This window comes from Streptomyces sp. NPDC048484, from assembly GCF_040651415.1.
Classification (GTDB): domain Bacteria; phylum Actinomycetota; class Actinomycetes; order Streptomycetales; family Streptomycetaceae; genus Streptomyces.
The window spans coordinates 1-112,672 of the sequence record NZ_JBEZJY010000033.1 but is presented as its reverse complement, the minus strand read 5'-3'; the positions used below and the strand labels follow the sequence as shown (position 1 = coordinate 112,672).

General features: G+C 69.9%; 103 protein-coding genes and 1 pseudogene (1 of these 104 cut by a window edge). 64 read left to right on the top strand and 40 right to left on the bottom strand.

The genetic code is table 11. The features are described 5' to 3' along the window. Positions 1 to 730 carry the 3' portion of a quinolinate synthase NadA gene (nadA, locus tag AB0D14_RS30065; protein WP_362785322.1) on the top strand. It extends 455 nt beyond the left edge of the window, so 730 of the gene's 1,185 nt are visible here — the last part of the coding sequence; the start codon falls outside the window, past its left edge; its stop codon occupies positions 728 to 730. 133 nt (positions 731 to 863) lie between these two features. On the opposite strand, the gene AB0D14_RS30060 is transcribed toward nadA, so the two are convergent. From AB0D14_RS30060 to AB0D14_RS30040, 5 genes are all read right to left on the bottom strand, one after another. Then, the gene (locus AB0D14_RS30060; protein ID WP_362785319.1) at positions 864 to 3,998 is read right to left on the bottom strand and encodes an efflux RND transporter permease subunit; all 3,135 of its coding nucleotides are present in this window, start codon (positions 3,996 to 3,998) and stop codon (positions 864 to 866) included. Between the two features lie 177 nt (positions 3,999 to 4,175). Beyond that, entirely contained in the window at positions 4,176 to 4,850 is a 675-nt protein-coding gene (locus tag AB0D14_RS30055) for a response regulator transcription factor (protein ID WP_362785317.1), read from the bottom strand. Then, the gene (locus AB0D14_RS30050; RefSeq protein ID WP_362785313.1) at positions 4,847 to 6,184 is read right to left on the bottom strand and encodes a histidine kinase; all 1,338 of its coding nucleotides are present in this window, start codon (positions 6,182 to 6,184) and stop codon (positions 4,847 to 4,849) included. The genes AB0D14_RS30055 and AB0D14_RS30050 overlap by 4 nt, the downstream gene beginning before the upstream one ends. Before the next feature lie 203 nt (positions 6,185 to 6,387). Beyond that, positions 6,388 to 6,666 (bottom strand): hypothetical protein, encoded by a 279-nt coding sequence (locus tag AB0D14_RS30045; protein WP_362785351.1) that lies wholly within the window; start codon positions 6,664 to 6,666, stop codon positions 6,388 to 6,390. A gap of 86 nt (positions 6,667 to 6,752) precedes the next feature. Further along, on the bottom strand, positions 6,753 to 7,583 hold the full coding sequence (locus tag AB0D14_RS30040) for a PspA/IM30 family protein (RefSeq protein ID WP_362785310.1): 831 nt from the start codon (positions 7,581 to 7,583) through the stop codon (positions 6,753 to 6,755). A gap of 289 nt (positions 7,584 to 7,872) precedes the next feature. On the opposite strand from AB0D14_RS30040, the gene AB0D14_RS30035 reads away from it, so the two are divergent. Continuing rightward, the gene (locus AB0D14_RS30035; RefSeq protein ID WP_362785307.1) at positions 7,873 to 8,499 is read left to right on the top strand and encodes a DUF3043 domain-containing protein; all 627 of its coding nucleotides are present in this window, start codon (positions 7,873 to 7,875) and stop codon (positions 8,497 to 8,499) included. Positions 8,500 to 8,582: 83 nt separating this feature from the next. Continuing rightward, complete coding sequence (locus AB0D14_RS30030) at positions 8,583 to 9,284, top strand: methyltransferase domain-containing protein (protein WP_362785304.1); 702 nt, start codon at positions 8,583 to 8,585, stop codon at positions 9,282 to 9,284. A 229-nt stretch (positions 9,285 to 9,513) separates the two neighbouring features. Here the strand turns inward: AB0D14_RS30030 and AB0D14_RS30025 are convergent, their stop codons facing one another. After that, a complete protein-coding gene (locus tag AB0D14_RS30025) occupies positions 9,514 to 9,726 on the bottom strand; it encodes a hypothetical protein (protein WP_362785301.1) in 213 nt (70 codons plus the stop codon). A gap of 129 nt (positions 9,727 to 9,855) precedes the next feature. Here AB0D14_RS30025 and AB0D14_RS30020 point away from each other — a divergent pair, with 129 nt between their 5' ends. Continuing rightward, positions 9,856 to 11,055 (top strand): bifunctional adenosylcobinamide kinase/adenosylcobinamide-phosphate guanylyltransferase, encoded by a 1,200-nt coding sequence (locus tag AB0D14_RS30020; protein WP_362785298.1) that lies wholly within the window; start codon positions 9,856 to 9,858, stop codon positions 11,053 to 11,055. A gap of 26 nt (positions 11,056 to 11,081) precedes the next feature. On the opposite strand, the gene AB0D14_RS30015 is transcribed toward AB0D14_RS30020, so the two are convergent. Beyond that, entirely contained in the window at positions 11,082 to 12,296 is a 1,215-nt protein-coding gene (locus AB0D14_RS30015; protein ID WP_362785296.1) for a class I SAM-dependent methyltransferase, read from the bottom strand. A gap of 200 nt (positions 12,297 to 12,496) precedes the next feature. Between AB0D14_RS30015 and cobT the strand changes: the two genes are divergently transcribed. Both cobT and AB0D14_RS30005 read left to right on the top strand, forming a co-directional pair. Further along, positions 12,497 to 13,606: a nicotinate-nucleotide--dimethylbenzimidazole phosphoribosyltransferase gene (cobT, locus tag AB0D14_RS30010; RefSeq protein ID WP_362785294.1), complete on the top strand. Its 1,110-nt coding sequence runs from the start codon at positions 12,497 to 12,499 to the stop codon at positions 13,604 to 13,606. A gap of 234 nt (positions 13,607 to 13,840) precedes the next feature. After that, positions 13,841 to 15,661, top strand: coding sequence for a phosphatidylglycerol lysyltransferase domain-containing protein (locus tag AB0D14_RS30005; RefSeq protein WP_362785292.1), 1,821 nt, complete (start codon positions 13,841 to 13,843; stop codon positions 15,659 to 15,661). Between the two features lie 48 nt (positions 15,662 to 15,709). Here the strand turns inward: AB0D14_RS30005 and AB0D14_RS30000 are convergent, their stop codons facing one another. Beyond that, positions 15,710 to 16,477 (bottom strand): hypothetical protein, encoded by a 768-nt coding sequence (locus AB0D14_RS30000; protein ID WP_362785289.1) that lies wholly within the window; start codon positions 16,475 to 16,477, stop codon positions 15,710 to 15,712. A gap of 138 nt (positions 16,478 to 16,615) precedes the next feature. Between AB0D14_RS30000 and AB0D14_RS29995 the strand changes: the two genes are divergently transcribed. From AB0D14_RS29995 to AB0D14_RS29965, 7 genes are all read left to right on the top strand, one after another. Then, entirely contained in the window at positions 16,616 to 17,395 is a 780-nt protein-coding gene (locus AB0D14_RS29995; protein ID WP_362785348.1) for an adenosylcobinamide-GDP ribazoletransferase, read from the top strand. A 139-nt stretch (positions 17,396 to 17,534) separates the two neighbouring features. Next, positions 17,535 to 19,076: a leucyl aminopeptidase gene (locus AB0D14_RS29990; RefSeq protein ID WP_362785287.1), complete on the top strand. Its 1,542-nt coding sequence runs from the start codon at positions 17,535 to 17,537 to the stop codon at positions 19,074 to 19,076. Positions 19,077 to 19,354: 278 nt separating this feature from the next. Then, on the top strand, positions 19,355 to 20,743 hold the full coding sequence (gene lpdA, locus AB0D14_RS29985) for a dihydrolipoyl dehydrogenase (RefSeq protein ID WP_362785284.1): 1,389 nt from the start codon (positions 19,355 to 19,357) through the stop codon (positions 20,741 to 20,743). 67 nt (positions 20,744 to 20,810) lie between these two features. After that, positions 20,811 to 22,646, top strand: a complete 1,836-nt coding sequence (sucB, locus tag AB0D14_RS29980; protein ID WP_362785282.1) for a 2-oxoglutarate dehydrogenase, E2 component, dihydrolipoamide succinyltransferase — start codon at positions 20,811 to 20,813, stop codon at positions 22,644 to 22,646. Between the two features lie 301 nt (positions 22,647 to 22,947). Beyond that, entirely contained in the window at positions 22,948 to 23,592 is a 645-nt protein-coding gene (locus AB0D14_RS29975) for a GntR family transcriptional regulator (RefSeq protein ID WP_362785280.1), read from the top strand. A 253-nt stretch (positions 23,593 to 23,845) separates the two neighbouring features. Continuing rightward, positions 23,846 to 26,560, top strand: coding sequence for a pyruvate dehydrogenase (acetyl-transferring), homodimeric type (gene aceE, locus AB0D14_RS29970; RefSeq protein WP_362785277.1), 2,715 nt, complete (start codon positions 23,846 to 23,848; stop codon positions 26,558 to 26,560). 273 nt (positions 26,561 to 26,833) lie between these two features. Then, a complete protein-coding gene (locus AB0D14_RS29965) occupies positions 26,834 to 27,832 on the top strand; it encodes a WYL domain-containing protein (protein ID WP_362785274.1) in 999 nt (332 codons plus the stop codon). Positions 27,833 to 27,850: 18 nt separating this feature from the next. Here the strand turns inward: AB0D14_RS29965 and AB0D14_RS29960 are convergent, their stop codons facing one another. After that, the gene (locus tag AB0D14_RS29960; protein WP_362785270.1) at positions 27,851 to 28,819 is read right to left on the bottom strand and encodes an SDR family oxidoreductase; all 969 of its coding nucleotides are present in this window, start codon (positions 28,817 to 28,819) and stop codon (positions 27,851 to 27,853) included. 122 nt (positions 28,820 to 28,941) lie between these two features. On the opposite strand from AB0D14_RS29960, the gene AB0D14_RS29955 reads away from it, so the two are divergent. Continuing rightward, entirely contained in the window at positions 28,942 to 29,460 is a 519-nt protein-coding gene (locus AB0D14_RS29955) for a DUF4240 domain-containing protein (protein ID WP_362785345.1), read from the top strand. A 64-nt stretch (positions 29,461 to 29,524) separates the two neighbouring features. Here the strand turns inward: AB0D14_RS29955 and AB0D14_RS29950 are convergent, their stop codons facing one another. Further along, positions 29,525 to 30,286 carry a peptidoglycan recognition protein gene (locus AB0D14_RS29950; RefSeq protein ID WP_362785268.1) on the bottom strand — a complete coding sequence of 254 codons (762 nt, stop codon included), beginning with the start codon at positions 30,284 to 30,286 and terminating at the stop codon, positions 29,525 to 29,527. Between the two features lie 320 nt (positions 30,287 to 30,606). On the opposite strand from AB0D14_RS29950, the gene AB0D14_RS29945 reads away from it, so the two are divergent. After that, entirely contained in the window at positions 30,607 to 31,791 is a 1,185-nt protein-coding gene (locus AB0D14_RS29945) for a MarP family serine protease (protein WP_362785266.1), read from the top strand. 65 nt (positions 31,792 to 31,856) lie between these two features. On the opposite strand, the gene AB0D14_RS29940 is transcribed toward AB0D14_RS29945, so the two are convergent. Further along, the gene (locus AB0D14_RS29940) at positions 31,857 to 32,345 is read right to left on the bottom strand and encodes a GNAT family N-acetyltransferase (protein ID WP_362785263.1); all 489 of its coding nucleotides are present in this window, start codon (positions 32,343 to 32,345) and stop codon (positions 31,857 to 31,859) included. A 121-nt stretch (positions 32,346 to 32,466) separates the two neighbouring features. On the opposite strand from AB0D14_RS29940, the gene AB0D14_RS29935 reads away from it, so the two are divergent. Both AB0D14_RS29935 and AB0D14_RS29930 read left to right on the top strand, forming a co-directional pair. Next, positions 32,467 to 33,366: a TIGR01777 family oxidoreductase gene (locus AB0D14_RS29935; protein ID WP_362785261.1), complete on the top strand. Its 900-nt coding sequence runs from the start codon at positions 32,467 to 32,469 to the stop codon at positions 33,364 to 33,366. A 277-nt stretch (positions 33,367 to 33,643) separates the two neighbouring features. Further along, positions 33,644 to 35,014, top strand: coding sequence for an NAD(P)/FAD-dependent oxidoreductase (locus AB0D14_RS29930; protein WP_362785258.1), 1,371 nt, complete (start codon positions 33,644 to 33,646; stop codon positions 35,012 to 35,014). 171 nt (positions 35,015 to 35,185) lie between these two features. On the opposite strand, the gene AB0D14_RS29925 is transcribed toward AB0D14_RS29930, so the two are convergent. After that, entirely contained in the window at positions 35,186 to 36,664 is a 1,479-nt protein-coding gene (locus AB0D14_RS29925; protein ID WP_362785255.1) for a regulator, read from the bottom strand. A gap of 279 nt (positions 36,665 to 36,943) precedes the next feature. Between AB0D14_RS29925 and lipB the strand changes: the two genes are divergently transcribed. The 4 genes from lipB (at position 36,944) to AB0D14_RS29905 (ending at position 40,323) form a co-directional block, all read left to right on the top strand. Beyond that, complete coding sequence (gene lipB, locus AB0D14_RS29920) at positions 36,944 to 37,741, top strand: lipoyl(octanoyl) transferase LipB (RefSeq protein ID WP_362785252.1); 798 nt, start codon at positions 36,944 to 36,946, stop codon at positions 37,739 to 37,741. Positions 37,742 to 38,005: 264 nt separating this feature from the next. Beyond that, the gene (gene lipA / locus AB0D14_RS29915) at positions 38,006 to 38,971 is read left to right on the top strand and encodes a lipoyl synthase (protein ID WP_362785249.1); all 966 of its coding nucleotides are present in this window, start codon (positions 38,006 to 38,008) and stop codon (positions 38,969 to 38,971) included. Positions 38,972 to 39,327: 356 nt separating this feature from the next. Next, the gene (locus AB0D14_RS29910; protein WP_362785246.1) at positions 39,328 to 39,528 is read left to right on the top strand and encodes a hypothetical protein; all 201 of its coding nucleotides are present in this window, start codon (positions 39,328 to 39,330) and stop codon (positions 39,526 to 39,528) included. A gap of 93 nt (positions 39,529 to 39,621) precedes the next feature. Further along, the gene (locus tag AB0D14_RS29905) at positions 39,622 to 40,323 is read left to right on the top strand and encodes a DUF4191 domain-containing protein (RefSeq protein ID WP_362785243.1); all 702 of its coding nucleotides are present in this window, start codon (positions 39,622 to 39,624) and stop codon (positions 40,321 to 40,323) included. A gap of 247 nt (positions 40,324 to 40,570) precedes the next feature. Here the strand turns inward: AB0D14_RS29905 and AB0D14_RS29900 are convergent, their stop codons facing one another. Then, complete coding sequence (locus tag AB0D14_RS29900; protein WP_362785240.1) at positions 40,571 to 41,038, bottom strand: RDD family protein; 468 nt, start codon at positions 41,036 to 41,038, stop codon at positions 40,571 to 40,573. Positions 41,039 to 41,237: 199 nt separating this feature from the next. On the opposite strand from AB0D14_RS29900, the gene glnA reads away from it, so the two are divergent. Continuing rightward, a complete protein-coding gene (gene glnA, locus AB0D14_RS29895) occupies positions 41,238 to 42,647 on the top strand; it encodes a type I glutamate--ammonia ligase (RefSeq protein WP_362785238.1) in 1,410 nt (469 codons plus the stop codon). 104 nt (positions 42,648 to 42,751) lie between these two features. Here glnA and AB0D14_RS29890 read toward each other — a convergent pair whose 3' ends face one another. After that, entirely contained in the window at positions 42,752 to 43,078 is a 327-nt protein-coding gene (locus AB0D14_RS29890) for a hypothetical protein (RefSeq protein ID WP_362785236.1), read from the bottom strand. 391 nt (positions 43,079 to 43,469) lie between these two features. Further along, positions 43,470 to 43,778 carry a hypothetical protein gene (locus AB0D14_RS29885; RefSeq protein ID WP_362785233.1) on the bottom strand — a complete coding sequence of 103 codons (309 nt, stop codon included), beginning with the start codon at positions 43,776 to 43,778 and terminating at the stop codon, positions 43,470 to 43,472. 164 nt (positions 43,779 to 43,942) lie between these two features. Between AB0D14_RS29885 and AB0D14_RS29880 the strand changes: the two genes are divergently transcribed. The 8 genes from AB0D14_RS29880 (at position 43,943) to AB0D14_RS29845 (ending at position 52,506) form a co-directional block, all read left to right on the top strand. Next, entirely contained in the window at positions 43,943 to 44,302 is a 360-nt protein-coding gene (locus tag AB0D14_RS29880) for an arsenate reductase family protein (RefSeq protein WP_362785230.1), read from the top strand. Positions 44,303 to 44,449: 147 nt separating this feature from the next. After that, on the top strand, positions 44,450 to 45,163 hold the full coding sequence (locus AB0D14_RS29875; protein ID WP_362785228.1) for a hypothetical protein: 714 nt from the start codon (positions 44,450 to 44,452) through the stop codon (positions 45,161 to 45,163). A gap of 342 nt (positions 45,164 to 45,505) precedes the next feature. Continuing rightward, on the top strand, positions 45,506 to 46,534 hold the full coding sequence (glnII, locus tag AB0D14_RS29870) for a glutamine synthetase (protein ID WP_362785226.1): 1,029 nt from the start codon (positions 45,506 to 45,508) through the stop codon (positions 46,532 to 46,534). Between the two features lie 352 nt (positions 46,535 to 46,886). Continuing rightward, positions 46,887 to 47,558, top strand: coding sequence for a winged helix-turn-helix domain-containing protein (locus AB0D14_RS29865; protein WP_362785223.1), 672 nt, complete (start codon positions 46,887 to 46,889; stop codon positions 47,556 to 47,558). Between the two features lie 78 nt (positions 47,559 to 47,636). Beyond that, positions 47,637 to 48,680 carry an NAD-dependent epimerase/dehydratase family protein gene (locus AB0D14_RS29860; protein WP_362785220.1) on the top strand — a complete coding sequence of 348 codons (1,044 nt, stop codon included), beginning with the start codon at positions 47,637 to 47,639 and terminating at the stop codon, positions 48,678 to 48,680. A 96-nt stretch (positions 48,681 to 48,776) separates the two neighbouring features. Beyond that, positions 48,777 to 50,072 carry a sensor domain-containing protein gene (locus AB0D14_RS29855; protein WP_362785217.1) on the top strand — a complete coding sequence of 432 codons (1,296 nt, stop codon included), beginning with the start codon at positions 48,777 to 48,779 and terminating at the stop codon, positions 50,070 to 50,072. Beyond that, positions 50,057 to 50,710: a response regulator transcription factor gene (locus AB0D14_RS29850; RefSeq protein ID WP_362785214.1), complete on the top strand. Its 654-nt coding sequence runs from the start codon at positions 50,057 to 50,059 to the stop codon at positions 50,708 to 50,710. The genes AB0D14_RS29855 and AB0D14_RS29850 overlap by 16 nt, the downstream gene beginning before the upstream one ends. A gap of 236 nt (positions 50,711 to 50,946) precedes the next feature. Further along, positions 50,947 to 52,506: a DUF1996 domain-containing protein gene (locus AB0D14_RS29845; RefSeq protein ID WP_362785211.1), complete on the top strand. Its 1,560-nt coding sequence runs from the start codon at positions 50,947 to 50,949 to the stop codon at positions 52,504 to 52,506. A 149-nt stretch (positions 52,507 to 52,655) separates the two neighbouring features. Here the strand turns inward: AB0D14_RS29845 and AB0D14_RS29840 are convergent, their stop codons facing one another. After that, positions 52,656 to 53,102, bottom strand: a complete 447-nt coding sequence (locus AB0D14_RS29840) for a hypothetical protein (RefSeq protein WP_362785209.1) — start codon at positions 53,100 to 53,102, stop codon at positions 52,656 to 52,658. Between the two features lie 329 nt (positions 53,103 to 53,431). On the opposite strand from AB0D14_RS29840, the gene AB0D14_RS29835 reads away from it, so the two are divergent. The 3 genes from AB0D14_RS29835 (at position 53,432) to AB0D14_RS29825 (ending at position 56,796) form a co-directional block, all read left to right on the top strand. After that, positions 53,432 to 54,004, top strand: coding sequence for a tetratricopeptide repeat protein (locus AB0D14_RS29835; protein ID WP_362785206.1), 573 nt, complete (start codon positions 53,432 to 53,434; stop codon positions 54,002 to 54,004). Between the two features lie 30 nt (positions 54,005 to 54,034). Beyond that, entirely contained in the window at positions 54,035 to 56,050 is a 2,016-nt protein-coding gene (locus tag AB0D14_RS29830) for a hypothetical protein (protein ID WP_362785203.1), read from the top strand. Positions 56,051 to 56,163: 113 nt separating this feature from the next. Beyond that, entirely contained in the window at positions 56,164 to 56,796 is a 633-nt protein-coding gene (locus AB0D14_RS29825) for a TetR/AcrR family transcriptional regulator (RefSeq protein WP_362785200.1), read from the top strand. 94 nt (positions 56,797 to 56,890) lie between these two features. Here the strand turns inward: AB0D14_RS29825 and AB0D14_RS29820 are convergent, their stop codons facing one another. The 8 genes from AB0D14_RS29820 to AB0D14_RS29785 form a co-directional block, all read right to left on the bottom strand. Further along, positions 56,891 to 57,247, bottom strand: a complete 357-nt coding sequence (locus AB0D14_RS29820) for an isomerase (protein ID WP_362785198.1) — start codon at positions 57,245 to 57,247, stop codon at positions 56,891 to 56,893. A gap of 38 nt (positions 57,248 to 57,285) precedes the next feature. Beyond that, positions 57,286 to 58,923: a fused response regulator/phosphatase gene (locus tag AB0D14_RS29815; protein ID WP_362785196.1), complete on the bottom strand. Its 1,638-nt coding sequence runs from the start codon at positions 58,921 to 58,923 to the stop codon at positions 57,286 to 57,288. 71 nt (positions 58,924 to 58,994) lie between these two features. Continuing rightward, positions 58,995 to 61,820 (bottom strand): pullulanase-type alpha-1,6-glucosidase, encoded by a 2,826-nt coding sequence (pulA, locus tag AB0D14_RS29810; RefSeq protein WP_362785193.1) that lies wholly within the window; start codon positions 61,818 to 61,820, stop codon positions 58,995 to 58,997. Positions 61,821 to 61,963: 143 nt separating this feature from the next. Further along, positions 61,964 to 63,346: an alpha-amylase family protein gene (locus AB0D14_RS29805; RefSeq protein WP_362785191.1), complete on the bottom strand. Its 1,383-nt coding sequence runs from the start codon at positions 63,344 to 63,346 to the stop codon at positions 61,964 to 61,966. 238 nt (positions 63,347 to 63,584) lie between these two features. Further along, positions 63,585 to 65,270, bottom strand: a complete 1,686-nt coding sequence (locus tag AB0D14_RS29800; protein ID WP_362785188.1) for a glycoside hydrolase family 13 protein — start codon at positions 65,268 to 65,270, stop codon at positions 63,585 to 63,587. 145 nt (positions 65,271 to 65,415) lie between these two features. Then, positions 65,416 to 66,324, bottom strand: coding sequence for an ABC transporter permease subunit (locus AB0D14_RS29795; protein WP_362785185.1), 909 nt, complete (start codon positions 66,322 to 66,324; stop codon positions 65,416 to 65,418). Positions 66,325 to 66,337: 13 nt separating this feature from the next. Beyond that, positions 66,338 to 67,342 carry a sugar ABC transporter permease gene (locus AB0D14_RS29790; RefSeq protein WP_362785182.1) on the bottom strand — a complete coding sequence of 335 codons (1,005 nt, stop codon included), beginning with the start codon at positions 67,340 to 67,342 and terminating at the stop codon, positions 66,338 to 66,340. Between the two features lie 147 nt (positions 67,343 to 67,489). Next, positions 67,490 to 68,764 (bottom strand): extracellular solute-binding protein, encoded by a 1,275-nt coding sequence (locus tag AB0D14_RS29785; protein ID WP_362785179.1) that lies wholly within the window; start codon positions 68,762 to 68,764, stop codon positions 67,490 to 67,492. Between the two features lie 527 nt (positions 68,765 to 69,291). Here AB0D14_RS29785 and AB0D14_RS29780 point away from each other — a divergent pair. Together AB0D14_RS29780 and AB0D14_RS29775 are read left to right on the top strand one after the other, a co-directional pair. Next, positions 69,292 to 70,326, top strand: a complete 1,035-nt coding sequence (locus tag AB0D14_RS29780) for a LacI family DNA-binding transcriptional regulator (protein ID WP_362785176.1) — start codon at positions 69,292 to 69,294, stop codon at positions 70,324 to 70,326. Between the two features lie 108 nt (positions 70,327 to 70,434). Next, positions 70,435 to 71,343, top strand: coding sequence for a phosphatase PAP2 family protein (locus tag AB0D14_RS29775; RefSeq protein ID WP_362785173.1), 909 nt, complete (start codon positions 70,435 to 70,437; stop codon positions 71,341 to 71,343). Between the two features lie 106 nt (positions 71,344 to 71,449). Here the strand turns inward: AB0D14_RS29775 and AB0D14_RS29770 are convergent, their stop codons facing one another. Together AB0D14_RS29770 and AB0D14_RS29765 are read right to left on the bottom strand one after the other, a co-directional pair. Further along, entirely contained in the window at positions 71,450 to 74,455 is a 3,006-nt protein-coding gene (locus AB0D14_RS29770) for a bifunctional [glutamine synthetase] adenylyltransferase/[glutamine synthetase]-adenylyl-L-tyrosine phosphorylase (RefSeq protein ID WP_362785171.1), read from the bottom strand. Between the two features lie 118 nt (positions 74,456 to 74,573). Then, the gene (locus AB0D14_RS29765) at positions 74,574 to 75,491 is read right to left on the bottom strand and encodes an NAD(P)-binding domain-containing protein (protein WP_362785168.1); all 918 of its coding nucleotides are present in this window, start codon (positions 75,489 to 75,491) and stop codon (positions 74,574 to 74,576) included. Positions 75,492 to 75,573: 82 nt separating this feature from the next. Here AB0D14_RS29765 and AB0D14_RS29760 point away from each other — a divergent pair, with 82 nt between their 5' ends. Together AB0D14_RS29760 and AB0D14_RS29755 are read left to right on the top strand one after the other, a co-directional pair. Next, positions 75,574 to 75,963: a helix-turn-helix domain-containing protein gene (locus AB0D14_RS29760; RefSeq protein ID WP_362785166.1), complete on the top strand. Its 390-nt coding sequence runs from the start codon at positions 75,574 to 75,576 to the stop codon at positions 75,961 to 75,963. 97 nt (positions 75,964 to 76,060) lie between these two features. Continuing rightward, on the top strand, positions 76,061 to 76,498 hold the full coding sequence (locus tag AB0D14_RS29755) for a VOC family protein (protein ID WP_362785163.1): 438 nt from the start codon (positions 76,061 to 76,063) through the stop codon (positions 76,496 to 76,498). Between the two features lie 15 nt (positions 76,499 to 76,513). On the opposite strand, the gene AB0D14_RS29750 is transcribed toward AB0D14_RS29755, so the two are convergent. The 4 genes from AB0D14_RS29750 to AB0D14_RS29735 all read right to left on the bottom strand — a co-directional run bounded on the left by AB0D14_RS29750 (position 76,514) and on the right by AB0D14_RS29735 (position 79,862). Continuing rightward, positions 76,514 to 77,443 carry a hypothetical protein gene (locus AB0D14_RS29750; protein ID WP_362785161.1) on the bottom strand — a complete coding sequence of 310 codons (930 nt, stop codon included), beginning with the start codon at positions 77,441 to 77,443 and terminating at the stop codon, positions 76,514 to 76,516. Between the two features lie 5 nt (positions 77,444 to 77,448). Beyond that, a complete protein-coding gene (locus AB0D14_RS29745; protein ID WP_362785158.1) occupies positions 77,449 to 78,576 on the bottom strand; it encodes an NlpC/P60 family protein in 1,128 nt (375 codons plus the stop codon). A 180-nt stretch (positions 78,577 to 78,756) separates the two neighbouring features. Continuing rightward, positions 78,757 to 79,002: a DUF397 domain-containing protein gene (locus tag AB0D14_RS29740; protein WP_362785156.1), complete on the bottom strand. Its 246-nt coding sequence runs from the start codon at positions 79,000 to 79,002 to the stop codon at positions 78,757 to 78,759. Continuing rightward, the gene (locus AB0D14_RS29735; RefSeq protein ID WP_362785154.1) at positions 78,999 to 79,862 is read right to left on the bottom strand and encodes a helix-turn-helix transcriptional regulator; all 864 of its coding nucleotides are present in this window, start codon (positions 79,860 to 79,862) and stop codon (positions 78,999 to 79,001) included. Before AB0D14_RS29735 ends, AB0D14_RS29740 begins: the two co-directional genes overlap by 4 nt. 156 nt (positions 79,863 to 80,018) lie before the next feature. Here AB0D14_RS29735 and AB0D14_RS29730 point away from each other — a divergent pair, with 156 nt between their 5' ends. Beyond that, entirely contained in the window at positions 80,019 to 80,486 is a 468-nt protein-coding gene (locus tag AB0D14_RS29730) for an ATP-binding protein (RefSeq protein ID WP_362785151.1), read from the top strand. A gap of 145 nt (positions 80,487 to 80,631) precedes the next feature. On the opposite strand, the gene AB0D14_RS29725 is transcribed toward AB0D14_RS29730, so the two are convergent. From AB0D14_RS29725 to AB0D14_RS29715, 3 genes are all read right to left on the bottom strand, one after another. Continuing rightward, a complete protein-coding gene (locus AB0D14_RS29725) occupies positions 80,632 to 81,051 on the bottom strand; it encodes a nuclear transport factor 2 family protein (RefSeq protein WP_362785148.1) in 420 nt (139 codons plus the stop codon). 87 nt (positions 81,052 to 81,138) lie between these two features. Next, positions 81,139 to 81,945: an MBL fold metallo-hydrolase gene (locus tag AB0D14_RS29720; protein WP_362785145.1), complete on the bottom strand. Its 807-nt coding sequence runs from the start codon at positions 81,943 to 81,945 to the stop codon at positions 81,139 to 81,141. Positions 81,946 to 82,018: 73 nt separating this feature from the next. Beyond that, positions 82,019 to 82,639, bottom strand: coding sequence for a DsbA family protein (locus AB0D14_RS29715; protein ID WP_362785142.1), 621 nt, complete (start codon positions 82,637 to 82,639; stop codon positions 82,019 to 82,021). 173 nt (positions 82,640 to 82,812) lie between these two features. Between AB0D14_RS29715 and AB0D14_RS29710 the strand changes: the two genes are divergently transcribed. Next, positions 82,813 to 83,334 carry a MarR family transcriptional regulator gene (locus tag AB0D14_RS29710; RefSeq protein WP_362785140.1) on the top strand — a complete coding sequence of 174 codons (522 nt, stop codon included), beginning with the start codon at positions 82,813 to 82,815 and terminating at the stop codon, positions 83,332 to 83,334. 126 nt (positions 83,335 to 83,460) lie between these two features. Here AB0D14_RS29710 and AB0D14_RS29705 read toward each other — a convergent pair. Then, positions 83,461 to 83,547 (bottom strand): annotated as a pseudogene (locus AB0D14_RS29705) (glutamine synthetase); the annotation flags it as partial. A 232-nt stretch (positions 83,548 to 83,779) separates the two neighbouring features. Between AB0D14_RS29705 and AB0D14_RS29700 the strand changes: the two are divergent. The 4 genes from AB0D14_RS29700 to AB0D14_RS29685 all read left to right on the top strand — a co-directional run bounded on the left by AB0D14_RS29700 (position 83,780) and on the right by AB0D14_RS29685 (position 89,539). Further along, positions 83,780 to 84,181: a hypothetical protein gene (locus AB0D14_RS29700; RefSeq protein WP_362785137.1), complete on the top strand. Its 402-nt coding sequence runs from the start codon at positions 83,780 to 83,782 to the stop codon at positions 84,179 to 84,181. Between the two features lie 22 nt (positions 84,182 to 84,203). Beyond that, positions 84,204 to 87,299: an FxSxx-COOH system tetratricopeptide repeat protein gene (gene fxsT, locus AB0D14_RS29695; RefSeq protein WP_362785134.1), complete on the top strand. Its 3,096-nt coding sequence runs from the start codon at positions 84,204 to 84,206 to the stop codon at positions 87,297 to 87,299. Between the two features lie 444 nt (positions 87,300 to 87,743). Next, positions 87,744 to 88,979 (top strand): helix-turn-helix domain-containing protein, encoded by a 1,236-nt coding sequence (locus AB0D14_RS29690; RefSeq protein WP_362785131.1) that lies wholly within the window; start codon positions 87,744 to 87,746, stop codon positions 88,977 to 88,979. Continuing rightward, entirely contained in the window at positions 88,961 to 89,539 is a 579-nt protein-coding gene (locus tag AB0D14_RS29685; RefSeq protein ID WP_362785129.1) for a flavoprotein, read from the top strand. The genes AB0D14_RS29690 and AB0D14_RS29685 overlap by 19 nt, the downstream gene beginning before the upstream one ends. A 216-nt stretch (positions 89,540 to 89,755) precedes the next feature. Here AB0D14_RS29685 and AB0D14_RS29680 read toward each other — a convergent pair whose 3' ends face one another. After that, positions 89,756 to 90,151, bottom strand: a complete 396-nt coding sequence (locus AB0D14_RS29680) for a GntR family transcriptional regulator (RefSeq protein WP_362785126.1) — start codon at positions 90,149 to 90,151, stop codon at positions 89,756 to 89,758. Positions 90,152 to 91,148: 997 nt separating this feature from the next. Here AB0D14_RS29680 and AB0D14_RS29675 point away from each other — a divergent pair. The 17 genes from AB0D14_RS29675 to AB0D14_RS29595 all read left to right on the top strand — a co-directional run bounded on the left by AB0D14_RS29675 (position 91,149) and on the right by AB0D14_RS29595 (position 103,165). Next, complete coding sequence (locus AB0D14_RS29675; protein WP_362785123.1) at positions 91,149 to 91,436, top strand: hypothetical protein; 288 nt, start codon at positions 91,149 to 91,151, stop codon at positions 91,434 to 91,436. Next, positions 91,433 to 92,032, top strand: a complete 600-nt coding sequence (locus AB0D14_RS29670; protein WP_362785121.1) for a hypothetical protein — start codon at positions 91,433 to 91,435, stop codon at positions 92,030 to 92,032. Before AB0D14_RS29675 ends, AB0D14_RS29670 begins: the two co-directional genes overlap by 4 nt. Next, on the top strand, positions 92,029 to 92,475 hold the full coding sequence (locus tag AB0D14_RS29665; protein WP_362785118.1) for a Pycsar system effector family protein: 447 nt from the start codon (positions 92,029 to 92,031) through the stop codon (positions 92,473 to 92,475). Before AB0D14_RS29670 ends, AB0D14_RS29665 begins: the two co-directional genes overlap by 4 nt. Then, positions 92,472 to 92,801, top strand: coding sequence for a hypothetical protein (locus AB0D14_RS29660; RefSeq protein WP_362785116.1), 330 nt, complete (start codon positions 92,472 to 92,474; stop codon positions 92,799 to 92,801). The genes AB0D14_RS29665 and AB0D14_RS29660 overlap by 4 nt, the downstream gene beginning before the upstream one ends. Then, a complete protein-coding gene (locus AB0D14_RS29655; protein WP_362785113.1) occupies positions 92,798 to 93,787 on the top strand; it encodes a DUF2637 domain-containing protein in 990 nt (329 codons plus the stop codon). The genes AB0D14_RS29660 and AB0D14_RS29655 overlap by 4 nt, the downstream gene beginning before the upstream one ends. Next, on the top strand, positions 93,787 to 94,170 hold the full coding sequence (locus tag AB0D14_RS29650) for an RRQRL motif-containing zinc-binding protein (RefSeq protein WP_362785111.1): 384 nt from the start codon (positions 93,787 to 93,789) through the stop codon (positions 94,168 to 94,170). The genes AB0D14_RS29655 and AB0D14_RS29650 overlap by 1 nt, the downstream gene beginning before the upstream one ends. Before the next feature lie 27 nt (positions 94,171 to 94,197). Beyond that, positions 94,198 to 94,371, top strand: a complete 174-nt coding sequence (locus AB0D14_RS29645; protein ID WP_362785108.1) for a hypothetical protein — start codon at positions 94,198 to 94,200, stop codon at positions 94,369 to 94,371. 161 nt (positions 94,372 to 94,532) lie between these two features. After that, on the top strand, positions 94,533 to 96,770 hold the full coding sequence (locus AB0D14_RS29640) for a cell division protein FtsK (RefSeq protein ID WP_362785105.1): 2,238 nt from the start codon (positions 94,533 to 94,535) through the stop codon (positions 96,768 to 96,770). Positions 96,771 to 96,911: 141 nt separating this feature from the next. Further along, the gene (locus AB0D14_RS29635; protein WP_362785102.1) at positions 96,912 to 97,166 is read left to right on the top strand and encodes a hypothetical protein; all 255 of its coding nucleotides are present in this window, start codon (positions 96,912 to 96,914) and stop codon (positions 97,164 to 97,166) included. A 160-nt stretch (positions 97,167 to 97,326) separates the two neighbouring features. Then, positions 97,327 to 97,515, top strand: a complete 189-nt coding sequence (locus tag AB0D14_RS29630; RefSeq protein ID WP_362785101.1) for a hypothetical protein — start codon at positions 97,327 to 97,329, stop codon at positions 97,513 to 97,515. A gap of 10 nt (positions 97,516 to 97,525) precedes the next feature. Beyond that, complete coding sequence (locus AB0D14_RS29625) at positions 97,526 to 98,131, top strand: hypothetical protein (RefSeq protein WP_362785098.1); 606 nt, start codon at positions 97,526 to 97,528, stop codon at positions 98,129 to 98,131. Then, a complete protein-coding gene (locus tag AB0D14_RS29620) occupies positions 98,128 to 98,379 on the top strand; it encodes a hypothetical protein (protein WP_362785095.1) in 252 nt (83 codons plus the stop codon). Before AB0D14_RS29625 ends, AB0D14_RS29620 begins: the two co-directional genes overlap by 4 nt. A 7-nt stretch (positions 98,380 to 98,386) precedes the next feature. Further along, a complete protein-coding gene (locus AB0D14_RS29615; RefSeq protein ID WP_362785093.1) occupies positions 98,387 to 98,680 on the top strand; it encodes a hypothetical protein in 294 nt (97 codons plus the stop codon). A gap of 107 nt (positions 98,681 to 98,787) precedes the next feature. Continuing rightward, entirely contained in the window at positions 98,788 to 99,654 is an 867-nt protein-coding gene (locus AB0D14_RS29610) for a bifunctional DNA primase/polymerase (protein ID WP_362785342.1), read from the top strand. A 2-nt stretch (positions 99,655 to 99,656) separates the two neighbouring features. Further along, a complete protein-coding gene (locus tag AB0D14_RS29605) occupies positions 99,657 to 101,129 on the top strand; it encodes an ATP-binding protein (protein WP_362785090.1) in 1,473 nt (490 codons plus the stop codon). 463 nt (positions 101,130 to 101,592) lie between these two features. Then, on the top strand, positions 101,593 to 101,835 hold the full coding sequence (locus AB0D14_RS29600) for a helix-turn-helix domain-containing protein (RefSeq protein ID WP_362785087.1): 243 nt from the start codon (positions 101,593 to 101,595) through the stop codon (positions 101,833 to 101,835). 79 nt (positions 101,836 to 101,914) lie between these two features. Beyond that, positions 101,915 to 103,165: a site-specific integrase gene (locus tag AB0D14_RS29595; RefSeq protein WP_362785084.1), complete on the top strand. Its 1,251-nt coding sequence runs from the start codon at positions 101,915 to 101,917 to the stop codon at positions 103,163 to 103,165. A gap of 84 nt (positions 103,166 to 103,249) precedes the next feature. Here AB0D14_RS29595 and AB0D14_RS29590 read toward each other — a convergent pair whose 3' ends face one another. Together AB0D14_RS29590 and AB0D14_RS29585 are read right to left on the bottom strand one after the other, a co-directional pair. Next, positions 103,250 to 103,630: a hypothetical protein gene (locus AB0D14_RS29590; RefSeq protein ID WP_362785081.1), complete on the bottom strand. Its 381-nt coding sequence runs from the start codon at positions 103,628 to 103,630 to the stop codon at positions 103,250 to 103,252. 425 nt (positions 103,631 to 104,055) lie between these two features. After that, positions 104,056 to 105,417, bottom strand: coding sequence for a glutamine synthetase family protein (locus tag AB0D14_RS29585; RefSeq protein WP_362785078.1), 1,362 nt, complete (start codon positions 105,415 to 105,417; stop codon positions 104,056 to 104,058). A gap of 308 nt (positions 105,418 to 105,725) precedes the next feature. Between AB0D14_RS29585 and AB0D14_RS29580 the strand changes: the two genes are divergently transcribed. After that, on the top strand, positions 105,726 to 106,949 hold the full coding sequence (locus AB0D14_RS29580) for a globin domain-containing protein (RefSeq protein WP_362785076.1): 1,224 nt from the start codon (positions 105,726 to 105,728) through the stop codon (positions 106,947 to 106,949). Between the two features lie 40 nt (positions 106,950 to 106,989). On the opposite strand, the gene AB0D14_RS29575 is transcribed toward AB0D14_RS29580, so the two are convergent. Next, positions 106,990 to 107,421, bottom strand: a complete 432-nt coding sequence (locus AB0D14_RS29575) for an Rrf2 family transcriptional regulator (protein ID WP_362785074.1) — start codon at positions 107,419 to 107,421, stop codon at positions 106,990 to 106,992. Between the two features lie 154 nt (positions 107,422 to 107,575). On the opposite strand from AB0D14_RS29575, the gene AB0D14_RS29570 reads away from it, so the two are divergent. Further along, positions 107,576 to 108,253 carry a DUF3105 domain-containing protein gene (locus tag AB0D14_RS29570; RefSeq protein ID WP_362785071.1) on the top strand — a complete coding sequence of 226 codons (678 nt, stop codon included), beginning with the start codon at positions 107,576 to 107,578 and terminating at the stop codon, positions 108,251 to 108,253. A 5-nt stretch (positions 108,254 to 108,258) separates the two neighbouring features. Then, positions 108,259 to 108,882 (top strand): DUF305 domain-containing protein, encoded by a 624-nt coding sequence (locus AB0D14_RS29565; RefSeq protein WP_362785069.1) that lies wholly within the window; start codon positions 108,259 to 108,261, stop codon positions 108,880 to 108,882. A gap of 57 nt (positions 108,883 to 108,939) precedes the next feature. On the opposite strand, the gene AB0D14_RS29560 is transcribed toward AB0D14_RS29565, so the two are convergent. Together AB0D14_RS29560 and AB0D14_RS29555 are read right to left on the bottom strand one after the other, a co-directional pair. Then, positions 108,940 to 109,821, bottom strand: a complete 882-nt coding sequence (locus tag AB0D14_RS29560) for an alpha/beta hydrolase (protein ID WP_362785067.1) — start codon at positions 109,819 to 109,821, stop codon at positions 108,940 to 108,942. Continuing rightward, positions 109,818 to 110,555 (bottom strand): DUF998 domain-containing protein, encoded by a 738-nt coding sequence (locus AB0D14_RS29555; protein ID WP_362785065.1) that lies wholly within the window; start codon positions 110,553 to 110,555, stop codon positions 109,818 to 109,820. Before AB0D14_RS29555 ends, AB0D14_RS29560 begins: the two co-directional genes overlap by 4 nt. A 104-nt stretch (positions 110,556 to 110,659) precedes the next feature. Between AB0D14_RS29555 and AB0D14_RS29550 the strand changes: the two genes are divergently transcribed. Beyond that, positions 110,660 to 112,414 carry an NAD+ synthase gene (locus AB0D14_RS29550; RefSeq protein WP_362785063.1) on the top strand — a complete coding sequence of 585 codons (1,755 nt, stop codon included), beginning with the start codon at positions 110,660 to 110,662 and terminating at the stop codon, positions 112,412 to 112,414. Positions 112,415 to 112,672 lie beyond the last annotated feature (258 nt).

Here is a 112,672-nt window from a genome sequence, read left to right as displayed (position 1 = left end):
CGGGATAGCCGAGCAGGTCGTGCCCGTCTCCTACATGAACTCGTCCGCGGACATCAAGGCGTTCACGGGCAAGCACGGTGGCACGATCTGCACGTCGTCCAATGCCAAGAAGGCGCTGGACTGGGCGTTCGAGCAGGGCGAGAAGGTCCTGTTCCTCCCCGACCAGCACCTGGGCCGCAACACCGCCGTACGCGACCTCGGGATGTCGCTGGACGACTGCGTCCTCTACAACCCGCACAAGCCGAACGGCGGGCTGACCGCCGAGCAGCTGCGGGACGCGAAGATGATCCTGTGGCGTGGGCACTGCTCGGTGCACGGCCGCTTCTCGGTGGAGTCGGTGGAGGACGTGCGCGCCCGCATCCCCGGTGTGAACGTGCTCGTCCACCCCGAGTGCAAGCACGAGGTCGTGTCCGCCGCGGACTACGTGGGTTCCACGGAGTACATCATCAAGGCGCTGGAGGCGGCCCCGGCCGGCTCGAAGTGGGCCATCGGTACGGAGCTGAACCTCGTCCGGCGCCTGGCGAACCGGTTCGCGCCCGAGGGCAAGGAGGTCGTCTTCCTCGACAAGACGGTCTGCTTCTGCTCGACCATGAACCGCATCGACCTGCCGCACCTGGTCTGGACCCTGGAGTCCCTGGCCGAGGGCAACCTGGTGAACCGAATAGAGGTGGACCGGGAGACCGAGCAGTTCGCCAAGCTGGCGCTTGAGCGGATGCTGGCGCTGCCGTAAGGGTTTCGTCTGCAGCCGCGGTGGGGGCTGGTCGCGCCCCGCGACGGAGCCGCAAAGTGTCACAGCCCCGCGCCCCTACTCGGTAGGGGCGCGGGGAACTGCGCAACGGGGTGCGGGGGCGGAGCCCCCGCTGCTACACCCCGGCCGGCTCCGGCTTGTCCGAGTCGGATGATGCCGGGCGGTCGGAAGGCTCGGCCTTCTTCGACCGCTTCGCGGCCTTCTTCTTCGCGCGGCGCTCCTTGCGGAGTTCGACCATCGCGTAGAGCGTCGGCACGAGGAGCAGGGTCAGCAGTGTCGACGAGATCAGGCCGCCGATCACGACCACCGCGAGCGGCTGGGCTATGAAGCCGCCCTCGCCGGTGATGCCGAGGGCCATCGGCAGCAGGGCGAAGATGGTCGCCAGGGCCGTCATGAGGATCGGGCGCAGACGGTGCCTGCCGCCTTCCACCACGGCCTCGACGACGCCGTAACCCTGCTTGCGGTACTGGTTGATCAGGTCGATCAGCACGATCGCGTTGGTGACGACGATGCCGATGAGCATCAGCATGCCGATCATCGACGGCACACCCATAGGCGTACCGGTGACGACCAGCAGACCGATCGCGCCCGTCGCCGCGAAGGGGATCGAGACGAGCAGGATCAGCGGCTGGATCAGCGACCGGAAGGTCGCCACCAGCAGCATGAACACGATCGCGATGGCCGCGAGCATCGCGAGGGCGAGCGACGCGAACGCGTCGTCCTGGTCCTCGGACACCCCGCCGATGGCGGCCGTGGCGCCGGCCGGCAGCTTCAGCGCGTCGAGCTTGGACGTGAGGTCGGCGCTGACCGCGCCGGTGTTGTCGCCGGTCGGCTTGGCCGTGATGGTGGCCGCGCGCTGACCGTCGATACGGGTCATCGACACCGGGCCGTCGACCAGCTTCACCGTCGCTATGTCACCGAGTTTCACCGCGCCGAGCTTGAGGTTCCGCAGCTCGGACAGCGTCTTCGCCGGCTTCGCCGAGGTGATGACGACGTCCCGCTCGGTGTCGTCCAGGATCGCCTTGCCGCTGGTGGTGCCGCGCACCGCCTGGCCGACGGCCGCCCCGAGGGTGGTGTCGTTGAACCCGGCAGCCGCCGCCTTGTCGTTGGCCCTGACCGAGATCCGCGGCACCGACTGGGCGAGGTCGCTGGTGACGTCGGTGACGTCGTCGAGCCCGGCGACCTCGTCCCGGACCTTCTCCGCCGCCTCGCGCAGCACGTCCCCGTCGGCGGCCTTCACCACGACGCTCAGGTCCTGGCTGCCGAACCCGTCACCGGCCGCGACCGTCGTCGTACCGATCCCGGAGAGCTTGCCGAGCCCTTCCTCGATGCTGTCCTGGACGTCGTCGAAGGAGGCCGAGCCGGCCACCTTGACGGTGTACGAGGCCTGGTTGGTGTCCGTGCCCCCGCCGAACGCGGCCATGAAGCCGGAGGAGCCGATCGTGACCTGGTAGTCCTCGATGCCCTTGACCCCGGCGAGCATCTTCTCGACCTTCTTGGCCTGGTCGTCGGTCGCGGCCAGGCTGGTGCCGGGCTTCAGCTCCTGCTTGACGGTGAGGACTTCCTGGTCGCCCTGGTCGAAGAAGTTCGTCTTCAGCAGGGGTGCCATGCCGAACGTACCGAGGAGGACCACCACCGCGATCGCCACACTGGTGAGGCGGCGACGGGTCGCGAAGCGCAGCACGGGAACGTAGAAGCGCTGGAGGCGGCTGCGCGTCTCCTTCTCCTCGGCCTTGCGGCGGGCCTCCTCCGGGTCGGCTCCGCGCACGTCCTTGGGGGCGCGCAGGAACCAGTACGAGAGCACCGGTACGACCGTCAGCGAGACGAGCAGCGAGGCCAGCAGGGCCGCCGTGACCGTCAGCGAGAACGAGCCGAACAGTTCGCCGACCATGCCGCCGGTCAGGCCGATGGGCAGGAAGACGGCGACGGTGGTGAGGGTCGAGGCGGTGACGGCGCCCGCGACCTCGCGTACGGCCTTGAGGATCGCCTCCTGGCGCTCCTCGCCGTAGCCGAGGTGCCGCTTGATGTTCTCAAGGACCACGATCGAGTCGTCGACGACCCGGCCGATGGCGATGGTCAGGGCGCCCAGCGTCAGGATGTTGAGCGATTCGCCGCGGATCCACAGCACGATCAGCGCGAGGACCACCGACATCGGGATGGAGACCGCGGTGACCAGCGTCGAGCGGAGCGACGCCAGGAAGACCAGGATGACCAGGACCGCGAAGAGCAGACCGAGTCCGCCTTCGGTGGTCAGGCCCTTGATGGACTTGGAGACGGCAGGGCCCTGGTCGCTGACGACCGTCAGCGTGGCGCCGGACCCGAGGTCCTTGCGCAGACCGGGCAGCTTGTCCTGGACCGCGTCGGAGACCGCGACCGCGCTGCCGTCGTGGTCCATCGTGACGGAGACGGCGAGGCTGGGCTTGCCGTCGGTACGGGTGATGGACTCCGTCCTGGCGGGCTTCTCCTCGACGGTGGCGACGGTACCGAGGCGTACGGGCTTCTTGCCGCCCTCGCCCGTGACCATCAGGTCCTCGATCTGCTTCAGCGAGGTGAAGCCGCCGCCGACCTGGACGGTGCGGTTGCTGCCGTCCTCGTCGAAGGAGCCGGCCGGTACGGTCGCGCCGCCCGCCTGGAGGGCCTGGCCGAGCGCGGCCGTGGTCAGCCCCGCCCTCGCCAGCTTCGCGTCGTCGGGCGTGACCGCGACCTCCAGGTCCTGGACGCCGTCGACCGTGACCTGGCCGACGCCGTCGATCTCCTTCAGCGCGGGGACGACGGTACGGTCCAGCTGGTCCGAGAGGGTCTGCTGGTCGCTGCCCGAGGCGACGGCGAGGACCACGGTCGGGATGTCGTCGGTCGAACCGGCGACCACCTGCGGGTCCACGTCGTCCGGAAGCTGGACGCGGGCCCGGTTCACGGCCTGCTGGACGTCGGCCACGATCTGCGCGGAGTCGTTGCCGTAGTCGAAGGAGGCCATGATCAGGGCGTTGCCCTCACTGGCCGTGGAGGTGACGCCCGAGATCCCGTCGACCGCTTCGAGGTTGTCCTCGATGGGCTCGACGACCTGCTTCTCGACCACGTCGGGGGACGCGCCCTGGTACGGCGCCAGGACCGACACCATGGGCAGTTCGATGGTGGGCAGCAGCTGCTGCTTGAGTTGCGGGATCGCTATCGCCCCGAAGACGAGCGCGATGATCGACATCAGCCCTATGAGGGCACGCTGGGACAGGCTGAAGCGGGACAGCCAGGACATGGGTGTCGGGTCTCTCTTCTGTGGCTCGGGGCTGTGGCTTGTGTCTGAGGAGCGGCGCGATGGGCTCATGTGAGCGTCCGCTTATCACTCTGAGCCATGGGCGGGCCCCACCCGTCGCCCCCAGGTCCCGTTTCCTTATACGGCGCATACCGCGACCGCAGTACGCAGGGGTGGATGTCACTCCACCCTTGGGCGTACCAGTCCGGATTCGTACGCGATCACCACGAGCTGCGCCCGGTCACGCGCTCCCAGCTTGGACATGGCCCGGTTGACGTGCGTCTTCACCGTGAGCGGACTGACCTCCAGCCGCTCGGCGATCTCGTCGTTGGAGTGCCCGCCGCCCACCTGGACGAGGACTTCGCGCTCGCGGACCGTGAGCGCTTCGAGGCGCTCGGCGCGGACCGGGTCCCGGTCGTCGTCGCCCTGCGCGAGGAACTTCGCGATCAGTCCCTTGGTGGCGACGGGCGACAGCAGCGCGTCACCGGCGGCCGCGACGCGGATGGCGTTGAGCAGCTCGTCCGGCTCGGAGCCCTTGCCGAGGAACCCGGAGGCCCCGGCCCGCAGCGACTGCACCACGTACTCGTCGACCTCGAAGGTCGTCAGCATGACGACGCGCACGTGGGCGAGGCCGGGGTCGGCGCTGATGAGCCGGGTCGCGGCCAGCCCGTCGGTGCCGGGCATGCGGATGTCCATCAGCACGACGTCGGCCCGTGTCTCGCGCGCCAGCCGTACCGCCTCCGCGCCGTCCGAGGCCTCTCCGACGACCTCCATGTCGGGCTCGGAGTCGACCAGGACACGGAAAGCGCTGCGCAGGAGTGCCTGGTCGTCGGCGAGCAGGACGCGGATGGTCATGCGGGGTTCCCCTCTGATGCCTTGTTCGTGGCTGCGGTGGGCGTGAAGGGCGTGGACGCGCTGGATGCGGACGCGGTGGAGGTGGACGCAGTGGAAGTGGACGCGGTGGATGTGGACGCCGTGCTTCCCGTGCGGCTCTTGACCGGCAGGATCGCATGCACCCGGAAGCCGCCTCCGTATCGGGGTCCGGCGGAGCAGGTGCCGCCGAGGGCCGTGACCCGCTCGCGCATGCCGAGAAGTCCGTGGCCGCCGTTCTCCTCCAGGCGGGCCGGCGCGTCGTCGCCGGGGCCGTTGTCCAGGACGGTGATCTCCACGTCCGGCCCGACGCGTACGACGCTGACCTCGGCCTTCGCCTCCTGGCCCGCGTGCTTGCGCACATTGGTGAGTGCTTCCTGGATGACGCGGTACGCGGCCAGGTCGACGGCGGCGGGGAGGGCCGTGCCCTGGTCGGTGCGGGCCACTTCGACGGGCAGGCCGGCGCTGCGGAAGGTGCCGACGAGCTCTTCGAGGCGGTGCAGGCCCGGCGCCGGTTCGGTGGGGGCCTCGGGGTCGTCCGACTGTCTCAGCAGGCCGACCGTGGCGCGGAGTTCGTTGAGCGCGGAGCGGCTGGCCTCGCGGACGTGGGCGAGGGCTTCCTTCGCCTGGTCGGGGCGTTTGTCCATGACGTGCGCGGCGACTCCGGCCTGCACGTTGACGAGGGCGATGTGGTGGGCGACGACGTCGTGCAGGTCGCGGGCGATGCGCAGGCGTTCCTCCGCGACCCGGCGGCGGGCCTCCTCCTCGCGGGTGCGTTCGGCCCGCTCGGCCCGCTCTCTTATGGCATGCACGAAGGCACGGCGGCTGCGGACCGCGTCGCCCGCGGCGGCGGCCATGCCCGTCCAGGCGAAGATCCCGAGATTCTCCTGCGCGTACCAGGGCAGGGGCCCCGCGAGCATGGCGATGCCGGTCAGGACCGTCATGGTGAGGAGGCCGACGCGCCAGGTGGTGGGGCGGTCGGTGGCGGAGGCGACGGTGTAGAGGGCGACGACGGCGGACATCGCGACGGGGGCCCTGGGATCGCTGGTCACGAACTCCACGGCGGACAGGGCGCCTGTCGCGGCGAGAACCCTCAGGGGGTGTCTGCGGCGGAAGACCAGGGCGGTCGCGGCCAGCAGCATGAGGGAGAGGCCGAGGGCGTCGGGGGTGCGGGTGCCCCATTGCGTCCCGCCGTGCCGCCCGTTCGGCTCCGCGAACGAACCGACCACCATGCACGCCAGGACCGCCGCCGCCAGTGCTCCGTCGACCACCAGGGGGTGGGACCGCAGCCAGTCGTGGACGCGCCTCAGAGTGCTCACACTTCTTTACGGTACGGGGCCCCTTGGCGGGCGGGGCGGGCGGAAGCTGAGCCGTAAGCCCGGGGCACCGTCACGAGGGCCGGACCCCGGGCCCCGGGCCCCGGGCCCCGGGCCCCGAACGTCGGCTGGGCGGGAACTCCGTCTGCGGGTCGGTGGAGGCTGGTCGCGCAGTTCCCCGCGCCCCTGAAAGGCGCGGGCGTCATTCAGCCGGGGATCAGGCCGTCGTCGTTCAGCATCGCCCGGACCTCGGCCACCGTCGCGTCGGGGGCCGGGAGGATCAGCTCGGACGGCTCCAGGGAGTCGTCCGGAAGCGGAGCGCCGAGCCGGCGGACCGCGTCGAGCAGCGCTCCCAGCGTCCGCCGGAAGCCCTCCGCGTCACCGGACTTCGTCTCCGCGAGGAGCTCGTCGTCCAGCTCGTTCAGTTCGGCGAGGTGACTGTCGTCCAGCCTCACCTGCCCCTCCCCCATGATCCGTACGATCATGACGCCCTCCTCGGCGTGGGACGACCGCTCACGACTGCCGCTCACGGCTGCCACTCGCGGCCACTGGTCGTGGCCACTGCTCGGGGCTACTGCTTGTCGAAGCGCGGGGTGTCCTGCGACTGCTGCTGGGACTGAGTCTGGCCCGAACCGCCCTCAAGCGCCTGCTGGGACGAGGAATCTCCCCCGGACCCGGAGCCGATGGCCTGGGAGGTGCCGCCCGCCAGCTCGGCCTTCATCCGCTGGAGCTCCAGCTCCACGTCCGTACCGCCGGAGAGCCGGTCCAGCTCGCTCTGGATGTCGTCCTTGGCGAGCCCGGAGTGGTCGTCGAGGGCGCCGGAGGCGAGCAGCTCGTCGATCGCGCCGGCCCGCGCCTGGAGCTGCGCGGTCTTGTCCTCGGCCCGCTGGATGGCCATGCCGACGTCGCCCATCTCCTCGGAGATGCCGGAGAAGGCCTCGCCGATCCGGGTCTGCGCCTGGGCGGCCGTGTACGTCGCCTTGATCGTTTCCTTCTTGGTGCGGAAGGCGTCGACCTTCGCCTGGAGCCGCTGGGCGGCGAGGGTGAGCTTCTCCTCCTCGCCCTGGAGGGTCTGGTGCTGTGTCTCCAGGTCGGTCACCTGCTGCTGCAGAGCGGCACGGCGGGACAGCGCCTCGCGGGCCAGGTCCTCACGGCCCAGCGCGAGCGCCTTGCGCCCCTGGTCCTCCAGCTTGGAGGACTGGCCCTGGAGCTGGTTCAGCTGCAGTTCCAGGCGCTTGCGGGAGGTCGCCACGTCGGCGACGCCGCGGCGCACCTTCTGCAGCAGCTCCAGCTGTTTCTGATACGAGTAGTCGAGGGTTTCGCGCGGGTCCTCGGCCCGGTCAAGGGCCTTGTTCGCCTTCGCGCGGAAGATCATCCCCATACGCTTCATGACACCGCTCATGGGCTTCGCGCGCCCCCTTCTGACGGACTCCGGCTCCAGCGACTGCAACAGAACCCACAGTACGGGCCCTGCATCCATTACCGCACTGTTCGGGGACGGATGCGCTCATCCCCAAGGACGACTGATGACGATCTTGCTCCGGCGTAGGGAGTAGGCGTTCCCCAGGGTTCGCTCGGGGCTCGGCCAGGGGGCGGCCGGGAGAACCGCACATCCACCACCCCATTTCAGGCCTCCTGTCCCCCTACAGACGACCGGTGTTGCCGGATCGTTCCCCAGTCGGCTGCTGTCCATGCCTCCGCACCCCTTACCCTTGGGTTTTGTGTTCCGTAGCCGCGCCAAAGACGAGAAGGCCCACGCCGACAAGGCGTCGGTGACCGACTCCCCTCAGACCCGTGACCCGCAGGCCAAGAAGGGTCGGCCCACGCCCAAGCGCAGTGCGGCCCAGTCCCAGCGCCGCAGCGTGGCCAATACGCCGACGACGCGCAAGGAGGCCTCCAAGCGGCAGCGTGACGAACGCCGCGCCCACATGGAGAAGCAGCGCCAGGCGCTGGCGAGCGGCGACGAGCGCTATCTGCCGGCCCGTGACAAGGGCCCCGTGCGCAAGCTCGCGCGGGACTTCATCGACTCGCGGTTCTGCATCGCCGAGTTCTTCCTGCCCCTCGCCGTGGTCATCCTCGTTCTGAGCATGGTCCGGGTCGCGCAGCTGCAGAACGTGGCACTGCTGGCGTGGCTCTTCGTGATCGTGCTGATCGTGGTCGACTCGATCGGCATCGCGATCCGCCTGAAGAAGCAGCTGGCCGCGCGCTTCCCGGACGAGCCCAAGCGGGGCGCCGTCGCCTACGCGCTGATGCGCAGCCTCCAGATGCGTCGCCTCCGGCTGCCGAAGCCGCAGGTCAAGCGCGGAGAGCGGCCCTGAGCGCGGCACCCTTCACGGGCGGCGCGGCGGATGCCTGGCTGAACAAGCTGGGCGGCCTGCGTGATGTCGTACGGCAGGAGCTGGTGGCCCGGCAGCTCGACGAGCAGATAGCCGGGCGGTTCCCGGTGGGGCAGCGGCTGCGCGTACTCGACGTGGGCATGGGCCAGGGCACGCAGGCCCTGCGGCTGGCCCGGGCCGGTCACCAGGTGACGGGGGTCGAACAGGACTCCACGATGATCTCCGTGGCCCGTGAGGCCCTCGCCGCCGAGCCGGAGGGGATCCGCGGCCGGGTACGGATCGTCGAGAGCGACGGACGGGACACCGGCGTCCACTTCCTGCCCGGCAGCTTCGACGTGGTGCTGTGCCACGGCGTGCTCATGTACGTCGAGGAGCCCGACGCGCTGCTCGCGGGACTCGCACGGATGCTGGCCCAGGGCGGGCTGCTGTCCCTGCTGGTGCGCAACGCCGACGCGCTGGCCATGCGGCCGGGTCTGGCCGGCGACTGGACCGGGGCCCTGGCCTCCTTCGACACCAGGGCCTACACGAACCGGCTCGGGCTGGCCGTACGGGCCGACGAGCTCGACACCCTCACCGGCACGCTCGCCGGGATCGGGGCACCGCTGCACGCCTGGTACGGGGTGCGGGTCTTCACGGACACGGCCGCCGGCGACGCGGCGGTTCCGGACGACGTGAATGTCCTGCTGGCCGCCGAGGAGCGGGCCGGCCGGACGGATCCCTACCGCCGGGTGGCGGCGCTGCTGCACCTCTGCGGCGTACGGGGCTGAGGCGCGGCGTGCGAGGCCCGGGAGTCCGGGAGTATCGGGCCGAGCCCCGCGGCTGCCGGGGCCGGTGGCTGCCGGGGCCGGTGGCTGCCGGGGCCGGTGGCTGCCGGGCGGCACGGAGGCCGCGGCCTCCGTACGGCCGCGGCCCCTCGCACCTGTCACTCGTCACACCTGTCACTCGTACGGGCTACGAGCCTGTCGTGGCACTAAGTCGTGACACCAAGTCGTGGCACTAAGACGCCTCGGCGTGCAGGCTCATCGGGCCGTAGATCTCCGAGGCGTCCTCGAAAATGCGGACCTGGTCCGCTCCTCCCTCGGCCAGCGACTTCCAGTTCTCGCCGAGCCAGGACTCCGCGTCGCCCTGGGTGGTGAACTCCTCGGGCTGGACCGCAGGCTGGACTTCCGTCCCGTCGGTTTTCTCGAACCGCCACGTCCATGCCGCCATGTCAGCCTCCCAAAAAGTACCTGGCAAGATCGGGCTACTGCCGTCAGCCTAGGCGCAAGACCTGAGGAGATGTGCCCTTGTGCACCCCCTGACGGGCACGAGCCGCGCCGACACGGAAAAATCGACCCCGTGGAAGTGACTCTGCTTGGTACCGGCGGGCCCCTGGGACTGCCCAGGCCCGATTGTTCGTGCGCCGTCTGCGCGGTGACGCTCGGTGTGGCCGCCCGGGCGGCCACCGCCCTGTTGGTGGACGGGACGCTGTTGCTGGATCTGACGCCCGGAGCGGCCTTCGCGGCGGCCCGGGCCGGGCATTCGCTGAGCGGCGTGCGGCAGGTGCTGCTGTCGCATCCGCACAACGGGCCCGCCGTGGAGGTGCCGGCGGGCCTGCCGCAACCGGGGCGGGTGCCGGACGGGCGGGAGCTGACGCTGCTGACGGGCCATCGGGTGCGGGCGCTGGCGATGGACGCGCCGGGTACCGGGTACGCGGTCACGGGTCCGGACGGGCAGCGGCTGCTGTACCTGCCGCCGGGCGCGGCCCCCGCGGGCCTGGACGAGACGGCCGGGACGTACGACATGGTGATCGGCGATGTCGTCGGGCGGCCGGACGCGCTGGCCCGGCTCAGGCTGGTGGGGGCAGCCGGGCCCGCCACCGACGTGATCGCGGTGCATCTCGACCACGACGTGCCGCCGGGCCGGGAGCTGCGGCGGCGCCTCGCGGCCGCGGGGGCCCGGGCGGTGCCGGACGGGACGACCCTGACCGTCGGGGTGTACGAGGACGTGCCCGACGTGCCGCGCCGGACGCTGGTGCTCGGCGGGGCCCGCTCGGGCAAGTCGGTGGAGGCGGAGCGACGGCTCGAAGCCTTCCCCGACGTGCTGTATGTGGCGACGGGCGGCACGCGGAGCGGGGACGGCGAGTGGGCGGCCCGGGTGCACGCGCACCGCGAACGGCGCCCCGGCTCCTGGCGTACCGCCGAGACCTGCGACCTCGTGCCGATCCTGAAGGAGGACGGGCCGCCGGTGCTCATCGACTGCCTGTCCCTGTGGCTGACGGACGCGATGGACTGCGCGAAGGCGTGGGACGACGCCGAGTGGGCCGGCGGCGGCGAACGCGCGCTGCGGGCGCGGGTCGAGGAGCTGACGGCCGCCGTCCGCGAGTCCCGCCGCACGGTGGTCGCCGTCTCCAACGAGGTCGGTTCCGGCATCGTCCCCGTTACCCCCTCGGGCCGCCGCTACCGCGACGAACTGGGCCGCCTGAACGCGGCGTTCGCGACCGAGTGCGAGCACGTGTTGCTGGTCGTGGCGGGACAGGCACTCGCCCTCAAGGGCTGAAGCCTCCGGGCGGCCCCAGGAAGCCCTCAGGAAACCCTCTGGAGAGGAGACGGCTCGCGGGTGTTCTTGCGGGCGATGATCCGGTACGCGTTCGAGAAGCGGGTGCGGCGCAAGAGCGGGGCCAGGGCGTGGTCCAGCACGAAGGCGGAGGCGAGCAGCGGGGTGGCGGCCCGGGTGAGGACCGTTCGCAGGGTGCGCTGGAAGTCGCTCGGCGGACCGGGACGCCAGGGTTCGTCGCCGCCCGGCAGCCGGTTGCCGATCGCGAGCGCCAGGGCGCCGGTCAGGTCGTAGGGGACATGCGGTTCGCGGCGGTCGGTGGAGACGACCGAGCAGCCCAGTGCGTCGAGTTCGTCGAGCAGGTTGCGCAGCGGCATGAGATGGAGATGCTGCGGCTGGCAGTACGACACCCACCATTTGCCCAGCAGCGCGCCGAACGCGCAGTCCGGGTCCGGGACTTCGACGAGCAGGTGCCCGCCGGGGCGCAGCACGGCGAGCGCGGCGCGCAGTTCCTCGCGCGGGTCGGGGCTGTGCTCCAGGTGGTGGAACATGCTGACCACGTCGTAGCGGGCGCGCAGCCGCTCGGCCAGGTCGGGCAGCCGGCCGCGGTGCGCCTCCTCCACCCGGCCCGCGGCCCTTGCCTTCTCGACGCGCGGGGTGGGGTCGAGCCCGTCGAAGGACGTGTACGTGAACAATTCCTTGGCCGCCGCCGGGAAGTGGCCGTGGCCGGTGCCGACGTCCAGCCAGCTCTCGGGCTCCGGGAACGGGAGCATCGCGCGGGCCGCGGCCTCGTGGCGCCGGCGTCCGGCGCGGGAGCGCAGGGTCCGCTCGGCGAAGCCCTCGTACTCCTCGTACTCCTCGCGCTCGCCGTCCTCCCCGTCCTCCCCCTGCTCCCCGTCCCTCTCGCCACCGTCGTGGTTCTCGTAGAAGTCCCGGTAGTAGAAGGCGAGGCCCTCGGTGGTCAGGCGGGGGTTCTGGAAGGCGTGGGCGCAGTCCTCGCACTCGTCGACGACGAAGGTCCCGGGCTTGTGCTGGAGCAGATCCGGGGTGCGCAGCCGGGTGCGCAGCCGCGCCGAGCCGCACCAGGGGCAGTCGGGTCTGCGCGGTTCGTGGAAGTGCTCGGTGCCCTGGGCCAGCTCCCCCAGGTACACGGCGCGGCGCTGGGCGAAGGTGGGCTGTGCAGGGGACGCGGGGGGCGTCGGGGGTGTCACGGGCGTGGGGGGCGGGATGGGAGTGGGGGGCATGGTCTGTCTGCTCCTGCCGGTCCGACTGGGTAAAACCCTGTAGAGGCTGATATGGGCCGTTACCAGCTGATACAAACCGGTATGACAATCCACTGCAAACCGGAACGTATGGGAACGCGATCCTCGATGCGGCGACCCCGCCCTGCACACTGACCGCCCGTCAGGATCCCGGCCGGATCACTGCCGGTACTGTTCGGCGAATGAGCCCGCTTAATCTCGACGACTTCACCGATCTGATCGAGCGCCCGGACGGTGGCGTACGCCGTGACGCAGAGGCGCGCAGGGAGCGCCAGGTCGTGCCGCCCGGGGCACTGGGGCGCCTCGACGAACTCGGCGAATGGCTGGCGGCCGCGCAGTCCGCCGTCCCGGTGCGGGCGATCGAGCACCCGCGCGTGGTGCTGTTCGCGGGTGACCACGGGGTCGCCGGGCTGGGGGTGTCGGCGCGGCCCGCGGGGAGCGCGGACGAGCTGGTGCGCTCCGTGCTCGCCGGCGCCAGTCCCGTGTCGGTGCTGGCCCGGCGCCTCGGAGTGCCCGTGCGGGTGGTGGACATGGCGCTCGACTGCGAGCCCGAGAGTCTGCCCGACGAGGTCGTACGGCATCGGGTGCGGCGCGGGTCCGGGCAGATCGACGTGGAGGACGCGCTGTCCCTGGAGGAAGCGGAGGCCGCGTTCCGTGCGGGGGTCGCCGTCGCGGACGAAGAGGCGGACTCCGGGACCGACCTCGTCGTACTCGGGGACGTGAGCGTCGGAGGGACGACCGCGGCGGCCGTGCTGGTGGCGGCGCTGTGCGGGACCGACGCGTCGGTGGTGACCGGGCGCGGGGGGCGGGCCATCGACGACCTCGCCTGGATGCGCAAGTGCGCGGCTGTTCGCGACGCCCTGCGTCGCGCTCGGCCTGTCCTCGGGGACCAGTTGCAGTTGCTCGCGACGGTGGGCGGGGCCGACCTCGCCGCGATCACCGGGTTCCTGCTGCAGAGCGCTGTCCGCAAGACGCCGGTGGTCCTCGACGGAGTCGTCTCGGCGGCCTGTGCGCTGGTCGGGCAGCGGGTCGCCTTCCGGGCGCCGGACTGGTGGCTGGCCGGGCAGAGCAGTGGGGAACCGGCGCAGGCGAAGGCGTTCGACCGGATGGCGCTCGAACCGCTGCTCTCGCACGGGGTGACGGTCGGGGAGGGGGCGGGGGCGCTGCTCGCGCTGCCGCTGGTGCAGGCCGCGGCGGCGCTGGCCGCGGAGCTGCCGGAGGCCTTGCCGGCCCCGGAAGCCCTGGAGGCCCCGGACGCCCCCTTGGCCCCCTTGGCCCCGGAGGGCGAATAGAGTCCCCGGGCCCGTCCGACCCCATCCGGTTCGGTTCGCCGGGTGCGGGTGCGTGGGGGTTGCTCGCGCAGTTCCCCGCGCCCCTTGAGAGCGGGGCTGCGCCCCAGCGCTTTTAGGGGCGCGGGGAACTGCGCGGGCAACCCCCGCCGGCCCGCAGTCGCCCCTCCACGGAACCGCCCCCCAGGAGGCGTCCTGCACGCAGGGGCGCAGAGGTGGCCCTTATGATCCCGTTTCATGGGAAGCGCCCGAGTTGTCGTTGCACAGAAGCCGGACCCGCAGGGCCCGGCTTCCCGGCGGGGCGCCGGCTTCGCCGTCTGGTACCTCCGCGTCGTCGCGTTCCTCAACTTCCTGAGCGCCGTATGGGTTTCGCTCGGCCAGGACGTGCGCCGCCACAACACGGAGAACTACTTCACCCCGTATCTGCTGACCGCAGGCTTCGCCTCGGGTGTGTTCACCATGTTCCTGGCGATCACGATGCGCCGCCGCAAACGAGCGGCCTGGATCCTCAACCTCGTACTCTGCGGACTCTTCCTGCTGCTGTTCGCCTTCGCGATGGTCTTCCCGGAGATCCACCGGTACCCGCAGAACTGGATCTCCCTCGCCCTGACGGCGGCGTTCGTGGCGTCCCTCGTCCTCGGCCGTCGCGAGTTCTACGCCAAGGGCGACCGCTCGAACCCCAGACTCGCGGCGCTCGTGGGCGTCGGCGGGCTCCTGGTCTGCTCCCTGCTGGCCGCGCTCCTGGTGACCGCCACGAACAACGCCCACGACGCGCGTCTCTCGACCTTCACGGACCGCTGGCGCTACGGCACCCTTCGGCTGATCTCGGTCGCCGCCGATGACTCCCGCTTCCGCGGGATCACCACTCCCAACTGGGTGAACGTCGCCGTCAACGTACTCAGCACCCTGCTCGTCCTCGGCGTCCTCTACGCGGCCTTCCGCTCCCGCCGCGTCGTCGACCCGCTCACCGCGGACGACGAGGAACGGCTGCGGGCGCTGCTCGACCGGCACGGCGACCGGGACTCCCTCGGTTACTTCGCACTGCGCCGCGAGAAGAGCGTGGTGTGGTCGCCGACCGGCAAGGCCGCGGTCGTCTACCGGGTCGTGGGCGGCGTCTCGCTGGCCTCCGGCGATCCCATCGGCGATCCCGAGGCATGGCCCGGCGCCATCGGGCCCTGGCTGTCCGAGGCGCGCGCGCACGGCTGGATCCCGGCGGTGATGGGCGCCGGCGAGGAGGCCGGGACCGTCTACGCCCGGCACGGTCTCGACGCGCTGGAGCTCGGGGACGAGGCGATCGTCGAGACCGCCGAGTTCACCCTCGACGGGCGGGCCATGCGGACCGTCCGCCAGGCGTACAACCGCGTACAGCGTGCGGGCTACCAGGTGCGTGTCCGGCGGCACGAGGACATCCCGGCCGACGAGATGGCGTACCTCCTCGCACGCGCCGACGACTGGCGGGACGGAGCGACCGAGCGGGGCTTCAGCATGGCGCTGGGGCGGCTCGGGGATCCGGGCGACGGGCGGTGCGTGATGCTCGAATGCCGGGACACCGGCGCCGGGGAGGGCGGGGGTGAGGGCGGGGACGGGAACGGAGACGGGCACGGGGGCTCGCTGAGAGCGGTGCTGTCCTTCGTGCCCTGGGGACCGCACGGGCTCTCCCTCGACCTCATGCGGCGGGACCGCGACTCCGAGAACGGGCTCATGGAGTTCATGGTCATCCAACTCCTCCAGCGGGCGCCCGAGATCGGGATCACGCAGGTCTCGCTCAACTTCGCCATGTTCCGTTCGGTCTTCGAACGTGGCGCGCGCCTCGGCGCGGGACCGGTGCTGCGGCTGTGGCGCTCGCTGCTCAGCTTCTTCTCCCGCTGGTGGCAGATCGAGTCGCTGTACCGCGCCAACGCCAAGTACCGGCCCATCTGGGAGCCACGGTTCCTGCTCTTCGAGAAGAGCGGCGACCTGCCGCGCATCGGCCTCGCCGCGGCCCGCGCGGAAGGCTTCCTGGAGGCGCCGGGCCTGCCGAAGTGGCTGCACCGCAAGCGCCTGGACTCGCATGGATGAAGGCCTGTGAACACAGGCGCATACGCAGGTGCATACGGATGACTGCGGTCAAGGCCGTCCGGGCGGCGGCCGGGCGGGTTCCGGGTCGGGCTTGCCGCCGATCAGGTCCTGGAACCTGCGACGGGGCCCCGCCCAGCGGAGGTCGTGGTGGTAGGCCCGCAGCCGGGCCCTGGCCCGGGCGCGCGGCCGTCGGCGATAGCAGCGCCTGGCCCACGGCGAGGTGGGGCGGGCGAGACGGATCGCGCCGACCAGGGCGACGAGCGGGACGATCACACCGAAGATCGCCATACGGGCCTTGCCCTTGCTCAGGGCCAGCAGCGCGAGGAAGAAGTTCACCCCGATGCTCAGGACGACGCTTCCCCGGTCCTGCAGTTCGTCCTCGGAGAGGTCGTTGACACCGAACGGCACGAAGCCGCTGAGCATCAGGCCGACCAGGGCCGCCGTGACCACCACGACCTCGACGCTCTTGCGGCCCTCCTCGCTCCAGTAGACGTCGTCGAGGTGCAGGATCAGCGCGAACTCGTCGAGCACCAGGCCCGCGCCGATCCCGAACACCACGGCGGACACGGCCGAGCCGAGGCCGTGCCGGTCGCTGCCCACCGCGCCGAAGCCGCCGACCACGGTCAGGACGACCCCGGGGACGACGTGGTGGATGTGGACACCGCCGGCCTCGACATTGCCGAACGGGCCCTTGCCGGCCCGGATGAGCCGGACCACGATCCGGGTGATCACAAAGGTCAGGACGAAGGAGGCCAGTGCCAGCAGCAGCGGCAGCTTCCCCGGCTCAACGATGTTCCGTGTCCACCAATGCCCCATATGCGTACTTTATCCATGGCCGCCGTGGGCGCCTCCCGGGCCGCCGCCCGGTAGCCTGCGCCGGTGTCCACGCCCCCGCCCTCTCCCCCGCCCGGGGAGCCCAAAACACCCAAGACGCCCCCGACCTCCGAGACGTCCGTGACGCTCTGGACCGACGGGCTCCGCTTCGCCTTCGGCACGCTCACCGCGCTCCCCGTCACGGTGCGCCGCTGGGACCGCGAGGCCGCGCGCACGGGGATGCTGTGCGCGCCCGTCGCCGGACTGGCCGTGGGCGTCCTCGCCGCCGTGACGGGCCTGCTCCTCCTGGCGCTCGGGGCAGGTCCGCTCCTCGCGGCCGTGGCGACCGCCGCCGTACCGGCCGTCCTCACCCGCGGCCTCCACCTCGACGGTCTCGCCGACACCGCCGACGGCCTCGGCAGCGGCAAGCCCGCCGAGGACGCGCTGCGCGTCATGAAGCAGTCGGACATCGGCCCGTTCGGGGTCATCACCCTGCTGTTCGTCCTGCTCGCCCAGGTGGCGGCGCTCTCCCAGGCGTACGGGTCCTCCTGGACCCGGGGCGCCCTCGCGGCCGTCGTGTCGGCGACCGCCGCCCGGCTCGCGCTCACCCTGGCCGCCCGCGTGGACGTGCCGCCCGCCCGGCCCGAAGGCCTGGGCGCCGCGGTCGCGGGCACGGTTCCCGTCCGGGCCGCCCTGCTGACGGCGGCCGCCGTCACGGTGCCGGCGGCCGGCGCGGGCGCACTCCTCGGAACGTACGGCGTCCTTGGTTCCGTACTGGCCGTCCTGCTCGCCTGCGCCGCCGCCGAGTTGCTGCTGCGCCACTGCACGCGCCGCTTCGGCGGAGTGACCGGCGACGTCTTCGGCGCCCTCGAAGAGACCGCCGCGACAACGGCGTTGGTCGTGTTCTGCCTCTTCTCCTAGGACAGGTCCCCACCGGGCGGGACACCGGGACGAGCGAAACGCGACACCGCGCGTAGGCTCGTGCCCGGGACTCCGAACGCCCCGGCCGGCCTCACCCCTGACGGCCGCAGCAACTCAACGGAAGCGAGATTTCACCACCGTGACTGCTCTCACTCTCAGCACCGCCGCGGCGCCCGGTCTGCGGGCCGACGCGATCGTCGTCGGTGTCGCCAAGGTCACCGGCTCCAAGTCCGGGGACCTGGTCGTCGCACCGGGCGCCGAGGCCGTGGACAAGGCGTACGACGGCAGGCTCGCCGGCGTTCTGGAGACCCTCGGCGCCTCGGGCGGCGAGGGCGAGGTGACGAAGCTGCCGGCACCGTCCGGCTTCAAGGCACCGCTCGTGCTGGCGGTCGGTCTTGGCGCCCTCCCGGACAAGGACGACTCCTTCTCCGCGGAGACGCTGCGCCGCGCGGCCGGCGCAGCCGCCCGCGCCCTGGCGGGCACCAAGAAGGCCGTGTTCGCCCTGCCGGTCTCGGACGCCGCCGACGTGGGCGCCGTCGGCGAGGGCGTGCTGCTCGGCGCGTACGCCTTCGACACGTACAAGGAAGCCGCGAAGGACGGGAACGGCACCAAGAACGGCAAGGCCCCGCTCGTCGAGGCCACGCTGCTCGGCGGCAAGCCCCGCGACAAGGCGTTCAAGGCGGCCGTCGAGCGCGCCACGGCCGTGTCCGAGGAGCTGAACCGCGCCCGCGACCTCATCAACATGCCGCCGAACGACCTCAACCCGGAGGCCTTCGCGGCCGTCGCGCAGGCCGCGGCCAAGGAGCACGGCATCAAGGTGCAGGTGCTCGACGAGAAGGCCCTCGCGAAGGGCGGGTACGGCGGCATCCTCGGCGTCGGCGCCGGTTCCGCGTCCCCGCCCCGGCTGGTGAAGCTGTCGTACACGTCCTCCAAGGCGAAGAAGCACCTCGCCTTCGTCGGCAAGGGCATCACCTACGACTCGGGCGGCATCTCGCTCAAGCCCGCCGGGCACAACGAGACGATGAAGTGCGACATGAGCGGCGCCGCCGCCGTGTTCTCCGCGGTCGTCGCCGCCGCCCGGCTGGGTCTTGAGGTCAACGTGACCGGCTGGCTCGCGCTGGCCGAGAACATGCCCTCCGGCTCCGCCACCCGTCCGGGTGACGTGCTGCGCATGTACAGCGGCAAGACCGTCGAGGTGCTCAACACCGACGCCGAGGGCCGGCTCGTGCTGGCCGACGCGCTCGCCAAGGCGTCCGAGGACAGGCCCGACGCGATCGTCGACGTGGCGACCCTGACCGGCGCGATGATGCTGGCGCTCGGCAACCGCACGTTCGGGATCATGGCGAACGACGACGCGTTCCGCTCCGCGGTGCACGAGGCCGCCGAGGAGGTCGGCGAGCCCTCCTGGCCGATGCCGCTGCCGGAGCACCTGAAGAAGGGGATGGACTCCCCGACCGCCGATATCGCCAACATGGGTGAGCGGCACGGCGGTGGCCTGGTGGCCGGGCTCTTCCTGAAGGAGTTCGTGGGCGAGGGCATCACCTGGGCACACCTCGACATCGCGGGACCTGCCTTCAATGAGCAGGGGCCGTTCGGGTACACGCCCAAGGGGGGTACGGGGTCTGCTGTACGGACTCTTGTGCGGCTCGCCGAACTCACGGCTGTCGGCGATCTGGGCTGAGAGCCGCCCCCACCAGCCCGGTTCCACTTGTCGTACGGCGGGTGAGGGTCGGATGCGACTGAGCGCGCGGTTCCCTGCGCCCCTGAGGGGCGCGGGGCTGCCGTGTGATCGATCAGACGTCCCACACCCTGGCCCGGCGTCCCGACTGTCGTCGACAAGTGCAAAGATGGGTTCTCGGCAGGACAGGGCCCACCAGGGCCGAAGAAAGAGCGGCCGGACACCAGCCGCCGCCCGGTCACTGCAGACCGGCGCCGGCGCACATGCATGGAGGACGTGACGTGGCGAACGACGCCAGCACCGTTTTCGACCTAGTGATCCTCGGCGGTGGCAGCGGCGGCTATGCCGCGGCGCTGCGCGGAGCGCAGCTGGGCCTGGACGTCGCCCTGATCGAGAAGAACAAGCTGGGTGGCACCTGCCTGCACAACGGCTGCATTCCCACCAAGGCTCTGCTGCACGCCGGTGAGATCGCCGACCAGGCCCGCGAGAGCGAGCAGTTCGGTGTCAGGGCCACCTTCGAGGGCATCGACATCGCCGCCGTCCACAAGTACAAGGACGACGTGGTCAGCGGCCTCTACAAGGGCCTGCAGGGCCTCGTGGCCTCGCGCAAGGTGACGTACATCGAGGGTGAGGGCCGTCTGTCGTCCCCCACCTCCGTGGACGTCGGCGGTCGGCGCGTCGAGGGCCGCCACGTGCTCCTGGCGACCGGCTCCGTGCCGAAGTCGCTGCCGGGCCTGGACATCGACGGCAACCGCATCATCTCCTCGGACCACGCGCTGACACTGGACCGTGTCCCGCAGTCCGCGATCGTGCTGGGCGGCGGCGTCATCGGCGTCGAGTTCGCCTCCGCGTGGAAGTCCTTCGGCACCGATGTCACGGTGATCGAGGGCCTCAAGCACCTCGTCCCGGTCGAGGACGAGAACAGCTCCAAGCTTCTTGAGCGCGCGTTCCGCAAGCGCGGCATCAAGTTCAACCTCGGCACGTTCTTCGACAAGGCCGAGTACACGCAGGACGGCGTCCGCGTGACCCTCGCCGACGGCAAGACCTTCGAGGCCGAGGTCCTCCTGGTCGCCATCGGCCGCGGCCCGGTCTCCGCCGGTCTCGGTTACGAGGAGCAGGGCGTCGCGACGGACCGCGGCTACGTCCTGGTCGACGAGTACATGCGCACCAACGTGCCGACCGTCTCGGCCGTGGGCGACCTGGTCCCGACGCTCCAGCTCGCGCACGTCGGCTTCGCCGAGGGCATCCTGGTGGCGGAGCGTCTGGCCGGTCTCAAGACCGTCCCGATCGACTACGACGGCGTGCCCCGGGTGACGTACTGCCACCCCGAGGTCGCCTCCGTGGGCATCACCGAGGCCAAGGCCAAGGAGATCTACGGTGCGGACAAGGTCGTCGCTCTGAAGTACAGCCTCGCGGGCAACGGCAAGAGCAAGATCCTCAAGACCTCGGGCGAGATCAAGCTCGTCCAGGTCAAGGACGGTGCCGTGGTCGGCGTCCACATGGTCGGCGACCGCATGGGCGAGCAGGTGGGCGAAGCCCAGCTGATCTACAACTGGGAGGCGCTGCCGGCCGAGGTCGCGCAGCTCATCCACGCTCACCCGACGCAGAACGAGGCGATGGGCGAGGCCCACCTCGCCCTCGCGGGCAAGCCGCTGCACGCGCACGACTGACCGACCCTCGGTCGACACACGACGCGACGACCAAGACTTCCGCAATTCGTAAGGAGCAACCGAAACCATGGCGGTTTCCGTAACCCTTCCGGCGCTCGGTGAGAGCGTCACCGAGGGCACTGTCACCCGCTGGCTGAAGGCCGAGGGCGAGCGTGTAGAGGCCGACGAGCCGCTGCTCGAGGTGTCCACCGACAAGGTCGACACCGAGATCCCCTCCCCTGCCGCCGGCGTACTGGCTTCCATCAAGGTCGCCGAGGACGAGACCGTCGAGGTCGGCGCCGAACTGGCCGTCATCGACGACGGCTCGGGCGCACCCGCGGCCGAGTCCGCTCCGGCCGCCGAGCCCGAGCCCGCTCCGGCTCCCGCTGCCGAGCCCGCTCCGGAGCCGGCCCCGCAGGCCACTCCGTCCACCGAGGCCGCCGCTCCGGCGCCGGCCCCGACCGCCGAGGCCGCTTCCGGCGGCGGCAGCGCCGAGGGCACCGACGTGGTCCTCCCGGCGCTGGGCGAGTCGGTCACCGAGGGCACCGTCACCCGGTGGCTCAAGGAGGTCGGCGAAGAGGTCGCGGAGGACGAGCCGCTGCTCGAGGTCTCCACGGACAAGGTCGACACCGAGATCCCGTCGCCCGCCGCAGGCGTGCTGCTGGAGATCGTGGTCGGCGAGGACGAGACCGCCGAGGTCGGTGCCAAGCTGGCCGTCATCGGCGCTCCCGGCGCGGCTCCGGCCGCGGCTCCCGCTCCGGCCGCCCCGGCTCCGGCGCCCGCCGCCGCAGCCCCGGCTCCGGCTCCGGCAGCCCCCGCGGCTCCGGCTGCCCCCGCGGCCCCTGCCGCTCCGGCTCCGGCTCCGCAGGCGCCCTCGGCTCCCGCCCCGCAGCAGCAGACGACTCCGGCCCCCGACCCGGCTCCGGCCGCGCCGGTACCGGCTCCCGCTCCCGTCACCCCGGCCGCGGCTCCCGCCGCGCCCTCCGGTGACGACGGCGCGTACGTGACCCCGCTGGTGCGCAAGCTCGCCGCCGAGAACAGCGTCGACCTGTCCACCGTCAAGGGCACCGGCGTCGGCGGCCGTATCCGCAAGCAGGACGTCATCGCCGCCGCCGAGGCCGCGAAGGCCGCCGCCGCGGCGCCGGCTCCGGCCGCTGCCGCACCGAGCGCCGCGAAGAAGGCTCCGACGCTGGAGGCCTCTCCGCTGCGCGGCCAGACCGTCAAGATGCCCCGCATCCGCAAGGTCATCGGCGACAACATGGTGAAGGCCCTGCACGAGCAGGCCCAGCTGTCCTCGGTCGTCGAGGTCGACATCACCCGCCTGATGAAGCTCCGCGCGCAGGCGAAGGACTCCTTCGCGGCCCGCGAGGGCGTCAAGCTCTCCCCGATGCCGTTCTTCGTGAAGGCGGCGGCCCAGGCGCTGAAGGCCCACCCGGCCGTCAACGCCCGGATCAACGTCGACGAGGGCACGATCACCTACTTCGACACCGAGAACGTCGGTATCGCGGTGGACTCCGAGAAGGGCCTGATGACCCCGGTCATCAAGCACGCGGGCGACCTCAACATCGCCGGTATCGCCAAGGCCACCGCCGAGCTGGCGGGCAAGGTCCGGGCGAACAAGATCACCCCGGACGAGCTGTCCGGCGCGACCTTCACCATCTCCAACACCGGCTCGCGCGGCGCGCTCTTCGACACGATCATCGTGCCGCCGAACCAGGTCGCGATCCTGGGCATCGGCGCCACGGTCAAGCGTCCGGCCGTCATCGAGACGGACGAGGGCACGGTCATCGGCGTCCGTGACATGACGTACCTGACGCTCTCCTACGACCACCGTCTGGTGGACGGCGCCGACGCCGCCCGCTACCTGACGGCGGTCAAGGCGATCCTGGAGGCGGGCGAGTTCGAGGTCGAACTCGGCCTGTAGCTCAGCCGTATCGCATATCGCAGTACGAGGTGCCCCCGCCCGGCTCGCCGGACGGGGGCACCTCCCCTTTTCCAGGGGCGCGGGGAACTGCGCGAACGGCCCCCACCGGCCCGCAGCCGCCGTACCACCGGCAGTCTCTCCACCCCTCAGGCGCCCGGCCCCACCACAGCGGAGCGCCGTGTGCGGCTCATCTCACCTGCGGGAAAGCACCCCCGCACACTCTTCCCGGTGGGACTTCCGGCCTTATTGTCTAGAAGTCAACGCCCTCGGCCCCCGCCCGTGGCCCGCTAAAGGAGCCCCAATGACCGCGCCCGTCGTCCACTCGCTCCGCGAACAGATCCGCGAGCACATCGTGGAGGGGATAGTGAGCGGCCGCTGGAAACCGGGCGAGCGGATCGTGGAACGGCGCATCGCCACGGAGCTGGAGGTCAGCCAGACACCCGTACGGGAAGCCCTGCGGGAGCTGGAGTCCCTGCGGCTGATCGAGTCAGCCCCCAACAAGGGCGTCCGCGTACGGAACCTGACCGCGGCGGACCTGGAGGAGAGCTACCCGGTCCGGGCCGGCCTGGAAGCCATCGCGGCCGAACTGGCCTCCGAACGGCTCGCGGCCGACTGCTCGGCCCTGGAGCCGCACGTCCTCGCCCTGTACGAGGCCGACCGCAGGGCCGACGGTACGGGCCAGGTCCGGCACACGGTGGCCTTCCACCGCGAGCTCGTGAGGGCCGCGGACAATTCCGTGCTGCTGCACACCTGGGAGGGCCTGGGCATCGAGGTCTTCACGGCCCTGTCGATCCGCTGGCTGGGCACGGTCCAGCAGTCGTACGCGGAGGAGCACGAGGCCCTGGTGGAGGCGTTCCGGCGCCGGGACCCGCAGATCGCGGAGCTGGTGAAGGCGCATGTGCTGGGGTGCGCCCCCAGGACGGGCAGCGAGCCCGCGCAGCCGTGAACGGCATCTCTTCGGCCCGCCTCACCTGCGAAAACAAGGCACCCCGTGCCTGCGGCCAAGGCACGCCGTGCCTACTTTCTCGTGATCAAGAGGTTTTGCCCTTCAACCCTTTGATCGATCATCGATCAGCGAGTTAAAGTCATCGGTGGGCTCCCATCAGAGCCCGCCGCCCTGTCCTGCCAAAGACCAAGGGCACCCCCCGAGAATCCCCTTGCCGACGAGGGAACCCCCTCCGCATCCGGAAGGCGGCGTAATGACCGACCCCACCGCTATCCAGCCGAGCGAGCTCGACCAGCTCCCGGACCGCGACCCCGAGGAGACCGCCGAATGGCAGGCCTCTCTCGACGCCGTCACCAAGGCGGCCGGGCCGCACCGCGCCGCGTATCTGATGCGCCGCACGCTGGAACGCGCCGAGGGCAACGGACTCACGCTGCCCAAGCTGCTTGAGACGGACTACGTCAACACCATCCCGACCGCCGCCGAGCCCACCGTGGACGGCGACGAGGGCATGGAGCAAAGGATCACCGCGTGGAACCGCTGGAACGCGGCCGCGATGGTGACCCGGGGCGCGAAACACGGCGTCGGCGGCCACATCGCCACCTTCGCCTCCGCGGCCTGGCTCTACGAGACGGGCTTCAACCACTTCTTCAAGGGCAAGGAATCCCAGGAGGCGCCCGGATCGGGCGACCAGCTCTACCTCCAGGGCCACGCCTCCCCCGGCATCTACGCCCGCGCCTTCCTCGACGGCCGCCTGACCGAGGCGCACCTCGACAACTTCCGCCAGGAGGCGGGCGGCAACGGCCTCCCGTCGTACCCGCACCCGCGCCGGCTGCCCTGGCTGTGGGAGTTCCCGACGGTGTCGATGGGCCTCGGCCCGCTCTCCGCGATCTACCAGGCGCGTTTCAACCGCTATCTCACCCACCGCGGCATCAAGGACGTCTCGGCGTCCCACGTGTGGGCGTTCCTCGGTGACGGCGAGATGGACGAGCCCGAGTCGACGGCGGCACTCGCACTCGCCTCCCGCGAGGGTCTCGACAACCTGACCTTCGTCATCAACTGCAACCTGCAGCGCCTCGACGGTCCGGTCCGCGCGAACTTCAAGATCGTGCAGGAGCTGGAGGCCCAGTTCCGCGGCGCCGGCTGGAACGTCATCAAGTCGCTGTGGGGCAACGCCTGGGACGAGCTGTTCCGGCTCGACATCACCGGCGCCCTGGTCCGCCGCCTCCGTGAGGTTCCGGACGCCCAGGTGCAGACGTACCAGACCCGTGACGCCGCCTACATCCGCCAGGACTTCTTCGGCGCCGACCCCGCGCTCGTCGAGCTGGCGAAGCTGCTGAGCGACGACAAGATCCTGGAGTGTTTCCACCTCTCCCGCGGTGGCCACGAGGCGCGCAAGGTGTACGCCGCGTACAAGGCCGCCGTCGAGCACAAGGGCGCTCCGACGGTCATCCTGGCCCAGACGGTCAAGGGGCACACCCTCGGCGAGGGCTTCGCGTCGAAGAACGCCAACCACCAGATGAAGAAGCTGTCGACGGACGAGTTCAAGCAGATGCGTGACCTGCTCGAACTGCCCATCACCGACAGCCAGTTCACCGACGGCGTCGTTCCCTACGGCCACCCGGGTGCCGACTCCGCCGAGGTCCGTTACCTCCAGGAGCGCCGCGCGGCCCTCGGCGGCCCGGCCCCCGCCCGCCGTACACACCCGCTCGCGCCCCTGCCGGCCGCGGCCGACAAGACGTTCACGGCCTTCGACAAGGGCTCCGGCTCGCAGAACATCGCGACGACCATGGCCTTCGTACGCCTGGTCAAGGACCTGGTCCGCGACAAGACGTCCGGCAAGCGCTGGGTGCCGATCGTCCCCGACGAGGCGCGCACCTTCGGCATGGAGAGCCTCTTCCCGTCCCTCGGGATCTACTCCCCCAAGGGCCAGACGTACGAGCCGGTCGACCGCGACCAGCTGATGTACTACAAGGAGGCCAAGGACGGCCAGATCCTCAACGAGGGGATCACCGAGGCCGGCTCCATGGCGGACTTCATCGCCGCGTCCACCGCGTACAGCACGCACGGCGAGACGATGATCCCGTTCTACATCTTCTACTCGATGTTCGGCTGGCAGCGCACGGCCGACCAGATGTGGCAGCTCGGCGACCAGCTCGGCCGCGGCTTCCTCGTCGGCGCCACGGCCGGCCGTACGACGCTGACGGGCGAGGGCCTGCAGCACGCGGACGGGCACTCGCCGGTCATCGCCGCGACCAACCCAGCCGCCCTGTCGTACGACCCGGCGTTCGCGTACGAGGTCGCGACGATCGTCAAGGACGGTCTGCGCCGGATGTACGGCGAGGCGGCCCCGGGCGAGGACCAGAACGTCTTCTACTACCTCACCGTCTACAACGAGCCGATCCCGCAGCCCGCGAAGCCTTCGGGTCTCGGTATCAACGAGGGCATCGTCAAGGGCCTGTACCGCTTCAACACGGCGGAGTCGGCCGGCGTCCAGGTCAACGCCGCCAACGCCGCGCGGATCCAGCTGCTGGGCTCCGGCACGGCGATCCACTGGGTCCTGGAGGCGCAGAAGCTGCTCGCCGAGGAGTGGGGTGTGGCCGCGGACGTCTGGTCCGCCACGTCCTGGACGGAGCTGCGGCGGGACGCGCTGGAGGCCGACGCGGCGCTGCTGCGCGGCGAGGAGCGTGTCCCGTACGTGCGGCAGGCGCTGCACGGTGCCGAGGGGCCCGTTCTCGCGGTCTCGGACTACATGCGGCAGGTGCCCGACCAGATCGCGCAGTGGGTCGAGCAGGACTACTCGTCGCTCGGCGCGGACGGGTTCGGCCTTTCCGACACCCGTGCGGCGGCCCGCCGGCACTTCGGTGTCGACTCGCAGTCGATCGTCGTGGCCGCGTTGGCGCAGCTTGCGCGGCGGGGCGAGGTCCAGGCTTCCGCCGTGAAGGAAGCGCGCGAACGGTACGGCCTGTAGTTCTCCCCCACCCAGCCCCTTCCCGCACCCGGGGCTGCGCCCCGGACCCCCCGCGGCCGGTTCGCAGCCTGCGGGCGGGTGGGGGCTGGTCGCGCAGTTCCCCGCGCCCCTGAAGGGCGAAAGACTGGGGCGCAGCCCCGTCTTTCAGGGGCGCGGGGAACTGCGCGACCAGCCACATACGACCCGCGGCCGACCACGCACCCGCCCCGCCTCCGCAACCGGCGGAGCCACCCCGCCCGCTCAACCGGCGGAGCCACCGGCATCATGGGGCGTATGCGTGCTGCCCGGCTCATCAAGATGGTGCTGCTTCTGCAGGCCCGGCCCTCCATGACCGCCGCCGAGCTGGCGCGGGAGCTGGAGGTGTCCGAGCGGACCATCACGCGGGACGCGCAGGCGCTGTCGGAGGCGGGCGTCCCGGTGTACGCGGACCGGGGCCGGACCGGCGGATACCGGCTGGTCGGCGGTTACCGGACGCGGCTGACGGGGCTCGCCCGCAGCGAGGCCGAGGCGCTGTTCCTCTCCGGGGTGCCGGGCGCGCTCCGCGAGATGGGCCTGGAGGACGCCGCCTCCGCCGCCCGGCTGAAGGTGTCCGCCGCGCTGCTGCCCTCCCTCAAGGACGCCTCCCGGACCGCGGCACAGCGCTTCCACCTGGACGCCCCCGGCTGGTTCGCCGAGCCGAAGACCCCCGCGCTGCTGCCCGCGATCGCGGAGGCGGTCTGGGACGACCGCCGGATCACCGCGCGCTACCGGCGCCGGGAGACCGACGAGACCGACGTGGAGCGCGAGCTGGAGCCGTACGGGCTCGTCCTCAAGGCGGGCGTCTGGTACGTGTGCGCCCGGGTGACCGAGCCCGGCTCGTTCCGTGTCTACCGCATCGAACGGTTCACGGCGGTCGAACCCGGCAGCGAGCGCTTCATCCGCGACGAGACCTTCGACCTGCCGGGTTTCTGGGCGGAGCAGGCCGAGCAGTTCGCGCGCTCGCTCCTGCGGGTGACGGTCGTGGTGCGGCTCACCGAGGCGGGTGCGCGGCAGCTCAAGCACGCCGTCGACCCGCTCTCGGCGCAGGAGGCCCTGGCCGGGGCGGGTCCGCCCGACGCCGAGGGCCGCGTCACGCTCACGCTGCCGGTCGAAGCGTACGACGTCGCGTACACCCAGTTGCTCTCCCTCGGCCCCGAGGCGGAGGTGCTGGAGCCGGCCGACCTAAGGAAACGTTTCTCCGACGCAGCGGCCCGGACCGCCGCGTACTACGGCGATCCGGGTGAGAGGGGCTGACCAGGGCTACGTGACGGGCTACCGGTAACCCGTCACGTCCGCCGGCCGGCCCTGCGACTCCACCTCCAGCAGGTAGCGCCACGCGTCGGGCGCCGAGCCGTCGACGTCCGTGAAGCCGTACTCCTGGGCGAGGCCGCCGCTCGACAGCGACCGCCCGTTCCAGCGGGCCACGTCGGGATCGGCGGCCAGTGCGACCAGAGCGCGCCCGACGTACGTGGGCGTCTCGGAGATCGCGAAGTGCGGGACGTGCTCGCAGGCGTCCCGCCAGTTCTCCTCGGTGACCTTGAAGGCGGTGTCGAGCATGGCCTCGGAGCGCAGCCAGCCGGGGGTGACGCAGACCGCCGTGCAGCCGTGTTCCTTCAGCTCCTCCCCGAGGTCGTACGCCATCCGGATCGGGGCCGCCTTGGCCAGGTCGTAGAACAACGGCTTGCGGTAGCGCCGGTTGTACTCCTCGGTCCCGTCCGTGACCTCGACGAGCAGTCCGCCGGGGTTGCGGACGAGCAGCGGCAGCGCGCAGTGGCTGGTGACGAGGTGGGACTCGATGCCGAGGCGCATGATCCGCAGCCCCTTGTCGAGATCCATCTCCCACATGTCGGGCTGCTTCTCCGCCGTGAAGTCGAGGTGGACGTCGCCGCCCCAGAGGTCGTTGACGAGGAGGTCGAGGCGGCCCTGCTCCCGGTCGATACGCTCCACGAGCGCGCGTACCTGCTCCGGTTCCAGGTGGTCCGTCGGCACGGCGATCCCCCGGCCGGCGACACCGGCGGCCGCGTCGACCAGTTCGGCCGTCTCCTCGATCGTCTCGGTGCTCCGGCCGACCTCGCTGACGTGCTCGCGGGTGGTGCGTCCCGTCACGTACACCGTGGCTCCCGCGCGTCCCAGCTCGACCGCCGTGGCCCGCCCGGCGCCGCGGGTGGCGCCCGCGACCAGGGCGATCCTCCCGCTGAGCGGCTCCGTGTTTCCCTGTCCTGCTTCCGCTGTTCTCTCCATGTGCCGAGCATCCCGCCGAATACCGACACCTGCTGTCGGATTTTCCGCGGGCATGTGCGCGCATAACGATCTGCCCGTCCCCGGGTGCGCGGGCCGGGCACAGGCCCGATGCTTGTCCCGTGATGGACGAGACGGAGTTCTGGGAGCTGGTGAACGCGACCCGCGAGGCCGCCGAGGGCGACCCCGAGGAGCAGGCCGAACTGCTCGTCGAGCGGCTCCTTCAGCTGGACCCCGAGATGGTCCTCGACTTCGCCCGTCACTTCGAGGCCCGCTACAACCGCGCGTACATCTGGGACCTGTGGGGCGCCGCCTGGATCCTGCTGGACGGGGCCAGCGACGACGCCTTCGACTTCTTCCGCTGCTGGCTGATCGGCCAGGGCCGGGAGACGTACGAGGGCGCCGTGCACGATCCGGACAAACTGGCCGACCTCCTTGGCGACTTCGACGACGAGATCGACGGGGACGCCGAGGAGCTGGGCTACGCGGCGGACGAGGCGTACGAGCAGCTCACCGGCGCGGTCGCCCCCGACCTGGGGATCCCGGCGGCGCCGCCGGAGCCGCTGGGCACCCCTCTCGACCTGGAGAACCAGTCGCTGCTGGCGGAGCGCTTCCCACGGCTGTGGGACCGGTTCGCGGACTGACCGGACGCACGGGACCGGCCCCTGGACCGTGGTCGGGACCGTGGTCGGGAAACGCCGAAACCGGTCAGCGTCGGCCCTGGAGGCGCGCCGCGTGCTGTCTGATCTCGGGCAGCCTGGCCATGAGGGCGGCGCCCGGACACGCGGTCCAGTAGCCGTCGGTGTGCCCCGAAACGGCCGTGAAGGTGCCGCGGGTGCCCGCCGGGTACCTGCTCAGGCTGTTGGTGGAGACGAGCCGCACGCGAGCGCGCGGGTCGATGCCCGTGAGCCCGAGTTTCCAGGCGGCGACGGCCGCGATCGCGTCGGTCATCGCCTCGGGGACGGGCACGCCCGCGGTGAAGGTGCCGAGCGCGGCGATGCCCGTCGTACCCACGTTGAAGCCCTGGGTGTGAGCGCCGACGACGGGCCGGTCGGGGCCGCCCGCCCGGCCCTCGTAGATGGTGCCGCAGCGGTCGACGAGGAAGTTGTAGCCGATGTCGTCCCAGTGCCGGACTCCGGCCTGGCCCGTGTACAGGTACTGGATGATGCGCGGGGCGTCGGCGCAGTCGTAGCCGTTCGGTGAGTCGGTGTGGTGCACGAAGACGGCGGACACGCGGCCTGCGTACCGGGTGGGCGGCTGTGCGGAGGCGGCGTCGCCCAGCCAGCGTTCCCTCGGCACGATAGGAGGCTTCGCGGCCCTGTGCCCGACCGCGGTCCGGGCCGCGACGGAACGCCCGGCGTCACCCGCCGTCCGGTCGATCCCCACGGCGCAGAGCACCAGCCCGACGACGGCCGCGAGGCCGGGAACGCAGGCGAGCACGACGCGCACGCGGCGGGGTATGCGGCTCATGAGCGGCGGACGCACTCCACCTGGCGGATGCGCCCCAGGCGTACGCCCCGTACACCCCGTACACCCCGTACACCCCGGCCCGCGCGGCGCACCCCTGGCGGGTCGTGGGGGCGGGGTCCGGTGGGCGCACATGGGATTCACTCTCCGGGACGCTCAGGGCGTCCGCGATGTGTGGTGTGCCACCCGGTGGAACCAACGCCCCGGTCCGCGACGTTTCTACAGGTCCACGCACGTGTGCCGACCGCCCGGCTGCATGCGCGCGTACCTGATCACTGGGCCTGCCCGGCGCGTACTAGAGGGCCCAACGGAAAGGGAGCTCCGTGGACCTGCTCGACATCCTGCTGTTGCTGGTCATCCTCGGCTACGCGGCGTCCGGCTACCGGCGCGGACTGGTCGCGGGCTGTGTCTCGCTGGCCGGTTTCGTGGGCGGTGCCGTCATCGGCGTCTGGGTGCTGCCCTGGATGATGGACCTGGTGGAGCCGGCAACCACGGCCGCGACGGTCACGGCGGTGCTCACGGTGCTGCTCCCCGCCGCGGTGGGCCACGAGCTGGCGGGGCGTCTGGCGATGAAACTCCGTCGCGAGCTGGACCGGGGCTCCCTGCGCGTGGTCGACGGAGTGGGCGGTGCCGCGGCGAACACGGTCTCCGTGCTGCTTGTGGCGTGGGTGGCCGCGAGCGTCCTCGGCGCGTCCGCCTCGCCCGTCGTCACCTCGTCGATCCGTGACTCCGCCCTGCTCGGCGCGGTGCACGACACGATGCCGGAGACGACCCCGGCCTGGTTCTCCCGGGCCACCTCGGCGCTCACGGAGGCCGGCTTCCCGCAGGTCTTCAACCCCTTCGAGAACGAGCCGACGGCCGCTGTCGCCGAGCCCTCCGGCGACAGCGTCACCTCGTCCGCCACCCGGGCCGCGCAGCGCTCCACGGTGAAGGTCGAGGGCTCCGTCGGCACGCAGGGCCGCGAGGGCAGCGGGTTCGTGTACGCGGCCGAGCACGTGATGACCAACGCCCATGTGGTGGCGGGCATCGACGACCCGACCGTGCGGGTGGGCGGCACCGGCCGGGCGTACGAGGCGAAGGTCGTCCTCTTCGACCCGCAGAAGGACGTGGCCGTTCTCGACGTGCCGGGGCTCAAGGCGCCCGTACTGTCCTTCGACACCGGTGCGGCTCGCGGCGACGCGGCCGTGGTGGCGGGCTACCCGGAGGACGGCGGCCTCGATCTCCGGGGGGCCACGGTCGCGAACAAGATCAACGCCCAGGGCCAGAACATCTACGGCTCCGGCCCGGTCACCCGCGAGATCTACTCGATCCGCTCCACGGTCCGCCCCGGCAACTCGGGCGGGCCCCTGCTGACCACCGACGGCAAGGTCTTCGGCGTCGTCTTCGCGCGCTCCACGAGCGACGCCGAGACGGGATACGTGCTGACCGCCGACGAGGTCGCGGACGACGCCGCGCGTGCGGCGAAGGCCTCGTCACCGGTGGACACGGGCGACCTCGTGACGTCCTGAGGACGCCCGAGGCGCCTGCGGAGGCCCGGGTGAGGGCACACCTCTGGAGAGCGTCGGAGCGGCGCTCAGATCCGGCGTCCCATGAGCACGTCGTCCACGTACACGCCGCCCAGCTGGAACTCCCCCGGCTGGATCCCCTCGACCACGAAGCCCTCCGACTCGTACAGCTTGCGGGCGGGTGTGTTGTGGCCCAGGACCCGCAGGCTGATCCGGAGCGCGCCCTGGCGGCGGGCCTCCGCGACGGCGGCACGGAGCAGCGCCCGCCCCACACCCTGGCCGCGGGCCGCGGCGGCGACAGCGAGGCCCTGGACCTGCCGTACGTGCGCGTTGGAGGCCAGCGGGGTGGGGAAACCGAGCCTTACGTAGCCGACGACCCGCCCGCCCAACTCGGCGACGAGGTGGTCGCGGGGCCCGAAACGCTCGGTGAAGAACGGCTCGTACGGCGGCTGGTCCGGGGGTCTGACCGCATGCTGATAGGACCAGATCGCACGGTCCAGACGGCCCAGCACCTCTTCGTCCTCGGGCGCTCCGGTGCGGATGTACGGCTCGGGCATGAAGTCACTGTAGAACCGGGGCGGATCCGGGGCATCAGGCGCCGCACTCGGCCGCGGGCGCCTTCGGCGTGGTGCTCGTGACAGGACGCCGCGGGATGGGTCCCTGCCGCAGGATGGGGTCATGGAAGCTTCGCGAATCGCCGTGGCCGGCGCGTCCGGCCTCATCGGTACGGCTCTGGTGCGCTCACTGACCGCGGACGGGCACGAGGTGGTGCGGCTGGTGCGCCGTACGCCCCGGGCGGACGACGAGGTCGAGTGGGACCCGGAGCGGCAGTACGTCGACGCGGTGGGACTCGCCGGCTGTGACGCCGTGGTGAACCTCGCGGGCGCCGGTATCGCCGACCACCGCTGGACCGAGGCGTACAGACGCGCGATCCGCGACAGCCGGGTGCTCGGCACCGCCGCCCTCGCGGAGGCCGTCGCCGCCCTCGACCGGCCACCGCGGGTCTTCCTGAACGGCAGCGCCATGGGCTTCTACGGAGACACCGGCGAACGGCCCGTGGACGAGGACTCGCCTCCCGGGGACGGGTTCCTGCCCTCGCTGTGCGTGGAGTGGGAGGAGGCGGCGGCGCCCGCGCAGGAGGCCGGCGTACGGACCGTCTTCGCGCGCACCGGGCTGGTGGTGGCCGCGCAGGGCGGCGCCTGGGGGCGGCTCTTCCCCCTGTTCAGGGCGGGGCTCGGCGGGAGGATGGGCGACGGCAGGCAGTACTGGAGCTACATCGCGCTGCACGACCACGTGGCCGCGCTGCGGCATCTGCTCGATTCCGAGTCGCTGTCCGGGCCCTTCAACCTGACTGCTCCGGAGCCGCTCACCAACGGCGAGATCACGGCCGCCATGGGGCGCGTCCTGCACCGGCCCACGCTCTTCGCGGTACCCGCACCCGTGCTGAGGGCCGTGCTCGGCGAGATGGCGCAGGAGGTGCTGGGCAGCCAGCGTGTGCTCCCCACCCGGCTGTTGGAGTCCGGCTTCACCTTCGCGTTCCCGGGGATCGAGGACGCCATTCGGGCGGCGCGGGCGTAGGGGGTGGCCCGTTCCCAGTTGGCCTGGGCACAGCCCCCCGGGGTTGGCCTGGGCACAGCCCCTGAGGTTGGCCTGGGCACAGTCAACCGGCGTTGGCCTTGGCACAGTCCCCCGGCCGGGGCTTCGCCCCCATGCGACCGGCGTGCGACCGTGCCCTGTTCATGCGCGAGTTCCCCCGCCCGGTGGCGGCCCTACGCTCGTTCCGAACTCGGGTACTCCGGAAGCCCGTTGCGGGGCAGGTCGCCCCCAGCAGCCGCGCGACCTCTGGGAGGGACACGTGCTTGAGCCCGCTTGTCAGGCGGACGTCGTCATCGTGGGGGCCGGGGCCGCGGGACTCTCCGCCGCCCATCGGCTGAACAGCGCAGGTGTGACGACCGTCGTCCTGGAGGCCGCCCCTCACGTCGGTGGCCGTATGACGACCGAGAAGGTCGACGGCTTCCGCCTCGACCGCGTCGGCCGGCTCCTCTCCACGTCGTACCCCGGACTGCGGACGACCCCGGGCCTGGACGCTCTCGCCCTGCGCCCGTTCAGCCCCGGTGTCCTCGTCCACGCCGAAGGGCGGGTGCACCGTGCGGGTGAGCCCGCGAGCGCCGGGGGCACAAGGGGCGCACTCGATGCGGCACGCGCCTTCGTGAGCCCCCCTCGATGGACTCGGCAGCGGGCCACGGCCGCCGCGCCGCCCGTGTCGCGGGCGTTCCCCCCGCTCGGGGGCGCACTCGACCAGGCCCGGCTGGCCACGGCCCTCGGCCGGATCGCGACGGCCCCCGTGGAGCGGCTGCCGGCCAGGCCAGAGCGGCCCGCCGGACGGGCGCTGGCGGCCCGTGGCATGCCGGCCCGTACGGTCGAGGGTTTTCTGCGCCCGCTCCTGGCGGCGCTGCTCTGCGATCCGGATCTGACGACATCCAGCCGGTGCGCCGACCTCGCGCTCCGGACCTTCGCCTCCGGCCGCCTGTGCGTCCCCGAGGGCGGCGCCGACACCCTGCCGGAGCTGCTCGCGGCCGCCCTGCCACCGGGGACGGTCCGTACCGGGGTGCGGGTCACCTCCGTCTCGACCACGTCCGTGACGACGGCCGCGCACGGTGAACTGCGGTGCCGGGCCGTCCTGGTGGCGACCGGCGCCCGTGCGGCCGCCGAGCTGCTGCCCGGCCTGCGGGTGCCGCCGTTCCATCCGGTGACGGTGGTGCACCACACGACGGACGAGCCGCCCATCGCGGACGCGGCGCTCCTCCTGGACGCGGACCGCCGGGGCCCGGTGGCCCATACCGCGGTCATCAGCCAGGTCGACCCGTCCCGCGCCCCCGTCGGCCGCGCCCTGATCTCGTCGACCGTCCTGGGCGCACCGCCCACGGACACGGACCGGACGGTACGCGCGCACCTGGCCGCCCTCTACGGCACCGCCACGCACCGCTGGGAGCTGCTCGCGGTCCACCACACGCCCGATGCCGTCCCGGCGATGCCGCCGCCGCACGACCCCCGGCGCCCGGTCCGCCTGCTGGCGGGCCTGTACGTCTGCGGCGACCACCGCGACACCAGCACGGTCCAGGGCACCCTGCGCTCGGGCCACCGGGCGGCGACGGCCCTCCTGGCGGACCTGGGCGTCGACTCGACGGCCGCGGCGGCCCCGGTGCCGACGTCCACGGCGGCGTAGACGGGCGAGAGCCGGGCTGCAGGCCCCTCGCCCCTCAGGGGCGCGGGGCTGCGACATGTGCGGCTCCGCCGCGTGGGCGCGCCCAGCCCCCACCGGCCGGCGGCCTGAACACGACCTACCCGTCGCGGCGCAGCCAACCGCGCAGCCGCAAGCCGCCGCACGGCACCCCGCTCAGCCGAGCGCGGCGACCTTGTCGCGATACCCCCGCACCGGCGCCGCGTCCCGGTACGGCTCCAGCCGCCGCTCGAAGTCGCGTACGTACTCAAGTGCCCGTACCGACCGCATCTCCGATGCCTGCGTCGCCGCCTCCGCGCCCAGTTGGCAGGCCTGGTCGAGCTCTCCGAGACCGAGCCGGGCGGAGGCCAGGACCACCCGGCAGAAGAGACGGCTGCGCGCGTAGCCGGGAGCGCGCAGCTGGAGGGAGCGCTCGGCGTGCTGGGCCGCCGCCCGGTACTGCTGGAGATCGCGGTGGCAGTGGCCGAACTCGTCCGCGAGCTGCGCCTCGTCGAAGAAGCGCGCCCAGTACGGGACTTCGTCGCCGGGCCGGGCGGTCTCCAGGGCCCGCTCGGCCCGCACCAGCGAGGCCGTGGCCGCGCGCACCTCGCCGAGCACCCCGTGGCCCCGGGCCTCGACCGCGTACAGCAGCGCCTGGACGACGGGCGGCGCGGAGGAGCCCACTCCCTGCTGGGCGACCCGGGCCAGCTGCACCGCCTCCCGGCCGTGCCCGAGATAGACCGCTTGTCGGCTCATCGTCACGAGCACGTACGAGCCGTACGCCCGGTCCGCCGCCGCCTGGGACAGCCGCAGCGCCTGCACGAAGTACCGCTGCGCCAGGCCGTGCGCGGCGATGTCGTACGAGGTCCAGCCAGCGAGCCGGGTCAGATCGGACGCCGCGGCGAACAGGCGGCGCCCCGTCTGCTCGCCGTACGTACCGCGCAGCATCGGCTCCAGCTCGTGTTCCAGGTACCGCACGAGGGCCTGCCGGGCGTGCCCTCCGCCGTACGTGTTGTCGAGCGTGCGGAAGAGTTCACCGACCGAGCGCAGGGCCGCGATGTCGCCCGCGGTCACCCGCTGCCCGGGTCCTCGCTCGGTGGCCGCGCGCTGCCTGGAAAGGGGCCTCACCTGTTCGGGCACCGCCGGGAGCCGCACGGAAGCCGGGCGGGCCTGTGCGGGGATACGCGCGACACCGGGGTCGCCGCGGCTCACCCGGTCGTCGGCCCGGCCGATCAGCCAGTCCCGGCTGGGCACGACGAGCCCGGCCGGGGTGAACGCGATCTTGCGTAGTTCCGCGTGGCTTCCCGAGTCCTTGCGCCACAGCCCGCCGACGATGTCGACGGCCTCCTCGGGTGTGGCGGCGAACTCCAGGCCCGCGTAGACGGGTGCGCAGGCGTCGAGTCCGAGGTCCTGTGCGCTGAGCCGGCGGCCGAGGCGGCGGGTGAAGACCTCGGCGATCAGCGCCGGTGTGGTGCCCCGGGGCTGCTGCCCTCGCAGCCACCGGGTCACCGACGTCTTGTCGTATCTCAGATCGAGACCGTGTTCGAGGCCGAGCTGGTCCACTCGACGGGCGAGCCCCGCGTTGGAGAACCCCGCTTCTGCGATAAGTGCGGCGAGCTGACGGTTGGGCGTGCGCTGCGCGGGTCGTTCCGTCATCTGCGGTGCGAACTCCTGCCTTCCGGGCTGGGGGCCTGCGCGGGCAGGCCCGGGCGAGGTTGGCCGCCATGCCGTGAGCAGCCCTGATTAGCCTCGTGAACGGCGCGAATGTAGCGGTCTGTAAGCACCCGATCGCGCACTTTGACGCGCATTCATCCGATCGTGTGAGGATTGCCCGCAGAGCTGACGCACGCCGGTCGGACGTACAGTGGCGTGGGGTCGTTATGGGCCTTACGGGGCTGTCTTGAGCCTTACAACTCTTGCAAGGAGGCGCTTGCCGTGAGCGAGCTGCGGTTCGTCCGCCTGGGTTTCGGTACGGAAGCCGTCGAGTACCAGGAGGCCTGGGACGAGCAGCGCCGTGTCCACACGGCCCGCTTCCAGGACGAGATCCCCGACACCTGCCTGCTCCTTGAGCACCCTCCGGTCTACACGGCCGGCCGGCGCACGGCGGACAGCGAACGGCCCCTCGACGGCACGCCCGTCGTCGACGTGGACCGGGGCGGGAAGATCACCTGGCACGGTCCTGGGCAGCTGGTCGGTTACCCGATCCAGAAACTGCCGCGTCCGGTGGACGTCGTCGCCCATCTCCGGCGCCTGGAGGACGCGATGATCCGCGTCTGCGCGGAGTTCGGCGTCGACACCGGCCGGGTGGAGGGGCGGGCCGGTGTCTGGGTCCTCGGCGATCCGGTGGAGCGGCGGCCGGCTCTCGGCGGGCTCTCCCTCGACCTCGACCCCCGGCTGGCCGACGACGAGTTCGACCCGCGGCTGAACGGGCCCGAGTACGCGCCCTCCAACGCCGGGCAGCGCCGGGAGGACCGCAAGATCTGCGCCATGGGCATACGCGTGGCCAAGGGCGTCACCATGCACGGGTTCGCCCTGAACGTGAACCCCGACACATCCAGCTTCGACAAGATCATCCCGTGCGGGATCCGGGACGCGGGCGTCACGTCGCTCGCGCACGAACTGGGGCGCGACCTGACCATCGCGGAGGTTCTGCCCGTGGCCGAGCGGCACCTCGCGGATGTCCTCGGGACCGCGGAGCTCGCGCCGCGCGCGGTGGAGCGGGCGGCGGTGTAGGGCTTTTTCGCCCCCGAACCCCCGCTCCTCAAACGCCGGAGGGGCTGGAAGACCAGCCCGTCCGGCGTTTGAGGACGAGCGCGTTCAGCGCGATGCGGGGGTCCGGGGGCGGCAGCCCCCAGGTACGGGACGGGCAGGGGCGGCGGGGCGAAAGAGAACCCCGGGAATGGACCCCCGTTCCCGAAGGTTGCCCACCTCGGGGGCCGAGAACCGCACGGGCGTACCCTGGTGTACGCCGAAGAATCGAAGCTACAGGGAGCCGATGTGTCCGCAGTCGCACCCGACGGACGCAAGATGCTGCGCCTGGAGGTCCGGAACGCCCAGACCCCCATCGAGCGTAAGCCCGAGTGGATCAAGACCCGGGCGAAAATGGGTCCCGAGTACACGAAGATGCAGAACCTCGTGAAGAGCGAGGGCCTGCACACGGTCTGCCAGGAAGCGGGCTGTCCCAACATCTACGAGTGCTGGGAAGACCGCGAGGCCACGTTCCTCATCGGCGGCGACCAGTGCACGAGGCGCTGCGACTTCTGCCAGATCGACACCGGCAAGCCCGAGGCGCTGGACCGCGACGAGCCCCGCCGTGTGGGCGAGTCCGTGGTCACCATGGACCTCAACTACGCGACCATCACCGGCGTCGCGCGCGACGACCTGGAGGACGGCGGCGCCTGGCTGTACGCCGAGACCGTGCGCCAGATCCACCAGCAGACCACGGACCGCGCCGAGGGCCGGACCAAGGTCGAGCTGCTGGCCCCGGACTTCAACGCCGAGCCGGCCCAGCTCGCCGAGGTCTTCTCGTCCCGCCCGGAGGTCTTCGCGCACAACGTGGAGACGGTCCCGCGCATCTTCAAGCGCATCCGCCCCGGCTTCCGCTACGAGCGTTCGCTGAAGGTCATCACCGAGGCCCGTGACTACGGTCTGATCACGAAGTCGAACCTGATCCTCGGCATGGGCGAGACCCGCGAAGAAGTCAGCGAGGCTCTCCGCCAGCTCCACGAGGCGGGCTGCGAGCTGGTCACCATCACGCAGTACCTGCGGCCCTCCGTGCGCCACCACCCCGTCGAGCGCTGGGTGAAGCCGCACGAGTTCGTGGAGCTGAAGGACGAGGCCGAGCAGATCGGTTTCTCCGGAGTCATGTCGGGCCCGCTGGTCCGTTCCTCGTACCGGGCCGGCCGCCTCTACCAGATGGCCATCGAGAAGCGCGGTTCGTACGTCGCCTCCCAGGCCGTCTGAAGCAGCTGCCTCAAGCAGCCGCTGGGAACAACTGCTGGAAACAGTTCTCTGAAACAGCCGTCCGGAGCGGCGCCCGGAGCACACCGGGCGCCCTTCCGGATGGCACGCAGTGCCAGATGGTCGTGTGAATCTGCGCACAAGAAGCTACCGGTCAGTAGTGGCCGATACGGCGCGGCCCCGACCGTCCTCGCAGATGAGGGCCACGCCGGGGTCGCGTCGGGGTTTCGCGCCTGCATATCAAGGCTTCACCGGCGTTTGACCGGTCGGTCACGCCCTGGTAACACCATTCAGTGACCCTGGTCCTACAGCACGTAGAGCCCTAGCCAGAGCCGCCGTCCCGAGGGGGGACCCCCATCATGCAGGCCGCGCCCGTACGCGCCACCGCGATTCCGTCGTTCACCGATGCACTCCGTGCCGTCGAGTCCCTGCTTCTGAGCAGTGGCCAGCGCACCGCCCGCCGCAACGCCTGGACCTCCGTCATGGAGGACCGCCGCCGCGCCAAGGACCGCGTCGAGACACAGCGTGTCGTGGAGCAGTCCTTCCTCACGCACCACTGAGCGCTCGCGCACCACTGAGCGAAGGCGCGCGTGACGGAGGCCTACCCGGCACCGCCGTCGTCGGCGCTTCCGTGGCCACGTAGACTCCACGGCATGGCGAGGAAGGAATCCGCAGCGGACGCTGCGAACCCCGGGCGGCTCAAGCAGATCGCCCTGACTTACAAGATGACCCGCAAGGCCGACAAAATGATCGGTCTTGTACTCGCGGCTGTCGGAATCGTCACCCTTGGTGTCTTCCTCGCGATCGGCTTCTTGATCGGCTATCCGATCTATCTCGGCATTCTCGGCCTCCTGCTCGCCTTCCTCGCGTCGGCGATCGTCTTCGGACGCCGGGCCGAGCGGGCGGCCTTCGGGCAGATGGAGGGCCAGCCGGGCGCGGCGGCGGCGGTGCTCGACAATGTCGGGCGCGGCTGGACGACGACTCCGGCCGTGGCGATGAACCGCAGCCAGGACGTGGTCCACCGAGCCGTCGGCAAGGCCGGCATCGTGCTGGTGGCCGAGGGCAACCCGAACCGGGTGAAGACCCTGCTGGCCGCCGAGAAGAAGAAGATGGCCCGCATCGTCGCGGACGTGCCGGTCCACGACATCCTCGTCGGCACGGGTGAGGGCCAGGTGGAGCTGAAGAAGCTCCGTACGAAGATGGTCAAGCTCCCGCGGGTGCTGACCGGTCCGCAGGTCACCGCGACCAACGACCGGCTGCGCGCCCTCGGTGACCTGATGACCAACATGCCGCTCCCGAAGGGTCCAATGCCCAAGGGCATGCGGATGCCGCGCGGCGGCCCGAAGATGCGCTAGCGCTGCCCCTGGACTCAACTGGTACGGGGCGTTCCGGAATCACCGACGGTTCCGGGGCGCCCCGTCATCATGAGAGCGGCGGCAGGTGTACGGCAGCGCGGCAGCGACGCACGGGGCGCACGCGACGCGCAGGGCGCCCGGAACCGATCGGTTCCGGGCGCCCTGCGCGTCGCGCGGAGCAGGAAGGATGCTGACGCCCGTCGTGCGCGGGCCGGGGTCCGTACGGACCGCAGTACGTACGGACCGGTCAGATTCTGACCTCGACCGTGCGGGCCAGGCGGTCGTGCAGCCCGCGTCCGTCGCGGTCCCAGATCAGGGCCGGGAGGGCGAGGCACAGCAGGACCGTACGCAGGAGGGCGCGCAGCGGGTTGACCGTGCCGGTGTCCAGAGCGAAGACCCGCAGCCCGAACAGTCGTTTGCCAGGGGTGAAGCCGATCGTGCCGACGGTCAGAACGCTCGCGACGAAGAAGATGAGCAGTGCCCAGTTCCCGGTCGCCTGTCCGTAGCCGTCGGTGATCAGGCCGTATGCGATCAGGGTGCACAGACCCCAGTCGACGGCGAGGGCGCCCAGGCGCCTGCCGGGGCGCGCGATCGAGCCGGGGCCCGACTCGGGCAGCCCCAGTTGCTCTCCGCGGTATCCGAAGTCGGCACCGGCGTCCTCCGCGGCCGCACGGGGCCCGGAGAGCCACGATCCGATTGCCTGCCTGTTGTCCACGCGTCCACGGTACTGCGACCGTTTTGCCATACGGACAGGTGGGGTAGACCCGACGGCATCCGGTTAACTTGAGCGAAACAATTGGGTCACGCTGGAGAAATCACCCGTCCCTAAGGTCGGGCTCAGCGTGTGCCACCGCACTGGCCGCACGAACGAACTACCACCCCGGTCCGAAGTGGGCGGGAGTAGGAGGAGCTGGATGTTCCAGAACGCCGACGACGTCAAGAAGTTCATCAAGGACGAGGACGTCAAGTTCGTCGACGTCCGCTTCTGCGACCTGCCGGGTGTGATGCAGCACTTCACGATCCCGGCTGAGGCCTTCGACCCCACCGAGGAGCTGGCCTTCGACGGTTCCTCGATCCGTGGCTTCCAGGCCATTCACGAGTCCGACATGGCGCTCCGCGCCGACCTGTCCACCGCGCGCGTCGACTCCTTCCGCCGCGACAAGACGGTCAACATCAACTTCTTCATCCACGACCCGATCACGGGCGAGCAGTACTCCCGTGACCCGCGCAACGTGGCCAAGAAGGCCGAGGCCTACCTCGCGTCGACCGGTATCGCCGACACGGCGTACTTCGGTCCCGAGGCCGAGTTCTACGTGTTCGACAGCGTGCGCTTCGACACGAAGTCGAACGAGGCCTTCTACCACATCGACTCCGAGGCGGGCGCCTGGAACACCGGTGCGGTCGAGAACAACCGCGGTTACAAGGTCCGCTACAAGGGCGGCTACTTCCCGACCCCGCCGGTCGACCACTTCGCCGACCTCCGTGCCGAGATCTCCCTGGAGCTGGCCAAGTCCGGCCTCCAGGTCGAGCGCCAGCACCACGAGGTGGGCACCGCCGGCCAGGCCGAGATCAACTACAAGTTCAACACGCTGCTCGCCGCGGCCGACGACCTCCAGCTCTTCAAGTACATCGTGAAGAACGTCGCCTGGCGCAACGGCAAGACCGCGACCTTCATGCCGAAGCCGATCTTCGGTGACAACGGCTCGGGCATGCACATCCACTCGTCGCTGTGGTCCAACGGCGACCCGCTGTTCTACGACGAGGCCGGCTACGCGGGCCTGTCGGACACCGCCCGCTTCTACATCGGCGGCATCCTCAAGCACGCCCCGTCGCTGCTGGCCTTCACCAACCCGACGGTGAACTCCTACCACCGCCTGGTCCCCGGCTTCGAGGCCCCGGTCAACCTGGTGTACTCGCAGCGCAACCGCTCCGCGGCCATGCGTATCCCGATCACCGGTTCGAACCCGAAGGCCAAGCGCGTCGAGTTCCGCGCGCCCGACTCCTCCGGCAACCCGTACCTCGCCTTCTCGGCGCTGCTGATGGCGGGCCTCGACGGCGTCAAGAACAAGATCGAGCCGGCCGAGCCGATCGACAAGGACCTCTACGAGCTGGCTCCCGAGGAGCACGCGGGCGTCGCGCAGGTCCCGACCTCGCTGCCGGCCGTCCTCGACCGCCTTGAGGCCGACCACGAGTTCCTCCTCGCGGGCGACGTCTTCACGTCCGACCTGATCGAGACGTGGATCGACTACAAGCGCACGAACGAGATCGCGCCGCTGCAGCTGCGTCCGCACCCGCACGAGTTCGAGCTCTACTACGACGTGTGATCGACGCGTAGCGCCTCACGGCTTTCCTCGGAGCCCCGCCGTCGCCCCTCGGGCGACGGCGGGGCTCCGGCGTTCTCTGCCGGTCCCGTCGTCCACGGGTGGCTTCATTTCTTGGTGTTCCAGGGGCGTTCGCGGCTGTAGCGGCGCTCCCACCTGGCCATCCGGTCACGGCGTTGGCGGTATGCGTAGTAGCTGTTGTCGACGCGTCCCGAGGAGCCCGAGCCGCCACCCGAACCGCCCGAGGCGCCACCGGAACCGCCTCCGGACTGTCCTCCGGCGCCGCCGCCGGGCGACGAACCGGCGGACCCCTGGTCGGCGCGGACGTATCGGACGTAGAGGTAGAGCAGTGCGGCTGCGCCGAGCCACCAGACGGGGCTGTTGAACCCCAGGACGACCGAAACGAGGATCGCCAAAATGATCAAGGTACCCATGACGGGTCTCCTTGTGCGTGGGTGGTGGTGGGACCTTGAGGTGTCCGACGCGGCGGCGGGCTGTGCGCCGGTCCCTCGGTGACGTCGAGAGTAGCCCTCAGGATGCCGCGGGATGCCTGTCCGGCGGAAACGAATAACGACCGGACTCGCTTACGCACAGTCATAAATCGACTTGAAGTCAAAAGAAATCGTCACAGAGGAGAGCAATAAGGGTGCTTCGTGATGAGCGCATCTGCGTCCGGGGGCGCCGCGCTTCTCACCCTTGCCCGGCACGGAGTACGCGGCACGCGGTACGCCGTGTTGCCCACCGGGCTCATCGTCGCCGCGCGGACGCGGGCCGCTCGCGAGCCGACGCGCCGCCCGGGAAGCGGGCGGCGCGTCGGGCGTGGACTCAGCGGGCGTACCTCATCAGAGCCCGGACCATGTGGCATGTCGTGTCCGACGGAGGGTGTACGCCTACGAGTTCGGCCGTGCTGCGGATCTTCTCGTTACGGGCCTGGTTGGGCACGTAGACGCCGGAGTCGAGGAGGGCGATGGCCAGCCGCATCGCCTTGAGGCGGCGGTTGTGCGTGATGTACCACTCGCGGGGGCGCCCCGGTGGCAGTGGACGCTTCTCGACGGGCTGGTACGGCAGGTCGAGCACGACCGCCCTCTTGGATGTGGACTGGGTGGGCAGCGGAAACAGTGCGGCAGCGGGCACAGGCATCCTCCTGTCGCGGTCGGGGCACCGGCCGGCGTCTCCGGCGGCACCCTCGAACACTGCTTCTAGTTTACTGCCTCGCACTGACAATCGTCCCTGGCCAGAGGGGCTTTGAGGGTGCCGTGACAGGTGAGCGGCACGGGGTTTCGCGTACCTTGTGCGGCATGGAGATCTGGATCAATCCGGCCTGTTCGAAGTGCCGCAGCGCCATCAGTCTGCTGGACGGGGAAGGGGCCGAGTACACGGTTCGGCGGTACCTGGAGGACGTACCCGACGAGGCCGAGATCCGGGAGGTTCTGGAGCGGCTCGGACTGGAGCCCTGGGACATCACCCGGACCCAGGAGGCCGAGGCGAAGGAGCTGGGCATGCGGGAGTGGGCCCGCGACGCGGGTTCACGGGACCGGTGGGTCACGGCCCTGGCCGGGCATCCCCGGCTCATCCAGCGGCCCATCATCACCGCGCAGGACGGAACCGCCGTGGTCGCGCGGACGGACGAGGCGGTACGGGACGCCCTGGGCCGGTAGCTCCTGCAGCTCCCACAACCCCCACAACTCCCGTGTGATCTACGACACTCTGGTGGCTCGCGTCAACGAGTGAGTAAGTCTGTTCGATACCTCGTACATATCGGCGGACGGTCGCTACCCGGGGCGGCCGGGGAACAGGAGCCGTTCATGTCGCGCAGAAGAACCTTCGGCCCGAAGAAGAAGATCACTCTGCTGGTGAGCGCCGCCGCGGTGGCCGGCGGTGGGGCCTTCGCCCTGGCCACCACGTCGAACGCGGCTCCCAGCACGCCCTCCGCGCAGTCCTCGGTGGTGTGCGGCGGACTGGCCACCGCGCTGGGCAACAACGAGACGTTCATCGAGGGGCAGCGCACCGCCCCGGACGCCCAGTCGGAGGCGCGGATCGCCAACCGGGAGGCGGTCATCGCCCAGATCAAGGTGCAGCAGGAGGCGTCCGGGTGCACGGTCGGCGAGTCCGACGCCAATGTGGGGACCGGAACCGAGGCCGGTGCCGGTGCCGGCGCCGAGGCAGGGGCTGGGGCTGGGGCGGAAGCGCCCGCCGAGTCCGCCGATCCGGCCGGGCAACCGTCGCAGGAGGCATCCGCACCCGCCGCCGGGGACGATGACGCCGCCGCCGGTGAGCAGGTCTGCAACGGGTCCACGGTCACCCTCTCCGGCGAGGACGGCGCCCCGGCCGCGTCCAGCAACCAGTTCCCGGCCGGTACGAAGCTCAAGGTCACGAACCTGGACAACGACAAGTCGACGACCGTGGAGGTCACTTCGACCTCCGGTAGCTGCGCGCTCCTGAACAACGCGGCGTTCGAGCAGGTCCGCGAGCCCGGAAAGTTCCTGATCCGCAAGGCCCTCATCGAGAAGGTGGGCTGACGGGCCCCACCGGGCCGAAGGTGCGTGCCGAGGGCAGGTGCCCGGGCGAGAGCAAGTGCGCAGGCGAGGGCAAGTGCCCAGGGTGAGCGTGAGACCGCGCGTGGTGGAGACGTCCGGCGGGACGGTCTCCGCGACGCGCGCCGCACCCGTCAGCGCGCCGCCGGGAAAGCTCTCCGCAGGTGACCCGCACCACAGAGGCGCCAGGTAACACGGGGTTCACATCCGAGCAATGATCGGGAAATGGCCTGTTGACAGGCTTCGGGGATACTCCGCGGCGCGCCAGTGCCGCAACGCCGCAGCACCCGCATTGCGCGTAGAGACCCACCCCGAAGGATGTGGCCCGTGACCTTCAAGGCTGAGTACATCTGGATCGACGGCACCGAGCCGACGGCCAAGCTCCGTTCGAAGACGAAGATACTCGCCGACGACGCGAAGGGCGCGGAGCTGCCGATCTGGGGCTTCGACGGGTCGTCCACGAACCAGGCCGAGGGCCACGCCTCGGACCGCGTGCTCAAGCCGGTCTCGTCCTTCCCGGACCCGATCCGCGGCGGTGACGACATCCTCGTCATGTGCGAGGTCCTCAACATCGACATGACGCCTCACGAGTCCAACACCCGTGCCGCGCTCAGCGAGGTCGCGGAGAGGTTCGCCGACCAGGAGCCGATCTTCGGCATCGAGCAGGAGTACACCTTCTTCGACGGCGAGCGTCCGCTCGGCTTCCCCGTGGGGGGCTTCCCGGCCCCGCAGGGCGGTTACTACTGCGGCGTCGGCGCCGACGAGATCTTCGGCCGTGACATCGTCGAGGCCCACCTGGACAACTGCCTCAAGGCCGGCCTCGCCATCTCCGGCATCAACGCCGAGGTCATGCCCGGCCAGTGGGAGTTCCAGGTCGGACCGGTCTCCCCGCTGGAGGTCTCCGACCACCTGTGGGTGGCCCGCTGGCTGCTCTACCGCACCGCCGAGGACTTCAAGGTCTCCGCGACGCTGGACCCGAAGCCGGTGAAGGGCGACTGGAACGGCGCCGGCGCGCACACCAACTTCTCCACGAAGGCGATGCGCGAGGGCTACGACGCGATCATCACCGCGTGCGAGTCGCTGGGTGAGGGCTCCAAGCCCCTCGACCACGTCAAGCACTACGGCGCCGGCATCGACGACCGCCTGACGGGCCTGCACGAGACCGCCCCCTGGAACGAGTACTCGTACGGCGTCTCCAACCGTGGCGCCTCGGTCCGTATCCCGTGGCAGGTCGAGAAGGACGGCAAGGGCTACATCGAGGACCGCCGCCCGAACGCGAACGTCGACCCGTACCTCGTGACGCGGCTGATCGTCGACACCTGCTGCACCGCCCTCGAAAAGGCCGGGCAGGTCTGATCCGCCTGATTTCTCTGCAGGGGCGCCCGCCGGATCGGTGGGCGCCCCTTCGCATGCGCGGGCGCCCAGGTGTGGGCTCTGTGTCGACGGCAGCTGTCCGGACAGCGAGAGGAGACTGCTGTTGGCGCCCTGTGTCTGCTTCAATGGGAGCATGGTCGGCTTCCAGAGGTGCATCGCTACGGGTCGTCACGACCTTGAGCCCTTCTGGCCTTCCCGTCAGCACCACGACTTCGACCGGGTGTGTTGTCGCGCGACGAACGCGCCGGCCCTCTAAAGCCGTATCCCGGCCTTCGGCCAGCGCGCACGGCGTACGTCCTCCGACGACCTCTCGCGCGAAAAGAGCTGACCCCTCATGGCGAACACCCGCCCCTTCTCCTCTGCGGCCACCGCTCCCTCCCCGGCGCCTTCCACCGGCTCGGCCCGCCATCGACTGCGCGCCGTCGACCGGGACGAGGTGGTGGACGTCACCGGCCTCCTCCCGCCGGGCGCCACCTGGCTGCCCGCTCCCCCGCACACCCTGCCCACGCTGCCGGGCCGGCCGCCGATGATCGGGTACCTGGTCCTCGTGCCGGCCGACCAGCCGCCCTTCCTGCCGGTCGCCGTGCCGGACTCGGCCCCGGACACGCACTCGGAGTCGGACTCGGAGTCGGAGTCGGACTCGGCAAAGCGCGAGAAGCCCAGGCCGTCCGGCGAGTCCGGCGAGTCCGGCGAGTCCGGCGAGTCCGGCGCCGACCTCCCCGTACGCGTCGACACCGTCCAGCGCACCGCCGAGGTCGACGGAAGGCCGCTCGACCTCACGTACCTGGAGTTCGAGTTGCTCGCGCACCTGGTGGCGCATCCGCACCGGGTGCACACCCGCGACCAGTTGGTCACCACGGTGTGGGGCTACGGGCACGTGGGCGACGGCCGGACCGTGGACGTCCACATCGCCCGGCTGCGCCGCAAGCTCGGTGCGGGGCACCGGGACACCATCCGGACCGTTCGCCGCGTCGGCTACAAGTACGCGCCTGCGACCGGAAGCTGAGCCCGGCGGCGGAGCGACGGTTCGCCTGTGGGCAGAACTTCGTTCCGCCGCACGGCTGAGCGGGGCAGAGTCCTCTTCATGAGACTTCTGGTGCTGGGCGGTACGGAGTTCGTGGGGCGCGCGGTCGTGGAGGCGGCGCTCGGCCGCGGCTGGGACGTGACCGTCTTCCACCGCGGCAGGCACGCCCCGCCCGCGGGCGTGCGCTCCCTGCACGGCGACCGCACCGCGCCCGGCGGGCTCGCGGCCCTCGCCGAGGGCGAGTGGGACGTGGTGGTCGACACCTGGTCGGCCGCTCCGCTCGTGGTCCGGGACGCCGCGCGGCTGCTGAAGGACCGCGTCCGGCAGTACGTGTACGTGTCGAGCCGTTCCGTGTACGCGTGGCCGCAGCCGGCCGGTCAGGACGAGAACGGCCGCCTGGTGGAAGGTGCCTCCGCCGATGCCGGGCAGACCGACTACGCGCGGGACAAGCGCGGCGGCGAACTGGCCGTGCTCGACGCCTTCGGCGAGGAGCGGTCGCTCCTGGTACGGGCCGGGCTGATCCTGGGCCCGTACGAGAACATCGGCCGGCTGCCGTGGTGGCTCACCCGTGCGGCCCGAGGTGGCCCCGTGCTCGCGCCGGGCCCCCGTGAACTCCCGCTCCAGTACATCGACGTCCGCGACCTCGCCGAGTGGATCCTCGGGGCCACGGAGGGCGCGAAGGACGGGGCGGGCGGGGCGAGCGGCGCGTACGACCTCGTCAGCCCGTCGGGGCACGCGACCACGGGGACGCTGCTCGACGCGTGTGCGCGGGTCACGGGCGGCCGGGCCGAGCTCCGCTGGACCGAGCCCGACCTGATCCTGGCGGCCGGCATCGAGCCCTGGACGCAGTTGCCCGTGTGGGTGCCGCCGGACTCGGAGCTGCACGACATGCTGCACCGGGCCGATGTGTCGAAGGCGGTACGGAGCGGGCTCCGGTGCCGCCCGGTCTCCGAGACGGTGGCCGACACCTGGAGCTGGCTCCAGGACATCGGCGGCACCGCACCCCAGCGTCCCGACCGCCCTGCGGTCGGCCTCGATCCCGCCGTGGAGGAGAAGGTCCTGGGCGACGTGAAGGAGAGGGAGGAGAGAGCCCTGGGCGACTGAGCGCGGCGGCGCGGCCCCGGGGGTGCTGCCAGCACCACCCCCTTCCGGGTGGCTCGGCCCCCTGACCGGGGCGGCGAGTTGGGCGAGACTGAGGACATGGCTACCGACGGGGACAGCAGCGGGAACAGCACGGCAGGCGACAGGGTGCGTACCGCCGCGCTCGCCGGGGTGCGGGCACTGCTGCTGGCGGTCGTGGCACCGGCCGGGTCGATCGTCCTCTTCGTGCTGACCGCCGTGTCGATCACCTTCGTGCCCCTGGGCATCGGCATCGTCACGACACCCTGGGTACTGGCCGCCGTGCGGGGCTTCGCCGACTGGCGGCGTCTGTTGGCGGCCCAGTGGTGCGGGGTGCGGATCCCGCCCGCGTACCGGCCGGTCCCGAAGGACGCCAACCCCTGGGCGCGGTGTTTCCACCTGCTCGGCGACCCGGCGGTCCGGCGGGACCTCCTGTGGATCCCGGTCGACATGACCGCGGGCTTCGTCACGGCGCTGCTGCCCGCCGTGCTGCTCTTCTACCCGTTCGAGGGGTTCGCCCTGGCGGCCGGGCTGTGGCGGGTCTTCACCGACGGCACCCGCGTCGGCTGGTGGTACGGGTTCGTGCCGGTCGGCGGGCAGCTCAGCGCCCTCGCCGCGGGGGCCCTGGGCGCCGCCCTGCTCGTCACCGGCGTCTACACGACCCCCTACCTCCTGCGTGTCCACTTCTTGTTGACCCGGTCCCTCCTGGCGTCCGGCCAGGGCGAACTCGCCGAGCGTGTCCGCGTACTCACCGAGACGCGGCGCGACGCCGTCGACACCTCAGCGGCCGAACTGCGGCGGATCGAGCGGGACCTGCACGACGGGGCCCAGGCACGGCTGGTCGCGATGGGCATGGATCTCGGCACGATCGAGGCCCTGATCGAGAAGGACCCGGCGAAGGCCAGGCAACTGCTCGCGCAGACCCGCAAGTCGTCCGCCGAGGCACTCACCGAACTCCGCGACCTCGTACGCGGCATCCATCCTCCGGTGCTCGCGGAGCGCGGACTCGGCGACGCGGTACGGGCGTTGGCGCTGCGGATGCCCCTCACCGCGGAGGTCGACGTGGATCTGCCCGGCCGGCTCGGTGCGCCGGTGGAGTCCGCGGCGTACTTCGCCGTCAGCGAGGCCCTCACCAACACGGTCAAGCACTCGGGCGCCGGGCGCGTCTGGATCGACATGCACCACAGTCCGCAGCACGGCGGCGTGCTGCGGATCGCCGTCACCGACGACGGCGGGGGCGGCGCCACGATCGGCGCGGGCTCGGGACTCTCCGGACTCGAACGGCGACTCGGTACATTCGACGGCATCCTGGCCGTCAGCAGTCCCCCGGGCGGCCCCACCATGGTGACCATGGAGATCCCTTGCGAGTTGTCCTAGCCGAAGACCTGTTCCTGCTGCGCGACGGCCTGGTCCGGATGCTGGAGGCGTTCGACTTCGAGATCGCCGCCGCCGTCGAGACCGGCCCCGAACTGACGCGGGCGCTCGCCGAGTTGGCGCCGGACGTCGCCGTGGTCGACGTGCGCCTGCCCCCCTCGCACACGGACGAGGGGCTGCAGTGCGCGCTGGAGGCCCGCCGGGCCAGACCCGGACTGCCGGTACTCGTACTGTCACAGCACGTCGAGCAGTTGTACGCGCGTGAGCTGCTCGCCGACGGGGTCGGCGGGGTCGGCTATCTGCTCAAGGACCGGGTGTTCGACGCCGAGCAGTTCATCGACTCGGTGCGCCGGGTGGCGGCGGGCGGCACGGCGATGGATCCGCAGGTCATCCAGCAGTTGCTGGCGCGGCGGCAGGCCGACGACAGGCCGCTGGGCCGGCTGACCCCTCGTGAGCTGGAGGTTTTGGAACTGATGGCTCAGGGCAGATCGAATGCGGCGATCGCGGGGCAACTCGTGGTCACGGAGCGGGCCATCGCCAAGCACACCTCCAACATCTTCGCGAAGCTGGGTCTGGATGTCTCGGACGACGACAACCGTCGCGTCCTGGCCGTTCTCGCCTATTTGGATCAGGGCCGCTGAAATGTCCCCGCAGGCCGGCCCCGAACTCCTCCCCCATTGGGTGTTGTTCAACAATCGGCCCTCAACTGTCGTTGTTTCAGGGGCTTCTGGGCCCCTTGCGGCGGGATTGCGCCACGGAACTCTCATCAATTTCTGAGGCCTCTGAACGCCCCAGGAACCTCCTCCGTATTGAACGGAGCCGCTTCACCTCCTGTCGGGCGCCCTCGATGCCCCCGCAAGGAAGCCAGAGGAGTTCCATGGGACGCACGAACCGAAAACGCCGCTCCACGCTCGCCAACCGGGCGATAGCCGCATCGGCGGCTCTCGCGCTGGGTGGCGGCGGTCTGCTTGCGGCCAACATCTACGCTTCTGCGGGCGAGGGAAAGAACTCGACCCAGAACGCGCAGACAACCGCCGCCTCGGTGGCCACGATCAAATGCCCGGACGTCGGTCAGAAACTGACCGACGTACCCAAGGGCGCACGCGCCGGTGTCGACAAAGAGCTGGCGACGCTCGACCAGCAGGTCACGGAGGCTTATAAGCGCCTTGCGGATACACGTCAGGCTCAGGCGGGGGATGCCGGCTACGTCAACAACGCCATCCTCAGCCCGCTGAAGTCCAAGCGGGTGGCCACGATCGACCGCATCGGCAACAACATCAAGCGGGCGGGCGGCAAGGCTCCGGCGGGAGGCGGCGAGCTCGCCGACTGTCAGGGTGTGCCGGCCGACCAGCCCGCCGCCGGTGAAGGCCAGGCCGGTGAAGGCCAGGCCAACGGCGGCCAGGACCAGGCCGACAACGGTGGTCAGGGCGACGGAGGCCAGGACCAGGCCGACGGCGGCCAGGGCGCCGACGGTGGCCAGGACGCCGGCGACGGCGCCCAGGAAGGCAACGGCCCCGCGGCCGAGGACTTCCAGGACATCACCCAGGTTCAGCCGACCGGCGGAGCCAAGGGTGTGGGTCCGAACGGGCTCCCCGCGAACGGTGACGGCGGTTCCACGGGCAGCTTCACCACGAGCTGTGGCACCAACGGGAACGACAACCACAACTCGGACAACGTGATCGTCGCTCCGGGTGTCGACAACGGTGCGCAGCACACGCACGACTACGTCGGCAACCAGGACAACAACGCCTTCACCAGCGACGAGCAGTTCCTCCAGGCCGACACCAGCTGCGAGAACCAGGGCGACAAGTCGTCGTACTACTGGCCGGTGCTGCGCCTGCAGGACGGTACGGACGAGTTCGACGCGAACGACCTCGGTGGCGGTGCGGAAGGCAACATCGGCAAGATCCTCGAAGCCAGCGAGGCTGAGCTGAAGTTCGTCGGCAACAAGAAGAGCGATGTCGTCGCGATGCCGTCGGCCCTGCGCATCATCACCGGTGATGCCAAGGCCTTCACCAACGGCCTCGCCAACGCCAACACGAACTGGAGCTGCACCGGCTTCGAGGACAGGCAGCTGACGGACAAGTACCCGATCTGCCCCGAGGGCAGCTCGGTGGTACGGACGTCCAACTTCCAGAGCTGCTGGGACGGCCAGAACATCGACAGCGCCAACCACCGCACGCACATCTCCTTCGTGCAGGAGGACGGTACCTGCGCCAACGGTTTCCAGGCCATCCCCCAGCTCCAGGCCCGTCTGGTCTACGACGCTCCGGCGCCGCAGATCGAGAACGGGCAGGTCGTGAACCCGTTCGCGGTGGACGGTTTCCCGGACCAGCTGCACAAGGCGATCACCGACCACAACGACTTCATCAACTTCTTCGACGAGAACACGATGAACGAGGTCGTCGACTGCATCAACAGCGGTCAGGATTGCTAGTAGCAGGGCTGTAGTCAGTTCATAGCGGCAAGCAGAAAGAAGCCGGCGGTGGGAATTCCCACCGCCGGCTTTCGCTTGCCCGAACCTGCGAGCCCTGACCCCGCGGGCCCCTGAACCTGCGAACCCGCGCGGTCAGCGAACCCGCGCGGTCAGCCGCTGTGTCCGCCGCTTTTGTTGTGGCTGCCACCGGGATTCATGTGCTCGGAGCCCTCCTCCATGGTCCCGCCGAGCCGGCCGCGCAGCGCAGCGACCGTCTTCTTCTCACCGACGGCGACCCACTTGCGGCCGACCAGGTAGTAGCCGCCGTAGTCCTTCGCCCCGGACAGCCACTCGGCCTGACCGCGGTCGGTGGCGAACGTCGCGAGGACGTACTTCTCGCCGGGGCTCTTGCAGATGGCCTGGCGGATCGTGTCCGCGTCCGTCTGCATGTTCGGCTCGCAGCCCGCCTCGCTCGCGATGTGTTCCAGGCTCCCGGACGCGGTCTCGGGAACCTTCTTCCCGCTGTCCTTGTCCTCGGAGCCACAGCCGGTCACCGCCAGCAGCGCCACGACCGCCCCGGCCGTACCGACCGCGAGCCTCTTCCTCGTCACACTCATGCGTACGTACCTCCGGGTCAGAGCCTGTGTCATGTCCCCGGCCGGATCAGCGCGAGGCGTCTGGCGCGTGCGATCGCAAGGCGCCGGAGCGCCCATGTGGCGGAGCCACCTGGGCGTTTCGGCAACGCCGCGAGCGTGCGTGCCAGACGCCTCGCGCCCGGCCGGGGACATGACACAGGCTCTCAGTTCCGGCCTGGGAGGGTCGGTCCCGGCCCACGCCACTGAGAGCCCTGGCAGAAGGGCCCCGTCTTCGATACGGCTCCCGCGCGCTCCGTGCTCAATCGGCGCCCGTCCGGGTGTGGTCGGTACGCCTGTGCGAAGGTGTGCCCGTGACCACAGAAGAGACGACAGAAGACAAGACAACAGGAAACCAGACAGCGGACTGGGAAGAACGCGTGGCGGCTGCCTGGGCCGGCTTCGCCGACAGCCCGGAGGCGGACGCGGCGGACTTCCGCACGCTGATCGACGGGCTCGTCGCCGAGTTGCCGGCCGACAGCCCGGTCGGCCCCTTCGAGCGGGCCTCCGCCTGGGATTCGACGGGTCACCCGGACAAAGCCGTGCCGCTGTACCGGGAGGCCCTGGCACGCGGCCTCGACGGCTACCGCGGCCGGCGCGCGAAGATCCAGCTGTCCAGCTCGCTGCGGAACCTCGGACAGCCCGAGGAGGGCGTCAAGCTTCTGTCGCCCGAACTCGTCGGCGTCTCGGACGAGTTGGACGACGCCGTACGGGCGACCCTCGCGCTGTGCCTGGCGAGTCTGGGCCGCGAACGTGAGGGGCTCTCACTCGTGCTGGGCGCCCTCGCCCCGCATCTGCCGCGCTACCAGCGGTCCATGGCGAACTACGCGCGTCTGCTCGTGGAGCCGGAGGGGCAACTCCCGGGGGAGTCCGGGCAGTCCAGGTGACCATCCATCGATTCGCTCGTTCTGCTGAACGTGCAGTCACAGGATGTCGCCCCGCGCCCCCGCCCCGCATCAGCCGCCGCCTCCGGGCCACCGGTCGACGTCGAGCAGGCCGAGGCCGCGCTCGTCGAGCACTACCCGCGGCTCGTCCGGCTCGCCTATCTGGTACTGCCGCCGAGCCTCGGCCGCAACCGCCGGGTACTCACCGCGCACGCGCTCACCCAGCGCACCCTGCCCCGTGGCCGGACCTCCGGCGACGCCTCTGTCGTTCCGGCCCAGAAGACGGCCGCCGAGGGCCGCGACGGTGATCCCGGATACGCGTACGTGCGTCTGCGCGTCCTGCGCCTGGCCCTGGAGGCGGGCCGGCCGCTGACCTTCCGGTCCTGGCCCACCCGGGCGCAACTGCCGCCGCTGCTCCCCCGGGTGTGGGGCCTGCGGCTCTTCCCGCGCTCGGGCGGCGCCGACGAACTCGCCCTGGACCAGCAGCTCTCGGCCCTGTCCGCCCCGGCCCGCGCCGCCTACGTCCTGCGCGGCCTGGAAGGGCTGGCCGACCCGGACGTACGCAGGGTGCTGGCCGCGGCCGGCGAGGAGGACCCGGCCGCCGCCCTCGCCGAAGCGGACAGGGCGGACGGAGCGAACAGGGCGGACAGGGCGGCCGGGAAGGGCGGGAGAGACGGCACGGAGGAGCGGTACGGGCTGCTGACCTCCCCCGAGTTCGACCCGTGCTCCCTGCAGGCCCGGCCCACCGATCTGATGCGGCGCCGCCAGCACAGCAAGGCGGCGATCGCCGCGGCCGCCGCGGTGGCGGTGTGCGGAGCGCTCCTCGGCATGCCCGGTGACGGCTGGGGACCCGAAGGCCCGGCCGCGCCCCCGTACGCGCAGAACCCGGCGGCCCAGGCCGCCCTGGACCCCGCCAGGCTGACGCTGGTCCCGGCGGAGGCGTGGGAGTCGTCGGCGCGCACCGACTTCTCCGTGTGGCCCGCGCGCGGCGGGCTCACCGGCGACCAGGGCCTGCTGCGCCGGGCGCTCGCCGTGTGGGCGCGGCCCGGCGAGTCCGTACAGGTTTCGGCCACTCCGGGCACACCGGCGGGCGCCCCGCCGGGACCGCCCCAGCTGCTGTACGCGGGTGTGGTCGACCAGAGCCGGGTCGTGCTGCTCTACGACGGCCTGCGCATCGCGCGGTACGCCGAAGCGAAGGACGGCACGCAGGGCGCCGCCCTCGACTTGGCGCGGGTCGACGGTGCCACGGGAGCCGACGCGAGCGCGGTGGTCCTGGGCCGTGCCGACGGCAACGTCCGCTACCTGACGGCACCCTGGGTGCGGACCGCCGCCGTACGCGACCTGCTGCGGTCCGCCGCCGGTACGGCCAGTACGGCCAGTACGGCCGGTGCGACCCCGCTGGCGCGCTCGGCGGACGGGGTGAGCGAGCCGTTCGCCAGTCCGGCCCTGCAGACCGGCGCGTGCCGTTCCTGGAACGTGCTGGAGCTGACGGACCGGACGGGCACCCGGCTGCTGACCGACCTCGGGGAGCTGACGCCCGCCCGGCTCACCTCGGGCCGTCCCGGGCAGCCGCGCGACGCCTCGGCGGCGACCTGGTCCCCGCTCGCCTGCTCCCTCGCGGCAGTCCGCGGCCAGGGGGTGCGCTCGGTGAACTCCTGGCAGTACGCCCGCCAGTCCCTCCCCGACGTGAGCGGCACCGCCGGCTGGCTGTGCACCCGCGCGGACACCTGGCGCGGCGCCGGCCCGCTGGTGCTCGCCCAGTTCCACGCGCCGGGACAGCGGTACGGCGCGGTCACGGCGAAGGCGGAGAACACGGCCGCCTGCGGCTCGAAGGACCCGCACGTCCTGGCAGGCGTGCTGTGGAAGTCCGCCAAGGGCGACTGGTACCTCCTCGCCGCAGGCAGCAAGGACACGGCGTCGATCCGTGCGACGGGCGGCGTCAGCGGGTCCGCGCGGGGGAATCTCCTCGCGGCACGGGCCGAACAGGGCGCGCAGGCGGGCCTGAAGGGGACCCTGGACAGCGGAAGGGAGATCACCGGGCTCCGCTAGCGCCGCCGCCGCCGGCGCCGCGAGGGGCGGGGGCGGGGGCGGGGGCTGACGTGGATGAACGGCCCGGCGGCGCCGTTCCGTTCGGGGCCGGATCCGATCGGTAGGGTGTTCGCATGACTACCGGGGTAGTACGTCGCAGGATGGGTGTCGAGGAACGGCGACAGCAGTTGATCGGCGTCGCCCTCGATCTGTTCAGCCGACGCTCGCCGGACGACGTGTCCATCGACGAGATAGCCTCCGCCGCGGGTATCTCACGGCCGCTGGTCTACCACTACTTCCCCGGCAAACTCAGCCTGTACGAGGCCGCGTTGCAGCGCGCCGCGGGCGACTTGAAGGAACGTTTCATCGTGCCGCGGGAAGGCCCGCTGGGCGCACGGCTGCTGCGGGTGATGCGCCGCTTCTTCGACTTCGTGGACGAGCACGGGCCCGGTTTCTCGGCGCTGATGCGCGGTGGCCCGGCGGTCGGCTCCAGCACCACGAACGCCCTGGTCGACGGTGTGCGGCAGGCCGCGTACCTGCAGATCCTGGCTCACCTGCGCGTCGACCAGCCGCCCGCCCGTCTCGAACTGGTCGTCCGCTCATGGATCGCCCTGGCCGAGGCGACCGCCCTGATCTGGCTGGACGGCCGCCGCATCCCGCGCGCCGAGCTGGAGGTCCAGCTGGTCCACGACTTCGCGGCCCTGGCCGCGGTGAGCGCCGCGTCCGACACCGAGATGGCCACGCTCCTGCGCCGCGCGGGCCTTTAGGGCGTCCTTCGGTGACCTCGTAGGGCTTCCTTCAGTGACCTCGCCGGTCAGCCAGGGACGTGACCGTCGGGTCCGGCTCGCTGATCGCCGCCGGTCAGCCCACGGACTTCTGGTACGACGCCTCAAGATCCAGCACCTCCGCGGAGGCATGCAGCGTCACCCCGTCCACCGGCTTCACATGCGCCCGCAGCAGCTCAAGCGTCCGCGACGTCAACGCGGACTTCACCTCGGCGGACCGCCCCGGCAACAGCGCCAACGAGACGTGCACGAGCGCGTGCCCCGCACCCTCCGCCCCGACCACGATGTCGTCGACGGCCCGGAACCGGCTCTTGCACGCCTCGATCTTCGCGCCGGCCGTCTCCACCACCATGGTGTGCAGTGCGACAGCGAACCCCTGCCGGTCGAAGGTCTCGGCCAGTGGCACGGAGTAGTCGACGGTGATCTGCGGCATGGGCACTCCTGTTCTAGACAACAGAACTCAGCCTAGCCTCAGCCGGCCGCGGCCTCGGGCGCCAGCCTCAGCGCGAGAAGCGCGATGTCGTCCTCCCGCTCATGGCCGAAGCACTCCAGGAGCGTGTCGCACAGGGCTTCCAGCCCGGACAGGGCACCCGCGGAGGCCGCACGCAGGTGCTCCATCGAGACCGCGAGGTCCGTGCCCCGGGTCTCGATCAGACCGTCGGTGACCAGGAGGAGCCGGTCCCCCGCTTCGAGGAACAGCTCGGTCGGCGGCGGGTGGGGCAGCCCCACACCGAGCAGCGGCCCGGCGGCCTTGGCGTAGTCGGCGGTGCCGCAGTCCTGGATGATCAGCGGCGGGATGTGGCCCGCGTTGGCGATACGCGCGCGGCCGGTGCCGGGGTCGATCAGGACCAGGCAGACGGTGGCGGTGACCCCGGGGTGGTAGTACTGCATCATCCGGTCGAGGCGCTCGGCGAGCACGGCCGGGTCGCTCTCCTCGACGCAGTAGGCACGCAGCGCGTGCCGGATCTCCACCATGACGGTCGCCGCGTCCAGCGAGTGGCCGACGACGTCGCCCACCGCGGCGAGCACGCCGTCGCGGGTGCGCAGTGCGGCGTAGAAGTCGCCCCCGATCTCGGTCTGCTGCGAGGCCGGCACATAGCGGACCACGACGTCGAGCCCCGGCAGTTCGGGCAGCCGGTGCGGCTGGGGCAGGAAGCTGTGCTGGAGGGTGAGGGCGACGTGCCGTTCGACCTGGTACATGAGCAGCGGCTCGGCGGCGAGCGCGGTGGCCTGGGCGAGCCGGGCCACCAGGGTCTCCTCCTCGGGGTTCGGCGCGCGCACCCCGCGGGTGGGCGTGGCCAGGCACACCGAGGCCTTGCCGTCCTGGGTGAGGTTGAGCACCAGCCGGGCGTCGTGCTGCACGCCGGGCCGGAAGAACCCGGCGGGCCACAGCGGCGCGGGGACCGTGGTGATCTGCACCGCGGACTGCCCACGGGTGAGCCGCCGGAGCAGACCGGCCACGGCCCGGTGGGCACCCTCGTCGGGCAGCGCGAGCGAGGTGCGGTCCCGGGAGGTGGCGTGGTACAGCTCGCCGTCCGGGCCGAGGAAGAAGACAGCGGCCGGGCCGCCGGTGAGCCGTGCGGTGCCGTTGGCCGCGGCGTCGGCGAGTTCCTGCAGGGAGCGGGCCGCCTGGATGGTGACGATCGTCTCCGACAGCAGCGTCAGCCGCCGTGCCAGTGCCTGGTCGTCGGCCCGTAGCCGCGCGGCACGCACCGCGGCCCGGACCACCGCGTCGATCTCCTCCGGCTCGGCCGGAACCGTCAGATACGCGTCCCCGCCCGACTCCAGTGCCCGGCAGCGGTCGCCCGGGGCCACGGCGGAGGCCGAGAAGTGCACGACGGGCAGACCGGCCATGTGCGGCCGGGTCTTGATCCTGCGGCACAGTTCGTAGCCGTTCATGTCCGTCAGGGCCACGTCGACAAGGGCCACGTCGGGCAGGGTTCCTCTGCGCAGCCGTGCGTCGAGTTCGACGAGCGCCTCGTAACCGGTGGCGACCGGGACCACCTGGTGACCGGCACGGCGCAGCAGGGCGCCCATGGCGTACCGGCCGGACGCCGAGTCGTCGACGAGCAGCACGGTCGCCTCTGTCCGCTTGCTGTTGACGTCCATCTGCCAGCCTTTTGGACACACTTACGGGGCAGTCCGGGGTCCCAGGGCTGCCCCATAACGGTAGTGCTCTCTCAGGAGGTCCGGGAGAATACCGCCACGGTCCGTCCAGGAACGGCGAAGGTGCCGGATTCCGGTTCATAGGACGCGGACCTGACCGTTGGGTCCTCGCCCCCGGCCTGGACGGGGTGCAGTTCGTACGCCGTGCCCCGCAGGTCCGGCACCTTCTGCTCCCGCGTTCCGGGGGTTGCGTTGAAGACGACGACGAGGTCGCCGAGTTCCATGGTGATCACACCGGGCGTCTCGTCCTTGCCGGACAGCGGGTAGGACAGCTTCGACTGCACCTGCTCGGCGGTACCGAGCCCGAAGACTTTCTCACTCGTACGGATGCGCAGCAGATCCCGGTACGCGGCAGAAGCGCCCTCGATCTGTGGGCAGCCCACCCCGACGGACGTCAACAGGGGTTTGCCGTAGACCCACTTGGACTCGTTGTCGGCGGCAGGCGGCAGCCCGCGCCCGAAGCCGTTGCCGCCGCCGCTGCCGCCGACGCTGCCGTCGCCGTCCCGGCAGTCCCAGTGGATGGCGTTGAACCAGTCGCCGCTGTCGTACGAGTTGCGGTCCAGGGACTTGGAACGCAGCAGGTCGGTGCCCGCCTGGGAGAGCGCCGGGCCCTGCGACAGGGTGGCCGTCGCCATCGCGAGGACCTGCATCCGGGCCCGGTCGGCCGCCGGGGTTCCCTGGGGCAGCTTGAACGCGAGCGCGTCGAACAGCGACTCGTTGTCGTGCGCGTCCACGTACGCGAGGGCGTCGCCGGGCGCGTCCGCGTATCCGGCGGGCGCCCCGTTGTAGTCGACCTCGGAGCCCTCGACCTCCTTGCCCGCGGTGTCGGTGAAGCTGTACTCGGCGAGGTTGCCGGACAGGCCCACCTTGATCAGGTCCTGGTAGTGCAGGAGGCGGGCCTTCTGCTCGGCCGCCGTGCCGTTGCCCGCCGAGGAGTTGGGGTCGGTGTAGAGGCCGGACGCGAAGCCCTGGACTCCCGGGTCCTCGTCGAACGGGCCGCCGCCGCGCACGGCGTCACGGGCCCGGTCGGAGAAGGTGGCGACGCCGGTCCCGGCCATGTTCCTCTGCGTGGCCTGGACGAATCGGGCGTCGTCCGCGACCTCGCCGAAGTTCCAGCCCTCGCCGTAGAGGACGATCTTCTTGCCGTCGACGCCGTCCTTGGCGGGGGTGAGCGCGTCGAGGGCCTTCCTGACCGCCAGGATGTTGGCCTTCGGGTGGTGGCCCATCAGGTCGAAGCGGAACCCGTCGACCTTGTACTCCCTGGCCCAGGTGACGATCGAGTCGACCACCAGTTTGCCCATCATGGCGTTCTCAGGTGCCGTGTTGGCGCAGCAGGTGGAGGTGGCGACACCGCCGTCGGCGAGGAGCCGCTGGTAGTAGCCGGGGACCACCTTGTCGAGCACGCTGGTGTCGGCCTGGCCACTCGCCGGGGTGTGGTTGTAGACCACGTCCATGACGACGCGCAGGCCGTCCTCGTTCAGCGACTTCACCATCTCGCGGAACTCGACCGTGCGGCCGGTCCCGTCGGGGTCGGTGGCGTACGAACCCTCGGGCACCGTGTAGTGGTACGGGTCGTAGCCCCAGTTGTACGCGTCCTTCGCTGCGCTCTTCGCCACGCACTCCTGCTGCTTGTCGGAGTCGGCGGCGTAGGAGCCGAGGTCGCAGTCGGGAACCGCCTGGTCGGCCTTCTTCTCCGGGATGGTGGCGATGTCGAAGGCCGGCAGGAGATGGACGTACGAGGTCCCGGCCTCCGCGAGCTTCCTGAGGTGCCGGGATCCCGCGCTGTCCTTGTCGGTGAAGGCGCGGTAGGTGCCCTTGTCCCCCGCCGGGACGGATCTGTCCTCGACGGAGAAGTCACGGACGTGCAGCTCCTGGATCTGCGCGTCCCTGAGCGGCACGGCCCTGGGCTTCCTGAGGCCCGACCAGCCGCCCGGAGCCAGCGACTTGTCGTCCAGGTCGACGGCGAGGCTGCGCTCGGAGTTCGCGGTGAGGGCGACCGAGTAGGGGTCGGTGACCTTGTTGGTGACGACCTCGCGGACGCTGGGCGCCCACACCTTCACGACGTACCGGTAGGGCTTGTTCTTCCAGGACCCCGGCCCGGTGACGGACCAGACCCCGGAGGCCGCGTCCCGCTTCATGGGAACGGTCTTCACGGGAACGGACTTCCCGGAAGCGGTCTTCCTGGAAACGGTCTTCCTGGAAACGGTGCTGCCACCGATCTCCAGCGAGACGTCCTGGGCGGTCGGCGCCCAGACGGCCAGCGTGGGACGGCCGTGGCCGTGGAACGTCGGCCCGAGGTCCGCCTTCGTCGCGGTCGCGCCGTACACGTCGTCGAGCACACCCGCGATCTGCACGCCCGTCGCCGCCAGTACGGCGCCGTTGGCGGCCCGCTGCGAGGCGACCAGCTGGCCGCGCAGGGCCTCGCGCACCCGGTCGCGGTCACGCGGGTCGACGGACCAGGCCGTGTGGTCCTTGAGGTGCGGGAACCTGGCCTTCTGGGCGTCGGTGAGCGTGGCCCTGCCGAGCCGCAGCCGACGCTCGTCGCTGCTGGTCAGCGACCCGTCCTGAGCCTTGATGGTCCCCTTGCGCGAGGACAGCAACTGGGTCGACGCGGCACTCTCGTCGCCGTTCCAGGCAACCGTGTTCCGGTCGATCCAGACCGCCTCGGAGGTGGTCAGGTCGAGCGCGGGCGGGGCGGCCGCACGGGCGGCGACGGGCTGGACGAGCGCTGCCGCGAGAGCGGCCACGGCCACGGCCACGGCCACGGCGACGGCCACGACCCGTCCGCGCTGCGCGGAACGGCGCCCCTGGGGCAGCGGCCACCTCGATATCAGGGACACAGGCGTGAACTCCTCGCAGTTACGGGCTTACGGCTCCAGCACCCGGAGTCGGCGTGACCGTATCGCCGCCGAAAGCATTTCAGCAAGAGCCTTGCAAGGCGCCGAAAGAATTTTCAGCGACTGCCCTGGGCCCTCATCGGCTGTCAGCAGCTCGACTTGCCGACGTACACCGCCAGCGCGGCGTTACCGCCGAGAGTCGCGGTGAGCTGGCCGGAGCCGTTCACCGTCACCGTCGTGCCCGCCTGCACGTTGCAGTACGTGCCCGCCGCGAGCGAGGTCTGGTAGGTGCGGGTGAGCGAGGACGACTCGTGGTTGATGGCCACGAAGCCCTTGCTGCCCCGGCCGAAGGCGATGGCGTCGCCCCCGTTGTCCCACCAGTTGGTGACGGACCCGCCCCGGGTGGTGTTGCGGAAGGCGACCATCGACCGGATCTCCGGCCAGGCGTGCTGGCACTTCCAGCCGTCCTGCCAGCAGGCTTTCACCGAACCGCCGTTGGGCGGTCCGGCGTCGGTGGAGGAGAACTCGTAGCCGGAGTTGATGTCGGGCGCGCCGTACGGGTACGCCAGCATGAAGACGTTCGCCAGGGTGTAGGTGGCGTTGTCCTTGTAGCTGAGCGTGGAGCCGTTGCGCTCGGTGTCGTGGTTGTCGACGAAGACACCCGAGACACCGCTGCTCATGTACCCCCAGCCCTCGCCGAAGTTCTTCAGGTAGGCGAGGTTCTCGTTGTTGAAGACCCGCTTGAGGTCGAACGCGTACCGGAACTCCTGGACGTCGCCGGTGCCCGTGTACTCGGTGGGCTGGACCGCCTCACCGGCGCCGTGGATGACCTCCTGCTTCCAGTACGCGGACGAACTGCTGAGCCTGCCCTTGATGTTGGCGAGGTCGGCGGCCGGGATGTGCTTGGCCGCGTCGACGCGGAAGCCGTCGACGCCGAGGGAGAGCAGGTCGTTGAGGTACTTGGCGATGGCGGAACGGACGTACTCCTCGCCGGTGTCCAGGTCGGCGAGCCCGACGAGTTCGCAGTTCTGGACGTTCGCGCGGTCCTGGTAGTTGGTGATCTGCGAGGTGCAGTTGTCGAAGTCGGGTGAGGAGTACAGGCCCGGGTAGTCGTACTTCGTGTAGGACGAGCCGCCCGTACCGGTGCCGCTGCCCGCCGACATGTGGTTGATCACCGTGTCGGCGACGACCTTCACACCTGCCGCGTGACAGGTGCTGACCATGTTCTGGAAGGCCGTACGGTCACCGAGCCGGCCCGCGATCCTGTAGCTGACGGGCTGGTACGAGGTCCACCACTGCGAGCCCTGTATGTGCTCGGCGGGCGGCGAGACCTGGACGTATCCGTAACCGGCCGGGCCCAGGCGGTTGGTGCACTCCTTGGCCACGGACGCGAAGTTCCACTCGAAGAGGACGGCGGTGACGTCCTTGGTGCCGGGCGGGGAGGCGTGGGCGGTGCCGGCGGTGCTCGCGGGGACGACGAGCGCGGCGGCCGCCAGGGCGAGCGCACAGGAGAGAGCTCTCTTGGCCATGTGGGGGGTCCCTTCTCCGTTGAAGGTTCTCGTACAGGTTCTCGTGCAGGTTGTTGTGCAGGCTGTCGTGCAGATTCTTGCTGCAAGAATCAACAGCCGTGCGGTGCCGCAGATCGTAGAAGCCCGCCTCCCAAAGCGGAAGACGGGCTTCTGAAAATTCCTGAAAGTTCTTGCAGAGATGGTCGATTGATGGATGGTTGGGCGGTTGGTGGGTGGTTGGCGGGCGGTTGATGGACGGTCAGTCGGTGACCCACCACACCGTGGTGTCGGCGGGCAGCTTCGCCTCGTCGTCGTCCGTCACGGTCACCCCGCCGCTCGCGAGCAGCACCCGCCCGTACGCGCGAACGGTCACCGCCTCACCCCCGGTGTTGGTGGTGCACGTGAACGCCCCGCGGCGGAAGGCGAGAACGCCCTCTGGCGCCCTCAGCCACTCGACACGGTCACCCGCGCCGAGGTCGGCCCGCTCGCTGCGCACGGCGAGCGCGGACCGGTACAGCTCAAGGGTGGAGCCGGCGACCCCGGTCTGCGCCTCGACGCTCAACTCGCCCCACCCGGTGGGCTGCGGGAGCCAGCTGCCGCCGCTGCCGAATCCGTACGACGATCCTTCGCGGCTCCACGGGATCGGCACCCGGCACCCGTCGCGGAACCCGTCCTGGCCGGCGCCGCGGAAGTAGGCGGGATCCTGGCGCACCTCGTCCGGCAGGTCGACGACGTCCGGCAGGCCCAGCTCCTCGCCCTGGTACAGGTACGCGGACCCGGGCAGCGCCAGCATCAGCAGCGTCGCCGCGCGTGCCCGGCGCAGGCCCAGTTCACGGTCTCCGGCGGTACGGATCTGGGTGCCGAGCCCGGCCGGGTTGGCGAACCGCGTCGCGTGCCGGGTCACGTCGTGGTTGGAGAGCACCCAGGTGGCGGGGGCGCCCACGGGACGCATCGCGTCGAGGGTGCGGTCGATGCAGGAGCGCAGCTCCTCGGCGTCCCAATGGGTGCTCAGGTACTGGAAGTTGAAAGCCTGGTGCAGTTCGTCGGGGCGCACGTAGTTGGCGGTGCGCTCGATGGTCGGCGTCCACGCCTCCGCGACGAAGATTCGGTCGCCCGAGTACTCGTCCAGCACGATCCGCCATTGGCGGTAGATCTCGTGCACACCGTCCTGGTCGAAGAACGGCATGACATCGTTGCCCAGGAGTTTCACCTGCTCGTGGGATCCAAGGTCCGGCAGCCCTTCCGCCTTCACCAGGCCGTGTGCCACGTCGATCCGGAAGCCGTCGACACCCATGTCGAGCCAGAACCGCAGGATCGAGCGGAACTCGTCGCCGACGGCCGGGTGGTCCCAGTCGAAGTCGGGCTGCTCGGGCGCGAAGAGGTGGAGGTACCACTCGCCCGGGGTGCCGTCCGGCTCGGTGACGCGGGTCCAGGCGGGGCCCCCGAAGATGGACTCCCAGTCGTTGGGCGGCAGTTCGCCGTCCTCGCCCTGGCCGGCGCGGAAGTGGTAGCGCTCGCGCGACGGCGAGCCCGGCCCCTCCGCGAGCGCCCGCTTGAACCACTCGTGCTGGTCGGAGGAATGGTTGGGGACGAGGTCGACGATGATCCTCAAGCCCAGTTCACGGGCGTCGCGGATCAGCGCGTCGGCGTCGAGCAGATTGCCGAACATGGGGTCCACGGCCCGGTAGTCGGCCACGTCGTAACCGGCGTCGGCCTGCGGCGAGGCGTAGAAGGGGCTGAGCCACACGGCGTCCACGCCGAGGTCGCGCAGATACGGGAGTCGGGAACGTACGCCCTCCAGGTCGCCCATGCCGTCACCGTTGCTGTCGGCGAAGCTGCGCGGATAGACCTGGTAGATCACCGCGTCACGCCACCAGTCGCCGCGGCCGGCGACGGTGAGGACGGAGGATTTCGGCGCCGAGTCGGCGGAGTGCTGCTGGCTCATGGCTTCCTTGATACGTGACGGAGTCATCGGGCAGCGCCCCTTCAGGGGCGCGAGGCTGTATCGATGTGCGGCTGCCGCCGCGTGGGCGCGACCAGCCACGACGAGGCCGCAGGCGACCAACGATCCCGCAGCTCGCCGCGTACGGCTAACCCTTCGTGCCACCCGCGGTCAACCCGGTAACCAGGTTCTTCTGCACAAGGTAGAAGAACGCGGAGACCGGAATGGCCACCAGCACAGCCGTGGCAGCCATCAGGTTGCGCTGCGCGTCGTGCTCACTGACGAAGCTCTGCAGGCCGACCGCGAACGTGTACTTCGTGTCGGACAGCATGAACGTCGAGGCGAACGCGACCTCACCGAACGCGGTGATGAAGCTGTAGAAGGCGGCGACGGCAAGACCCGGCTTGGCGAGCGGCAGGATCAGCCGGAAGAACGTGCCGAAGGGCGAGAGCCCGTCGACGCGGCCGGCCTCGTCGATCTCGAAGGGGATGGTGTCGAAGTATCCCTTGAGCAGCCAGGCGCAGTACGGCACGGCGGTGGAGCAGTAGACGAGGATCAGGCCGAAGTAGTTGTCGATGAGCTGGAGTTCGCTGAGGATCTCGTACATCGGGACCATCAGTACGGCGACCGGGAACATCTGGGTCACCAGCAGCACCCACATGAACTTCCGGTAGCCGGGGAAGCGCATGCGCGAGACCGCGTAGCCGGTGGTGGCGGCGACCATGACGCCGATGACGGTCGTGCCCAGCGACACGAAGAGCGTGCTCCACAGCCAGTCGAAGAACGGCGTGTGCCACAACACGAACGTGTAGTTGTCGAACGTCATCTTGCCGAGGATGCCCCCGGGGTGCAGATAGTCGTCCTTGTCCGGGCCGAGTGACAGGTAGATCAGCCAGGCGATCGGGAAGAGCGCGATCAGGCTTGCGACGCTGAGGATGCCGTGCGAGGTCAGGGCCCCTGCGCGGCTGCGCTCGCCGCGGCGGGGCCCCTTGCCGGCCGGTGCGGTGCCCGCGGCCCCGTCCGCCGGGACGGGGGTCTTGGCTGTCGTGGTGCTCATGGGGGCTCCTGCCTCAGATCGCGAGCTGCTGCTCGTTGCGGGCCAGCCAGCGGCGGTAGACGGAGGTGAAGACGATCAGGATGGACAGCAGCAGGACACCGTACGCGGCGGACTGCGCGTAGTCGCGCGGCTGCTGGCCGAAGCCCAGGTAGTAGGCCCAGGTGACGAGGATCTGCGCGTCCGGCGCGGTGTCGCCGAAGAGCAGGAAGATGATGGCGAACTGGTTGAACGTCCAGATGACGCCGAGCAGTACGACGGTGGAGCTGACCGACTGCAGGCCCGGCAGGGTCACGTGCCTAAAGCGCTGCCAGGCGCCTGCGCCGTCCATCTCGGCCGCCTCGTACAGGACAGGGTCGATGGACTGCAGTCCGCCGAGCAGCGAGACCATCATGAACGGCACACCGCACCAGGTGTTGACCATGATCGCGGCGAACCGCTGCCAGAAGGTGTCCTCCAGCCACAGCGGCGACGGCAGGTGCACCGCGTCGAGCACGGAGTTGATGATGCCGCCGTCGGCGAGCATGAAGCGCCAGCCGAAGACGGTGACGAAGGTCGGCACGGCCCACGGCAGGACGAGTATCAGCCGGTAGAAGGTCCGGCCCCGCAGCTTCTGGTTGAGCAGCAGCGCGAGCCCGAGTCCGATGGCGTAGTGGAGCAGGACGCACAGCGCCGTCCACACGATCGTCCAGATGAAGTGCGACCAGAACCGGTCGTACGCGGTGGGGCCCCACAGGATGTCGGCGTAGTTGTCCAGGCCGATGAACTTGTACGTGGCGTCGATGTGGTTGACGCCGATCGTGCGGGCCGAGTTGAGGCTGTTGGCGTCGGTGAACGTCAGGTAGATGCCGCGCACCAGCGGATAGAGCACCAGCACACCGAGCACGACGACCACCGGAGCGGTCATCGCGTACGCGTACCAGTACTTCTGGTACGAGTGCTTCATGCGCTGGAGCGGGCCGGGGCGCGGGGCCCGGTCACCGCGGCGTTTGCCGGTCGCGCGGTCGACGACGACTGTCATGGTTCGACACCTTCTGGAAAATCAGGGGCTGGTCGGCAGGCCTGTCGTGGGCGTGGCCGGTGGCCGCCGGATCCGGCCCCGCCGTCCCCGCCCGTCCCCGACGAGGACGGAGTGGGCGGAGGGGACGGATCCGGCGGCCACCCGGGCTCACTTGCTGAAGTCCGGCACCAGCTTGGCGATCGCGGTCTCCGCGCTGCTCAGGCCCTCGTCGAGGGATTCCTTGCCACCGGCGATCTTCGGCAGCTCGGTGTCGAGCGGACCCCACAGGGAGCTGTACTCGGGCAGCGCCGGGCGCGGCTGGGCGGCGGAGAGCACGCTCTGGTAGCCGGCGATCCCCGGGTCGGCCTTGACCTCGGTGGTGTAGGCGTCGTCGCGGGTCGGCAGCGTGGAGTTCTTGAGCGCGACGGTCTCCTGGGACTTCGCCGAGGTCATGAACTTCAGGAACTTCAGCGAGGCGTCCTGGTGGGCCTTGTCCGAACCCGCGTACACGGAGAGGTTGTGGCCGCCGGTCGGGGCGCCCGCCTTGCCGCCGGAGCCGGCCGGGACGGTGGCGATACCGAGGTTGTTCTTGTCCTTGAAGGCCGAGCCCTTGTAGAAGTTCGTGATCTCCCACGGGCCCTGGACGATCGAGGCGACCTTGCCGTTGACGAACGCGTCCTGGATGTGGGCGTACGCGTCGGCGGTGGTGTCGGCCTTGTGCAGGCCCTTGCCGTCGAACAGGCCCTGCCAGGTCTTGTAGCCCTTGACCGCCGCGGCCGAGTTGACGGTGATCTTCTTGGCGTCGGCGTCGACCGTGTCGGTGCCCTCGCCGTAGAGGAACGACTGCGCGTAGTACGCCTGGGTGGAGCCCCAGTAGCCGTCGACGCCCGCCTTCGCCTTGATGGTGGCGGCGTCCTTCTTGAGGTCGGCCCAGGTGGTGGGCGCCGCGTCGATGCCGGCCTTCTTGAAGAGTTCCTTGTTGTAGACCAGCGCGAGGGTGTCGGTGACCAGCGGCACGCCGTACGTCTTGCCCTCGTACTTGGCCTGCTCGATCAGGCTGGACTGGAACTTGCCCTGCTCCGCGAGGGCCTCGGTGCCGTCGAGCGGCAGGAAGAAGCCCTTCTTGGCGAACGCGGGGGTCCAGCCGACCTCGGAGCGCAGGATGTCCGGGGCGCCCTTGGAGCCGGCGGCGGTGTCGAACTTGTTCTGCGCCTGGTCGAAGGGGACGTTGACGTACTTGACCTTGATGTCAGGGTTGGCCTTCTCGAATTCCTTCGCGAGGGCCTTGTACGTCGGTGCCTCGTTGGTGGCGTTCGACGTGTCCCACCAGGTGATGGTGACCGGGCCGTCCGCCTTGCCACTGTCGTCGCTGTCTCCGCCGCAGGCCGTCGCCGCGAGCGCGAGGGACGCCACCAGTGCGGTGGCCGCTATGCCACGCCGCATGAGTTCTCCTTGAGGGTGAAAGCCCGTGTGCCTGAGGGAACGGCCCCGTCCGCCGTCCCTGCCGACTCGCCGACCGCACCGTTGCCGCCGCCGGGCGACGTGAACGTAACAGCGATGAAAGCGACGCGAAAGGTCTTGCAGCAAAAAAATGCAAGACCGACGGACAGTTATCCCGCCGTGACCCCACCGGGACTGCCCCGAGGCCTTTGTCAGGGCCGTTCAGCGGGGGCTGGGGCGTTGTGCAAGACTCTGCAAGCTCTTGCCATACCTGTCCGTCGCGAGGATCATCGGCGCGTCGGCACCTTGCAGAAACCACCCCGCCCCCACGGGCGCTCGCGGCGGACGACGACCACGACGACGACGATCACAACGCCAACCACCACCGGCCAGCCGGCCAGCCACGACGGTCACGACCACGATCACGAGGGAACGCGATGACGCAGCAGCCCGGAGCGGGCCGTCCAAGTGCCCGCACACGGCGGTCGTTCGGTGGGCAACGCGATTCCCGGCCGGTACAGTCCACTCCCGTGACCACACGGCTTGCCGACATCGCAGCGCAGGCGGGGGTGAGCGAAGCGACCGTCAGCCGCGTCCTCAACGGGAAGCCGGGCGTCGCCGCCACCACGCGCCAGTCCGTTCTGGCCGCGCTCGACGTGCTGGGCTACGAGCGGCCCGTACGGCTTCGCCAGCGCAGCGAGGGGCTCGTCGGACTGATCACCCCGGAGCTGGAGAACCCCATATTCCCGGCCCTGGCCCAGGTCATCGGCCAGGCGCTGACGCGGCAGGGCTACACGCCGGTCCTCGCGACCCAGACTCCGGGCGGCTCCACCGAGGACGAACTGACCGAGATGCTGGTCGACCGGGGGGTCGCCGGCATCATCTTCGTCTCCGGGCTGCACGCGGACACCTCCGCCGACACGCAGCGCTACGAGCGGCTGCGCGGCCAGGGTGTGCCGTTCGTCCTCGTCGACGGTTTCTCGCCGAAGGTGCAGGCGCCCTTCATCTCGCCGGACGACCGGGCGGCGATGGCGCTCGCGGTCACCCATCTCGTCTCGCTCGGCCACACCCGGATCGGTCTCGCCCTGGGGCCCAAGCGGTTCGTCCCGGTGCAGCGCAAGATCGAGGGCTTCGTCCGCACGATGCAGGACCTGCTGGGCCTGGCCGCGGCCGACATCGAAGAGCGCCTGGTCCAGCACTCGCTGTACACGCTGGAGGGCGGACAGGCTGCCGCGGCGGCGCTCATCGACCGCGACTGCACGGCCGTCGTCTGCGCGAGCGACATGATGGCGCTGGGTGCCATACGCACAGCGCGGCAGCGCGGTCTCGACGTCCCGAAGGACATCTCCGTCGTCGGCTTCGACGACTCCCCGCTGATCGCCTTCACGGACCCGCCCCTCACCACGGTCCGCAAGCCGGTCCCGGCGATGGGCCAGGCCGCGGTGCGTACGCTGCTGGAGGAGATCGGCGGGACACCGGCGCCCCACAGTGAGTTCGTGTTCATGCCGGAGCTGGTGGTGCGGGGGTCGACGGCTTCGGCCCCTGGGGACCGGAATCGTGGATAGTCGTGCGCAGGAAGTAGGGCCGCACCTACTTCAGGCGTAGAACGTGCGTCCAGGACCCACCCGAGGGATGATCGGTGGGGTGAGGCTCATCTGGCAGACTCTGCCCCTATGGGTGAGAGCACCGTGACGGCGTTGGAAGGCCAGGAGCAAAACCCTCCACAGCCCGTCGCGGACGAGGCGAACGGTCGCGTGGGAAACCGTCTCCTGCGGCGGTTGCGTACGCCCCGCCGCCCTCGGCTCTGGTTCGAGATCCTGCTCATCGCGGTGAGTTACTGGACGTACTCCCTGGTCCGTAACGCCGTTCCGGAGCAGCGGGCCCAGGCCCTGGAGAACGCCGACTGGATCTGGCGGACGGAGCACAGTCTCGGCATCGCCGTGGAGGAATCCGTCAACCACGCCGTCAACTCGGTGTCTTGGCTGATCGTCGGCATGAACTACTACTACGCGACGCTCCACTTCGTGGTGACCCTCGGTGTCCTGGTGTGGCTCTACCGCAGCCACCCGGGACGCTACGCGGCGACGCGCATGGTCCTCTTCGCCACTACAGGTGTGGCCCTGGTCGGTTACTACCTGTATCCACTGGCCCCGCCGCGCCTGATGAACGGCAACGACTTCATCGACACGGTCGTGGTGCACCAGACCTGGGGCTCCATGGCCTCCGGCGACCTGAAGACCATGTCGAACCAGTACGCCGCGATGCCGTCCATGCACATCGGCTGGTCCCTCTGGTGCGGCCTCACGATCTTCGCGCTGGCCTCGGTCCCCTGGGTGCGGGTCCTGGGCCTGCTCTACCCCACGGCGACCCTGGTGGTCATCGTCGCCACGGCCAACCACTTCTGGCTGGACGCGGTGGGCGGAATGGCGTGCCTGGCGTTCGGCTTCGCGGTGGCGAGGCTCTGGTACGGCGCCTTGCCGTACATGCTTCCCCAGCTGGTCCCGGCGAAGGCCGAGGGCAAGGGCAAGACCAAGGCTTCGGCGCGGGGCAAGGACAGCCCGCTGCTGCCGAACAAGGCCTGAGCGCCGGGCCCGCCGGTCGGCGGGTCGGTCGGCGGGTCGGTCGGCGGGTCGGTCGGCGGGTCGGTCGGCGGGTCGGTCGGTCAGCGGGCCGGCAGCCCTTCCGGCGTCACGCCCCGTAGAACAACTCGTCCACCACGGCGCGAGCCCGCCGGGTCGTCCGCCGATAGTCGTCGAGCATGTCGCCCGCGTGCCCGGCCCCGTACCCCAAGTACCGCCCCACGGCAGCCTGTTCCCGCCCGTCGGACGGAAACGTGTCCCCCGCCCGCCCCCGCACCAGCATCACGGCGTTCCGCACCCGGGTGGCGAGCACCCAGGCCTCGTCCAGCGTCGCGGCGTCCTCCCCGGAGATCAGCTGGGCCGCACACGCGGCGGCCAGCGCCTCGCGCGTACGGGTGGTCCGCAGCCCCGGCTCCGCCCACCCGTGCCGCAGCTGGAGCAACTGCACGGTCCACTCCACGTCGGACAGCCCGCCCCGCCCCAGCTTGGTGTGCAGCGTCGGATCGGCCCCGCGGGGCATCCGCTCGGACTCCATCCGGGCCTTCAGCCGCCGGATCTCCCGCGCGGCGTCGTCCCCGAGCCCCTCCACCGGGTACCGCAACGGATCGGCGAGGTCGAGGAACCGCCGCCCCAACTCCTCGTCCCCGGCGACGACTTCGGCCCGCAGCAGCGCCTGCGACTCCCACCCCAGCGACCACCGGCGGTAGTAGGCCTCGTAGGACTTCAACGTCCGTACGAGCGGCCCCGACTTGCCCTCGGGCCGCAGATCGGCGTCGATCAGCAGCGGCGGATCGGCACTGGAGATCTGCAGCAGCCTGCGCATCTCGGAGACGATGGAGCTGGCGGCCCGGGCGGCCTCCTCCTCGCCCGCGCCCTCCCGGGGCTCGTGCACGAACAGCACGTCCGCGTCGGACCCGTAACCCATCTCGTGGCCCCCGAACCGCCCCATGCCGATGACGGCGAAGCGCGTGGGCGGTGTCTCGCCCCAGCCGTCCCGGACGACGGCCCGCAGGGTGCCGGCGAGCGTCGCCGCCGTCAGGTCCGAGATGGCGCTCCCGACCAGGTCCACCAGCGCGCCCTGGTCGGGGTTGGCCGGCGTCTCCTCGGTGCCGTACGAGCTGACGATGTCGATGGCGGCCGTACGGAACAGCTCCCGCCGCCGTACGCCACGCGCGGCGGTGACCGCGGTTTCGCCCGTGCCGGCCCGTCCCACCGCGGAGAGGATCTCCTGCTCCAGCTGGGCCCGGGTACGGGGTACGAGCCCGCCGCTGGTCCCGTTCCCGAGCAGGGCCACGGCTTCGGGCGCCCGCATCAGCAGGTCGGGCGCGAGCCGTCCGGCGGACAGTACCCGGGCGAGGTTCTCGGCGGCGGTGCCCTCGTCCCGCAGCAGCCGCAGGTACCAGGGTGTCTTCCCCAGCGCGTCCGAGACCTTACGGAAGTTGAGCAGCCCCGCGTCCGGGTTCGCGGAATCGGCGAACCAGCTCAACAGGACGGGCAGCAGGGTCCGTTGGATGGCGGCCTTGCGGGAGACACCGGAGGCCAGCGCCTCCAGGTGCCGCAGCGCGGCGGCGGGGTCCGCATACCCCAGGGCGACCAGCCGTTCGCGCGCCGCTCCCGGACTCAACCGGTTCTCGTCCGGCCCGAGTTGGGCGACGGCGTCGAGCAGTGGCCGGTAGAAGAGCTTCTCGTGCAGCCGCCGCACCGCACCGGCATGCCGTTTCCACTCACGGTTCAGCGCGGTGACGGGATCGTTCCGCAGCCCGAGCGACCGTCCGAGACGTCGCAGGTCGGCCTCGTCCTGGGGTACGAGATGGGTGCGCCGCAGCCGGAAGAGCTGTATGCGGTGCTCCATGGACCGCAGGAACCGGTAGGCCTCGTCGAACTGCACGGCGTCGACGCGTCCCACGTAGCCGCCCGCGGCCAGCGCCTTCAGGGCGGCCAGTGTGGTTCCGCTGCGCAACGACGTGTCGACGCGACCGTGCACCAACTGCAGCAGTTGCACGGCGAACTCGACGTCCCGCAGCCCACCGGGGCCGAGCTTCAGCTCACGCTCGATCTCGGCGGGCGGAATGTTCTCGACGACCCGCCGCCGCATCTTCTGCACGTCGGCGACGAAGTTGTCCCGCTCGGCGACCTGCCACACCAGCGGTGCCAGGGTGGAGACGTAACTCTCCCCCAGCTCGGCGTCCCCCGCGACGGGCCGTGCCTTCAACAGGGCCTGGAACTCCCAGGTCTTGGCCCAGCGCTGGTAGTAGGCGAGGTGGCTGCTGAGCGTCCGCACGAGCGGCCCGTTGCGCCCCTCGGGCCGCAGATTGGCGTCGACGGGCCAGATGGACCCCTCGACGGTGGTCTCGGAGCAGATCCGCATCAGATGGGCCGCGAGCCGGGTGGCGGCCCGCAGGGCCTTGTCCTCGTCGGCTCCGTCGGTTCCGTCGGAGGCTTCCCCGACGAAGATGACATCGACGTCGGACACGTAGTTCAGCTCATGGCCGCCGCACTTGCCCATCGCGATCACCGCGAGCCGGCACATCGCGGCGTCCTCGGGCGCGGCGGCCTGGGCGAGGGAGAGCGCGGCCCGCAGCGTCGCGGTCGCGAGGTCGGCGAGCTCCGCGGCGACCTGCGTGACGTCGATGGTCCCGCACACGTCCCGGGCGGAGATGGACAGCAGGCACCGCCGGTAGGCGACCCGCAGCGACACGGGGTCGGTGGCCTCGGCGAGACCGCGTTCGAACTCGGTGATGCCGGGGTGCAGATCCTGCGGCTCGTACGTCACGAGGGCCTGCCAGTCGAGCGGGTGGCGCGCGAGGTGGTCGCCGAGCGCGTCGGACGCGCCGAGCACCCCGAGCAGCCGGTCGCGCAGCGGTTTCGCCGCGATCAGCGTGTCGAGCAGTTCCTGCTGCCCGGCGCTGCTCTTCTGCGCCTCGACGATCCGTACGAGCCCCTGCAGCGCCAGATCCGGGTCGGCGGTGGCACCGAGCGCGTCGAGCAGCACCGGGTCGTTCGTCACGGCCGCGAGCTCCGGGCTGTCCAGCAGCCGCTCGGCGGCCGACGGATCGGTGAAACCGTGCCGAAGCAGCCGAGAGAAGGTACTGCTCCTGCGCCCCGGCACCGTCATGCCCGGCCTCGCCTCCGTCATCCCACCCGATCAAGGTCGTACGGCTCTGAGCCTAACCGCAGAGGCCGGGGGAAGCGCTTGGACACGGGTCGGCTGTCTCGGGTCTGGTCTGGTCTGGTCAGCGCGGCGCTCGGATGCCGTCGAGGATGCGGGTCCAGTTGTCCTTGCCGTGTCCGTCCTCGATCGCGCGCCGGTAGTGGGCCTGGACGGCCAGCGGAAGCGCCAGGTCGAGGCCGAGTGACGTGCTGGTCTCGACGATGTGGTCGGACGTCGCACCCATCATGGTGACCGTACTGAGGTCGCCGGGATGCTCTCCGGCGTCCAGCGCGGCGCCGGGGTTCTCTTCGCCGGCCCTCAGCATGGCGCCGATCGAGTCGGCGGTGGTGAGCAGCTCCGGCAGCACTTCCCTGGCCTTCGTTCCCGCGGTACCCAGCATCGCGGTGGCCTGCATCAGTGCGGACAACGTGGTGAGGAACACCGTGAGTTGGGCTTGGTACATCATCTGGGCGAGGCCCGGGTCCTCGCCCAGATACTTCGGCGGGCCGAGCGGTGCCAGCGCCGCCCGGTGGTTCTCCATCACCTGGCCGCGGCCGCTGTAATAGACATGGGCCGCCTCCGTGCCGACCATCGGCGCGGGAACCATGACACCTCCGGTGAGGAAGGCCGCGTCGTGACCCGCCGCCCAGGCCGCTGCCTCGCGTGTGCGGTCGGGGGTGTCGGAGCTCAGGTTGACCAGTGTCCGGCCGGCGAGGGATTCGGCGGCGCCGTCGAGGACGTCGTACATCGCCTGGTAGTCGGTGAGGCTGAGGATCACTAGGTCACTCGCTTCGACCGCCTCGACGGGTGTCGCCGCGAGCGTCGCTCCGTCGGTGACGACGCCGTCGGCCCGACCGGCGCTCCGGTTCCAGACGGTGACCGGGTGACCGGCGGTGAGGAGGGTGCGGGTCATCGCCTGCCCCATCGGGCCGAGTCCGATCACGGTGACAGCGCTGTTCTGCCTGGTGGTGTGGTTGGTGTCGTTCTGTTGTTCGTTCACCCCTCCATGCTCGGAGAGCAGCACTAGGCTGGGAAGTACGCACTATTTTCTGCGGTACTTACCTTTTCGTAAGGGGGCAACGATGGCCAGGGCGCCGAGACGCGGGCCTTACATCTGCGGCATCGACGCCGCGCTCGACGTGGTGAGCGGCAAGTGGAAGGGCCTGATCCTCTGGGAACTCGACGCCTATGGCGTACGCCGCTTCGCCGAGCTTCGTCGCGGTCTGCCGGGAGTGAGCGAGAAGATGCTGACGCAGCACCTGCGTGAGATGGAGGAGGACGGTCTCGTCCACCGGGAGGTCTATGCCGAGGTGCCGCCGCGGGTGGAGTACTCGCTGACCGAGCACGGGCGCACGCTCAACCAAGCGCTCGGGCCGCTCGGCGCCTGGGGGCTTGAGCGGACACGCCGCGAACGCTCCGAAACGGTCGCCGCGGCCGAATCGGTCGCCGCAACCGAGCCCTCACACGCCTGAGCAGTTCGGACACGGGCCCCAAGAGAGCCCTCGTGTACATACAGATCGCGTACATACGCGCGTACCTACGGATCGCGCACGACGAAGGAGTCGTTCCATGGACATGGCCCTTGAAGTGATCGTACTGCCGGTCGCCGACATCGACCGGGCGAAGGCCTTCTACCAGGACAAGGTGGGCTTCCACGTCGACCTCGACGCGGAGGTGATGCCGGGCGCCCGCGTGGTCCAGCTGACGCCCCCCGGCTCCGGCTGTTCGATCGCCCTCGCCAAGGGGATACCCAACCCGTCAGGGACCCCGCAGCCGGGCACCTACCACGGCATGCAACTGGTCGTCGCGGACGCCAAGGCCGCGTACGAGGAACTGACCGCGCGGGGCCTGGAACTCAGCGAGCCCGCCCAGTACACCCCCCAGGACGGCGGCACGTTCATGCACTTCACCGACCCGGACGGCAACGGCTGGGCCATCCAGGAGTACCGCGAGCGGGCCGCGAAGCCCCTGCACCGGCTGCTGACGGAACAGGCGGAGCAGCAGTAACCCGCGTAACCCGTTCTAGGGTTTCTCGGGTGATGACCCGGCGGCCCGGCCTGCCCGCCGGGTGAAACGCCGCAGGCCCCGTCGCGTGGGCTTGAGGGGCTTGTCCTCGGGCGCGAGTGGCCCCGGCCCCTGGCCCGCGGTCAGGGCCGGTACCGCGGCCGGGGCCGGTACGGGCCGTGCGCCCTGTTGGAGCCGGCTCCGGACGGTCTGGGCCATGGCCTGGTGGGACGGTTCCACCAACAGGCCCTCCGCGGACAGCCGCGCCCACATGTGCAGCAGTTCCTGTCCCCGGGTGGCCACCTGCCCCTCGTCCAGCAGCCGCTGCCATGCCGCGGTGGCGCGCGCCACATCGGGCGCCGCCCGGTTCAGGTCGGTGCGGCAGCGGATGCGTGCGACGGTCAGCGCGAGGGTGATGGAGAGCATGTAGTCGTCGCGCAGATACGCGAGGTACGCCTCGATCGCCCGCGCCTCCAGCGAGAGTTCGTCCTCCGCGCCCCTGCGCAGCGTGAGGTGTTCCCGCAGCGCGCTGGCGAGGACGAACGCGGCGTGCAGCTCCTCGTGCTGCGCGTGCTGGATGATGCGCTCGACGCGGGCGAGCGGCGGGAACGCCTCCTCTTCCGCGGCGGTGCGTTCGAGGCCGGGAGGCAGGTCGTCCTCCTCGGCGATGGTCCGGCTCGAACCGTCGGGGTACACCCGCAGGCGCGCCACCTGCATCACGGTGCGGTCGATGACGGTGGCCGCCACCGGGGCGCCGACGGTGCGGGAGAACATGGCGACGGCGTCGAGGATCGCCTCGTTGGGCGGCCGCCTGCCGCCCATCTGCAGCAGATGGCCGTTGACCACCGTCGACCCGTCCTCAGCCACGTAGGCGTCGAGACGGATCAATGGCGGTGCGCTGAGTACGGGCAGGTTTCCCTGGTCACGGGGGGTCAGAGAGTGGGACATCCTGCTCAGGCTCCTGGTCGGACGACGCCGAGAACGGACATGGAGGCGGCCGGCGCGGTCGTGATCGTGCGTCCGGGCCGCGGGGCGTGGACGATCTTCCCGCCCCCGATGTACATGCCCACGTGCGTGGCGTCGCTGAAGTAGATGATCAAATCACCGGGCCGCGCGGACGACAGGCTGACCCGGGTCACTCCCGCCCACTGCGCCTGCGACGTACGGGGTATGGGGTGGCCCGCCCGTGCCCACGCCACGGAGGTGAGCCCCGAGCAGTCGTACGCCGAGGGGCCCACGGCACCCCACCCGTACGGTTTGCCGATCTGCGCCATCGCGAAGTCGACGGCCTTCGCGGCCGCTCCGGTCGCCTTCGTCCCGCCGCCGGCCGTGCCCGAGCCGGTCCCGGTCGAGGTGCCACCACCGCCACCGCCGCCGCCCGAACCGGATCCCGAACCGGAGCCCGTCCACCTGGACTCGGCCTCCTCCGCCTTCTTCTTCTCCAACTGGGCCAGCTCGCGGGCCTGTTCCTTCTTGAGCCCCGCCTCGATCTGCTCGGCCTCGGCGACCTTCCCCTCGATCTTCTGCTTCGCCTCGGCCTTGTCCGTACGGCTGCTCTTCAGCTCCCGCAGTTCCTTCGCGGCACCGTCGGTCTGCCGGGTCAGCTCCGCGCGGGCGGTTTTCTGCGTCTCGGAGACGTTGACCAGGCTTCGCACGGCCTGGCGGGCCTGGGACGCCTCGTCCAGGGCATGGTCCGGGTGGTCGCCGAGCAGCAACTGAATACCGGTGGCGGCGAGATTGCCCCCGCGGTACTGCGTCCGGGCGGCCGCACCCGAGAGGTCATGCAGATCGTCCACCCGGCTCTGGGTACGGGCCAGCCCCTTGCGGAGCGACGTCAGCCGCTTCTCCTGCTTGGTCGCCTTCTCGTCCGCGGCGTTGTACGCCTCGGTGGCCACCTCCGCCTTGCGGTAGAGGCCTTCCAGTTCGGCGTGGATGTCCTCGATCGACTGGTCGCCCCGCGGTTCGGGGTCGCCCGGGGCCGCGTAACTCGGCCCGGACCCGGCTGTCAGGGCGATCGCTAAGACAAGGGTTGCTATGGTGGCCCGGCTCCGCAGCCGTCTGCCGCCGATCGACACGTTCATCAGCTTCACTCTCAGAGGTCGCGTGCAGGCGGTTCCGACGGACGGCTTGCCCGTCGCGGCCGCCACCGAGGTTCACACGGCGTGCCGTTCAAGTCTCGAACACACTACCGCCCCGCGACCCAATACCCCCTGCGTCCCCTCACATGTCAACCTGCCCGCACGCAACAGTTCCAAGCGATGTCAGCTGTTGGCCGCGTACGTCACGAAGCTGGCCCAGGTCCTTGGGGAGACGGCGAGTTGGGGCCCGCGCGCCATCTTGGAGTCGCGGAGGTGGATGGTGCCGGGGCAGGCGGCCATCTCGACGCAGTCGCCGGAACCGCCACTGCTGTGGCTGGACTTGCGCCAGGAGAGGGCTACCTCGACGCAATCACCAGAACCGCTGCTGCTGTAGCTGCTCTTGAACCAGTTCAGCTCTGTGGCGCTCATACCGCTCCTCGCATCCGCTGCAACAAGGCCCGAGAGTCACTCAAGGAGAAGGCCTGTGAGCGCATCCTGGCATAGCGCATTTGCAGCGTGCTGACCACCTTGGGATCTGGGATGAACTGCCCGGTCTCCTGCCCCTCGCAGTAACCGAGCCACCTGTTCTCGGGGGTCTCCAGCAGTTGCATGGAGCCGTGCAGGCCAGCATGGTTCTCCTGCACCTGCGGCATCACCTGAACCTCAACATTCCGCAGTTCCGCCAGCTCCGCCACATGGTCGATCAACTCCCGCGTGACCTCTGCCCCACCCGTCCGCCGGAGGAACAGATGCTCCTCCAGGATGAAGCTGAACGCCGTGTTCGGCCGCTCCCGCAGCAGCCGCTGCCGTTCCGCCCGCGCCGCCCACTGGGCCTCGATCTGGTCATCGCACAAGGGCGGCAGTTGGTTCACGAACAGCGTGCGCGCATACGCCTCTGTCTGCAACAACCCCGGGATCAACCGACACTCGTACGTATAGAGACTTACCGCCTCCGCCTCCAGCCGCGCCCATTGCCGGAACCAACTGGCCAGCCCGGGCTGGCGCGACAGATGCCGAGCCGCCCCCCGCAGCGCGCCGAACGCGTCGAGCGCTTCCTCCGCCCGCTCCACGAACTCCGACGTCGGGAAGCGGCGACCCTGCTCGATGGACGCCACCGTGGGCACCGAATACCGCACCCTCGGCGCGAACTCCTCCTGCGTCAGGCGCGCCCGTTTCCGGAAGGCTTTGACGACCTCGCCGAACGTCTTGAGGCTGTCGGAAACCTCCGGCTCCCCGCCACTGCCACCGCAACCCAGGGCACCCGCCCCACCACCCGTACCGTCGACCATGCCAGGACCTCCGTTCACCCACGCCCCTCAACGCCGCCAACTCACCCATGGTCACGGACGGTTACCCCCACTGTCCATTCCGTGAACCCGTACGCTGCGCCCGCGTACGGGTGGCTGACCTGGTGAACTGGGCAAGGAGCGCCAGAGATTGAGGTCATGAGCCCAACTGCCCCCCACCGAACCCCGGTTACCGTACGTATGTTCACCCAGCGGTTCAGCTCCACTCCGCTGGGCGCCCGCCTCGCCCGGCAGCTCGCGCTGTACCGGATGCACCGCTGGGGCATCCCGTACGGATCCGCGGCCTCCGACAACGCCGCACTCCTCGTCGCGGAGCTGGCGGCGAACGCCGTCACACACGGCCGCGTACCGGGACGCGACTTCGAACTCGCACTCACGCTGCGCGGGGAGGCACCGCCCGGCGCCGCGCGCCTACTCCGCATCGACGTCTCCGACACGCGCGGCGAGTGCCGTCCGCCCTGCCCCGGGACGCTCGCCGCCCCGGACAGCTCGGCCGTTGCAGGCCGGGGCCTGCTGCTCGTCGAGGCGCTGGCCGACCGGTGGGAGATCCTGGACCGGGTACCGACCGGCAAGACCGTACGCGCCGAGCTGGTTCTGCCGTACTGACGAGTCCGGGATCTGATGCCGTCCCACAGCACACCGGTTATTGGTTTGTGCGCGGCTTGCAGCGGCCGCAGACAGAGACGCTGTCGGACAACACCGCGATGCTCCGTGGGCCTGGCCCGGACCGGTTCTGTGTGGTGAGGGGGCGTCAGACTGTCATGGCTTCGCGGACCTGCGCGGTGTCCACGAACTGTTCGAAGCGGACGATGCGGCCGCCGCGGACGATGAAGTGGTGGGCGACGCGGACGTTGATGTTCTTGCCGGTGGCCTTGTTGGTGGCGGTGTAGCGGGCCAGCACCACGACGTTCTCGCCGTCGACGACATAGGTGTCGTCGTGGGCGGTCCAGTTGTCCCACTCCTTGACCAGCTGCTCCATCACGTTGGCGGTGACGCCGTCGGGCGTGCGGTAGGTGCCGGCCAGCGGGAAGCCGGCCATCTCGGTCCATTCCACGTCGTCGGCCAGCGTGGCCCGCAGGGCTTCGAGATCGCCGTGCGCCGAGGCGAGGTATTGGCGACGCACCACGTCTGCGGGAACGGCGGAGGTGTCGAAGTCGGCTGTCGCGTTCATGATGGTGGCCTTTCTGTGGAACGTCAGGGCAGTTCGGGGACAGCAGAGGAGGGCACCGGCGCCCGCACCGGCCGCGGCAAGTGGTGGTCAGCCCCAGGTCATCTCGCCCTTGGCGACCTTGGCGCCGAGCTGGGCGGCGATGAGCATCCCGGAGTCCGGGTAGCGGGCGACCAGGGCCTTGGTCAGCGCCTCGCCGCTGTCGGCCTTGTCGAGCTCGGCCTCGAACGCGATGAGGTAGTCACGGGTGTAGGCGATCGGGCTCGCGTCGACCGTGTCGGCGGGCAGGCGGTGTCCGGGGACGGCGAAGGCGGGGTCCAGGGCTGTCATCTCGTCGAGCAGTTCGATCCATACGGCGCGCGACTCGGGCGTGGCGGTATCGGCGACCCAGACGTGCTCGTTCTGGAAGAGCAGGACGCCGGCGACGACGGCCCGGTGCTCGGCCTGCCACAGGTAGTGCCGGTCGGGCAGACCGGAGTGCCCGCCCTTGAGGTGGAAGACATGGCCCTCGAAGGTGATGTCGCCGGTCAGGTCGGTCAGCTCGACCAGCCGGGTGGGGCGGTTGACGCCGACCGGCTCCCAGGCCTTGAGCTTGCCCTCGTAGGCAGCCCTGATGTGCTCGATGACCAGCGGGGTGGCGACGAGTTCGGCCTCGGGGAAGGCGTCGGCGACGACCTCGGCGCCCCAGTAGAAGTCGGGGTCGGCGTGGCTGACGAAGACCTTGGTCAGCGTCTTGCCGGAGTCGAGGATCTCCGCGACCAGACGGTGGCCGTCGGCGCGGGTGAAGCCGGCGTCGATCAGGAACGCCTGCTCCTCGCCGGTGATCAGGGTGGCGGTCTTGTTCTTCGAGCCGACGGGGAAGTCCAGGTCGATGACCTTGAAGTCGAGCGTGCTCATGGTGATTCCTTCGCAGGAGGAGAGGAAGGGATGGTGTGCGGTGAAGAGGGTGCGAGGAGGAGAGGAGGAGCGGTCAGCGCGTGGCCGTGAGGGCGTCCATACGCTGCTCGGTCTCGTCGACGCCCGCGTGGCCGACGGCCAGGACCGCGGTGCGGGCGCCCTGGACGGCCAGCAGGGTGGGATAGCTCTGGACGCCCAGCTGGGCCGCACGTGCGAAGTCGTCCTTCGCGGCGGCGGCCGAACCCGGTGAGGTGAACGCGCCGACGACGGTGTCCGGGGCCAGGCCGGCCGCTTCGGCGACCGCGCGGTAGGTCGCCGGATCGGACAGGCTCATGCCGTCCACGTAGAACGCGTGCTGCAGTGCCGTGGTCAGTTCCACAGTGCGGTCGGGCGCGGTCTGCCGCAACGCGGCCACACCCCGCGCGGCAGCCTCCGAGTCCATCACGAACGAACCGTCTGCGATCAGCCGCTCGTATCCGGCCCCGAAGCCGACCCCGGTCGACTCGCTGATCTTGGCGTTGGCGCCCTGGACGTACCCGAACTCCCGGACCGGCACCCGGCGCCTGCCGGTGAACAGACCGCCGGACACCACCTCCACGTCCAGGTCGGGATGGCGGCGAACGAGTTCGGTCAGCGTCGGCGCGAAGCCGTACGACCAGCCGCAGTAGGCATCGAAGACGTAGATGAGCTTCATGAGGCTCTGCCTCCCAGTAGTGGACCCCGCCCCGCCTTGCGCGGGCCTTTTGCCTGACACAACAGTATCTGTCTTGTCAGGTATTCCCGCGATGAGATTCTTCGACGGGGCAGGTGGACCGGTACGGCTCGCCTTTCGCCACGGGGGATCATGAGCAGCGGCGCGTCTGCGCCATGACCGAGGTGAGAAAGGGTGGGGCGGTGGCACGGGACGAGCAGATCGCTACGGCCGAGCAGGCGGCGAACGACGAGCTGGTGCTGGCGTTCGGCTGGCTACAGGGAGCCGCGAACCGGCTGGAGTACATCCTGGGGCGGGCCCTTGAGGAGAAATGCGGGATCAGCCACCTGATGTTCGAGGTACTGCTGATCCTGGGCCGGGCCGGCGGGCGGGGAATTCCGATGAGCTCCCTCGCCCGGGAGCGGGTCCTCACCACGGGTGGGGCGACACGGCTGGTGGACCGGATGGAAGTGGCGGGACTGGTGACCCGCGACGAGAATCCGGGCGATCGCCGAGGACGGCTGGTCAGCCTGACGCAACTGGGAGAGGAGGTCGTGGTGCGGGCGGCCCGTATACACGCGGAGAACGTGCAGCAGTTCCTCCTCGACCCGTTGCCCGCAGCACATCGGGAGCAGTTCGCCCTCGACCTGCGGACGGTGAGCTGGGCGGCGCGCGACGCACTCCCCCGCCTGCACTGAGCCGCTCCGGGACACCGCCGGCTCCGGCTCCGCAGACGGCCCGCCCCGGAAAACAGCCCGGGGCCGACGGCAGGTGACCGTCGACCCCAAGAATCGCAGTGGCGGCATTCCCGCCATGACCTGCGCTTACAGCACCGGCAGGTTCTTCCGCAGCTCGAACGCCGTCACCTCGGAGCGGTACTCCTCCCACTCCTGGCGCTTGTTGCGGAGGAAGTGGCGGCGGCCCGGAGCGACCTCGCGCGATCGACGTCGACGCAGCGCTGGCCTCTGTTCGGACGGTTGTCATTGGTCGTTGTTGGTCACTGTGGGCCGCCCTTGGACGGCCCACAGACGGCCCCACAACGGGCCGGTTCCTTCACTCAGCCACGGAAGTGACTGTGCAGCAACTAGGCTCGCAATTAGGTGAGAGCCGAACCCCCTGTTCGCGGTCGTGAGAGGTATATGTATGGACCCGCTCGCAGTGTCCGCCGAGGTCACGCCGTACGTCACCGCCGCAGTTGCGGCGTACGGAACGGCAGTGCTGACACGGGCGCAAGACGCTACGGCAGACGCCACAGTCGCCCTGGGGCAACGCCTCTTGTGGCGCATGCTGGGCAGGCGTGAAGATTCCACACCGCTGACAGCCGCAGTGGAGGACTTGGCGGTGAACCCTGGAGATAGCGACGCAGAGGCGGCGCTGCGTATGCAGATCCGAAAGGTGATCACCGACGACGCTGCGCTCTTCCGGGAACTGGCAGCCATGGTGCGAGCCTCCGGCATAGCTATCACCGCATCCGGGGAACGCTCAATCGCTGCGCACACTATCCACGGCGGAGCCAGTACCGGGGACACAACTCCCAGGCCATGAAATAGGAGAGGCGACCGAAAGCGTGGAACGCCACTACCAGATCGAAGCAGCAGGTTCCCGTTCCATAGCGGCGGAGAATATCCACGGAGACGCCGTCGTGACGACGATACTTCAACCCAGCACGCTTCCTGCTCCTTCTGAGATTTCAGCAGCTCGCGGCCTTAATAATCTCCCACAACCGGCGAATCCGCGCTTCGTTGGACGTGCAAGCGAACTCGCCCGCCTCGAAGCTGCAATGAAGTCCGGGGCGGGAGTAATAACTCAGACCGTCCACGGCTTAGGCGGAGTGGGAAAAAGTTCCCTAGCCCTGCAGTACGCTCATCGGCACCGCGAAGAATACTCGCTCGTTTGGTGGATTCCAGCAGATAATTCCGATTCAATCGCAACCGGCCTTGGATCACTAGCTACACATCTCAGCCCGAGCCTAAGCTCTATGCCCACAAAAGGGAATTCGCATTACGAATGGGCAATCAACTGGCTGCAATCACATACCGACTGGCTTCTCATATTTGACAACGCTAGCGATCCGCGTGACCTCTCTCCAGTAATTGGACGCCTCCGGAATGGGCATCACCTCATTACCACTCGGCTGGCTACCGGTTGGCACCATTTAACTACACGGCCGTTGCGTCTAGATGTTCTTCCACCTGAGGCCGCTCTAGAGCTCCTGCTGAGCATTACAGAAGAAGAGGGGGAGCTCGCGCGCTCGGCAGCGGAGAAACTGGCCGAAGAGCTCGGCTTCCTACCACTGGCAGTCGAGCAAGCGGCCGCCTACATTCACCAGAACGCCCTCAGCAGTAGCCAATACCTCGATCTGCTTCACAAATATCCGTCTCGAATGTTCGCGACTCCTGCAGGAAGCGGCGAACATGAAAGAACCGTTGCTCGCGTTTGGCACTTGACTCTCAAAGCAATCGGTGAGTCTAGTCCCCTTGCAGTTCGAATACTGCGCCTACTGGCATGGTTCGCTCCCGATAACATCCCTCGCGATCTAGTAATTGGGTTCCATAGCGACCCGCTGTCAACTGCGGAAGCCCTAGGCCTCCTCAACGCATATAGCATGATCACAATGGATAGGGACTTCATCAGCCTCCATAGGCTGGTCCAAGCGATTACTCGCACACCCGACGGTGATGGCGACTCCGAGGCAATCGGCAGCTTGCATCGATCTGCGGCGGAACTACTCAGGGAGGCGCTTCCAGGCGACCCAATTAACAACGTGGATGGTTGGCCACGCTGGAGAGAATTGGCATCGCACGCCGAATCCCTCCTGTCACTGACGTCACCAGATCTGTACGGCCCGGAAGTTCTTGACGTCACTTCTGAGTACGGGATGTTCCTAAGCGGACAGAATCAAGGAACGTCTGCCCTATCGAAGGCTGCATTGTCAGTTGACATAGCAGAAACACTCTACGGTGACTCACACCCCACGACACTTTCCATGCGGAACGGGCTAGCCAATATTTATGCCTACTTGAGGATGACCAAAGAGGCACTAGAAATACACCAGGGCGTACTGGTCGACAGAGAGCGGCTCCTGGGAACTCTGCACCCCGACACCCTAGCGACGCGCAATAACTTGGCTAATTCATATCTTATTGACGGCAACAGCAGGCTGGCTCACCAAATTCTGCAGGAAGTGGTGCGAGGCAGAGAGTACGCACTAGGGTCGGATCATCCAGACACTCTTGCGTCCCGTAATACCCTCGGAAACTCTTACCGAAATATCGGCCAACCACATAAGTCCGTGAGCATTCTAAAAGATGTAGTTTCCGATCGCGAGCGCGTGCTAGGAAAAACGAACAGAGTAACCCTTACATCGAAATACAACCTTGCTCACTCCCATGCAAGAGCGGGACAGTATGAGGAATCCTTTCAACTCATGCGGACCGTGTATCAAGAACGCATTGGTCTTCTTGGCGCCCGCCACCGCGACACCATTTCCGCATCATTTTACCTTGTTGATCTGATGAAAATATTAGGTAAACCAGGGGAGGTGATGGAAGTAATTGAAACAATACTGGAAGATCTCGGAAAAGCGCCTGCGCAGGACGACCCTAACGTATTGCGAATTCGAAAGAAAGTCGCTGACGCTTACCTGAAGATTGGGGAAACGTCAAAGGCGATAGAGGTTCTTGAGGCCCTTGTCGGCAATACAGTGGAGATGGTTGACCTTAGCTCCCCCGAAGCTGTTTCGAGAATCAATGCTCTCGCTCAAGCTTATATGGCGATCGGTGAACACGGACGCTCGGTCGAGATGCTCGCCCCTTTGGTATTGGCAAATCCAGAAATAGAAACAGCCCGTAACCTCCTCATTGACTCGTATCATGCCCGCGGACAGGCGGACAAGGCCGTAGATATTTTCGAGGAACTCGTGAGTCGAAAGGAGCGAGACCTAGGACCTTCCCACCCAGACACTGTAGCGGCGCGAAGTAGGCTGGCTGACTCGTACATGGCTGCCAAGGACTGGGATCGGGCCGTGCAGATACTGCACAGAGTGCTAGTAGATCACGAGCGTTCAGCCGGCGTAAACAGTCGACAAGCGCTAGTGATCCTTAACAAGCTAGCGCAGGTATGTCGATCGGCGACCGATTACGAACAGGAGGTAAAGTTCCTCGAAGAGATCGTGAAGCGTAATCAGAACATGCGGCAAAGCTCCATGGTATTCGACGTGCAGGCGCAGCTAGCTGGAGCGCTACTTAACGCAGGGAAAATCCAAGACGGCATCAGGATGAGAATCGCAGTTACAAAGGGGCTTGAAGAGGTCCACGGAAGAGATGGTCGGCGGGCGATCGACTCACGCTTGACGCTTGCAGATAACTATCTCGAATTCGGTGAGACCGATCGGAGTATCGAGTTGTATGAATCGACCATTTCCAGCTATGAAAGGATACTGGGTAACGACCACAGAGACACCTTGGCAGTTCAACGAAAGCTGGCCAAGACACTCTTGTCCGTAGGCCGCGCCCGTGATGCAGTTGCCCAATTTGAGCGCTTATCTGCTGTTCATGCCCGCCTTGGTAAATCCTCTTCCCGCACAGCCAGTAAAGTTCGAAGGCAGCTGGATGCGGCCCGTGAGGAGCTGTCGAAGATTGATGGCAACAGGAGCGAAGGATAGGCGCATCTTTTCCAGTGAGCGGAGCACACTGGCGGGGTGGTCATCTTTAGGCGACGCGTTTGCTCAGCACATCTATGAAGCGGGGCCCGTTCCCGCCAACCGCAGGCTAGGTCACATCAGCACGCCCACCGTCGGCCGCGGTGAGGATCGCGAGCGACGGCACCAATTGACGATCACTTGCGAGGGCCCATTCCCGCACGCTGGCGCCCGCTCAGAGTCAAGTCATCCTCACAAGCTGCGCTCACCGTTGTCACTCGTGTCCGACTCACGGCGAGCTCATGGCGAAGGGACCCGGACAATGTGTCCGGGTCCCTTCGCCATGAGCCGCTCACCCTTGTTCTGGCTCGGGAACGAACAGGGCCATAGCAGGGCAGGGCCGACTACCTGCCCTATCACAGACTCTGTACCGTGAGATGGGCCCCTACCCGCAGGAGGCAGCAAGTAATGCGTGGTCTAGGAGATCACCTCAGCCTCGGTGAACGCATTGCGTTTTACCGAAAGCGCCGCGGCTACACGCAAGAGGTGCTCGCCGGTCTGGTGGGGCGTAGCACTGACTGGTTGGCGAAGATCGAGACGGGGCGCCGGAAGCCTCCCCGCATCGACATGCTCGCAGAGCTGTCGCGCATCCTACGCGTGCCCCTTGGGGACCTGCTTGGTCAGACGGTGCTCATGGAGGACGAGAAGCAGCAGGACGACGTTCCGGCCGTGCGCGACGCGCTGATGAGCCCGCGCCGGCTGTCTCGTCTACTCTTCGGCCCTGAGGCTGAGGTGCAGCTCCCCACACCAGCGCCCGCGGCCGTGCGTGTGGAGCACGCATGGAACGACTACCAGGGCGGGCGGCTCGGCAGCGTTATCGCCGCGCTTCCCGCGCTCCTCCAGACCGCGCAAGAGCTGGAGGAGCGAGCCGTGCGGCGTGGCGAGGACCGTAGCGACTGCTGGGCAGTGTCGGCCCGTACCCACCACCTCGCAGCGACGACGCTCGCGAAGATCGGCGAATCGGACATCTCATGGCTCGCTGCCGAGCGCGCGATGCGGGCCGCAGACGAGTCTGACGACCCGCTCGTGTTGGCGTCCGCCGCACGGTCCGGCACGCACGCCCTGCTGGCCAACGGCCGATACGACGACGCATTGGAGCTGGGCAACACGGCCGCTGCATGGCTCTCGTCTCAGGTGACCGACAACGACCCCGCGGCACTGAGTTTGCTGGGGATGATCCATCTGCGGGCCGCTGTGGCAGCGGCCCGCCACCAGGACCGGCCCACCGCAACCGGCCTGCTGGATCGAGCCGAGGCGCTCGCAGCTGGCCTAGGCTCGGATGAGAACTACTGGCAGACCTGCTTTGGGCCCACGAACGTCCTGCTTCACCGTCTGTCGGTGGAGCTGGACCTCGACAACGTGTCGTACGTGGTGGAGCACGGCCGGATCGACGTCGACCACATGCCCCAGGAACGCAGCGTGTCGCACCGCATCGACTTCGCACGTGCTCTGTCGCTCAGCGGACAAGGCGACGAAGCGTTTACGGAACTCCGCACGGCTGAGCGCACGTCGCCACAGCTCGTGCGCAACAATCCCAGGGTGCGCGAGACGCTGCGGGACCTAATCAAACAGTCTCCGGTCACCGGTGGCTCGCGTTCGTCCGAGGTGTTCGTGATGGCTCAACGATGCAGGGCGGTGCAGTGAGTTCAGGCAAGCGCGGGGTGCTCGGAGTCGTCGGGTCTGCGGCCGGAGGCGTAGAGGATCTGCGCACTGGCTTGGTTGAGCCCGCGATGGAGCGCGGATGGCAGGTGGCCGTCACTCTGACGCCGACCGCAGGTCAGTGGCTGCGGATGAGTGGCGAGGTCGAGCAGTTGGAGAAGCTGACCGGCATGCCCGTGCGCGATGAACCACGCTTGCCTGGCGAGGCCCGACCGCACCCGCCGGTTGACTGCTACGTGGTAGCTCCAGCGTCAGCCAACATGGTGGCCAAGCTCGCGACGGGCCTGATGGACAACCAGGCGCTGACGCAGGTGGGCGAGGCGATCGGCACTCTCGGTTTGCCCGTCGTCGTCTTCCCTCGGGTGAACGCGGCGCACGCTCGCCACCCGGCGTGGCAGCGCCACATCGAGGCTCTTCGCGCCGGAGGTGTGCACGTCGTCCAGGGCCCGGACGTGTGGCCGCTGTATGAGCCGCGGGAAGCGCCGGCGGGGCGCGTACTCCCATGGTCGACCGTGCTCGACACGGTCGATAAGGCCATCCGATAACGAGTCGTCAACTCTCCTGACCTGCAAGGAAAGAGGACCCGGACAGTCTGTCCGGGTCCTCTGCCGTTCCCGGCTACATGCTCATTGGCATGTCAGGGATCAATGAGCGAAGCGGCGAGCTGGAAGGCATGACTCCTGCTGAACTCGCTTTGATCAAAGCGAGTTTGAGCGAGGCGCGCGTCCAGGTCGAAGGACTGCTGAGGCGCGCGGACGAACTCACGGCGAGGGTGGAGTCTCGCTGCCCACGAGCCGCTCAAGCCGATCTAGACGCTCCCCAAGCAAGTGGAGGGCGTCATGAATCGTGCTGAGCTCTGCCGCCAAAGCGCTGAACGCGGGGCTACTGCCCGGCTCGGTGCCGAGGGGCACAGAAGGATCGCGGACGAACGTTCCGCGGCCCTGCTGAGTGAGAACCAGTCCCTCGTCACGGAGCTGGCCGAACGCGCTCTGAACAGTCATGAGCTGTACGCCAAGTTCCTTGGCGAGCTTGCGAGCGGCTGGGAGCTGGTCCCCCGGCTCGTACTCGCGATCGGGGCCCGTGATCTTCTCGCGGAACTCCGTCGCAATCTCCTTGGCCGTAGGCGTCTGCTTGGGCGCTTCGGGGCTCTGGTCCATGGCATCGAGAGTAACCGGACCTAGGTCAATCTCTGATCCTTCTTCGTATCCTCTTGACAGTCAGATTGACCTAGGTCAATCTGAAGTCAGGCCAGTACAGGGGACCCGGAAGGGCTTCACCGGTTGCGTTCGCAAGTGCTTGACCTGCAAGACCCGGTTTGGGATTGCCCGGCAGGAAGGCGGCTTCGGCCGCACGCCGCGGGCCCTATGCCTGTCGTTCCTTGAGAACTAAACAGCGTGCCTAACTGACGGGGTGTGAGTCCCCGTCCCCGCAGCGGCCCGGGTGACGGCCGATGACGTACCCGATTCCCTCGGCTCGGGACCGGTCCGCCGCGCAACGGCGGACCGGTGAAGCCGTGTGTCCCTGCTCTCTGCGGGAGGTCGGTGTGAACCGACGACATACCCAGGCGCCGCCGGACGGACCGGCCGACGGCGCCCGCGCGAAAGTCCCCGGTCCTTCTGGTCTCGCAGCGCCTCGCGCCGCGGCCGGCTGCCTCTCCCGCCTGTCCGATCTTGCGCTGAGCGCGGGACGTACAGGCGGGAGTGCGGGGAGTCGGACAGAAAGGCTCCACACACAGAGCGGTCCCCCGGGTTGCACCCCGGGGGACCGCGTACAGGCACCTGGTCTGGAGGCACCTGTGATCACCAGTCTGACAGATGCGGAGCGGGCGGAACTGGCCCGTAAGACGGCTGAAGCGAACAAGCGCAGCGCGGACAACGCTCGTGTGCGGGGCGGCCGTTGATGGCCAGCGCTGAGCACGAGAAGACCAAGCCGCCGCTGCCGATCCGTCCTCCCCGCCCGCATCCGCACACGGCCGTGACGAGCCGCTGATTCAACTACCCCGATGGTCGAAGGCCGGGTTCGACTCCCGGCCGGGGCGCCGCCCTTCCCGCTCTGAGCGGCATGGGGCCGCCTCACTACCGGGCCGGTCGCCTCTCACCACATCACCGCGGCCGGCCCGGCTTTCCCTGTCCCTCCATCCTTCGGAGATCTTCCATGCGTACGTACATCGGCCGCCAACAGGCCACCACCCCCGAGGACTTCGCGGAACTGGCGCTCGGCACCCCGGTTGAGCTGTGGCTCGGGGTCGAGGGCGAAACCGAGGAAGAGCGCGCGGCCCGTGAGGACGCGGCGCGCGACATCCTCGCCGACAACCCGGGCCTGCCCGACAGTCTGATCCGCATGGCCGCGCAGGTCATCGCCGACAACCCGGACTTGTTCGACGTCATCCCGCTGGTCCGCCCCGCCCGCCGCCGCATGGTCCGCAAGGGGGTAGCGGCATGAGGACTCTGGCCCCCACCGCTGAGGACCTGGCGGACCACACCGGCAAGCCGCGCGCCTACGCCGACATGCCGCTGAGCTACGAGCAGGCCCGGTTGGGCATGGCGTTCCATGAGGCCGGTCATGCGGTGCTGTCCCTGGCGTATGGCATGCACGTCATCACGACCGAGGTCATCGCCTGGCAGCCGGAGCCCGGCCGCTTCGCGGTCACCGGCAAAACCGCCTGGCAGTCGCAGGACACCAACGCCTGGCAGCTCGCCGCGCAGTGCGCCGCCGGACCGCTCACCCACATCCTCTACCTGATGGCCTACGGCCTGTGGACCCCCGAGCGGGCCGCCGCCTGCGAGGCCGACCACGACCGAGAGCTGGCCATCGACCTGCTCGCGCAGCACGGGTTCCAACTCGGTCGCGACCATGTCCCCGAGAGCGGCAAGTCCTGGGGGATGGTGCGCGGAATGGCGCGGCGCAAGGTCGGCCACCTGTGGCGCGAGATCCGCACCGTGGCACACGCCGTGGACGAGCGCACCGTCCTGACGGGCGACGAGATCACCGCCATGACCGGTCTGGTCAACCCGCCGCTGCGCGGAGGTGCCCTATGAGTACCCAGGACACCATGCTCGCCGCCGCTCACGCGGAGGTGAAAGCGGAGATCGCACGGACCGACACCAAGACCGGTCTCCTGCTCGCGTTCGTCGGTGCGGTCCTCGCCGGATCATGGACGGTCGCCAAGGACATGCCGCTGACCCTCCCCGCCTGCATCGCGGGCGGTCTCGGGATGGCGCTGATGGTTGGCGCGGCCGGTCTGCTGCTGCGGTCGGTGCGCCCGAACCTGAGTGGCAGGCACGGTTTCCCGCTGTGGGCCACGCTCACCGCCGAACAGATCACCGCCACCCTCGCCACCGACCAGGCCGCAGACATCGCTGGCCTGTCCCGTATCGCGGTGGCCAAGTTCACCGGCCTGCGCCGCGCGGTCGACCTGACCTGCGCGGGCGGCGCCCTGCTCATCCTCGCCGCCCTGATCACGGCCGGAGGTGCGGCATGAGCGACACGTTGACGCTGGACGATCTGGCCGCGCCGCTGCGGACGCTGCGTCTGCTGACCGTGGACTTCGGGCACCTGCCTGCTCCGACCGTGCACGTGACCACCATCTACCCGGAGCGGCTGGAGCTGACGTTCTACGATGACCTGACCGGCTTCGAGATGTGGCGCGAGGCACTGGGGATCGTCTCGGACGTGGTGACCTACCGCGAGCAGAACGACGGACAGACGGGTGTCCTGCACGCGAGCGTCGACCATGCGGGCGCCACGGTGCACCTGATGGGCTACGCGGACATCGTCGCCCCGGCGCTGGTCGGGGGTGCGGCATGACGACGCAACCCATCGACCGTCCGGGCGTGCCGCCGCTGACGAAGCCTGAGTTGGGGCTCGCCGGTATCGGTGCGTTCGCCGCGGCCGGAGTCGGCGCGCTCGGTCTGATCTCCTCCTTCGCCGCTGTCTCTGAGGCGGCGGCCCGGTGGGGTTTCACCTCGCCGTGGATGCTGCCGGTCGGTATCGACGTGGCTATCCCGGTGTTCACCGTGGCCAACCTGCTCCTGATCCGGATGGACATGGCGCTGGCGTGGGTGCGGTTCGTGCCCTGGATCCTCACCCTGATCACCTGCGGGCTCAACGTCGCTGCCGGACACGAGGTGTGGGCGAAGGTCGCTCACGGCACGATGCCGCTGCTGTGGGTGGTGTTCTCCGAGATCGGCGCGCACATCTACGCCGTGCGGATCGGCGCCGCCACCGGCCGCCGCATGGAGAAGATCCGCTTCTCCCGCTGGCTGCTCGCCTTCCCTTCCACCTTCGCGCTGTGGCGCCGCATGACGCTGTGGGAGATCACCTCCTACAGCGAGGCACTGGCGCGGGAGAAGGAGCGGCAGTTGGCCCGCGCGGAGTTGCGCGAGCGCTACGGCCGCACGTGGCGCACGAAGACCCCGCGGCGCGAACGAGTGATGCTGCGCATGGGCGACCTCACCCCCGGCACCGAGCAAGACGCCCCTGTGCCGCCCCCGGTGGAGAATCGGCCGGCACCACCGTCCGAGCCCAAGCAGCGCCCGCCCCGACAGGCCAAGTCGAAGGCCAAGGGCGCCCCGCAGCGCTCCTTTGAGGAGCTGCTGAGCGAGGCTCGCACGCTCACCGCATCGTGGACGGATGCGGAGCTGAACGGCGAAGCCATCCGTACCGCGGTGCACTGCTCGGCTGCCAACGCCCGCAAGCTCCGGGACGCGTTGAAGACCGAGCGCGCGGACGGCCGCCTACTGCACTCCGTGGACGACTCGCAGGGCGAGACGCCGACGGCTGAGGCCGCCTGATGTCCGCGGTCTGGGGGAAGTGCTACGACCCGACCGGCGCGCTTCACGGGGTGCCCACCTACCCGTGGCGTCTGGCGCCGGATGGTCTGGCGACCCGTCGCCAACTCCGTGCGAACGGCTTACGGCCCGGCGGACAGCCGATCGCGGCACAGGTGATGCGAGGCAACCGGCGCGCCGGAGGTGTCCGCGTCGCGTACCTCTACCGCGAGGATCTGGCCAAGCCGGTCCGCCCGATGACGTCGCGCAAGTGGGGCGCGCTCGCGCTGGCGATGCTCGCCCGGCGCACCTGCCCAAGCTGCCGACTGGACGTCGGCTACTGCATCCCCACCTCGTACGGCATCTGCGGACTGTGCATCGCCCTCGAAGAACAATGCGCCGCCTGACCTTGTCCTCACCCACCGGAGACAAACGTGACCGACGAAGAGTTCGCCGACCTTCAGCGCCGCGCCGACGAGCGTCATGCCCGCCAGTGCCTCAACTGCCACGGCTACGAGCAAGGTCACCGAGACCTGCTGTGGCCGGGCCCCGAGCGCCACTGCTTCAGCTACGAGCCCCGCGGCCCTGAGCCGCGCCCCACCGCCTGATCGCTGAGGGGTACGAACCGTACCCCTCAGCAAGGGGGTACAAAGTGTCCCCCTTACCGCCCAGTAGGGCGTTCATCATCAGTTCACGGGCCCGGCCGCCCACCTCCTACAGCGACGACCGGGCCCGCTCTCCCTCACACCCGAAAGTGGAAGGAACCTCAGTGAATCACCCCGACGACGACAACGAACTGTTCAACCGGCTGGAAGCCGAGATGACCGACCCGCCCGCCCCGACCGGGGGCGAGGTGGTCGACCTCGACAAGGCCCGATCCGCCCGCAGCGAGTCGGCCGACTCGACTGCCCGACCCGACGCCGACCCGTCGGCCGACTCCGGCGCGGACCGGTTGGGTGCCGAGTCGGGCGACCCGACCGTACCCGTGATGGTCGACCAGTCGGCCGTGAAGGCAGTCGGTCCGGGCTACCTCGGTCGGCTGCTCGCCGCGCGGCGCCGTCCGGTCGTCCCGGTCTGGCTCAAGTCGCTCGCGGAACTGAAGACCGCTACCGCGTGGGTGGCCCGGCACTACGCCCACTCGGTCGGCTACCACGCACTGCGCTCCCCGGTCTACGCCGCCCGCCTCACCTTCCAGGCGCCGACCGGTGCCGCGAAGTTCGTGGGCGCCACGATGCGGTGGGTGGCCGACCGCGAGGGCGAACCGGTGCGGCTCGCCGCGGTCCGGCGCGAGGACGCGGCCGAGTACCTGAAACTGTCCCGGCAGCGCGACGGACGGGTCCGGCTGCGGACCCTGGTCGCCGTGCTGGCGATGTTCATCGGACTCGGCTCCGCACTCGCCCTCTACGTCCTGGCCCCCGAGTGGCTGCAGGCCGTCTCTGTCGGCGCCATCACGCTCGCGCTCGGCTTCGCCGGACGCAGGGCCGACGACCCGGTCATCCACCAGGCGGTGGAACTGCCCAAGGCGGTTAAGCTCACCAGTGACATCGTGCTGCGTGCGCTCGGCTCGCTGGGCATCCCCGCCATCAACCAGGCGCAGGGCAAGGGGCGGGACGGGTTCGCGTTCACCGCGCCGATCACCCGCGATGGTCCCGGCTGGCGTGCGGAGGGCGACCTCCCGTACGGGGTGACCGTCACGGACGTGATGGACCGCCGGGAACGCCTCGCCTCCGGCCTGCGCCGCCCGCTCGGCTGCGTATGGCCCGAAGCGGTACCGGACGAGCACACCGGCCGGTTGGTGCTGTGGGTCGGGGATCAGGACATGTCCAAGACCAAGGCACCCGCGTGGCCGCTGGCCAAGACCGGCACAGTGGATCTGTTCAAGCCCGCCGCGTTCGCCACCGACCAGCGCGGACGCTGGGTCGACATCACCCTCATGTACATCGCAGGCGTCATCGGCGCCATCCCGCGCATGGGCAAAACCTTCCTGCTCAGGCTGCTCATGCTCATCGCCGCGTTGGACCCGCGGGCGGAGCTGCACACCTACGACATGAAGGGCACCGGCGACCTTGATCCGGTCGGTGAGGCGGTCGCCTATCGCCATCGCGCCGGTGAGGACGAGGAGGACTTCGAATACGCACTGGCCGACATGCGCGAGGTCCGCGGCGAACTGCGCCGCCGCGCCAAGGTGATCCGCTCCCTGCCCCGGGACATCTGCCCCGAGTCGAAGGTCACCTCGGAGTTGGCCGACAAGCCGAGCTTGGGTCTGCACCCGATCGTGATCGGGGTGGACGAGTGCCAGAAGTGGTTCGAACACCCCAAGTACGGCGCGGAGTTCGAGGAGATCTGCACCGACCTGGTCAAGCGGGGACCTGCCACGGGGATCGTGCTGCTGCTCGCCACGCAGCGCCCGGACGCCAAGTCGCTGCCCACCGGGATCAGCGCGAACGCGTCAGCCCGGTGGTGCCTGAAGGTGATGGGCCAGTTGGAGAACGACATGGTGCTGGGCACGTCCTCGTACAAGCGGGGTGTGCGGGCCACCATGTTCAGCTGGGCCGACAAGGGCATCTGCTACTTCGTCGGGGAAGGATCGGACGCCCGCATCGTGCGGTCCGTGAACGTCAACTCGGTGCTGGCCGAGACCATCGCGCTACGAGCCCGCGCGGTCCGCGAGAAGGCCGGCACGCTCGCCGGATACGCCCTCGGGCAGGAACCGGAGACCAGCGTCAGCGCGGGATACGACCTGCTCGCCGACATCCTCGCCGTGGTCCCCGCCAAGGAAACCAAGGTGTGGTCCGAGACGGTCACCTCCCGGCTCGCCGAACTGCGGCCCGAGGTCTACGACGGATGGGACCCCGACGCGCTGAACGCGGCCCTCAAGCCGCACGGCATCGCCACCATCCAGGTCGGCCGCCGCGTGGACAGCAAGGTCGTCAACCGGCGCGGCATCGACCGCTCCCACATCACCGCCGCGATTGCGGAGCGTGATGGAAAGCGGGACGCGGGCTGATCCTCCGGGGTCGCTAACGCTAGCGGCACACCCCGCTAACGTTAGCGACCCCGCTAGCGCCTCAAACCTGCTCTGATCAGGCCGCTAGCAGATAGCGGCCCACCTGCGGAAACCCCAGAAACCCGCCCGGGAGGGCCCGTGATGACCCCTGCCCTGCTCGCTATCACCCTGATTCTTGGAGTGACGTTCTGTTACGTCGCGGTGTGTGCGTCCTCGCCGTTCGGCAGCTGCCGCAAGTGCAACGGCTGGGGTTTCCAGATGAAGACCGACCGCAAGGGCCGTCAGAAGCGCGGCAAGGACTGCCGTCGCTGCAAGGCCACCGGCAAGCGCATACGCGTGGGCCGCTGGCTCTACAACCGGTGGGCCCGCATCTACCGCGCCGGCACCGCCGACTGACCCCGCACGTGTGGGGACCGGCGGTCACCCGCTATCGCGTGATCGCGCGAGGCAATCGCCCGCCGACGTGACCGCCGGTCCCGTGTCCCCAAGCTTGCGAGCGCCCAGGGCCCGCAGAGCCTAACCACCCCTCCACCTCGCCCGGAAGCGAGTTTCCCCCATGGCCGTGACCGTCTCCCTCGCGCTGCTCTTCGGCTTCGTCCTGTTCATGCTGCTGCGCTCCAAGACTCTCGGAGCGGGCTCCGCGTTCGTCGCCGTGATGTTCGGCTTCTACCTCGCCTCCACCGGCGCCGCCGACACCGTCAACCAACTCATGAACGCCATCGTCACCGCGATCCCGGACCTGTAGGAGGCCGACCGTGAACGAACAGATCGTGGCGCGCCACTGGCTCGCCCTCATCGCCCCCAAAGCCGCGCCCGCACTGGCCACGTCCACCGTGCTGATCCTCGGCAGGATCTGGAACGCCAATGGCGCCGAACACAGCGTGGGCAACGCCGCGTTGATGGTCGTGCTCGCTGCCGGAGCTGCGACCGCCGGCGCTTTCGCGGCGGCCGGTCGCGCCGGTGACCCCGTCATCGCCGGAACCGCGTTCGCTGCCTCCGGAGGGCTCGCCCTCGCCGGAGTCGCCGGATACACCGATGGCCTCTCACTGCCGCTGCTCCTGTGGGTGCTGGCCACCGCCATCACGTACGGCATCGCGGCCCGCCACTGGCGCACCGACCGCCGGGACACGGTTGCCCACCACCGGCACACCGCCGAACGGCGCGAGGAACACGGCCACATCGAACGCGTCGAAGCCCTGCGCGCCGGAGCACAGATCGAAGTCGCCCGCACCGGCGCCGCCTACGCCGAACAGCTCGCCACCGCGCTGATCTCCCGCGCCGCCCTGCCCGGCTTCAACCCGCAGGCCGTGACAGACGCAGGCCTGCCCCAACTGCCCACCACAGACCGGGAATCCGCATGAACCACCGCGGTGCCGCGGCACTGAGCCTAACGGTCTGCATCGGCCTCCTGACCGCCTGTGGCTTCCCGGACGGACCCCCCGGCGAGGTGGTGGCCAAGGCCGATCGCTGGTCCCCGGCGACCAAGACCCGCGCCTACTTCCTCACCGTCCGCACAGAGCAGGGCGAACGCAAGGAATTCCAGGTCCACATCCACGACTACGACCACTGCCACCACGGCTCGGCCTACCCCGACTGCACAAAGGACTGAAGATTTCGTGACCCGACTGCGTATCCAGCGCGCCACCTGGCCACGCCCGGCCCTGATCCTCACCGACACGCCCCGCCCCGACTGCCCTGACTGCGAGGGCATCGGCGGCATCGAACACGACTACGGCGACTACGAGACCGGCGAGTACGAGGGCACCGACTGGGAGCCCTGCACCTGCTGGAACGAAAACCGCCGCTGGGTTCTGCTGCCCCTGCCGCACCTGCCCCGGTGGCTGCGCCGACGCCACACCGGCCGCGACCCGTGGGCCCCCGACGGCTACAGCATCGAACCGCCCTTCTAGACGTGCCCGGGCGGGCGCCTCTCACCACAAGACCGCGCCCGCCCGGTTCTCCCTGTCCCTCCAACAGAACACAGGAGACCCCCAGCATGACACCTGACCGCACCACCATGCCGCCCCACGGCGTGCATCCGGCAGGGAACTCCCACCTCGCCGCGGCCCTGGATCTCGCCGCGGCGGACGTGCCGGCGCTGCCGCTGCGAGACGGGAAGCTCCCGTTCGGCAACTGCCGCGCGTGCGCCAAGAACGTCTGTGGCGGGCGGCCGAACATGAAGTGCGCGGGTACTTGCCGCTGCCCCGCGGTCTGCCACGCATGGGCCGCCGCCACCACCGACCCGAGCGTCATCACCTCGCCCCCATGGGCTGCGGCATGGCGACAGGCCGCGGCCGTTGCTTACCACCCCGGGGGCGCCGGACTGACGGTCCTGGATCTCGACAACCCGGACGCGGTCGCATGGGCCCGGTCGGAACTGCCCGCGACGCGGACCGTGGCGACCACGCGCGGAGAACACTGGATCTATCGGGGCGCCATGCGGTCCGTGAACGGCGTCCGTGACGGTGTGGACATCAAGTCCACGATGGCCTACGCCCGATGGCTCGGGCCCGGCACCGGCACCATCACGGCGCTGCCGGAGATCGTGCGCGCGCTGGCCGTGAAAGAGCCCTCCCCGGTTCGGCCGGCACCGCAGCCGGTCACCGTGCCCGCACGGCCCGGGGGCGGGGAGTGCCGTCACCGCACGCCGACCTACCTGGACCGTGGCATCGCCATGGCGGAGCAGCGCATCACCGAGGCCCGTAGCGCGGTGCACGCGACCGTCTACCGGACCTTCCTTGCCGTGCTGTCCACGCACGGCCGGTGCGGCTGCCTCACCGACACCCACGTTGCCCGGCTGTTCACCGCCGCGCAGACCAAAGGCGAATCGGTCCGGCACTGCACCGACGCTTGGACCAACGCCCGCACCACGTTGGGACTGTGACCATGGCTGACGACGACAAGGCTCCGGGCCGTGAGGTCATCACCGACTACGCGCAAGCGCACTTCCGCTACTTCCGCACCCCCGACGGGACCGTGTACGCGCAGAAGAACGGCCACCCCGTGGCCCGCCCGATCCGCTCCCAGGGCACCACAGGCAGCCACCGCCAGGAACTCATGGTCGGCCTGTTCCGTGACGGATGCGGCGTGTTCAACGGGACCGCCCTCAAAGAAGCGCTGGACCTCATCGAAGCGCTCGCGCTGACCGAGGACACCCAACCCGTCCACATCCGCGTAGCCCCCGGATTCGACGGAGCGACATGGCTGGACCTGGGCCGCGATGACGGGCAGTCCGTCCGGATCCACCCCACCGGCTGGGACATCCTCACCCCCGACCCGCACGAGGTCTGCTGGCGGCGCACCCAGCTCACCGGCGAACTGCCCCTGCCCGTCAAGGACACCGACGGCAAAGGCATCGACCTCCTGCTCAGGCTCTGCAACTTCGCAGGAGCGGAAACCGAATGCCTGGCCATCGCGTGGCTCATCGGCTGCCTCGGCCCGTCCGTGCCCGTCCCCGCCCCGTTCCTCACCGGCCCCCAGGGCGCGGGCAAATCCACCGGCGGACGCATGCTCGTGCGGATCATCGAGGGCATGAGCGGCGACCTGCGCCGCGCCCCGAAGGACGAGGAAAACCTGATCGCGGCCGTGGCCGCCGGATGGGTCACCGCACTCGACAACCTCTCCCACATGACCCCGGACCTGTCCGACGCCATGTGCTGCATCGTCACCGGCGCCGAAAGCGTCAAACGTGCCCTGTTCACCGACGGGGACGTATTCCGCGTCGGCTACCGCCGCCCCCTGCTCCTGACCGGCATCGACGTCGGCGTCATCCGGCCCGACCTCGCCGAACGGCTCCTGCCATTGCGCATGGAACGCCCTCGTATCCGGCGCACCGAGGCCGAACTGTGGGCGGAGTACGCGGAAGTCCTGCCGGTCGTCCTCGGCTCGCTCCTGGACCTCACGGTCAAGGTCCGCGCGGTGACGGCGGAGACCCCCACCGACCTGCGCATGGCGGACTTCGCCCACCTGTGCGCGCAACTCGACGCAGCAACCGGACTGGGAGCGCTCACCGCCTACCGGACCAGCCTGGACGACCTCAACGACGACGTCATCGAGGGCGACCTGTTGGCGCAGACCGTCCTCACGCACGCCGAAAGCATGGAAGCGGGCGCAGAGCAGCGGATGACGTCCACACAGTGGCTGCACCTCCTCAGCAGCCTCTACAGCGGCGACGAACTACGGTCCCTGCCCAAGGGGTGGCCGACCACCGGCAAGGTCCTCTCCGACCGCCTCAAACGCCTCCAGCCGACCCTTGCCGCCCGGGGCGTCCTCATCGACTCCGGCCGCACCAAAGAGGGCCGCTACATCGAGATCACCCGGCTCGCCCCGCCCTCGCACGAGCAGGAACGGGCGTTCTGACCGGCGCCACCCACCGCGCGCACAAGCAAGAGGAGCACCCCCGGCGCGGCGTGCTCCTCTTGCTGTTCGCCGCTCGCGGCGCCCCAGGGACGTGCCGCGAAGCGGCCCCTTTCTTCACTCTCTGAGCGGCACCGCACCACCACAAGAAGCCCCTCTTCTTTCCTAAGTAGGGAAGTACTGCGTCACCTGCGTCACCCGACCCCACAAAACGGCGGGTGACCTGCGCAGACACGGGTGACGCAGACGGCATATCTCTGCGTCATCGTGCGTCACCTGCGTCACCTGCGTCACCGATGACGGAGAGCCTGCGTCATCGGTGACGCAGGCCCGACCCCTCTGCGTCACCCCAAACCCGCAGGTCAGGGGTGCGTATGACGCAGATGACGCGGGTGACGCAGAAATCCCCACCTCGGACACACACGACACCCCCAAGCACCCCCGGCCCGCGCACGGAGGACCCGCCATGAGCACCGCACGTGAACAGCCGGACCCGCGCGCCACCCTCCGCGGCTGGTTGCCAGACCGCTACCTCACCCCCGACGACATCGCGGAAATCTTCGAAGTGCCCAAAGAGACCGTCTACCAGTGGCGCAAGAAGCACACCGGCCCGCCCGGATTCCGCATCGGCAAACACCTCCGCTACGACCCCGCCGATGTCCGCGCCTACGTCACCCAGCGCAAGACCGCCGACCTAGACGCCGCCTAACCCGACACCCACCGCAGACAGCAGGGAGAGCCGCCACCCGGCGGCTCTCCCTGCTGCATGTCGAGAGGACCGCCGCCGCATGGCAGGCCACATCCAAGACCGCTGGTTCAAGACCGAGACCAACGCCGACGGCAAGACTGTCCGCGTCAAGAGCGACCGCCACAGCAGCGGCCTGCGCTACCGAGCCCGGTACATCGGCCCCGACGGCACCGAGAAGTCAAAGAGCTTCCCCGACGGACAGAAGCGACTCGCCGAGAAGTGGCTCACGAAGACGGAAGCCGACATGGACAGCGGCATCTACGTGGACCCGGCCGCCGGCCGAACGACGTTCGGGCAGTACGCCGAGAAGTGGCTGCGCACCCAGACCACCGACCTGACAACCCGTGAAACGGTCACCTCTGCGGTTCGCGGTCACGCGATCCCCTACATCGGGACGCGCCCCCTTGGTTCCTTCAAGCCGGAACACATCCGGGACTGGCTGAGTGAGTTGGAACGGGCCCTACCCGCGTCGTCGTACCGACGGGTGATCTACAACAGCGTGGCGACGATCCTCAACGCGGCCGTCGATGATGGCCACCTGTTGAAGAACCCGTGTCACGCGCAGTCCGTACGCCCTCCTGCGCCGGGAACCGGCCGGGTAGTGCCGTGGACGGCTGAACGCGTCTTCGGCGTCCGGGAGGCCCTTCCGGAGCGCTTCCGTGCGGCGGTCGACCTCGGGGCGGGATGCGGCCTGCGGCAAGGGGAGATCTTCGGACTACCCGTTGACGAAGTTGATTTCGATTCCGGGTGGCTGCACATCGTGAACCAGGTCAAGGTGACGACCGGGGGTCTCGTGTTCGGTCCGCCGAAGCGGAACAAGCTTCGTGACGTTCCCCTGCCTGATCGCGTGGCGGACATCCTCAAGAGCCACATAAAGGCGTTCCCGCCGGTCTCTATCACCCTGCCGTGGCTTCGGAAGGACGGCCGCCCGGTGACACGGCAGTTGCTGTTCACCCGCCTTGACGGTGCTGGCGCAACTCGCCGAACCGACTTCAACGACCGCGCTTGGAAACCCGCTCTCGTAGCGGCCGGCGTGCTACCAGAGCCAAAGCAGGGCGAGCGTTACCAGGCGGCTCGCGAACACGGCATGCACGCCCTTAGGCACTTCTACGCCTCGGTCCTGCTGAATGCCGGCGAGAACGTCAAGGCACTGAGTCACTACCTCGGACACAACGATCCGGGCTTCACGCTCCGGGTCTACACGCACCTCATGCCGAGTAGCGACGCGCGGGCCCGAAAGGCAGTCGACGGCCTATACGAAGGGATCGTTTCGACGCCAACCACCTCCTGACTGCCTCTGGCCCGCTGGGATCCTCCATCAGTCAAATCCGACGGAGGATCCTGAGGCACCTCTATGCGAAGACCACGCTGTTCTCTACTCGCCTACGTGCTTGTTGGCGAGTGCTTGAGCAGCGATGGCTGCGTCGAGCATCTCGCGGTGCTGGAGAGCGTCACGCTTCCGGTTGCGGTCGCTGCGCCGGATGAGCCGGTAGGGGACCAGGTAGATCCCCCACAAGACGTACCAAGCCGCGATGAAGACCCATGCCAGGAGCATGAAGCCACCCACGGTCAGGACGAGCAGGCCATCGAGCAAGACTCGCAGGGTGCCTTTCCACCATGGACCGACGATAGCTTTCAAGGCCATGGCTCGGTTTTGCTCGGTGAGTCGCAAGATTCGCTTGGTTGAACCGGCAAATGACAGCGGAGCTTGGACGATCACACGCTCACTTTGAAGCTCAATCGGGGCGGTGCTCATGCTAGCCGCCTCCTTTTAGCCCTTTGCGTGAATTTCACGCTTATTGACACGATGTGCCCCTGTATTAGCTCGCACAAGGGCCGGTCGGCCCTATGTCCTGCGGTCAACGGTCCAGCTCTGTGGGCCGACAGGGGCCACGGTGGTCTCGCTGAGGATCCGAGCCTGCACTGGCCCACACGATCGGCGGAGCGATATTTGCCCGCATGCACGGGGCGCCGCTTGGAGCGGCCAGCCGGGGAGAAGACAGACACCCGACGCGGTTGATCAGTCAGGTGAGGGCGAGCGCCGAGGGTAGCCACAGCACGTCGGCGATTCGGCCTGACGGCCCAGAGACGGCCCAGGGCCGTGGAGACGCGGTGGGGCCGACGGTCACTGACCGTCGGCCCCACGCGCCGAATCAGCGGGAAAACCGCTCTGACCTGCCCTTACAGCACCGGCAGGTTCTTCCGCAGCTCGAACGCCGTCACCTCGGAGCGGTACTCCTCCCACTCCTGGCGCTTGTTGCGGAGGAAGAAGTCGAAAACGTGCTCGCCGAGCGTCTCGGCCACCAGTTCGCTGCGCTCCATGAGAGTCAGGGACTCGCCCAGGTTCTGGGGCAGGGGCTCGATGCCCATCGCGCGGCGCTCGGCGTCGGAGAGGGCCCAGACGTCGTCGTCGGCGCCGGGCGGCAGCTCGTAGCCCTCCTCGACACCCTTGAGGCCGGCGGCCAGCAGGATCGCGTACGCCAGGTAGGGGTTCGCGCCCGAGTCGAGGGAACGGACCTCCACCCGCGCCGACCCCGTCTTGCCGGGCTTGTACATCGGGACCCGGACCAGGGCCGAGCGGTTGTTGTGGCCCCAGCAGATGTACGAGGGGGCCTCGCCGCCGGCGCCCGCGGTGCGCTCGGAGCCGCCCCAGATGCGCTTGTAGGAGTTGACCCACTGGTTGGTGATCGCGGCGATCTCCGCCGAGTGCTTCAGCAGGCCCGCGATGAAGGAGCGGCCGACCTTGGAGAGCTGGTACTCGGAGCCCGACTCGTAGAACGCGTTGCGGTCGCCCTCGAAGAGGGAGAGGTGCGTGTGCATGCCGGAGCCCGGGTGCTCACTGAACGGCTTCGGCATGAACGTCGCCTGGATGTTCTGCTCCAGCGCCACCTGCTTCATGACCAGGCGGAACGTCATGATGTTGTCGGCCGTGGAGAGCGCGTCCGCATAACGGAGGTCGATCTCCTGCTGGCCCGGCGCACCCTCGTGGTGCGAGAACTCGACCGAGATGCCCATCGACTCCAGCATGGTGATCGCCTGACGGCGGAAGTCCATGCCGACGTTGTGCGGGGTGTGGTCGAAGTAGCCGGAGTTGTCGGCCGGGGTCGGGCGTGAGCCGTCCGTCGGCTTGTCCTTCAGCAGGAAGAACTCGATCTCCGGGTGCGTGTAGAAGGTGAAGCCCTGGTCGGAGGCCTTGGCCAGGGCCCGCTTCAGCACGTACCGCGGATCCGCGAAGGACGGTGAGCCGTCCGGCATCAGGATGTCGCAGAACATGCGGGCGGTACCGGGGGCCTCCGCGCGCCACGGCAGGACCTGGAAGGTCGACGGGTCCGGCTTGGCGATCATGTCGGATTCGTATACGCGGGCGAAGCCCTCGATGGCCGACCCGTCGAAGCCGATGCCCTCGTCGAACGCCTGCTCCAGCTCGGCCGGGGCCACGGCCACCGACTTGAGGAAGCCCAGCACGTCCGTGAACCACAGGCGTACGAAACGGATGTCGCGCTCTTCCAAAGTACGGAGCACGAACTCCTGCTGCTTGTCCATCTTCCGCTTCCACCCAATCTTGCTGGTCAGGCCGCCTGCTCCCGTCCCGTGGGAGGCGGTCGGGCACCTGAGCATCACACCACAACAGCATTTCATGCGCGTTGCGGACCTTGATCGTCCCGCCGGCCTCCGGCTGAACGCCTCACGGCCGGCAGGTGTACTGCTCTGCCGCCCATCTTGCCTGCTAAGCGCCACGCATGTAATGGCCGACCACTGCCGTCTCTCCGTCTTCTTTCCCACACTCCTTATAACTTGCATTTCAGATGCAAGTTTCAATACGGTGCGGTCAGTCGAGCTGAGGAGCCCTGATGCTGTCCGAGCAGTCCGCCGCCACCGTCCGCGCCACCCTTCCCACCGTCGGCGGGGCCCTGGGAGAGATCAGCGACCGCTTCTACGCGGGCCTCTTCTCGGCCCACCCCGAGCTGCTGCGCGACCTCTTCAACCGCGGCAACCAGTCCTCCGGCACCCAGCGCCAGGCCCTGGCGGGCGCCTTCGCCGCCTTCGCCGCCCAGCTCATCGAGCGGCCGGACGTGCGGCCCGACGCGATGCTGAACCGCATCGCGAACAAGCACGCCTCCCTCGGTATCGCCCCCGAGCAGTACCCGGTCGTCCACAAGTACCTCTTCGCCGCCATCGTCGACGTGCTCGGCGAGGCGATCACCCCGGCGGTGGCCAGCGCCTGGACCGAGGTGTACTGGCTGATGGCGAACGCGCTCATCGCCGTCGAGAAGCGGCTGTACGCGGCGAGCGAGGCCGACGGCCTGGGCGGATGGCGCGCCTGGGAGGTCGTCGAGCGCGTCGAGGAGACCGCGGACGTGGCGACCTTCCTGGTACGCCCGGCCGACGGCGCCCCCGCGCCCGGCTTCAGGCCCGGCCAGTACATCTCCGTACGCGTCGAGCTGCCGGACGGAGCCCGCCAGGCGCGCCAGTACAGCCTCGCCGGCGCGCCCGGCCGGCCTGGCGCGCCGGCTTCGTCCGTACGCCGGATCGGCGTGAAGCGGGTGCACGGCGACTCGGCGCCCGACGGAGAGGTCTCGAACCACCTCCACGCGCGCGTGGAGGTCGGCAGCACGCTTGAGCTGTCCGCCCCGTACGGCGATCTCGTGCTCGACGCCGACAGCCGGACGCCGGTGCTCCTCGCCTCCGCCGGCATCGGGGTGACGCCGATGATCGCCATGCTGGAGCAGCTCGTGGTGACCGGTCACCAGGCCCCGGTGACCGTGGTGCACGCGGACCGCTCCCCCGCTGAACACGCCCTGCGCGAGGAGCACGAGGCGTACGCGGCGAAGCTCGGGGACGCCATGACGCACTTCTGGTACGAGCAGCCGGAGCCGGGCCACCCGGCCGACCGCACGGGCCTGGTCGACCTCTCCGCGGTGGCGGTCGCGTCGGGTACGCGCGCCTACCTGTGCGGACCACTGCCCTTCATGCGGGCGGTACGCGGCCAGCTGATCGAGAAGGGCGTCGCACCCGCCGACATCCACTACGAGGTGTTCGGGCCCGACCTATGGCTGGCCGAGACCCAGAACTGACGTCTCCAAGAAGTCGCCAGGAGGTGAGAGCGGCCCGCCCTCACCTCCTGGCGATGTCCAGCAGCAGCGGCCCGGTGGGCGCGGCGACCATGTCCGCGACGGTCAGCGGGTCGAGGGAGACGTAGAAGGCCTCCTGGGCCCGGCGCAGGGCGACGCGCAGCCGGCATGCCGTGTGCAGCGGGCAGGGCGCGGGCCCTTCGCAGTCGACGACGTCGCCCTCGCCCTCGAAGACCCGCACGAGCGCGCCGACCGAGGCCGTACGCCCCTTCTCGGTGAGGGTGAGACCGCCGCCGCGGCCTCGGCGGGCGTCGAGGAGCCCGAGATGCTGGAGCTGGGCGACGACCTTCGCGGCGTGCGTGTACGGCACCTCCACGCCGGCCGCGACATCGCGCGTCGTGGGCTGCGTCCCGTCGGCGACGGCGAGCCGCATCAGGACGCGCAGTGCCAGGTCGGTCGATCGCAACAGCCGCATACCAGCAGCGTAAATAATGCGCATCCGAGGTTCAAATTTTCTGCCGGGGCCCGGACCATTTGGCCATTCCTGCGGGCCTCCGCCTACATCCGCTTCTCCCCCACTACGATCAGCTGACCACTCCACTGCCCCTTTTCCTCAGAAGGACCACCCCATGGGTTCGGCCAAGAAGACAGACACCCCGTCGCGCAAGGCGCGCATAGAGGAGATGCGGCGCGCCGATCAGTCCCGCGAGCGGCGCAACCGGGTCCTCACGATCACCGCCAGCGTGATCGTCGTCGCCGGTCTCGTCGCCGGTGGCGCGTTTCTGATCAACTCGCAGTCCGACGCCGCCGACGGCGGCGACAGCGCGGCGAGCGACTCGAAGGGGGCTTCGGGGAAGTTCGTCACGGGCAAGGACGGCGTGAAGAAGTGGAGCACGAAGCTCACGCAGAACCACGTCACCAAGGACGTGAAGTACCCGATGGAGCCCCCGGTCGGCGGTGACCACAACCAGGTCTGGATGAACTGCAACGGCGACGTCTACGACAAGGCGATCAAGAACGTGAACGCCGTGCACTCGCTGGAGCACGGCGCGGTCTGGGTGACGTACAACGCCAAGGCGTCGGACGCCGATGTGAAGGCGCTCGCCGCGAAGGTCAAGAAGACGCCGTACTCGCTGATGAGCCCCGTCGAGGACCAGAAGGACCCGATCATGCTCTCCGCGTGGGGCCACCAGCGGACGGTGAAGGCCGCGAGCGACCCGAACGTGGGCACGTTCTTCGAGACGTACGTCCAGGGCAAGCAGACGCCCGAGCCGGGCGCCGCCTGCACCAACGGTCTGTCACAGTGAGGAAGATGAAGTCCGCGGGCTGGATCAGCGGGGCCGCCGCGGCCGTGCTGGTGGCGGCCGGGGCGATCACCTACGCGGTCGCCGACGGCGACGACTCCGGGATGAGGCCTCCGGCGGTGGACTCGGCGGACGCCGGTTTCGCCCGTGACATGTCCGTGCACCACCAGCAGGCCGTCGAGATGTCGTACATCGTGCGCGACCTCACCGACGACGAGGAGGTGCGCCGCCTCGCGTACGACATCGCGCAGACCCAGGCCAACCAGCGCGGCATGATGCTCGGCTGGCTGGACCTGTGGGAGCTGCCCAAGGTGTCCGCCGATCCGCCCATGGAGTGGATGGGCATGGCAGGCATGGGGGCCGGCGAGGACGGTGCGCTGATGCCGGGCATGGCGACCAACACCGAGATGGACGCGCTGCGCAAGCTGAGCGGCAAGGCGGCCGAGGTGCGCTACCTGCAGCTCATGTACGCCCACCACGTGGGCGGTGTGCACATGGCCAAGGGGTGTGTGGACCGGTGCCAGGTCGGCGCGGAACTCCGGCTCGCGCAGGGCATGGTCCAGGCCCAGGAGTCGGAGATGCGGCTGATCTCGGACCTGCTGAAGAAGCGCGGCGCCAAGCCACCGAACTGACCGGCCGAACCCACCGGACCGACCGGCTGAACCCACCGGTTCACCCGGCCCGGCTTCTCAGGCCGGGTGCGCCGGTGTGTCCAGGACCGCGGCCGCCACGTCCCCGGGGCGGTCGAGCATGACGAGGTGTCCGGCGGGTGCGGACATCCGGAACGTGCCGCCTAGCCGCTCGGCGAGGTGTTCCTGCCGGTCGAGCCGGTGCCGTGAACCACCGGCGTACGCGGCGAGCACGGTGACGGGCGCGTCCAGCGGACGGCGCTCGCGCAGCGAGTCGAGTTCGACGGCCTGGTCCCGGTAGCGGGCGTTCTCGGCGAGGACGGCCCGCAGGAAGCGGCTGGTGGAGTAGGCGCTCCGGACGAGGTCGTGCGGGGCCGGGTCGCCGCCGCCCCGGAGTCCGGTCCGGCGCCCGGCCCGGCGTCCGGCCCTGATCGCGGTACGCCGCAGGAGTGGCCCGAGTGCCCGCGGGAGGCCCGCGCCTGTCAGCAGCGTGCCGCACACGCGTGTGGCGGTGTCCCGGAGCGCGGGGACGGCTCTGGGGCGCGGCGCCTCCTCGACGCTGGAGTCGACCAGGACGAGCCCGGCGGTCCGTTCCGGGTACAGCCGTGCGAAGGCCTCGCAGTGGAAGCCGGCGAGCGAGTGGCCGACCACGGTGGCGGGTGTGCGGACACCGGCCGCGTCGAGCACGCGCGCGATGCGTTCCGCCTCGCCGGTGAGCGTGGGCCACACGCGCGCGTGGCCGCTGAGCCCGAGTCCGGGCCGGTCGAACCGGACGACCGTGCGGTGCGGGGCGAGCAGCGGCACCACGGGGTCCCAGTCGAACCACGACATGCCCAGACCGACGCTGAGCAGGCAGGCGGGGCCGGTTCCGGTACCGGCGCCGGTTCTGGGGCCGTCGACACGGATGTGGTGCGGGACACCGGCGATACGGACGAAGGTCATGGGCGGGCATCCGCTTCCCGGTGGGGGACGCGCAGAAGAGGCGCGCGCGGGAGAGGGACGCGCAGGAGAGAGACCGCCAACGCGCCCAGCCAGATCGCGATGACGCCGACCTGAAGCCGCTGGGCGATCCCGACGCCGCCGACGCCCCAGCCGTCGCGGCCGGTCTCCAGCACGGCGATCGCGGCCAGCGTCCAGGCGGTGGCGGCCAGTTCGAACGCCACGAGGCCGGGCCCCGAGCGGGCCAGTGGCGACCGGGGTGCGCAGCGGCGGGCGGTGAGGGTGAGGGCCACCATGGCGACGAGGATGCCGCACAGAGCGACCGTGCTGCTCACCGTGTGCGCGGAGTGGGCCGGTGGCACCAGCCCCGCGGTCTCGCGTGCGGCGCACCCCGGATCGGCGGTGGGCGTGCAGCTGAGCGGCAGGCGGGAGTCCACGGCGGTGGCCGCACCGAAGAGGAGGAGCCCGGCTCGGCCGGCCTGCGCGCCCGGTCCGCCGGGGGGCCGCCCGCGGAACACCGGCAGGCCGGCGGTGCATACGAACACGCACACGCACACGCCCGCGAGCAGGTCCGTCGTGCGGAACAGGGCGCCGTACGGCTGGTCCCGCGCGGCCAGTTCACTCACGTACGTGTGGGCCGGGGGGAGGCCTGTCGGCAGGACGGCTTCCAGTGTCCACGCGGAGTAGGCGAGGGCCGCCAGGGCGAGGAGGGCGGCGGCCGTGCGTGGCGTGGTCATTGACGCCCATGATCGGGGCGGAGGGCGGGGTTCGCATGTCGTACGGAAGCTGCGGGGGACGCCCCCTCCCCCATCGCGTCGCTCTGACGATTACACTGGGGGGCGTGCCTCAACTACGCCTCGCTCTGAATCAGATCGACTCGACCGTCGGCGATCTCGCCGGGAACGCCGAGGCGATCGTCCGCTGGACCCGGCACTCCGCCGAGCAGGGTGCGCATCTCGTGGCGTTCCCCGAGATGGTGCTGACCGGGTACCCCGTCGAGGACCTGGCCCTGCGGTCGTCCTTCGTGGAGGCGTCCCGCGCGGCTCTGCACGCGCTCGCCGCCCGGCTGGCCGACGAGGGGTTCGGGGAGCTGCCGGTCGTCGTCGGTTTCCTCGACCGTTCCGAGAAGGCCCAGCCCAAGTACGGCCAGCCGGCCGGTGCCCCGCGGAACGCGGCAGCGGTGCTGCACCGCGGCGAGGTGGTCCTCACCTTCGCCAAGCACCACCTGCCGAACTACGGCGTCTTCGACGAGTTCCGCTACTTCGTGCCCGGTGACACCCTGCCGGTCGTACGCGTACACGGCATCGACGTCGCGCTCGCCATCTGCGAGGACCTCTGGCAGGACGGCGGCCGCGTCCCGGCGGCCCGTTCCGCCGGGGCCGGTCTGCTGATCTCGATCAACGCCTCGCCGTACGAGCGCGACAAGGACGACTCCCGGCTCGACCTCGTGCGCAAGCGCGCGCAGGAGGCCGGCTGCACGACCGCGTACCTGGCCATGATCGGCGGCCAGGACGAGCTCGTCTTCGACGGCGACTCGATCGTCGTCGACCGGGACGGTGCGGTCGTCGCGCGGGCGCCCCAGTTCTCCGAGGGGTGTGTCGTCCTCGATCTGGACCTGCCCGCCGCTGCCGCCGAGGCACCGTCGGGGGTCGTGGACGACGGGCTGCGGATCGATCACCTTGTCATCTCCGACGAGCCGCTGCCGCCGTACGAGGCGGAGCTGTCCGGCGGGTACGCCGAGCGGCTCGACGACGACGAGGAGGTGTACTCCGCGCTCGTGGTGGGGCTGCGGGCGTACGCGGCGAAGAACGGCTTCCGCTCCGTGCTGATCGGGCTCTCGGGCGGTATCGACTCCGCCCTCGTCGCCGCGATCGCCTGTGACGCGCTCGGCGCCCAGAACGTGTACGGCGTGTCGATGCCGTCCAAGTACTCCTCGGACCACTCCAGGGGCGACGCGGACGAGCTGGCGCGGCGGACCGGGCTCAACTTCCGGACCGTACCGATCGAGCCGATGTTCGACGCGTACATGGGGTCGCTCGGCCTCACCGGTCTGGCCGAGGAGAACCTCCAGTCGCGGCTGCGCGGCACCATGCTGATGGCCCTCTCCAACCAGGAGGGGCACATCGTGCTGGCGCCGGGCAACAAGTCCGAGCTGGCGGTGGGGTACTCGACGCTGTACGGCGACTCGGTGGGCGCGTACGGGCCGATCAAGGACGTCTACAAGACGTCGGTCTTCCGGCTCGCGGAGTGGCGCAACCGGGCCGCGGCCGAGCGGGGGCAGACGCCGCCGATCCCGGAGAACTCCATCGCCAAGCCGCCCAGCGCCGAGCTGCGGCCCGGTCAGGTCGACACGGACTCGTTGCCGGACTATCCCGTCCTGGACGCGATTCTGGAGCTGTACGTCGACCGGGACACGGGGGCCGACGCGATCGTGGCCGCGGGGTACGACCGCGAGATGGTCACGAAGACGCTGCGGATGGTCGATACGGCGGAGTACAAGCGGCGGCAGTATCCGCCGGGGACCAAGATCTCGGCGAAGGGGTTCGGCAAGGATCGGCGGTTGCCGATCACCAGCCTGTGGCGCGAGAGCGTCTGACGACGGTCCGCGGAAGGGGGGTGCCCGGTGTTTACCGGGCGCCCCCCTTCCGCTTGCCTGCGGGGCTGCTTGCCTGCGGGGCTGCTTGTCGGCTGCGGGGCCGTGGGGGCTCGTCGCGCAGTTCCCCGCGCCCCCAAGAAACGACCGCCCGGCTCGGACGTCGGCTGCCGGACCGTGGGGGCTTGGCGCGCAGTTCCCCGCGCCCCTTCAGGGCACCCCGCCGCCAGGCAGGCCCTTCAGGGGCGCGGGGAACTGCGC

What these genes read in the sequence shown, in the direction of transcription:
- AB0D14_RS30060 (WP_362785319.1), bottom strand. Translation starts at nt 3,998, where the DNA reads ATGTCCTGGCTGTCCCGCTTCAGCCTGTCCCAGCGTGCCCTCATAGGG.
- AB0D14_RS30055 (WP_362785317.1), bottom strand. Translation starts at nt 4,850, where the DNA reads ATGACCATCCGCGTCCTGCTCGCCGACGACCAGGCACTCCTGCGCAGC.
- AB0D14_RS30045 (WP_362785351.1), bottom strand. Translation starts at nt 6,666, where the DNA reads ATGATCGTACGGATCATGGGGGAGGGGCAGGTGAGGCTGGACGACAGT.
- AB0D14_RS30040 (WP_362785310.1), bottom strand. Translation starts at nt 7,583, where the DNA reads ATGAGCGGTGTCATGAAGCGTATGGGGATGATCTTCCGCGCGAAGGCG.
- AB0D14_RS30035 (WP_362785307.1), top strand. Translation starts at nt 7,873, where the DNA reads ATGCCTCCGCACCCCTTACCCTTGGGTTTTGTGTTCCGTAGCCGCGCC.
- AB0D14_RS30025 (WP_362785301.1), bottom strand. Translation starts at nt 9,726, where the DNA reads ATGGCGGCATGGACGTGGCGGTTCGAGAAAACCGACGGGACGGAAGTC.
- AB0D14_RS30015 (WP_362785296.1), bottom strand. Translation starts at nt 12,296, where the DNA reads ATGCCCCCCACTCCCATCCCGCCCCCCACGCCCGTGACACCCCCGACG.
- cobT (WP_362785294.1), top strand. Translation starts at nt 12,497, where the DNA reads ATGAGCCCGCTTAATCTCGACGACTTCACCGATCTGATCGAGCGCCCG.
- AB0D14_RS30005 (WP_362785292.1), top strand. Translation starts at nt 13,841, where the DNA reads ATGGGAAGCGCCCGAGTTGTCGTTGCACAGAAGCCGGACCCGCAGGGC.
- AB0D14_RS30000 (WP_362785289.1), bottom strand. Translation starts at nt 16,477, where the DNA reads ATGGGGCATTGGTGGACACGGAACATCGTTGAGCCGGGGAAGCTGCCG.
- sucB (WP_362785282.1), top strand. Translation starts at nt 20,811, where the DNA reads ATGGCGGTTTCCGTAACCCTTCCGGCGCTCGGTGAGAGCGTCACCGAG.
- AB0D14_RS29975 (WP_362785280.1), top strand. Translation starts at nt 22,948, where the DNA reads ATGACCGCGCCCGTCGTCCACTCGCTCCGCGAACAGATCCGCGAGCAC.
- aceE (WP_362785277.1), top strand. Translation starts at nt 23,846, where the DNA reads ATGACCGACCCCACCGCTATCCAGCCGAGCGAGCTCGACCAGCTCCCG.
- AB0D14_RS29965 (WP_362785274.1), top strand. Translation starts at nt 26,834, where the DNA reads ATGCGTGCTGCCCGGCTCATCAAGATGGTGCTGCTTCTGCAGGCCCGG.
- AB0D14_RS29960 (WP_362785270.1), bottom strand. Translation starts at nt 28,819, where the DNA reads ATGGAGAGAACAGCGGAAGCAGGACAGGGAAACACGGAGCCGCTCAGC.
- AB0D14_RS29955 (WP_362785345.1), top strand. Translation starts at nt 28,942, where the DNA reads ATGGACGAGACGGAGTTCTGGGAGCTGGTGAACGCGACCCGCGAGGCC.
- AB0D14_RS29950 (WP_362785268.1), bottom strand. Translation starts at nt 30,286, where the DNA reads ATGAGCCGCATACCCCGCCGCGTGCGCGTCGTGCTCGCCTGCGTTCCC.
- AB0D14_RS29940 (WP_362785263.1), bottom strand. Translation starts at nt 32,345, where the DNA reads ATGCCCGAGCCGTACATCCGCACCGGAGCGCCCGAGGACGAAGAGGTG.
- AB0D14_RS29935 (WP_362785261.1), top strand. Translation starts at nt 32,467, where the DNA reads ATGGAAGCTTCGCGAATCGCCGTGGCCGGCGCGTCCGGCCTCATCGGT.
- AB0D14_RS29925 (WP_362785255.1), bottom strand. Translation starts at nt 36,664, where the DNA reads ATGACGGAACGACCCGCGCAGCGCACGCCCAACCGTCAGCTCGCCGCA.
- AB0D14_RS29910 (WP_362785246.1), top strand. Translation starts at nt 39,328, where the DNA reads ATGCAGGCCGCGCCCGTACGCGCCACCGCGATTCCGTCGTTCACCGAT.
- AB0D14_RS29905 (WP_362785243.1), top strand. Translation starts at nt 39,622, where the DNA reads ATGGCGAGGAAGGAATCCGCAGCGGACGCTGCGAACCCCGGGCGGCTC.
- glnA (WP_362785238.1), top strand. Translation starts at nt 41,238, where the DNA reads ATGTTCCAGAACGCCGACGACGTCAAGAAGTTCATCAAGGACGAGGAC.
- AB0D14_RS29890 (WP_362785236.1), bottom strand. Translation starts at nt 43,078, where the DNA reads ATGGGTACCTTGATCATTTTGGCGATCCTCGTTTCGGTCGTCCTGGGG.
- AB0D14_RS29880 (WP_362785230.1), top strand. Translation starts at nt 43,943, where the DNA reads ATGGAGATCTGGATCAATCCGGCCTGTTCGAAGTGCCGCAGCGCCATC.
- AB0D14_RS29875 (WP_362785228.1), top strand. Translation starts at nt 44,450, where the DNA reads ATGTCGCGCAGAAGAACCTTCGGCCCGAAGAAGAAGATCACTCTGCTG.
- AB0D14_RS29865 (WP_362785223.1), top strand. Translation starts at nt 46,887, where the DNA reads ATGGCGAACACCCGCCCCTTCTCCTCTGCGGCCACCGCTCCCTCCCCG.
- AB0D14_RS29860 (WP_362785220.1), top strand. Translation starts at nt 47,637, where the DNA reads ATGAGACTTCTGGTGCTGGGCGGTACGGAGTTCGTGGGGCGCGCGGTC.
- AB0D14_RS29855 (WP_362785217.1), top strand. Translation starts at nt 48,777, where the DNA reads ATGGCTACCGACGGGGACAGCAGCGGGAACAGCACGGCAGGCGACAGG.
- AB0D14_RS29845 (WP_362785211.1), top strand. Translation starts at nt 50,947, where the DNA reads ATGGGACGCACGAACCGAAAACGCCGCTCCACGCTCGCCAACCGGGCG.
- AB0D14_RS29840 (WP_362785209.1), bottom strand. Translation starts at nt 53,102, where the DNA reads ATGAGTGTGACGAGGAAGAGGCTCGCGGTCGGTACGGCCGGGGCGGTC.
- AB0D14_RS29825 (WP_362785200.1), top strand. Translation starts at nt 56,164, where the DNA reads ATGACTACCGGGGTAGTACGTCGCAGGATGGGTGTCGAGGAACGGCGA.
- AB0D14_RS29820 (WP_362785198.1), bottom strand. Translation starts at nt 57,247, where the DNA reads ATGCCGCAGATCACCGTCGACTACTCCGTGCCACTGGCCGAGACCTTC.
- AB0D14_RS29815 (WP_362785196.1), bottom strand. Translation starts at nt 58,923, where the DNA reads ATGGACGTCAACAGCAAGCGGACAGAGGCGACCGTGCTGCTCGTCGAC.
- AB0D14_RS29805 (WP_362785191.1), bottom strand. Translation starts at nt 63,346, where the DNA reads ATGGCCAAGAGAGCTCTCTCCTGTGCGCTCGCCCTGGCGGCCGCCGCG.
- AB0D14_RS29800 (WP_362785188.1), bottom strand. Translation starts at nt 65,270, where the DNA reads ATGAGCCAGCAGCACTCCGCCGACTCGGCGCCGAAATCCTCCGTCCTC.
- AB0D14_RS29795 (WP_362785185.1), bottom strand. Translation starts at nt 66,324, where the DNA reads ATGAGCACCACGACAGCCAAGACCCCCGTCCCGGCGGACGGGGCCGCG.
- AB0D14_RS29790 (WP_362785182.1), bottom strand. Translation starts at nt 67,342, where the DNA reads ATGACAGTCGTCGTCGACCGCGCGACCGGCAAACGCCGCGGTGACCGG.
- AB0D14_RS29785 (WP_362785179.1), bottom strand. Translation starts at nt 68,764, where the DNA reads ATGCGGCGTGGCATAGCGGCCACCGCACTGGTGGCGTCCCTCGCGCTC.
- AB0D14_RS29775 (WP_362785173.1), top strand. Translation starts at nt 70,435, where the DNA reads ATGGGTGAGAGCACCGTGACGGCGTTGGAAGGCCAGGAGCAAAACCCT.
- AB0D14_RS29770 (WP_362785171.1), bottom strand. Translation starts at nt 74,455, where the DNA reads ATGACGGTGCCGGGGCGCAGGAGCAGTACCTTCTCTCGGCTGCTTCGG.
- AB0D14_RS29760 (WP_362785166.1), top strand. Translation starts at nt 75,574, where the DNA reads ATGGCCAGGGCGCCGAGACGCGGGCCTTACATCTGCGGCATCGACGCC.
- AB0D14_RS29755 (WP_362785163.1), top strand. Translation starts at nt 76,061, where the DNA reads ATGGACATGGCCCTTGAAGTGATCGTACTGCCGGTCGCCGACATCGAC.
- AB0D14_RS29750 (WP_362785161.1), bottom strand. Translation starts at nt 77,443, where the DNA reads ATGTCCCACTCTCTGACCCCCCGTGACCAGGGAAACCTGCCCGTACTC.
- AB0D14_RS29745 (WP_362785158.1), bottom strand. Translation starts at nt 78,576, where the DNA reads ATGAACGTGTCGATCGGCGGCAGACGGCTGCGGAGCCGGGCCACCATA.
- AB0D14_RS29740 (WP_362785156.1), bottom strand. Translation starts at nt 79,002, where the DNA reads ATGAGCGCCACAGAGCTGAACTGGTTCAAGAGCAGCTACAGCAGCAGC.
- AB0D14_RS29735 (WP_362785154.1), bottom strand. Translation starts at nt 79,862, where the DNA reads ATGGTCGACGGTACGGGTGGTGGGGCGGGTGCCCTGGGTTGCGGTGGC.
- AB0D14_RS29730 (WP_362785151.1), top strand. Translation starts at nt 80,019, where the DNA reads ATGAGCCCAACTGCCCCCCACCGAACCCCGGTTACCGTACGTATGTTC.
- AB0D14_RS29725 (WP_362785148.1), bottom strand. Translation starts at nt 81,051, where the DNA reads ATGAACGCGACAGCCGACTTCGACACCTCCGCCGTTCCCGCAGACGTG.
- AB0D14_RS29720 (WP_362785145.1), bottom strand. Translation starts at nt 81,945, where the DNA reads ATGAGCACGCTCGACTTCAAGGTCATCGACCTGGACTTCCCCGTCGGC.
- AB0D14_RS29715 (WP_362785142.1), bottom strand. Translation starts at nt 82,639, where the DNA reads ATGAAGCTCATCTACGTCTTCGATGCCTACTGCGGCTGGTCGTACGGC.
- AB0D14_RS29710 (WP_362785140.1), top strand. Translation starts at nt 82,813, where the DNA reads ATGACCGAGGTGAGAAAGGGTGGGGCGGTGGCACGGGACGAGCAGATC.
- AB0D14_RS29700 (WP_362785137.1), top strand. Translation starts at nt 83,780, where the DNA reads ATGGACCCGCTCGCAGTGTCCGCCGAGGTCACGCCGTACGTCACCGCC.
- AB0D14_RS29690 (WP_362785131.1), top strand. Translation starts at nt 87,744, where the DNA reads ATGCGTGGTCTAGGAGATCACCTCAGCCTCGGTGAACGCATTGCGTTT.
- AB0D14_RS29685 (WP_362785129.1), top strand. Translation starts at nt 88,961, where the DNA reads ATGCAGGGCGGTGCAGTGAGTTCAGGCAAGCGCGGGGTGCTCGGAGTC.
- AB0D14_RS29680 (WP_362785126.1), bottom strand. Translation starts at nt 90,151, where the DNA reads ATGGACCAGAGCCCCGAAGCGCCCAAGCAGACGCCTACGGCCAAGGAG.
- AB0D14_RS29675 (WP_362785123.1), top strand. Translation starts at nt 91,149, where the DNA reads ATGCGTACGTACATCGGCCGCCAACAGGCCACCACCCCCGAGGACTTC.
- AB0D14_RS29670 (WP_362785121.1), top strand. Translation starts at nt 91,433, where the DNA reads ATGAGGACTCTGGCCCCCACCGCTGAGGACCTGGCGGACCACACCGGC.
- AB0D14_RS29665 (WP_362785118.1), top strand. Translation starts at nt 92,029, where the DNA reads ATGAGTACCCAGGACACCATGCTCGCCGCCGCTCACGCGGAGGTGAAA.
- AB0D14_RS29660 (WP_362785116.1), top strand. Translation starts at nt 92,472, where the DNA reads ATGAGCGACACGTTGACGCTGGACGATCTGGCCGCGCCGCTGCGGACG.
- AB0D14_RS29655 (WP_362785113.1), top strand. Translation starts at nt 92,798, where the DNA reads ATGACGACGCAACCCATCGACCGTCCGGGCGTGCCGCCGCTGACGAAG.
- AB0D14_RS29650 (WP_362785111.1), top strand. Translation starts at nt 93,787, where the DNA reads ATGTCCGCGGTCTGGGGGAAGTGCTACGACCCGACCGGCGCGCTTCAC.
- AB0D14_RS29635 (WP_362785102.1), top strand. Translation starts at nt 96,912, where the DNA reads ATGACCCCTGCCCTGCTCGCTATCACCCTGATTCTTGGAGTGACGTTC.
- AB0D14_RS29630 (WP_362785101.1), top strand. Translation starts at nt 97,327, where the DNA reads ATGGCCGTGACCGTCTCCCTCGCGCTGCTCTTCGGCTTCGTCCTGTTC.
- AB0D14_RS29620 (WP_362785095.1), top strand. Translation starts at nt 98,128, where the DNA reads ATGAACCACCGCGGTGCCGCGGCACTGAGCCTAACGGTCTGCATCGGC.
- AB0D14_RS29610 (WP_362785342.1), top strand. Translation starts at nt 98,788, where the DNA reads ATGCCGCCCCACGGCGTGCATCCGGCAGGGAACTCCCACCTCGCCGCG.
- AB0D14_RS29605 (WP_362785090.1), top strand. Translation starts at nt 99,657, where the DNA reads ATGGCTGACGACGACAAGGCTCCGGGCCGTGAGGTCATCACCGACTAC.
- AB0D14_RS29600 (WP_362785087.1), top strand. Translation starts at nt 101,593, where the DNA reads ATGAGCACCGCACGTGAACAGCCGGACCCGCGCGCCACCCTCCGCGGC.
- AB0D14_RS29595 (WP_362785084.1), top strand. Translation starts at nt 101,915, where the DNA reads ATGGCAGGCCACATCCAAGACCGCTGGTTCAAGACCGAGACCAACGCC.
- AB0D14_RS29590 (WP_362785081.1), bottom strand. Translation starts at nt 103,630, where the DNA reads ATGAGCACCGCCCCGATTGAGCTTCAAAGTGAGCGTGTGATCGTCCAA.
- AB0D14_RS29585 (WP_362785078.1), bottom strand. Translation starts at nt 105,417, where the DNA reads ATGGACAAGCAGCAGGAGTTCGTGCTCCGTACTTTGGAAGAGCGCGAC.
- AB0D14_RS29580 (WP_362785076.1), top strand. Translation starts at nt 105,726, where the DNA reads ATGCTGTCCGAGCAGTCCGCCGCCACCGTCCGCGCCACCCTTCCCACC.
- AB0D14_RS29575 (WP_362785074.1), bottom strand. Translation starts at nt 107,421, where the DNA reads ATGCGGCTGTTGCGATCGACCGACCTGGCACTGCGCGTCCTGATGCGG.
- AB0D14_RS29570 (WP_362785071.1), top strand. Translation starts at nt 107,576, where the DNA reads ATGGGTTCGGCCAAGAAGACAGACACCCCGTCGCGCAAGGCGCGCATA.
- AB0D14_RS29565 (WP_362785069.1), top strand. Translation starts at nt 108,259, where the DNA reads ATGAAGTCCGCGGGCTGGATCAGCGGGGCCGCCGCGGCCGTGCTGGTG.
- AB0D14_RS29560 (WP_362785067.1), bottom strand. Translation starts at nt 109,821, where the DNA reads ATGACCTTCGTCCGTATCGCCGGTGTCCCGCACCACATCCGTGTCGAC.
- AB0D14_RS29555 (WP_362785065.1), bottom strand. Translation starts at nt 110,555, where the DNA reads ATGACCACGCCACGCACGGCCGCCGCCCTCCTCGCCCTGGCGGCCCTC.